This window comes from Ruegeria sp. HKCCD8929 (genome assembly GCF_013031405.1).
In the GTDB taxonomy this organism is placed as follows: Bacteria; Pseudomonadota; Alphaproteobacteria; order Rhodobacterales; family Rhodobacteraceae; genus Ruegeria.
Window position 1 is genome coordinate 53910 of sequence record NZ_WPZY01000005.1, and the last position, 111965, is coordinate 165874.

Below are 111965 nucleotides of genomic sequence, written 5' to 3' on the forward strand. Positions count from 1 at the left end.
CGAAATCCATCTCGCCCTTCAGCCGCACCGGCTGGCCGGGCTTGGCCGGAGTGATCTCGACTGGCAGGACCAGCTGATCCTCATAGCCGATCGAGCGCAACCCGTTCTGGTCGAACACTTCCGGTGCCGGCCAGGTGATCGAGACCTCGCCCACGTTGCGCGATCCGCGCCAGTCGAAGCTCGGCGGTATCCCGGCCTCGCCCGGCGCGCGCCAGTAGGTCTTCCACCCGTCCGCCAGAGTCAGCCGGATAGCGCCCAGATACGTGCCCTTTTCCGTCACCCCGCCATCAAGGACGTCAAGCCGGACAACATCGTCGAGACCGCCCGCATAGGCCGGGGCGGCAAGGGTTGCGCACAGGGCCAGAGTGGCCGGGATTTTCGTAAAAAGCGTTCGCATATGAAATACATGCGCGTCATTTCGCCAAATGCCAAGTCACGTTCGGGTCAGCAATGTGAAACCTGCGGGAAAATTCCGGATGCTCTATTGCAAAGGCCGGGCTTGCGGGTTCATTGTCAGATGAGAAGTAATAAGAGTTGGCCGATGATGGATCTGACCGGAAAACTGCTGATCGCAATGCCAGGCATGGGGGATCCGCGGTTTGACCATACGGTGATCTACCTGTGCAGCCACGGCGAGGACGGGGCAATGGGGCTGATCGTGAACAAGCCCGCCGATCTGCGTATCAAGGCTCTGCTGACACAGCTCAACATCCCGTGCGAGGTTCCCGTGGTTGGAGAGCGCCTGGTCCGTTTCGGCGGGCCGGTCGAAACCGCGCGCGGCTTTGTCCTGCACAGCGAGGATTACGAGGCCAATCTGCATTCGATGCCGGTCAAGCCCGGTTTCCGGATGACCGCGACGCTGGATATTCTGGAAGACATCGCCGCCGGGCGGGGGCCGGAGAAGTCCATGCTGATGCTGGGATATTCCGGCTGGGGGCCGGGCCAGCTCGAGGATGAGATCGGCATGAACGGATGGCTGACCACCGATGCCTCGCTGGATCTGGTGTTCGACAAGCCCGACGATGAAAAGTGGGAGGCCGCCCTGGCCACGCTTGGCGTCGATCCGTTGACGCTGTCGGCCAGCGCCGGGCACGCCTGATCAGCTGCCCCGCGGGGCGGCGGCGCGGCGCAGGCGGTCGTTGATCGCGGCACCCAGCCCGTGATCGGGAATCGGGGCGACGGCAATCGGGCGCCCGGTTTCATCCAGTTCATGCAGCGCAGCAAAGAAGTTAGCGGCAGCTTCGGGCAGGTGCCCCTTGGGCGACAGGTTCAGATCGCACACCATGTCGCCAAAGCCCAGCAGCACCTCATCCCCCTGTGGCGCGCCCGCGTTCAGGCGCACCGAAGCGTCCGGCGCGTAATGCGACAAAAGCTGCCCGGGCGCGGTCAGCGCATCGCCTTCCTGATAGTGCAGCAGTTTTTGTCCCAGCACCGCCTCGACCTCCTCGGCGGCCAGCCCACCGGGGCGCAGCAGCGCGGGCTCTCCGGCCAGCCCGATGATGGTGGATTCCAGACCCACGCCACAGGGGCCGTCATCGACAACCGCGCCGATGCGGCCATCGAGCCCCGCGCGCACGTGATCCGCCGTGGTCGGGCTGATCCGGCCCGACGGATTGGCCGAGGGCGCCGCGACCGGGCCGTCGAAGGCGCTCAGCAGAGCCTGCGCCGCCGGGTGCGCCGGAACCCGCACCGCCAGCGTGTCCAGCCCCGCCGTCACCAGCGAGGAAATCCCGTGATCCGGTTTCAGCGGCAGAACCAGCGTTAGCGGACCGGGCCAGAAGGCCGCTGCCAGCCGCTCTGCCTGATCGCTCCATTCCACATGCCGTTGCGCCGCCTGGACCGAGGCGACATGCGCGATCAGCGGGTTGAAGCTGGGCCGCCCCTTGGCCGCATAGATCGCCGCCACCGCCTCGCCATTGCAGGCATCGCCGCCCAGCCCGTAGACCGTCTCGGTCGGAAACGCGACCAGCTTGCCCGCGCGCAGCAGATCGGCGGCGCGGCTCAGGCCCGCGTCATCTGCGGTCAGATAAAGGGTGGCGTTGGGCTGCATTTCCGGTGACGCGGCGTTTTGGTTGCTTGTATGACTGGGATGGATAGGTAATCGTCCAAGCCCCGACAAATACCGGTGCGGGCGGCGGATTCCAAGCCCGTCCGCGCAGCCGGTCAGACAGCCCCGAGGGAAACCATGCCATATCGCGCGCCCGTCTCCGATTATGAATTCCTGTTCCGCCATGTGGTCGGCTTCGACCAGGTCGCCGCGTCCGAGCGTTTTGCCGACGCCGACGCCGATGTGGTCAGTGCCATCCTGACCGAAGCGGGCAAGATGTGCGAAGAGGTGATGGCGCCCCTGCAGCGCCCCGGCGATCTGGAGCCAGCGCGGCTGGAAAACGGCGTGCTGCGCACCTCGCCCGGTTATGCCGATGGCTGGAAGGCGATTGCCGAGGGCGGCTGGATCGGCATCAGCGCCGATCCCGAACATGGCGGCATGGGCCTGCCGATGACCGTCACCACCGCCGTCAACGAGATGATGAGCGCGGCCTGCCTGTCGCTGCAACTCGCCCCGCTGATGAGCCAGGGCCAGATCGAGGCGCTGGAGCATCACGCCAGCGATGCGCTGAAGGACCTTTATCTGCCCAAGCTGATCTCGGGCGAATGGGCCGGGACCATGAACCTGACCGAGCCGCAGGCCGGCTCGGATGTTGGCGCGCTCAGCTCCAAGGCGGAACCCAACGGCGACGGCACCTATGCCGTTACCGGGCAAAAGATCTTCATCTCCTGGGGCGACAACGATTTCTGCGGCAATGTCTGCCATCTGGTACTGGCGCGCCTGCCCGACGGGGTGCCGGGGACCAAGGGGATCTCGCTGTTCCTGGTGCCCAAGTTCATCCCGGATGACGATGGCAATCCGGGCGTGGCCAATGACCTCAAGGTGGTATCGCTGGAACACAAGATGGGCCTGCACGGCTCGCCCACCTGTGTGATGCAGTATGACGGCGCCAAGGGCTGGCGTGTCGGCGCCGAGCATGGCGGTATGGCGGCCATGTTCACCATGATGAACAACGCGCGCCTCGGCGTGGGCGGGCAGGGCGTCGGCTCGGCCGAAGGCGCCTATCAGCACGCGCTGGCCTATGCGCTGGAGCGCAAGCAGGGCAAGACGTCCTCGGGCACCATCATCGACCACGCCGATGTGCGCCGGATGCTGATGGAGATGAAGGCGGATGTCTTTGCCGCGCGCGCGATCCTGCTGGCCAACGCGGCGGCCATCGACATGGGCACCGCCACCGGCGATCCGGAATGGGCCGCACGGGCGGCGCTGCTAACCCCGATCGCCAAGGCGTTTGGCACCGAAACTGGTATCCGCGTGGCAGACACCGGGGTGCAGGTGCATGGCGGCATGGGCTTCATCGAGGAAACCGGCGCGGCGCAGTATTTCCGCGACGCAAGGGTGACCGCGATCTACGAGGGCACCAACGGCATTCAGGCCATGGACCTCGTGGCCCGCAAGATGATGGATGGCGGCGAGGCCGCCGCGCGCCTGCTGGACGAGATCGAGACCCACGCCGAAAGTGCCCGCGCCAGCGTGCCTGAACTTGCCGAGCCGGTCTGGCAGGCCACCGAGACGCTGCGCGAAACCACCGAATGGTTGGTGGCGCAGGGCGACATGACCGACCGCTTCGCCGGGGCGCTGCCGTATCTGCGCGCCTTTGCCCGGGTGCTGGGCGGCCACTATCATCTGGCCGCCGCGCTGGCCGATCCGGACGGTCCTCGCGCTAAACTGGCCCGGTTCTACATCAACGCGCTGCTGCCCGAACATGCCGGCCAACTGGCGCAGGCGCAGAACGGGGCAGGTGACCTCTTTGCGCTCAGCGCCGACGAGCTGGCGGCCTGATGGACGGGGTGCAATCCCTCGCTATGCGGTACCCGTGGGAAGAACCTCCGGCAGCGGGAGAAGCCATCGAAGTCGCCGAGGGCGTGCTGTGGATGCGCCTGCCGCTGCCGATGAAGCTGGATCATGTCAACGTCTACGCGCTGGATGACGGCGACGGCTGGACGGTGATCGACACCGGGTTTTCCTCGAACAAGACCCGGCGGATCTGGGACCAGCTCATGACCGGTCCGTTGGCAGGCAAGCCCGTGCGTCGCGTGGTTGCGACCCATCACCACCCCGATCACATCGGCAATGCGGGCTGGTTCCAGTCCGAGCATGGCGCCGAACTGGTCACCACCCGCACCGCCTGGCTGTTTGCGCGGATGCTGACGCTGGATGTGCAGGAGACCTGGCCCGAGGAAACGCTGGACTATTACCGCAGCGCGGGCATGGCGGCGGAGGTTCTGACCAAGCGGATGGCCGAGCGCCCCTTCAACTTCGCCGACATGGTCTATCCGATGCCGCTGGGCTTTACCCGGATCAAACAGGACGATGTGTTCCGCATGGGCGGGCGCGACTGGGACGTGCACATGGGCAGCGGCCACGCGCCGGAACACGCCACCTTCTGGAGCCGCGACGACGATCTGGTGATCACCGGCGACCAGATCCTCAGCTCGATCAGCCCCAATATCGGTGTCTACGCGACCGAGCCGATGGCCGATCCGGTGGCCGAATGGCTTGAGGCCTGCGAGCGTCTCGCACCGCTGGCCCGGCCCGAACATCTGACACTGGGCGGACACAAGCTGCCCTTTACCGGCCTGCCGATCCGGATGCGGCAACTGATCGACAATCACCACGGCGCGCTGGCGCGGCTGCTGGATCATCTGGACACGCCCAAACCGGCCTCGGACTGCTTTGCGCCGCTCTTCAAACGCTCGATCGGCGAGGGCGAATACGGCCTCGCGCTGGTCGAGGCGGTTGCGCATCTGAACCATCTCTACCACATTGGGTCCGTGACCCGGACGCGCCGTGCGGACGGGGCTTGGGTGTACCAGCGCAAAGGGTGACAGATGGACGACAAGATCGAAACATCCGCCGAAGCGGCAGAGGCGGCGGCGCTGCCGCGGTGTCATGAGGTCCATTGCGGCCCCGAGGGTGAGGCCAAACCGGCGCAAGTGCCTGAACCGCTGCAAAAACCGGTCGCGGCCAAGAGCCCGGCACAATGGGCCTATGAACGCCTGATCCTCTACATCAAGAATTTCGAGGAACAGCTCGACGGCAGCCAGGAGGTTGCCATGGGTTTCACCGGCGGCGACGCCGGGGTGCTGCGGATCGAGGGGATGGGGTTTTTCGACCCCGACATCGTCACTTTCTACGGCTCGGACGGCGGCGGGGCCAAGACCCAGCTTGTGCAGCATGTTAGCCAGCTCAACGTGATGCTGCGCGCCCTGCCGAAACCGACCGAGGACAAACCGGCCAATCGCATTGGGTTCCGGCTGGCGGCGGATCTGGAGCAGCAATAACAACCTTTGCTTGCATTTTGGGTTCCCGGCACGTTGAATACACGCGTCGTTCAGGAGCCCGCCCGTGCCGCATTTCTCAACCGTGACAAGCGCCTATGCCGGGGCCTGGGTCCGTCGGCGCGTGTTTGTGCCGCTTTATATGGCGCTGCGTCTGCTGGCGCTGGCGGTGATCGCTCCGGGGATGGCGGCGGCGGTCAATCTGGCGGTGTCGCTGTCGGATCAGGCGGCGCTGACGGATCAGGACATTGCCATGTTCATCCTGTCGCCGGTCGGGTTTCTGGCCACGCTGGCGGTGCTCAGCCTGCTTCTGGTGGCCGAGGTTCTGGGCTTTGCCGTCATGGCCGCATACCTGCGGCTGGGCGGGGGCGATCCGTGGCGCACCGGCCGCGCCGCCGTGGCACTGGTTCTGGGCCGCCTGCCGGACCTGTTGCGCTTTGCCGCCCGCTTCGTGCTGCGGGTTCTGCTGCTGATCGCGCCGTTTGCCGCCCTTGCCGCCCTGATCGCATGGTGGACGCTCACCGAATATGACATCAACTACTACCTGACCTTCCACCCGCCCGCCTTTCTGGTCGCCGTGGCGCTGATCGGCCTGCTGGCGCTGATTATGGCCTGGGTCCTGATCCGGCGCCTGTCGGCCTGGGCGCTGGCACTGCATCTGGTAATCTTCGAGCGCACGCCGCCGCGCGCGGCCTTCGATGAAAGCGCCAGGCGGATGCAGGGCAAGCGCGGGCGGCTCAAGATCGAGCTGGCCCTGTGGCTGGTGCTGCGTCTGGCGATTGCCGCCGTGATCGGGGCGGTGGCTGGGGTGGCTCTGGGTCTGGTGCCGTCCGGCGAGGGCGCCAGCCTGCGCCTGATCCTTGCTCTCAGCCTTGCGGTTCTGCTGCTCTGGTCACTGGCCGATCTGGTCCTGTCGGCCATAGCGCTGGGCGCACTGGCGGTGCTGCTGGACGGGTTTTTCGAAACCAAGGCCACACCGCCACCTGTTTCACGCAGCAGCCTGCGCCCGCGCCTGATCGGGCTGCTGGTGGTCTCGGCTGCGGCGGTTCTGGCAGGCGTCTGGTTCGGCAACCGTCTGCTGGAACGGGTGCAGGCGCCGGACGACGTGGCGGTGATCGGTCACCGGGGCGCCGCGGCGGCGCGGCCCGAGAACACCATGGCCGCGGTCCTCAAGGCCATCGAGGACGGCGCCGACTGGGTCGAGATCGACGTGCAGGAAACGGCGGATGGCGTCGTCGTCGTGATGCATGACAGCGACTACATGAAACTCGCCGGGGTGGACCTGAAGATCTGGGACGCCACTATGGCCGATCTGGACGATATCGACATCGGCAGCTGGTACGACCCGGCCTTTGCCGATGAACGCACCCCGACCCTGCGCGACGTGCTGGCGGCGGCGCGCGGCAAGGCGCGGGTGATCATCGAACTCAAGTATTACGGCCACGATGTCGATCTGGAAAACCGCGTGATCGAGGTTGTCGAGGCGCTGCAGATGCAGGACCAGATCGCCACCATGTCGCTGAAATACCCCGCCGTGCAGAAAATGCGCAAACTGCGTCCCGGCTGGCGCAGCGGCGTGCTCGCGGCCACGGCGGTCGGTGATCTGGCCCGGCTCGACGGGGATTTCATCGCGGTCAGTACCGCAACGGCGAGGCCGGCGCTGATCCGCTCGGTGGATGAGGCGGGCAAGGATCTTTATGTGTGGACCGTTAACGACCCGCTGCAGATGTCCAAGATGGCCTCGATGGGGGTCGACGGGCTGATCACGGACGAACCGGCGCTGGCCCGGCAGGTGCTGGCCTACCGCGCCGATCTCGGCCCTGCCGAACGGCTGCTGCTGTGGCTGGCCGAGGAATTTGGAATGGATTTCGACCGAGAGGCGCGACGCGATGAGAGCCCTTAGCGTTACCCTGATCCTTGTGGCCGGACCGATCATGGCACAGGACCTGGCCAAGACCATGGAACTTCCGGCGCACAACGCGCTCATGGCATTGCGCGACAAGGCCGGGCTGTCGAAGTTCGAAAGCGACGGCTGCTCCGGCGGCTTGTCCACCACCTGGCGCCTGGTGTCGGACACTTTCCCCGAATTTGCGGCGGCGCATGAGGCCAGCCCCCCGTGGGAGGAATGCTGTGTCATCCATGACCGCGCCTATCATGAGGCCGCAGGCGCCGCGAGCGCCGACGAAAGCTATGACGCCCGGATCGTCGCGGACTGGGCGTTGCGGGCCTGCGTCATGGAAAAAGGAGAATTGCGGGCCGAGGATCTGGCCGAACGCTACGAGGTCACGCCGGATCAGGTCCGCGCGGCCTACGAGACCATCGCCGGGGCGATGTATCTGGCGGTGCGCTTTGGCGGAGGGCCCTGCACCGGGCTGCCGTGGCGCTGGGGCTTCGGCTACCCCCGCTGCACCCCGTTCGACGCGATGGTCCCTGCGCGCGAATGACGTGGTGACAGAGCGGCAAGAATCCATTATCCAGCGGTCAACATACGCGAATAGGAAGACAAGACATGGCTGATCACAAGCACGGCGAAATGGACATCAAGGTTCAGAACGAGACGTTCAACGGCTTCGTCAAATTCACCACCTGGACGGTTGTGGTGATTTTCTTCATTCTGCTGTTTCTGGCCGTTTTCGCCTCCTGATCCGGCCGAGTGCGTCCAGTGTTCCGAGTTCTGATTTTCTGCGCGCTGGCGCTGGGTGTTGCAGGGTGCACGGATCGCGGCCCCGAGGCCGATCCCGCCACCATCGCCGCCGCAGCCTATCGCGCGCCGGGATCGGCGACGCTAACCCTCTATACCATGGTCAACACCCGCACCGGGTCGGGGGCGCATACCTCGCTGATGATCAACGCGCGTGAACGGATCGTCTTTGACCCGGCGGGATCGTTTTATGCCGATGTGGTGCCCGAGAAGGACGATGTGCTCTACGGCATCACGCCCGCGGTGGAAAAGGCCTATCGCGGCTCGCACGCGCGCTCGACACACCACGTGATCGTACAAAACGTCGAAGTAACGCCGCAGCAGGCCGAGATCGCCTATCAGCTTGCCAAGCAGATGGGCCCGGTGCCAGGCGCGTACTGTGCCAACTACACCGCTAGGTTGCTGCAGCAGGTGCCGGGGTTCGAGCAGATCGACGTCGTATTCCAGCCGGTGAAACTGTCCGACCAGTTCGGCAGCCTTCCTGGTGTCGTGACCGAGAAATACTATGAAAACGACGATGCCGATCTGCAAAAGGGGCTGGCCGAGAACAACGCCCGCCTCAACCAGACCTGAGGTCTATCCCAGCAGATAAAGCAGACTATAGAGCGTGACGGCACCGGAAAAGATCGCCGCAAGCACGTTCTTGGTAAAGAGCCCCACGACAATCGCCACGGCCGCCGCGCTCATCCGCGGCGCATCCGGCGCGCCTCCGGTGGCGGCGGGCCAGACCACCAGCGGCGCGATCAGTGCAGGCAGAATCGCCACCGCCGTATAGCGCAGATGCCGCAGCAGCCAGGGCGGCATGGGCCGGTCACCGACAAAGCCGAGAAACACAAAGCGCAGGGCGAAACTGCCCGCGGCCAGCCCGACGATGATGGTCCACATGGTGGTGGGATCGATCTGGCTCATGCCCGCACCTTCCTGCGCTCCAGCATCACCTCGGCCTGCGCGCCCGCCATCATGCCCGCGCAGCCCGCGATCAGCAGCCCGAGGTTGAACGGCACTGCCACGGTCAGCAGCGACACAACGATGGCCACAAGTGCGGCCACCACATGCGGCAGCGTGCGCAGCATCGGCCCGATCATCGACAGAAAGGTGATCGGCAGCGCGAAATCCAGCGCCCAGCTCTCCGGGATCTGCGTGCCCAGAACAGCCCCCAGAAAGGTGCATAGATACCAGAGCGGCGCGATGGGTGAGATCGAGCCGAAGAAATAGGCCATCCGCTGCCCGATGCTCATCTGCGGCTCTTTCTCAAACCGCGCGATGGAGCAGGCATAGGACTGATCCACCACGAAATAGGCCGCGCAGGCCCGCTGCCACAGCGGTGCCGCACCCAGATAAGGGGTCAACGAGGCCGAATACATCGCCACCCGCAGATTCACCGCCAGCGCCGAGGCCAGCACGATCAGGGTCGGCGTCTCTTCCTGCAGCAGTTGCAGCGCGGCGAACTGAGCGGCCCCGGCAAACACGGTGGCGGTAAAGGTCATCGTCTGCACGATGTTCAGCCCGGCCTCGGTGGCGAAAACGCCGAACAGGGTGCCGAAGGGGATAGCCACCAGCACAAAAGGGGCGCCGTCGCGAAAACCCTTCCAGTAGTAGGAATTGGATGTGGTGAATGCCATGGCTAAATCCTAATGTAGGCGCGACAGCAGTAACGGGCTTGGGAAAGGGTTGCAATTGGCCAGAGCGGAAGATCTGTCGGACTACATCATCGCCCCCGATCCCGGCGCCGCCCGCCTGACCCGCGCGGTCGACGGCGTGGACCAGAACGGCGCGGCCAGCCACATTTCGGTGGTCGAGGAACGCCCCCTGACGATCTTTCTCAACGCGCAGGAGATCGTGACGGCGATGACCATCGGCGATTATCCCGAATACCTGGCGTTGGGCTTTCTGCGCAATCAGGGCATGTTGCGCGACGATGATAAGATCACCGGGGTCGATTACGACGACGATCTGGAAACCGTCGTGGTGCGCACCGCCACCCAGACCTCCTACGAGGACAAGCTGAAGAAAAAGACCCGCACCAGCGGCTGCGCCGTGGGCACCGTGTTCGGCGACATGATGGAGGGGCTTGAGGGCGTGCGCCTGCCGCAGGTCCCGGTCCGCACCTCGTGGCTCTACGACCTGGCCGCCAAGATCAACCGCACCCCGTCGCTCTATCTTGAGGCCGGGGCGATCCACGGCACGGTGCTGTGCCACCAGAACCGCCCTCTGGTCTACATGGAGGACGTGGGCCGCCACAACGCGGTGGACAAGATCGCGGGCTGGATGCTGTCCGAGCGCGTGGGGGCCGACGACAAGATCCTCTACACCACCGGACGGCTGACGTCCGAGATGGTGATCAAGACCGCGATGATGGGTATCCCGGTGCTGGCCTCACGCTCAGGCTTCACCGCCTGGGGCGTCGAGATCGCGCGCGAGGTCGGCCTGACCCTGATCGGCCGCATGCGCGGGCAACGCTTCGTGTGCCTGTCGGGCGAGGACCGGCTGCTACGGGATGTGGACCCGGCGACTGTGCCGGTCGAAGACAAGAAACATCGCAGGAAGAGTGCGGGATGACATACGCGCATTTTGGGATCACGCTTCTCGGCGTTCTGATCATTATCGCTATGACGACGCTGATTTTTTTGGCGCTCAGGCACTACGAGCGAACCAAGATGCGATTGTTCGACGGCATGGCCGCCCTGCCAGATGCAAAGCTGAATGCGCTGGGCTGGACTCCGAAAGAGGCGGTGACGTTCTGGCATATCAAAAGCTGGCGACGGATCGGATGGATCGAGGCATCGCGGCGCCACAACGAGATGTCCACGACGTTGCAGCGGGTCCTGCTCCGGGGGCTGCCAAAACACAGTGACGTCCCCGAAACGGCCAAACGCGCGGCATTGCAGTACCGGCTGTATTTCTTCCTTGGCCTGATGCCGGTGGCGGGCCTCATCTTTTTGTCCGCGCTTCTCAGATATCCGGTGTTATGGGTCGCCATGCCTCTCCTTGTCCTGTTCCCATTGCAGAAATTTCAACGATGGCCCTCAGAGAATGAGGTGGCGTCATGACCCAACCACTCGGCATCATCCTGGCCGGGGGGCTCGCCACGCGCATGGGCGGCGGCGACAAGGGGTTGCTGACCCTCGGCGGGCAGACCCTGCTGGCCCATATCATTGACCGGCTGGGGCCGCAGGTGGCGGGGCTGGCGCTCAATGCCAATGGCGATCCCGAACGCTTCGCGGGTCTCGGCCTGCCGGTGATCGCCGACTCCATCGAAGGTTTCGCCGGGCCTCTGGCGGGCGTTCTGGCGGGCCTCGACTGGGCGGCAGAGCAGGGGGCCGATGCCATCGTCACCGCCGCCGCCGATACCCCGTTCTTTCCGCGCGATCTGGTGGCGCGCCTGATGGCCGACGCCGAGGGGCAGACGCACCCGCTGGTGCTGGCCACCACTCCACGCACGGGGGCGGAGTTGAAATCGGGCGGCAAGGTCAACCGGCACCCGACCTTCGGCCTCTGGCCCGTTGCCCTGCGCGACGATCTGCGCGCGGCGCTGAACGACGGCCTGCGCAAGGTGGTTCTCTGGACCGACAAGCATGGCGGGCGCGAGACGCTGTTTCCGGTCGATCCGTTCGACCCGTTCTTCAACGTCAACACGCCCGAGGATCTCACCCGGGCCGAAACCTTGCTGGAGCAGGCATGAGGGTCTACGGTGTCACCGGCTGGAAGAACGCCGGCAAGACCGGGCTGATAGAACGGCTGGTGGCCGAGATCACCGGGCGGGGCTTCAGCGTTTCGACCGTCAAGCACGCGCACCACTCCTTCGACGTGGACCACCCGGGCCGCGACAGCTATCGCCACCGGCAGGCGGGGGCCGCCGAGGTGCTGCTGGCCTCGCAATACCGCGTCGCTCACATGCAAGAGTTGTGCGGCGCACCCGAGCCGCCCCTCTCCGACCTGCTCCAACGCCTCTCACCGGTCGATCTGGTCCTGATCGAGGGCTACAAGCGCGAACGCCACCCCAAGATCGAGGCCTACCGCGCCGCGCCCGGCAATGACCTGATCGCCCCGGGGGATGACACCATCCGCGCCGTGGCAAGCGATACGCCGCTGGATCTGGACCGCCCGGTGTTCGATCTGAACGACACGAGCCGCATCGCCGATTTCATCCTGGCCGAGGTCGGCCTGTGACCCCCTTCCGGACCTTCGCCATGGTGGACTGGTCCGGAGGCAACGACACCGGTCCAACCCCGCGCAAGGATGCGATCTGGGCCTGCGTCGTCCGCGACGGCAACGCGGTCGAGCCGGTCTATCTGCGCAACCGGGCACTGGCAGAGAATTGGCTCGCAGACCTGATCGAGGCCGAGACAAGCGCGGGCCGTCGCCTGTTTCTGGGCTTCGATTTTCCCTTCGGCTACCCGCGCGGTTTCGCCCGCGCGCTGACCGGGTCAGACGACCCGCTGACCCTGTGGGACTGGTTCGAGGCGCGGATCGAGGATGCGCCCAAGGCCAACAACCGCTTCGATCTGGCTGGAGAGATCAACCGCCGTTTCGGCGGGCGCGGCCCGTTCTGGGCCAATGGGCTCAAGCGCGACATCGAGGGGCTGCCGCGCCGCAAAGACACCTATCACAATCCGTTTCCGGACCGTCGCGCGGTCGAGCATTTGGCCAAAGGCAGCTTCACGTGTTGGCAGATGGCCGGGGCGGGAGCCGTGGGCAGTCAGGTGATGATGGGCCTGCCGGTCCTGACCCGCCTGTGCCGCCGGTTTGCCGGGCAAGTGGCGGTGTGGCCTTATGAGGCACTGGACAAACCGGTGGCCTTCGTCGAAATCTGGCCCTCGCTGACGCTGGGTGCGGCGCCCGAAGGGCGGATCAAGGATGCCTGGCAGGTGGAACAGGTGGCGCTCGATCTGGCGCATTTGCCGCCCGAGGACCTGGCGCGGCAACTGGACGTGAGCGCAGCAGAGGAAGGCTGGATCTTGGGTGTGAAACAGAACAGGCCGGATATCGCGCCGCCGCCCCTGCGCAACGACTGTTTTGCGCTTCCAGCGGGGGTGAACTGGACCCCGGTGGATGACGCGCTGGCGCTGCTGCGGGACCGGCTGGGCCCGGTGACCGGTGTCAAGACGGTGCCGTTGGGGCAGGCGCTGGGCCGGGTTCTGGCGCAGGATGTCGTGGCCAAACGCTCGAACCCGCCGCAGCCCAATACCGCCGTTGACGGATATGGGTTCGCCGGGGCGATCCCGGACGGAGAACACGTGATGCCGCTGCTCGAGGGCCGCGCGGCGGCCGGTATCCCCTTCGACGGCACCGTGCCCCCCGGCAACGCTCTGCGTGTACTGACTGGCGCGGCCCTGCCCGAGGGGGTTGAGACCGTGATTCTGGAAGAGGATGTGACCGTACAAGACAACCACATCGCCTTTCGCGGCCCCCTCAAGCGCGGCGCCAACGCCCGCAAGGCGGGCGAGGATGTGAAGGCCGGAGAGATCGCCCTGACCGCCGGGCGCCGGGTGACCCCGGCGGATCTCGCGCTGTTGTCGGCGGTCGGGCTGGCCGAGGTGCAGGCGCGCCGGCCCCTGCGGGTCGCTGTGGTGTCGACCGGAGATGAACTGGTCGAGCCGGGGCAGGCGGCGGGGCCGGGGCAGATCTTCGACGCCAACCGTCCGATGCTGCTGGCGATGGCCGACCGCTTCGGGTTCGACACCGTGGATATGGGTCGCATCGCCGATGACCGCGTCGCCCTGCGCGCGGCATTGGATACGGCGGCAGACACGGCGGATGTCATCCTGACCAGCGGTGGCGCCTCGGCGGGGGACGAAGATCATGTCTCGGCTCTGCTGCAAGAGGCCGGGGCGCTGCAGGAATGGCGCATCGCGCTGAAACCCGGACGGCCTCTGGCGCTGGGCATGTGGAACGGCACCCCGGTCTTTGGCTTGCCCGGCAACCCGGTGGCGGCGATGGTCTGCACGCTGATCTTCGCCCGCCCCGCCATGGGGTTGATGGCGGGCGAGGGCTGGCACGAGCCGCAAGGCTTCGATGTCCCCGCCGCCTTCGAGAAACGCAAGAAACCGGGCCGCCGCGAATACCTGCGCGCGCGGGTGCGGGACGGCAGGGCCGAGGTCTTTCACTCCGAAGGCTCGGGCCGGATCAGTGGGCTGAGTTGGGCCGAGGGGCTGGTCGAAATTGAAGACGGCGAACGCCACATCCGCCCCGGCGACCCGGTGCGGTTCATCCCTTACGGAAGTTTCGGGTTGTGACCACCATGGTGATGCCCGGCTTTGCCGAGGCCGAGCGGGCTCAGGCCGCACGGCTGTTCTGGCAGGCCTTCGCGGCCAAGCTGGGCAAGGTCATGGGCCCCGAGGACAAGGCGCTGCGGTTCTTCGAGGCGGCGCTGGACCCGCGGTTCGCGCTGGTGGCGCGGGATGACGACGGGCGCTTGCTGGGGCTGGTCGGGTTCAAGACGGAAGAGGGCGGGCTGACGGATGCGGGCCTGCGCGATCTAGCGCAGGTCTATGGCTGGTTCGGCAGCCTCTGGCGGGCGGTGGTTCTGAGCGTGCTCGAGCGCAAACTGCAACCCGGTGTGTTTCAGATGGACGGAATTTTCGTGGACACCGCGGCGCGGGGGCGGGGCGTGGGCACCGCCTTGTTCGACGCGGTGTGTGCTGAGGCCGAAGCGCGCGGAATGCGTGAGGTGCAGCTTGACGTGATTGACACAAATCCCCGTGCGCGCGCGCTTTATGAGCGGGTGGGGTTCAAAGTCATAGGCGAAGAGGAAACCGGGCCGCTGCGTCCGCTCTTCGGGTTCCGCAAGGCCACCCGGATGAGCAGGCCGGTTTCCCGCTGACACCGGGCGCGGGCAAGCCGCTTGGAAGCGGCTTAAGCGGTTTTCAAACCGCTTCAAGGCGTTTGCAAACGCCTTTCTGCGCTGCAAGGAAAGCAGCGCGCGTCAGTCGAAGGTTCCGGCCACCCGGCCCAGCAGCATGAAGGCGCGGGCGGTGCGGGTTTCGCTGAGGCCCGAGATTTCGGCATCCGTTGCCTCGGCCTCGAACTCGACGAACATCTGGTCGAACCGGCGGAGAAAATGATGCGCTGCATCGCGAAAGATCGGGTCCTGTTTCAACCGGCCAGCGGTCAGGGCCAGCGACGACCTGTCCCGGATCCCACCCAGTGCCGCAACCGCACGGCCCCGCACCCCATGGGCAAACTGGCGCCAGATCTCGGGCCGGGCCATGTCGGGGCGCAGATCGTCCATATAGATGCCCTCCTGGCTCAGCAGGGTCAGAACGTCCTGTGCGGCCTGGATCAGCTGCGCCGCCTTGCGGTCCTTCAGCGCCCGGCGCAGCGCGGCGAAGCCTTCGGTGTCCTCGGTCGTTTCCGGGAAATGCAGGGCGCGGATGAATTCTTCGGTCGAAAGCGGCGGCGACAGCGCCTCGGCGGGGGTGCCCAGCTCCAGCGACCCCTGATCCCCGGCACCGCCTCGCGCCCCGCGCAGCGAGGGCAGAACAACACGCGACGTCTCCCGGCGCTTGGTCGAGAACGTGGCCAGCGCGGTTTCGGTCTTTTTCGTCGCCTCGGCGATCTCGTCCAGCTTACGGGTGACCGAGGGCTCATGTGTGATCGCGGCGCGCTGCTGTTGCACCACATAGGCGTTGCGGATCGCGTCGATGGCGGTCTGCAGACGCTGGCTTTCCTCACGCATCACCCGCGCCGTCCGCATCGCCGTCGCGGCCACCCAGATCATCGCGACCGGCATGAAGACGGCCAGCATGGTGACCAGAAAGCTGCCATCGCGGGGCTCGGGGTTCAGCACAAAGACCACGACGGCGAAGGCCAGCCACAGCAGGCTCAGCAGGATCGCGGCAATCTCGATCCCGGTGACGGCGGGCCGCCCGGGGCGGTCGTAGATCCCCAGCGAGGTCGGATGGGCCGAATCAGGATCTGGCGTCTGGCCGGACATGTGAAAGCTCCGTCAGGAGTACTGGATACTTAGAACTTCGTAGGACCGCAGGCCGCCGGGGGTGCGCACCTCGACGCTGTCGCCTTCGTCCTTGCCGATCAGGGCGCGGGCGATGGGGGATTTGATGTTGAGCAGACCGTTTTCGATATTGGCCTCGTGCTCACCCACGATCTGCCAGGTCTTTTCCTCATCCGTGTCCTCGTCCACCAGCGTGACGCGGGCGCCGAACTTGATGGCGCCGGACAGCCTTTTGGGGTCGATCACATCGGCCAGCGACAGGATGCCCTCAAGCTCCTTGATCCGGCCCTCGATGAAGGACTGCTTTTCGCGCGCCGAATGGTATTCGGCATTCTCGGACAGATCGCCATGCTCGCGCGCCTCGGCGATGGCCCGGATGATGGCGGGCCGCTCCTCGGTCTTGAGCTGCTTGAGTTCGGCCTCGAGCGCGGCAAAGCCCGCAGGCGTCATCGGGATCTTTTCCATGTCTTCGTAATCCACGCACAAATTGCGTCGCCCCGTCGCGCAATGCGCCGGGGCGACAGGTAGGGTCGGGGAATACCTGACCCAAATGAGGTGGGGATTGCAAGGGGCGAGGTCCGCAAGACGCGCGGATTACGGCCTAGTCATAGGCCACGACCTCAAACTCGATGCCGTTGTCATCGTCGAAATAGAACCGGCGGCCGGGCTCATAGTCGGCGTGATTATGCGGCTCGAACCCTGCGGCACGTACCCGGGTCTCGGTCGCGTCGATGTCCTCGACCAGGACGCCCACATGGTTGAGGCCGCCCACGGTGTTGTACGTGCTTTCTGCCGAGGGTTTGGGTGCGTTCGGCGCGTAAAGCGCCAGATAGGTATGGGCGCTGCCCACGTGCACGGTGTAGCCGCCAGCCATCGCAGCGCCCTCCCAGCGGGTTTTCCAGCCAAAGACATCGTGCATCCAAGCCGCCGTCGCCTTGGGATCGCGCACGGTGAAGTTGGTGTGTTCCAATGTCGCCATCATGGTCTGTCCTTTCAAATAACGGGGTTGTTGCGACTCACCGTAATTTCTAAACCTAACTTTAGGTCAAGGTATTTCTGAGAGGTGCATATGCCAGTATCCGAGGGGCTTTCGATCGGCGCGCTGGCCAGCCGCACCGGGCTGGCGGTGTCGGCGATCCGGTATTACGAGGCGCAGGGCCTGATCGCGCCCTGGCGCAACCCGGGCGGGCAGCGGAGGTACCAGCGCGCCGACATCCGCCGGCTGAGCTTTGTCATGATCGCGCAGCAATTCGGTCTGTCGCTGCCGGAAATCCGCGAGGTGCTGGCGGGGCTGCCCGACAAGCGCACTCCGACCCCGCGCGACTGGGCACGGATCGGCAAGGGGCTGCGTGTGCATCTGGACCAGCGAATCGACACCCTGACCCGGCTGCGCGACAATCTGGACGGCTGCATCGGCTGCGGCTGCCTCAGCCTGCCAAAATGCGCGCTTTACAACCCAGATGACCGGGCAAAATCCAAGGGAAGCGGGCCCAGATACCTGATGGGTGACGCGCCGGAGGACTGAACTGCCGCATTGCAGCGATGTTACGCCGTGTTTTGATTGACCAAGGTCTTTCACACCGGGTAATCAGCCGTGAAACAAAATTGCGCCGACCATGCGTTGAGAGCGCCAATTCGGAAAGTTAGCTAAGGAGCCCGCGATGGCCGAAATTGAACGCGAAGCGATGGAATACGACGTGGTGATCGTGGGCGCAGGCCCCGCGGGCCTGTCGGCGGCCATCCGTCTGAAACAACTCGATGCAGACGTGAACGTCGTGGTGCTGGAAAAGGGCTCCGAGGTTGGCGCCCACATCCTGTCGGGCGCGGTGCTGGATCCCTGCGGCATTGACGCGCTGATCCCGGACTGGAAGGAAAAGGGCGCGCCGATCAACACCCCGGTGACCGAGGACAACTTCTATATGCTGGGCGAGGCGGGCAAGCTGCGCATCCCCAACTTCCCGATGCCGCCGCTGATGAACAACCACGGCAACTACATCGTCTCGATGGGCAATGTCTGCCGCTGGATGGCCGAGCAGGCCGAAGAGATGGGGGTCGAGATCTTCCCGGGCATGGCGTGCTCGGAACTGGTCTATGGCGAGAATGGCGAGGTCAAGGGCGTCGTCGCCGGTGAGTTCGGCAAGGATGCCGAGGGCAACCCCGGACCGGGCTACGAGCCGGGTATGGAGCTGCACGGCAAATACGTGTTCCTGTCGGAAGGCGTGCGCGGATCGCTGTCGAAAGAGGTCATCGCCAAATACGACCTGGGTGCCGGCAAAGAGCCGCAGAAATACGGCGTCGGCATGAAGGAGATCTGGGAGATCGACCCGGCCAAGCATAAGCAGGGCACCGTCACCCACACGATGGGCTGGCCGTTGGGCGGCAATGCCGGGGGTGGCTCCTTCATCTATCACCTTGAAAACAATCAGGTCTATGTCGGATTCGTGGTGCACCTGAATTACAAGAACCCGCACCTGTTCCCTTACATGGAGTTCCAGCGCTTCAAGCATCACCCGATGGTGGCCGAGCTGCTCAAGGGCGGCAAGCGTGTGGCCTATGGCGCGCGCGCGATCACCGAAGGCGGCTGGCAGTCGATGCCGAAACTGGTGGCTCCGGGCGTAGCGCTGCTGGGCTGTTCTGCGGGCATGGTCAACGTGCCGCGCATCAAGGGCAACCACAACGCGATGCTCTCGGGCAAGGCGGCGGCCGAGGCCGCCTTTGACGCCATCAAGGCCGAGCGGTCGGGCGACGAGCTGACGGCCTACGAGGCGGATGTGCGCAGCGGCCCCATCGGCAAGGACCTCAAAAAGGTCCGCAACGTCAAACCGATGTGGTCGAAATGGGGCATGCTGCCGTCGCTGGCGCTGGGTGGCCTGGACATGTGGACCAACACGCTGGGCTTTTCGTTCTTTGGCACTCTGGGCCACGGCAAGAACGATGCCGAGTCGACCGAGGATGCCAGCAAGCACAAGCCCATCGAATATCCCAAGCCCGACGGCACGCTGTCCTTCGACCGTCTGACCAACGTCTCCTTCGCGATGACCAATCACGAGGAAAGCCAGCCCTGCCACCTGCAACTGAGCGACCCGGATATCCCGGTCAAGGTCAACCTGCCGAAATTCGCGGAACCGGCGCAGCGCTACTGCCCGGCGGGGGTGTATGAAATGGTCGAGGATGACGACGGCCCGCGCTTCGTCATCAACTTCCAGAACTGCGTCCACTGCAAGACCTGCGATATCAAGGACCCCAGCCAGAACATCACCTGGAAGACGCCTCAGGGCGGCGATGGTCCGAACTATCCGAATATGTAAGCGAGAATACGGGCAATGGCAGGGTCGTGAAGCCTCTGCCATTGCCTCTTTCCCTCCGACGCCCTAGCTTGTGCCAAGTCAATAACAAAAGGCAGTGCGTGGTGTTTTCCCTGTTACGACATGCGGCGGTCGCCGCGATTGCCGCTGCGGCGGCTTTTCCTGTTCCGGTTGCCGCCCAAAGCAGCGCCGGCGCCTATCTGGCCGGTCGGCAGGCGGTATATCGCAGCGACTATGACGCGGCTGCCCGCTATTACATTCGGGCGCTCGCGCTCGATCCCGCCAATCCGGGCCTGATGGAAAATGTCGTGCTGGCGCAGCTGTCGCTGGGCGAGCTCAAGCGCGCTTATCCGGTGGCGCTGCAGATGGAGGATCTGGGCCTGCGCAGCCAGGTCGCGCAGATGGTCGTGGCGGCCAATCTTAGCGCCGATGGTAAATATGACGAACTGCTGGCCCGCGATCCGGAAACCAAGGGCGTCGGCCCGCTGGTCGACGGTCTGCTGATGGCCTGGGCCTATATGGGCAAGGGCTCGGTCGGCAAGGCGCTCGAGCAGTTCGACAAGGTGGCCACCGAAAACGGGCTGCGCGATTTTGCCCGCTATCACAAGGCGATGGCGCTGGCCTCGGTCGGTGACTACGAAGGGGCCGAGGCGATCTTTGCCGCCGATGATGGCGCCGTGACCACGCTCTCGCGCCGTGCCGCGCTGGCCCGGGCCGAAGTGCTGTCCCAGCTCGACCGCAACGATCAGGCGCTGGCAATGCTCGCGGATGTGTTCGGTGCGGGCCCCGATCCGTCGCTGACGGCGGTGGCCGACCGGCTGGCGGCGGGCGAAAAACTGCCCTTCACCCATGTGCGCTCGGTTCAGGACGGCATGGCCGAGGTGTTCTTTACCATCGGTGCCGCGCTCAACAGCGAGGCGGCGGACGATTATGTGCTGGTCTATGCCCGCACCGCCAGCTTCCTGCGCCCCGATCACATCGACGCGCTGCTGCTGAGTGCCGAACTGCTGGACGAACTGGGCCAGTACGATCTGGCGGTGGCGACCTACAAGCTGGTTCCGCCCGGCAGCCCCGACCACCACGCGGCCGAACTGGGCCGGGCCGAGGCGCTGCGCCGTGCGGCCAAGCCGGACGCCGCGATCGAGGTGCTGGAGCAGCTGGCGCGCAACCATCCGACCCTGCCGGCGATCCACAGCGCGCTTGGCGACCTGCAGCGTCAGCAGGAAAACTATGCCAAGGCGGTGCAGGCCTATGACAAGGCGCTGGACTACACCGAGGACGGTTCGACCGGACAGTGGTTCCTGTACTATGCCCGCGGCATCAGCCACGAGCGGCAGAAACAGTGGGAACAGGCCGAGTCCGACTTCCGCGCCGCGCTTGAGTTGAACCCCGATCAGCCGCAGGTGCTGAACTATCTGGGCTATTCGCTGGTCGAAAAGCAGATCAAGCTGGACGAGGCGCTGGACATGATCCAGCGCGCCGTCGCCGCACGCCCGGACAGCGGCTATATCGTGGACAGCCTCGGCTGGGTCCTGTTCCGTCTGGGCCGCTATGACGAGGCGGTGGGCCATATGGAACGCGCGGTCGAACTGATGCCGGTCGATCCGGTGGTCAACGACCATCTGGGCGACGTCTACTGGGCCGTGGGCCGTGCCCGCGAGGCCGAGTTCCAGTGGAAACGCGCCCTGTCTTTCGTCGATCCCGAGGATACCGATGGTGAGGCCGACCCCGAACGCATCCGCCGCAAGATCGAGATCGGGCTGGACGCGGTGCTGGCCGAGGAAGGGGTTGCGCCGCTAAAGGTGGCCAATGACGGTTGAGGCTTTTGCGCCCGCCAAGATCAACCTGACCCTGCATGTGACCGGCCAGCGCGACGACGGCTATCACCTTCTGGATTCGCTGGTGGTCTTTGCCGATATCGGCGACCGCCTGGAGTTTAAGCCCGGACCGGAGTTGTTGTTGACCGTCACCGGGGAACACGCGGATGGCGTGCCAGCGGACAGCCGCAATCTGGTCTGGAAAGCCGCGCAGGCGGTTGGCTGGACCGGGCATATTCACCTGAACAAGGTCCTCCCGCATGGCGCCGGAATTGGTGGCGGTTCCTCGGATGCTGCTGCAACGCTTTGGGCGCTTGCGGGGCAAGGGTTAGACATCCCGAAACAACTCCCTGTGTCCTTGGGGGCTGATGTGCCCGTTTGCGTGACTGCCAGAGCGGCTCGCATGAGAGGAATTGGCGACGAAATCACGCCCACTAGTTTGCCACACCTACCAGCAGTTCTTGTAAATCCGGGCATTTCGGTACCGACCGGATCGGTCTTCAACGCTCTGGCATGGAGGAATAATCCGCCGATGCCTGACGACATCCCCGAGTTTGAAACCGCCGCAGATTGCGCCTACTGGCTGCGTGATCAACGCAACGATCTGGAAACCCCAGCGATGGGTGTGGCGCGAGAGATCGAATTCGTACTAGACGAGTTGAGATTCATCGAGGCCCCTCTTTTGGCGCGCATGTCTGGATCGGGATCGACTTTTTTCTTGCTCTACCCCTCGATGGCGACGGCACATTCTGTCGCCGAAGCTCTTTCGGCGGCACATCCCGACTGGTGGTGCCGCGCAACGCAGCTCAATTGAGCCGCGACACCACGTAATCGGCCAGATCGCGCAGCAGCGTGCGAATCTCGTGATCCGGCAACAAATCCAGCGCGGATTTGGCCTTGGCCGCCCAGCCATTGGCATCGACCCGGGTCGCCTCCAGCGTCCCGTATTTCTGCATCAGCGCCAGCGCGTGATCCAGATCGCCCTCCCGCTGACGGCCTTTCTCGATCGTGCGCTCCCAGAATGCGCGCTCTTCCGGCGTGGCCTGCGCCACCGCCTTGATCACCGGCAGGGTCAGCTTGCGCTCGCGGAAATCGTCACCGACATTCTTGCCGGTCGCCTTGCTGTCGCCCTGATAATCCAGCAGATCGTCCGCGATCTGAAACGCGACCCCCAGCGCATCGCCGTAGTCGAACAGCGCCTGAACCTGCGCGTCCGAAGCCCCGGCAATCACGCCGCCCACCTCGGTCGCCGCCGAAAACAGGGCCGCGGTCTTGCCGCGCACCACCTGCAGATAAACGCTCTCATCCGTCCGCAGATCGGTGGCCGCCGTCATCTGCAACACTTCCCCTTCGGCAATCGTGGCCGAGGCATTCGCCAGGATGTCCAGCACCCGCAAGGACCCGGTCTCGACCATCAACTGGAAACTGCGTGAAAACAGGTAATCGCCCACCAGAACGCTGGATTTGTTGTCCCACAGCAGGTTGGCGGTGGGCCGCCCGCGCCGCTGGGCGCTTTCGTCCACCACATCGTCATGCAGCAGGGTCGCGGTATGAATGAACTCGACCGTTGCCGCCAGCCGCACGTGATGCGCGCCCGCATAGCCGAACATTCGCGCCGCCGCCAGCGTCAGCATCGGGCGCAGCCGCTTGCCACCTGCCTCGACCAGATGTGCGGTCACCTCGGGAATGCGCGGCGCGTGTTCCGAGGCCATGCGCACCCGGATCAACTCGTTCACGGCCTCCATTTCCCCTGCAAGAATGTCAGCCAGGCGCTCATGCGGTTTCGAGATCGTGCCGATGTTCATCACACTCCTGCTACAAGGCTCGACTTGAGTGCCGCCTTGCCTTTACATCCATCCCCATGAAAGAACTTCTGCGCAGCACCGATCCCACCATCATGGCCTTCGCATCCGCCCTTCTTGAGGGCGAGGATATAGACTGCTTTCAGATGGACGTAAATATGAGCATCCTCGAAGGCGGCATCGGAATCTTTCCCCGGCGCCTGATGGTGCGCACCGACGACTATACGCGTGCGCTGCGGGTGATGCAGGACAACGAAATCCCCCTCGGCAAATGATCAGATTTTCAGACACCGAGCTGACCCGCAACGCGTTTCTGGGCGGGCGTCTGAAACTGTGGCAGCCGCGCGATGGCTATCGCGCCGGGGTCGATCCGGTGCTTCTAGCGGCTTCCGTTCCGGCGCGGGCGGGGCAGACGGTGCTGGAACTGGGATGCGGGGCAGGGGCGGCGATCCTGTGCCTTGCGGAGCGGGTGCCGGGCCAAGTGTTGACTGGGGTGGAGCTGCAACCCGCCTACGCCGATCTGGCCCGCCGCAACGCCGCCGAAAACGATGCGGCGCTCGAGGTGATCGGGGCCGATCTCTCGGCCTTACCCCCGGACATGAAACAGCGCCAGTTCGATCATGTGATCGCCAACCCACCCTATTACCGCCCGGGCGCGCACAGCCCGGCCACTGACAAAGGACGGCGCACCGCGCTGGGTGAGCAGACACCGCTGGAGATGTGGATCGACGTGGCCGCCCGGCGGCTGGCCCCGCGCGGCGATCTGCACATGATCCAGCGCGCCGACCGGCTGCCCGACATGCTGGCCGCCTGCACCGGACGGCTGGGCTCGGTCGAGGTTCTGCCGTTGGCGCCGCGCGCGGGACGGGCCTGCGAACTACTGATCCTGCGGGCCCGCAAGGGCGGCCGTGCCGCGTTTCGCCTGCATGCCCCGGTGATTCTCCACTCCGGCGACCGGCACCAGCGGGACGAAGATGACTATCACCCGGCGGTCTCCGCCGTGCTGCGGCAGGGCGCAGCAATGCCCTGGCCCGGAACGCGCTAAGCAGCCTTCAGCCGAATTTGTCGGATTTATGACAGATTCTGTGCCCCTGCGGCGTGACAGTCCGTATGCGATATGCTCAACTCAGCATGTGACACTCAAGAGAAGGAGGATCGCCATGAGCGTGAGCGCACATCTGACGGAACTGAAGAAGAAGCACGCAAACCTCAGTCTCGAAGTAGAAGAAGCCCAGCGCTCGCCAGGTATCGACGATCTCCACATCGCTCAACTCAAGAAGCAGAAGCTGAAACTGAAAGAAGAGATCGAACGACTGTCTAACTAGTCTTTGAGACTGGCGCGCGCCGCGATGAGGGCGCCGCCGGTAATCAGCAGGGCCGCGATCGCCAATGTCCATGAGGGCGCGGCGATTCCGGCCACAACCAACACAAGCGTGGACAGCAGCGGCGCAGCGTACGAGCTGGTGCCGAGCATCTGAATGTCGCCCTGCTTGACCCCGATATCCCACACGTAAAACGCCAGTCCCACCGGCCCCAACCCCAGCGCCAGGGTTGAGGCCCAGCCGAATGCACCGGCGGGCCAGACCGTCTCTTCAACCGCGAAATGCAGCGCCCATGAGGCCAGCGCAGTCGCCACGCAGAACACCGCAACCGAACTGGTGGGCGTTTTACCCAATCGGCGCGACAGCACCGAATAGCCCGACCATGTGAGCGCACAGAGCAGCGCCAGCGCATAGCCGGGCAGGTGCTGCGCCTCGAACCCGGCACCGCCACCCCCGGTGATGATCAGCGCCGCCCCGGCAAAGCCCAGAAGCGCGCCGAACAGATGCCCGGCCCGCAGCGCCTCACCCGGCAGCAGGCCCGAGAACAGCACGATCAGCAGCGGCCAGAGATAGGCGATCAGCCCGGCCTCGGCGGCGGGCGCCATGCGCAGGGCCGAGAAATAAAGCGCGTGATAGCCAAACAGCCCCAGCGTACCAAAGGCATAGATGGTCCACCGCACGGTCCTGAGCTGCGCCAGACCGCCGTTGAAGGCTGTCCAGATCAGGCCCAGCGTGCCGCCAATGGTGAAGCAGATCGCGTTCAGCAGCAGCGGCGGGGTCGGGGCAGACCCCACAGTAAACAGCGCCAGCAGCGACCAGAGCAGCACGGCAACAAAACCGATGGCGGTGGCACGGGCTCGGGTCATGTCTGGGAAAGATCCTCGACGGGGATGATGGTGAACGCGTCCGAGATATGCGCGGTTTTCTCGATCTCGGCAAGAAACCAGTCGCGAAAGGCGGCGATCTGCGGTCGCGTCTCGGCCCCCTGCAGGCACAAAAACCGGAACCGCGCCTGGCTTTCAATCGCGGTCTTGAACGGCGCCACCAGCCGCCCCTCTTCCAGATCCTTCAGGATCATGGCCCGGCGGCCCAACGCCACACCCACCCCCGCCACAGCGGCATCCACCGCATGATCGGCGTTCGAGAAATGCGCCCCGGGTCTGGGTGCGGGATCGAGACCAACAGCGCGGAACCACGCGGGCCAGTCACAGGGCGGGCGCAGGAAATCTATGGATTCGTCATGGATCAGCGGCGCCTCCATCAGGCTTTCCGGGGTCGGAAACCGTTTTGCCAGTTCCGGCGCCATCACCGGAGTGGCCCACTCCTTGCGCACCGGAACCGAATACAGCCCGTCATCCTGCCCATAGCCAAAGCGGATCGCCACATCCACATCGTCTCGCTCCAGATCCATCACCCGCAGCGTGGCCGAGAACCGCAGGTCGATCTCGGGATGCGCGCGGGCGAATTCGTAAAGGCGCGGCGCCAGCCACTTGGCCGTCAAAGCGGGGCCTGCCGTCACAGTCAGAGTGGTGTTGTCCAACAGCCTGCGCGTCGCTGCCCATGCCGCGTGCAGTGTTGCAAAGCCATCCGCAGTTCCCGGCGCCAGCGTGCGTCCCGCCTCGGTCAGTTCAACCGCACGGTTGAGGCGGCGGAACAGCGGCTGGCCCAGATGCTCCTCCAGCGACTTGATCTGAAACGAAAGCGCGGCGGGCGTGACGTTCAATTCCTCTGCCGCCTTGGCAAAGGACATGTGCCTTGCAGCGGCATCAAAGGCACGCATGGCGGTCAGCGGGGGCAGGCGGTCGCTCATGGTCAGACAAATAATACTTAACTGAACAGATGGAAAGTCTCGTTTGTACGCACCCTTCCCAGCGCGCATATTGATATCAAGTCAAGTGAAGCTGATGTGAAACAAGGAACCCGCCATGATTGAGATCACTACCAATCCCGCGACCCGGCGTGCCTCGCAGCAGGCGCATGTCGAACGGGCAAAAGCCATCCGGTCGGCCTTTGGCTGGCTGTTCGGTTCCCGCTGAGCGCAGCGCGCGCGCTCTTACGGGATAAAAGAAGGGCCGGTCCCAAGGGGCCGGCCCGTTTGTTTCTATAAGGCGCGATGCTCAGACGAAGAACTGGGCACCATTGGCCGAGATGGTCGAGCCGTTGATGAACTGCGACTCGTCCGATGCCAGGAACGCGACGCAGCGCGCGATTTCCTCGGGCTCGCCCAGACGGCCCGCCGGGATCTGACCGATGATCGACTCACGCACCTTTTCCGGAACCGCCATCACCATCTCGGTGGCGATGTAGCCGGGGCAAATGGCGTTGGCTGTGATGCCCGCGCGCGCGCCCTCCTGCGCCAGCGACTTGACGATGCCCAGATCGCCCGCCTTGGTCGCGGCATAGTTCACCTGCGCGAACTGGCCCTTCTGACCGTTGATCGAGCTGATCACGATGACCCGGCCAAACTTGCGCTCGCGCATGCCGGGCCAGACCGGGTGCACGGTGTTGAACACGCCGGTCAGGTTGGTGTCGATCACCTGGTGCCACTGTTCCGGGGTCATCTTGTGGAACGGAGCGTCGCGGGTGATGCCCGCATTGGCCACGACCACGTCGATCGGACCGACCTCGGCCTCGACCTTTTCGATCCCGGCCTTCGACTCGTCATAGTCGCCCACGTTCCACTTGTAGGTGGCGATGCCGGTCTCTTCGGTGAAGGCCGCCGCCGCTTCGTCATTGCCCGCATAGGTGGCGGCCACGTTGTAGCCTTCGGCCTTCAGCGCCTTGGAAATGGCCGCGCCGATGCCGCGCGAGCCACCGGTGACGAGTGCTGTTCGTGCCATTGAGGAATCCTCCGATCTGAATTGTCTTGGTAATGTTGCTACAAACTATGCTGCAGATGCGCAATAATGTTTCGCAGGGAATTTCGCGTACCCCGTGCATATATTGTCGCAGCCGCAGCAATTCCTTGACCGGTAAAGAAAAAGGCGCCCGAAAGCGCCTCTCCCCTATTGCCGGTCCCGGGCCACTCAGTCCCGCTCCACGCACAGCGCGACACCCATGCCGCCGCCGATGCAGAGGGTTGCAAGGCCCTTCTTCGCGTCGCGGCGCTTCATCTCGAACAGCAGGGTGTTCAGCACCCGGCAGCCCGAGGCGCCGATGGGGTGCCCGATGGCGATGGCGCCGCCGTTCACGTTCACGATCGACGGATCCCAGCCCATGTCCTTGTTCACCGCGCAGGCCTGCGCGGCAAAGGCTTCGTTGGCCTCGACCAGATCCAGATCGTCAACCGACCAGCTCGCCTTTTCCAGCGCCTTGCGCGAGGCGTAGATCGGGCCGACACCCATGATCGACGGGTCCAGACCGGCGGTCGCGTAAGACGCAATACGGGCCAGCGGCTCGATCCCGCGCTTTTCGGCATTCTTGGCCGACATCAGCAGGGTGGCGGCAGCACCGTCGTTCAAACCGCTCGCATTGGCGGCGGTAACCGATCCGTCCTTGGTGAAGGCCGGGCGCAGTTTGGCCATGGCTTCCATGGTGGCGCCGTGACGGATGTATTCGTCGCTGTCCATCACGATGTCGCCCTTGCGGGTCTTAATGGTGAAGGGGGTGATCTCGTCGGCGAACTTGCCCGCCTTCTGCGCCGCTTCGGCCTTGTTCTGCGAAGCGACCGCAAACTCGTCCTGCTGATCGCGGCTGATCTGCCATTTCTCGGCCACGTTCTCGGCGGTCTGGCCCATGTGATAGCCGTTGAACGCATCCCACAGACCGTCGCGGATCATGGTGTCGATATATTTCATGTCGCCCATCTTGTGACCGGCGCGCAGCGCGGCGGCATGGGGGCTGAGGGTCATGTTCTCCTGCCCGCCGGCGGCCACGATCTCAGCATCGCCCAGCTGGATGTGCTGTGCGCCCAGCGCGACGGCCCGCAGACCCGAACCGCAGACCTGGTTGATGCCCCAGGCCGCGCTTTCCTGCGGCAGACCGGCGTTGATATGGGCCTGGCGGGCCGGGTTCTGGCCCTGGGCTGCGGTCAGGACCTGACCCATGATGGTCTCGCTCACCTCGCCTTTGTCGACGCCGGCGCGTTCCACGACAGCCTCCAGAACGGCGGCACCCAGATCATGTGCGGGGGTGTTCGCAAAAGAGCCGCCGAAACTGCCGACACCGGTGCGTGCGGCGGATGCGATTACTACGTTGGTCATATGGTCAATCCTTTACCGTCATAGTCCTTCGGGAAATCTGACGGCGCAGGTCAGGGGGTCACCCCCTCAACGTCAAAGAGCGCCACAACATCCCCCGCTCCAACTCTACCTGCCATAACGTAATGCTGCACATGCAGCAACCGACAGCTTGTCTCATGCGGGAAAACCCGCCGGATCATACCCGTCGCAGCAGGTGCTAAGCGGTCGCGCGGCCATCGTTTTTCTGTTTCCACGGCGGATTGACCGAGGGCGCGCCGAACAGATAGCCCTGCAGACAGTCGACACCATTGGCCACAAGAAACGCGGCGTCCTCCTCGGATTCCACCGATTCGGCGATCACTAGGATCTCGAACTCGCGCGCCACCGCGACCAATGCCCGGATCAGGGTCTGGTTCTCGGGGTCCGCGCCGACACCGCGCACGAACTGCCCGTCGATCTTGACCGCGTCGAAAAAGAAGTTCCGGAAATGGCGGAAACTGAAATTGCTGGCACCATAGTCATCCAGTGCGAAGGCAATGCCGCGCGATTGCAGCCGGTCCATGAAATCGATCACCAGTTCGGGCACCAGCATGGCCGAGCTTTCGGTGATCTCAAGGATCAGACGCTCGCCCAGCGTCCTGTCCCGCTTCAAAAACCGCTCAAGCACCCGCATCCAGCGTTGATACCCGATCGACCGTGCCGACATGTTGATGGACAGCCGCACCCCGGGGTTGCGCGCCAGCGTGCGCAGCCCGGTTTCCAGCGCGATACAGTCCAACTCGCGCCCGATCTCGGTCTCTTCCACGACCGGCATGAACTCGCGCGCGGGGATCACCCGCCCGGTGTCGTCCAGTACACGAATGAAGCCCTCGTGGAACGCAACGCCATGGGGCGGGTTTGCCTGCATCACCGGCTGAAAGGCCAGCATGCACTGCTTGTGCTTGACCGCCTCGGTCGCCATCTGCAGGGCAGAGCGATCGCGCGCGGTGACGGCCACGTTCAGCGGGTTCTCCGCGCCTTCCGGCATATTGGCCATCTTCCTGCGGCGGTTCCTCATGACGTTTCCCCTGCTGTCCGGCGGTGCTGCGCGGACAGTGTTCGTCAAACCCCTGAAGCAAGGGTTAATCCGACAATTTTTGGGAAACCGCCCCGCGCTGGTCTGCGCGGCAGGCTCAGCGCACCGTCGGCCGGACGATGCTGCGGGCCAGGGCCGCGCTGATCACGACGCCGACGGCGCCGAGGAACATCATAGCGTACCCGGCAGCGATCAATGCGGTGGGAAGGGGGCTCAGCGACACGGTCATGGCGGTCAGCAGGCCCAAAAGGCCGACGGTCAGAAAAACGAGTGTGATGCGGCTCATGCCGGCCTCCGGTCGCGAACTGGATAAAAAAAGATACCGGACCCATATGTGTCGGCCCGGATCAAATTCAACCGGTTCGGCGGAATGACGTTATGTCCGCATCTCACATTGCCGTCAGAGAGTTTGCTGCACCGACCCTCCGGCACCGGCATCCGCAGCCCCCTTGAACCCGGGCGTTCCGCGATCCTCGGGGTGGCGCACCAGGTGCTTGGCCTTGATCCGGTCCGAGGTGTCGCGGCTGCCGTCATGGCTGTATCCCGGCGGGGCAAAAGCATAGGCCAGACGCTGCCGCAGGCTCAGCCCCGGCTGGGTGACGTCGCGCCAGATCGAGAGCCATTCGTGAAAGGCCACGCGCAGCGGATTGAAAGTGCCGATATTATGCACGAGGCCATAATCGACCTTCTCGCTCGCCTGCTCGGGCACGAAGGTGCCGAACATCTTGTCCCAGATGATGAAGACCCCGGCATAGTTGCAGTCCAGATACCGCGCGTTGCGCCCGTGATGCACGCGGTGGTGGCTGGGCGTGTTCATCACCGCCTCGAACCAGCGCGGCAGCCTGTCGATGGCCTCGGTGTGGATCCAGAACTGATAGATCAGGTTCAGACCGCCGCAGAACAGCACCAGCGCCGGGTGAAAGCCCAGCAGGATCAGCGGCGCGCTGACCACCATCTTGAAGGTGAAGGTCCCGGTCCAGGTCTGCCGCAGCGCCGTGGTCAGGTTGTAGTGCTGGCTGGAGTGATGGTTCACATGGCTGGCCCAGACCCAGCGGATGCGGTGGCCGAACCGGTGCACCCAGTAATAGCGCAGATCGTCCAGCACGAAACACAGGACGATCACCGGCAGCGAGGTGCCCAGATCCAGCGGCGTCAGCGACCACAGGAACATGAAGAACCCGTAAGCGATGAACCCCAGCACCAGCCCCGAGGCGACGCTGCCCGCCCCCATGATCAGCGAGGTCACGGCATCGCGCGTCTCATAGCGCCCGCCGCGGTGCTTGAGCGCGATCCACGTGAACTCGATCAGGATCGCGGCGACGAAAAAGGGGATGGCCAGTTGTGTCGGGTCGGGAAAGCTCAGCGCGTCAGTCATGTGGTGAAATAAGTCTCTTCCAGTGGGGCCGTTCTTCTTCGGTCAGATGCAGGGTGACCTGCGGCGCGGTGAAATCGTGAAAGATGATGCGGAAGCCCTTGGGATGGTCGATCAGGTCGAAATCCAGCAGGTGGCGGCCCACCGTATCGGCGCCAAAGGACCACAGCAGACCCGGCCCGGTCTCGGTCCGCAGCAGGGCGGCGTGGCCGTCGCGGGCCACGGTGACGTCGATCACCGCATCGTCGGGGAAATGGCGCAGCCAGTCCGCCCGCGCGGCCTCGGGCGTCAGGAGACGCCGCGCCGACTGCCCGGTCAGATGCAGCAGCAACGCGATCCCGGCAATGCCGCCAACCACGAGGATCAGCAGGATTTCTAAAGACATCGGCTCCTCCCTCGCGCCAAACCTGCAAAGGCCCTGCCCGAGTGTCAAAGGTAGCGTCGCGTCAGCCTGGCTGCATCTGGCCCAGCACCTCGTGCCGCACCACCCGTTCGACAAAGGGCACCAGCCCTTCGGGCCCCGAGGCGCGGTCCTTCAGATGCATGCAGACATCCGGTCTGCGCGCCGCGATCACCCCGACCAGAGCGCCGCGCGTCGCATCGTCCAGCCCGGCCCCCATGATGACGCAGCCGATGCGCGGTTCCGCGTCAAGCTGCCGGATCACCTCGTCCTGATCATGGGCGCCCAGCCATTCGATGGGCAGATGCTGAAGCTGCCGCGCGACGTCGCCGATCACATGGGGCAGCCGGCCAATCAGGAGAACCACAGGTTTCATGGCCCCTTCCTTTCCGTCTGTTGGTCCCGTTCCCGACCTTTTTGCCAAAGGTCGGGATCAGTATAGCACGGAGAACTAATGCACTTTGCGAAAAACTTGAGACACCAAGCATCACTTGACGCGTTGAAATCTACGATTTCAGGCAGCGTTAAGTGGTTCGGGTATTTCGCAAAGTGCTCTAGGGAGGATGCCGATTAGTTGATCGTGTAAACGCCGCCGCTCTTGCCTTTGCCCTTGTCGCGCGTGAAACGGGTCGTACTGCCGTCGATTTCGACCAGCAGGCAATTGGTGCCCAGCTCTCTGCCGCCGATTACGCCATTCCTACACCAGTACCGACCACTCCACTTCCAGGACCCGGTATAGGTGTTGCCGTTGAACTTGCCGCTCTGGGTGCCGTCGGACTTGATGATCGTCCAGTTGCCTTTCGCATCGGTCAGCTTGCGATCGACGATCTGCTGCCGGAACTGGGCTTCTTTCTTGACGGCCTTGAAGTCGGCGAGGGCCGCATTTCCAGCAATCGCAAGGGACAGGGATAGCAGAGAAAGCGTAAGAATCTTCATGATAATGCTCCCAGATATTCATTAAATATCCGGGAACTTTACCAGAATTGCGGGTTTTCGACAAATATGCGCCGACCTAGCTGCTGCCGCCGACCAGCTCTGCGATGATCGCCTTGGCGCTGTCCGAGTTCCACTCGGCATCGCCGATCAGGCGCGCAATCTCGTTGCCCTCGGGGTCGATGATCATGGTCATCGGCAGCCCGACAACCCCCATTTCCCGCGCTACCGCCTGTTTCGGGTCCTGATGCCGGGGCAGGTTGGTGATGCCGTTCTCGTCAAAGAACTTCCGGATTCCGGCGGGCGAATTGCGCCCGGTTGCCAGGGTCAGGACCTCGAACTTGTCGCCCCCGAACTCTGCCTGCAACTCGGCGATCTGCGGCATTTCCTTGCGACAGGGCGCGCACCAGGTGGCCCAGAAATTCACCAGCACGTATTTGCCCCGGTAATCGGCCAGCGAGCCGGTGCCGGTGTCATCCTCAAGCTGAAAATCCACCGCCTCGACCGGCTTGGGCTCGGAATGGATGATCAGCCGTTTCAGGCTGCCGTCCCGCAGCCCCTCCAGCGTTGCGACATCTGCCGCCAGCGCAGCGTTTGCACCCAGCGCGAGGGCCATATAAAGGGGGATCAGACGAAATAGGCGCATACCAACTCCGGGTTTTCGAACATGACTGAGCAATCCTCGAACCAGATGTGGGGCGGCCGCTTTGCCGCCGGTCCTGACGCTATCATGGAGGCGATCAATGCCTCGATCGGGTTCGATCAGCGCATGGCAGCCCAGGACATTGCAGGCTCAAGGGCCCATGCGGCCATGCTGGCCGCCACAGGCGTCATAACGGATAGCGATGCAAAGGCCATTCGGGAAGGGCTGCTCACAGTCTTGTCAGAGATCGAGCGGGGAGAGTTTCAGTTTTCCACCGCGCTGGAAGACATCCACATGAATGTCGAGGCCCGGTTGAAAGAGATCATCGGCGAACCCGCAGGCCGCCTGCACACCGGCCGCTCGCGCAACGATCAGGTGGCGACCGATTTCAAACTCTGGGTGCGCGACCAACTGGATGCGGCGGAAACCGGGCTTCTGGCCTTGATCCGTGCGCTGCTGGCACAGGCCGAGGCCGGGGCCGATTGGGTGATGCCCGGCTTCACCCATTTGCAAACCGCGCAGCCGGTGACCTGGGGCCATCACATGATGGCCTATGTCGAGATGTTCGGGCGTGACCTTTCCCGCGTGCGCGACGCCCGCGCGCGGATGAACGAATCGCCTCTGGGTGCGGCGGCGCTCGCAGGCACCTCGTTTCCAATCGACCGCGACATGACCGCCAAGGCGCTGGGCTTCGACCGCCCCGCCGCCAACTCGCTGGATGCCGTCAGCGACCGCGATTTCGCGCTGGAGTTCCTGTCCGCCGCCTCGATCTGCGCCATGCACCTCAGCCGCTTTGCCGAAGAACTGGTGATCTGGTCCTCGGCCCAGTTCCGCTTTGTCACTCTGTCGGATCGGTTCTCGACCGGCTCCTCGATCATGCCGCAGAAAAAGAACCCCGACGCCGCCGAGCTGATCCGCGCCAAGGTCGGCCGCATCTTCGGCGCCAACACCGCGCTGATGATGGTAATGAAGGGGCTGCCGCTGACCTATTCCAAGGACATGCAGGAGGACAAGGAACAGGTCTTTGACGCCGCCGACAACTGGATGCTGGCGCTGGCCGCGATGGAGGGCATGGTCCGCGACATGACCGGCAACCGCGAAAGTCTTGCCGCCGCCGCAGGCTCGGGTTTTTCGACCGCCACCGATCTGGCCGACTGGCTGGTGCGGGTGGTGGGCCTGCCCTTCCGCGACGCCCACCACATCACCGGCGCGCTGGTCGCACTTGCCGAAAGCAAGGGCTGCGACCTGCCGGATCTGTCGCTGGACGAGATGCAGTCGGCCCATGCCGGGATCACCCAGGACGTCTATTCTGTTCTCGGGGTGGAAAATTCGGTAAACTCGCGGATGTCCTACGGGGGCACCGCGCCGACTCAGGTGCGGGCCCAGATCGAACGGTGGAAGGCAAACCTCGCATGACCCTGATCCGAGCCTTTTTGGTCCTCGCCGTGACCGCGCTCCTGGCCGGGTGCGGCGCGGATGGCGAACCGGTGCAGCCGACGCTCAATGCAGGCGTCGGCATCTCGAACAACGGCGCCTATGTCGGCGGCGCTCTGGGGCTGCACAAGGGACCGGTCAGCATCTTTCTCGGCTTTTGATTCGCTTAGCGGTTGATCCAACGCCCGCAAAGCACCAGTTTGGAACCGCAGCGTTTTTTGCTGCGGTGTTTCAGTTGATAAAGGCTCCGGAATGAAAATTGCCGCTCTGATCCTGTCATTTGTCGTTCTGGCCGCCTGTGACCCAAGCACCGCCTCGGCGCCGCCGCCCGAGCCGCAGACGCAGCCCCAGCCGCAACCGTCGAACTCGGTGATCCGGATATCGGGTTCGGCCTCGGTCGGCGTTTCCCGCACCTTCTGAGCGGGCAAGACCCCAAGGGTGGTGCGGAATCATTTGATCCGTATGCCTCTTTTGGTCTAAGCGCGGGCGCATGGACCACTTCATCTACCGCGACGGCGCGCTCTACGCCGAGGATGTTCCGATAACCGAGATCGCCGCCTCGGTGGGCACTCCGTTCTATGTCTATTCGACGGCCACGCTGCAACGGCATTTCCGCCTGTTCGACGAAGCGCTCGAAGGCACCGATCACCTGGTCTGCTACGCGATGAAGGCGGCCAGTAATCAGGCGATCCTGAAGACGCTGGCACAAGCGGGCGCAGGGATGGACGTGGTTTCGGTCGGGGAATACCTGCGCGCCAAGGCGGCGGGCGTGCCGGGCGACAAGATCGTGTTCTCGGGCGTCGGCAAGACCGAGGACGAGATCCGTACCGCGCTCAGCGGCGGCATCCGCCAGTTCAACGTGGAATCCGAGCCCGAGATGGAGGTGATCAACGCGGTCGCGCTGGATCTGGGCACCGTCGCCCCAATCACCGTGCGCGTGAACCCGGATGTGGACGCCAAGACCCACGCCAAGATCGCCACCGGCAAGTCCGAGAACAAGTTCGGCATCCCCATCGCCCGCGCCTCGCAGGTCTATGCCCACGCCGCCAGCCTGCCGGGGTTGGAAGTGATCGGCATCGACGTCCATATCGGCTCGCAACTGACCGAGCTGGAACCCTTCGCGCTGGCCTATCAGAAAGTCGCCGAACTGACCGAACAGCTCCGCGCCGAGGGGCACGACATACGCCGCCTCGATCTGGGCGGGGGCCTCGGCATCCCCTACACCCGCTCGAACGACGCGCCGCCCCTGCCGGTGGAATACGGCCAGCTCATCAAGAAGACGCTCGGCCATCTGGGCTGCGAAATCGAGATCGAGCCGGGCCGCCTGATCGCGGGCAATGCCGGGCTGATGATCAGCAAGGTGATCTATGTGAAATCGGGCGAGGATCGCGATTTCCTGATCCTCGACGGCGCCATGAACGACTTGATCCGCCCGGCCATGTACGAGGCGCATCACGATATCGTCCCGGTCGCGGAACCCGCCCCGGGCACCGAGCCGCAGCCCTATGACATCGTGGGGCCCGTCTGCGAAACCGGCGATACCTTCGCCAAACAGCGCAATATGCCGCCGCTCTCTGCCGGTGATCTGATCGCTTTTCGCAGCGCCGGTGCCTATGGCGCGGTCATGGCCAGCGAATACAACACCCGCCCCCTGATCCCCGAAGTTCTCGTCAATGGGGATCAATTCGCGGTTATTCGCCCACGCCCGACCTTTGACGAAATGATAAACCGCGATACCATACCCGAGTGGCTTTGACGCGATCACCGCGCGGGCCCGACAGGAGGCCCGCGTTGACCGCCAACACATCCTTGCCCATACCGCGCCTGCCGCTATGGCTGACCCGTGCCGGAATGCTGGCCGAGCGGGTGTTGCGGGCGTTCTGGCCGCTCTTCTCGATTCTGATGGCGGTGATGGCGGCCCTGATGCTGGGCCTGCAGGACATGGTGGTGGTCGAGGTCGTCTGGACCGCTGCCGCCGTGGCCGGTCTGGGCGCGCTGGTGGCGCTGATCTGGGGCGTGCGCCGTTTCCACTGGCCAACCCGGGCCGAGGCGCTGGCCCGGCTCGACGAATCCCTGCCCGGACGGCCCATTCAGGCGCTGCTCGACGATCAGGCAATCGGGGCGCTGGACGGCGACTCGGTGATGCTGTGGCGGGCGCATCAGGCCCGTATGGCCGACCGCGCTGCGGGCGCCGCAGCGGTCAGGCCCGATCTGCGCCTGTCCGCCCGCGATCCCTTTGCACTCAGATATGTGGCCCTGCTGGCCCTGACCGTCGCGCTGCTTTTCGGCTCGGTGTGGCGGGTCGGCTCGGTGACCGAAATGGCACCCGGCAGCGCCATCGCGGGCCAGGGGCCCACTTGGGAAGGCTGGATCGAGCCCCCGCGCTATACCGGCCGCCCGACGCTCTATCTGGCGGATCAGTCCGGCGACGCGATCGACGTGCCAGAGGGCAGCCGCATCACACTGCGCTTCTATGGTGAGGTCGGGGCGCTGTCGCTGACCGAAACCCTCTCGGGTGCGGCCACGGAAAACGTCACCGCAACCGAGCAGGAGTTCATCGCGACGCAGTCCGGCACCCTGCGGATCGACGGCCCCGGCGGACGGGAATGGGCGGTGGGCATCCTACAGGACGCCCCGCCGCAGATCGCCGTGACCGGGGTTGCCGAGGCCGAGGCGGGCGGGCAGATGACACTGCCGTTCACCGCCAGCGACGACTATGGCATCGCATCCGGCACCGCGCTGATCGAACTGGACCTCGCAGCGGTGAGCCGCCGCCATGGCCTGATTGCCGACCCCGACCCGCGCGAGGCGATCAGCGTCGAACTGCCCATGCCGCTCACCGGCGACCGGCGCGACTTCAGCGAAACCTTCATCGAGGACTTCTCGCAGCACCCATGGGCGCATCTGCCGGTCAAGATCACCTTGTCGGCCCGCGACATGCCCGATCAGGTGACCACGGCGCAGCCCTACGCAACCAAACTGCCCGCGCGCCGTTTCTTCGACCCACTCGCGGCGGCGGTGATCGAACAGCGCCGCGACCTGCTCTGGGCGCGGGACAACGCCGCGCGCGTGGCGCTGCTCCTGCGCGCCATCTCGCACCGGCCCGAGGATGTGTTCCGCTCGCAAACCGCCTATCTGCGCCTGCGCGTCACCCTGCGCCGCCTGGAAACCTTCACCGAGTTCGGCCTGAAACCCGACCAGCAGGCCGAGATCGCCCAGTCGCTCTGGGATCTCGCCATCCTGCTCGAGGAAGGCACGCTGAGCGACGCGCTGGAACGCCTGCGTCAGGCGCAGGAACGGCTGACCGAGGCGATGAAGAACGGCGCCTCGGATCAGGAGATCGCCGAGCTGATGCAGGAACTGCGCGAGGCCACCGACAACTATCTGCGCCAGCTCCAGCGGCAGGCCCAGCAGGACGGGCAGGAGAGCGATCCGGGCCAGCCCGGCCAGAGCGGTGAAACCATGCAGATGACGCAGGACGACCTGCAACGGATGATGGACCGCATTCAGGAACTGATGGAACAGGGCCGCATGGCCGAGGCGCAGCAGGCGCTGGAAGAGTTCCAGCAGATGATGGAGAACATGCGCGTCACCGAAGGGCAGGGCCAGGGTCAGCAGTCCGAGGGCCGCCGCGCGATGGAAGACCTCGCCGAAACCCTGCGCAACCAGCAGGGGCTCAGCGATCAGGCCTTCCGCGACCTGCAGGAACAGTTCAACCCCGGCGCCCAGTCCGGCGAGAGCCAGCAGAACGAAGGCCGCAGTGGCGGTCAGGGACGCGGGCAGAGCCACGAGGGTCAAGGCGGCCGTGGACAGGGCTCGGATCAGGCCGAGAACGGACAGGAGGGCCAGGGCGGCTCACTTGCCGACCGGCAACAGGCGCTGCGCAATGAATTGCGGCGTCAGGAACAGGGCCTGCCCGGGGCCGGCACCGCCGAAGGCGAGGCCGCGCGCGAGGCGCTGGACCGCGCCGGCCGGGCCATGGAGGGGGCCGAGGACGCGTTGCGCAGCGACGATCTGGCCGGAGCCATCGACCGTCAGTCCGAAGCGATGGAAGCGCTGCGCGAGGGCATGCGCGCGCTGGGCGAAGCGCTGGCGCAGGACCAGCAGCAACAGCCCGGTCAGGGCGCACAAGAGGGCGACATGCAGGCTCGCAACCTCGATCCGCTCGGGCGCAATCAGGGGGCGGTCGGCTCGATCTCGACCGACGAGAACCTGCTGCAGGGCGAGGATGTCTATCGCCGCGCGCGCGAGTTGCTGGACGAAATCCGCCGCCGCACCGGCGAAACCGACCGGCCCAAGATCGAGCTGGATTACCTCAAACGTCTGCTGGAACGGTTCTGAGCGCGACCCTTCGCCCGGTAGATGCGATCAGCGGGGCGGCAGAATCGCCGCCGCCTTTGCGTCCAGCCACACCCGCGCCTGATCGACCAGCGCCACATAAGCGTTGATCATCGGATCGGCCTGCGGCACCGCCTGCGTGATCTGCGGCGCGTTGGCATAGAGCATGAACAGCGCGAGCCCGATCAGCACCATCAGCGCAAAACCCCGCAGGAACGACGCCGATTTGCGAGGCGCGACGGCGGCCATGTCCTGCTCCGCCGCGGCGGCCTCGACATTGCCGCGCAGGGTCGAGTTGATCTCGTCGATATCCGGCAACACGTCCTTGCGCGAATCCGCAGCGGCGGGTTCATCGACCTGACCCGGCGCAGCGGCCGGTCCACTATCGGCACTGCCATGTGTCTCCAGCCCCAGATCGGGTTGGCTTTCCAGGGATTCGGCCTCGCGCGCGCGCAGCTCGGCCTCATGGGCCGCCTCCTGCTGCAGAATGGCGGCAACCGCCGGATCGAGCGCGCGTTCGCGCCCGGCAGAAGCGGCCACAGCCTCGTCCTCGACCTCCTCTGCGGCCTCCGGTTCGTGGCCCGTGTCTTCCGCCTCGACGAACGGGATGTGCATGTCCTCAGCCGCTTCGGCGGGCTGCTCGGCTTCCTTGGTCTCGGCGGGTTCGGTCTGGGGTTCCGGCTGCGCCTCCTCGACGGCCTCGACCGGCTCCTCAGCGGCCTCCTCGACCGGAGCGTCTTGCTCCGCCTCTGCCTCCTCAGCCTGAGGCTCCGGCTGCGCGTCTTCCACAGGCTCCGCTTCGACCGGCACGGCCTGTTCTTCCACAGTCTCTTCGACCGGCGCGTCCTGTTCGGCCACGTCAACCGGCTCCGGCTGCACCTCGTCCAGCGGTTCGGCCACCGGGGGCTGCTCTTCCGCCACGACTTCCGCAGGTGCAGGTTGTTCGGCTGCCTCGACCGGTTCGGCCTCAGGTTCTGGGTGCACCTCGTCTACAGGCTCGGCCACCGGAGGTTGTTCTTCCGCCACAGCTTCCGCAGGCGCGTCCTGTTCGGCCACCTCGACCGGTTCGGCCTCTGGTTCCAAATGCATCTCGTCCACGGGGTCCGCCACGGATGGCGCGGCTTCGGCAGGCGCTTCCTCTTCAACCGCAGGCGCTTCGACCTGAGGCTCCGCCGCCTCCGGTTGCGCCTCTGCCACCGGCTCCGCCGCCGGTTTGCTCGGATGCTCCTGGAACCACGTGCTATCGCAATTCGAACATTGCACATCCCGCCCACCCGGCGGGATGACCTCTTCCGGTACCTCGTACTGGGCTCTGCATTTCGGACATGTCAGACGCATACTGCCTCCTGGCCTCGGATCAGACCTGATTTTGATTTTTCCCGCAATGATATTCGGTTAACACACGCAGGCAAAGAGAGTTTTCACCTCAGACGGGCAAGTGTCGCCCATCGGACCCGGTGCAGGCATTGAAACCCGCACCACGCTGGGGCAAGAAGACCGCAAAGCAACAGGGGACAGGTTTTGATCGAGATTGAAAATGTGGGCTACAGCTATGGCGGCGGAGAGCTGCTGAGCGATGTTTCGGTGCAACTGGCGCCGGGCTCGTTCCACTTTCTGACCGGCCCGTCGGGCTCGGGCAAGACCACGTTGCTGAAACTCTGCTATGGCGCGCTGCTGCCCACTGCCGGGCAGCTCAGCGTGTTCGGCGAGGATATGCGCCGGCTGGACCGTGACCAGATGGCGCTGCTGCGCCGGCGGATCGGAGTGGTGCATCAGGATTGCCGGTTCCTCGACCACATGCCGCTGGCCGACAACGTGGCGCTGCCGCTGCTGGTCTCACAGCGCAGCATGAAGGCGGAAGAGGCCAATCTGGGCGAGCTTCTGCAGTGGGTCGGGCTGTCCAAACGGGCCGATGCCCGCCCGCCCGAACTCTCGGGCGGCGAACGTCAGCGCGCGGCACTGGCCCGCGCCGTGATCATGTCGCCCGATGTGGTCATCGCCGATGAGCCCACCGGCAATGTGGATTGGGACATGTCGCAGCGCCTGCTGCGCCTGCTGATCGAGCTGAACCGGATGGGCAAGACCGTTCTGATCGCCACCCATGACCTCAGCCTGATCCGCGCCGCCAAAAGCCAGGTGCAGGCGCGCGTGCTGCGGATCTCGAAACGGCGGCTGCAACTTGCGGGGGCGGATCTGTGAGCACGGGAACCATCCGAAACCTGCTGCGCGGCGACAAGCGCGCCGACCGTGTGGTGCCGCCCTCGGGCTTTACCGCCCAGCTGACCCTGTTCGTCTCGGGCGCCATGGCGTTTCTGGCGGTGTTTGCGCTGGCCCTGTCGCTGGCCTCGGGCCGGCTGGCGGATCGCTGGGCCTCGGAACTGGCGCGCGCCGCGACACTGCGGATCAACGCGCCCACCGACCAGCTCGCGGGCCAGACGCAGGCGGCGCTGACCGTCCTGCGCCAGACCCCGGGGGTCGCCTCCGCCCGCGCGCTGACCACCGAGGAACAGGTGGCCCTGCTGACGCCCTGGTTCGGCCCGGACTTGCCCATCGACGCGCTGCCGGTGCCGCAGCTGATCGAGATCATCGAGGGTGAGCCCGGCTATGACGCCGCTGGTCTGCGCCTGCGGCTCAGCGCCGAGGCGCCGGGCGCGGTGCTGGATGACCACACCCGCTGGCGCGAACCGCTGGTCGATGCGGCCAGCTCGCTGCGGCGGCTGGCACTGATCTCGATCTTGCTGATCGGCGGCGCCACCGCGGCGATGATCACCCTTGCCGCCAATGCGGCGCTGTCGGCGAACGCGCAGGTGATCGAGGTGCTGCGCCTGATCGGCGCCCGCGATCAGTTCATCGCCGGAGCGTTCGTCCGCCGTTTCACCTTCCGCGCCCTGATCGGCGCGGCCATCGGCGTTATGCTCGGCATGGCGGGCGTGCTGCTGTTGCCCGACGCCTCCGAGGCGGGCGGGTTCCTGACCGGCCTCGGCTTTCAGGGCACCGGTTGGGTGCTGCCCCTGCTGATCCCGCCGCTGGGCGCCGCTGTCGCCTTTGCCGCCACCTGGTCCGCTGCCCGCCGCACGTTGAAGGAGCTTGCCTGATGTCCCACGCCTTCCAATGGCTGCGTTCCCTGATCTTCATGATAGTGATCTACCTCTGGATGGCGGTGCTGGGCCTTGTCTTCGCGCCCTATGCGCTGTTCTCCAAACGCGGGGCGCTCTGGGCCTGCAAAACCTACGCCCGTACCACCATCTGGCTGGCCCGCTGGATGGTCGGCATCCGCGGCGAGATTCGCGGCACCGTGCCGACGGGCGAAGTCATGGTGGCCGCCAAACACCAATCGTTCTTCGACATCATGCTGATCTTCGACGCCGTCCCGCACGGCAAGTTCATCATGAAGCGTGAGCTGCTCTGGACCCCGATCATCGGCATCTACGCCAAGCGTCTGGGCTGCATCCCGGTCAATCGCGGCAAGAAGGGCGCGGCGATTGCCAAGATGGTCAAGGATGTGGCCAAGGAATTCAGCGAGCCCGGGCAACTGGTGATCTATCCGCAAGGCACCCGCGTGGCACCTGGTGCTGCGAAACCCTACAAGGTGGGCACCGCCGTGCTCTACGAGGGGCTGCAGAATCCTTGCGTGCCCGTTGCCACCAATGCGGGCGTGTTCTGGCCCCGCACCGGTATCCTGCGCAAACCCGGCCACGCGATCGTCGAGTTCCTCGACCCGATCGAACCGGGGGTCGAGCGCAACACCTTCATGACGCGGCTCGAGGACATGGTCGAGACGCGGTCCAACGCCTTGATGCGGGAAGTGGGGTTTGATCCGGATGCAGTTCATTGAAGATATCGCGGCGCTCGAAGCGCTCTACGGCACACCCGGCGCCCCGGCGCTGAGAAAGGTTGCGCGGCGCATGACGCCGCTTTATCGCGAGTGGATCATGGCCTCGCGCCTCTGCGTGCTCAGCACGGTGGGGGCCGAAGGCACCGACGGCAGCCCGCGCGGGGATGACGGCCCGGCGGTGCTCGAGCTTGACCCCAGCACCCTGGCCATGCCCGACTGGCGCGGCAACAACCGGCTGGACAGCTTGCGCAACATCGTCCGCGATCCGCGCGTGTCGCTGATGTTCCTCGTGCCCGGCTCGAACAATGTGGTCCGCATCAACGGCACTGCCCGCCTGACCGCAGACGACGCACTGCGGGCGCGGTTCGAGAAACACGGCAAACGCCCCGCAACCGTCATCGTGATCGAAATCGGCGAGATCTACACCCAATGCGCCCGCGCCCTGATGCGCGCACGAACCTGGACCAGCGGGGATGAAAGCGGCGACCTGCCCACCATCGGCCAGATCCTCGCCGAGGTCACAAACGGGGAAGAGGGCGGCACGCGCTACGATTCCGAATGGGGCGCCCGCGCGGCCAAGACCATGTGGTGAGCTCCGGTCGGGGGAAGGCGTTTGCAAACGCCTTCATGCGGTTGAAAACCGCATGTAAGCCGCTTTCAAGCGGCTTGGTCCCGGAAAGCAAAGAGCGGCCCGTCCGGGCTCCGCCCCGCAGAACACCGACAAACCCCCGATCCTGTAAATCTGCCTTGAAAATCCGGGAAACTACTTCCAAACACCATGCCCCTTCTGTTTGGCGCGGGCGTCAGCCCGGACCGCGCCCGACCTTTCCCCCGGGGAGGGCGCATTTGCGATGTCGTGCAAGCCTCTGACAAGGCCTCATGTTTTGAGAAATCCGCACGGCTCCAGCGTTCCCAAGCGCCCACCCAAGGTCGGGCGTGGCCCCTGTCCCACCCACTCAACCGATGCGCGGAACGATTTTCTGCACGCCCGATTCGCGTGGTTTGTCAGCAGTCTTGGACCGGCCCGGGGGCCGGTCTTTACTCGTAAACCGTCGATCTCACGAATGGATCGGCCCGTCTCCGCAGGCCAGCGCCGCCTCGCGGACCGCCTCGGAATAGGTCGGATGCGCATGGCAAGTCAGGGCCAGATCCTCGGCCGCTGCGCCGAACTCCATCGCCACGCAGACCTCGTGGATCAGCTCGCCCGCCGCCGGGCCAATGATATGCGCGCCCAGAATGCGGTCAGTCTCCTTGTCCGCCAGGATCTTGACGAACCCATCCGAGGCAAAGTTGGCCTTGGCCCGGCCATTGCCCATGAACATGAACTTGCCCACCTTATAGGCGCGGCCCTGTTCCTTGAGCGTCTCCTCGGTCTCGCCCACATTGGCCACCTCCGGGGCTGTATAAATCACCCCCGGGATGACGCCGTAATTCACATGGCCATGCTTGCCCGCAACCTGCTCGGCCGCTGCCATACCCTCATCCTCGGCCTTGTGCGCCAGCATCGGCCCGTCGATCGCATCGCCGATGGCATAGATGCCCGGCACATTGGTCTGCCAGTCCTTGCCGACCTTGATCTGACCGCCCTTTGTGGTCTCGATCCCCAGCGCGTCCAGCCCCAGCCCCTCGGTATAGGGACGGCGGCCCGTGGCGACCAGCACCACGTCGGCATCCAGCACATGCTCGCTGTCATCCTTGCGCAGCTTATAGGTGACCTTGGCCTTGGTCTTGGTCGCATCGGTCTTCTGCACCGCCGCGCCCATGATGAATTTCAGCCCCTGCTTCTTGAGGATGCGCTGGAACGTCTTCTGCACCTCGCCATCCATGCCCGGCGTCACCACGTTGAGGAATTCGATCACTGTCACCTCGGTGCCCAGACGCTGATAGACCGAGCCCAGTTCCAGCCCGATCACCCCGGCCCCGATGACCACCATCTTCTTGGGGATCTTGCCCAGTTCCAGCGCGCCGGTCGATGTCACCACAACCTTCTCGTCCACCTCGACCCCCGGCAGCGAAGACGGCTCCGACCCGCTGGCGATGATGATGTTCTTGGCCTCGTGCACCTCGTCGCCCACCTTGACCTTGCCGGCCTCGGGAATGCTGCCCCAACCCTTGAGCCAGTCGATCTTGTTCTTCTTGAACAGGAACTCGATGCCCTTGGTGTTGCCGTCGATGACGTCATCCTTGTAGGCCAGCATCTGTTTCCAGTCGACGCTGGGCGATTTGCCCTTCAGGCCCATCTTGGCGAAATTGTGCTGCGCCTCATGCAGGCTGTGGCTGGCATGCAAGAGCGCCTTGGACGGGATGCAGCCCACGTTCAGACACGTGCCGCCCAGCGTCTCGCGCCCCTCGACCACGGCGGTCTTCAGCCCCAGCTGGGCGCAGCGGATGGCGCAGACATAGCCGCCGGGTCCGGCGCCGATTACGATGACGTCATATTGGGACATTGACTAGTTTCCTCTTATTGTGGGCGTCCGCCCAACTTTAGTGTTCCTTGTTGCGCATCGGTATAGTTTGGCGAAGCTTTCCGGCACGTTTCAGATGGAGCGTCAAAGCAATCATGACCGCGTAGATCGCCAACCAAAGAGCAACATTCAGAGGTTGGACCTGAATGAGATTTTCCATGGCCTGCTCAAACAGCAAGGAAGGCGCAATCCAAAACAGCAAAAGTACGATTGCCAGGTAGAACATGCATAAACCGGCGTGTTGCAAAGCGCGTTCCGATACCCGCCACGCAGCACGCGCCCAAAGAAAATGGAGAACACCTCCAACTGCGCTCACGACCAAAAAGGTGGCGGGCCGGGCCGCTTGTTCAACTGGGTTCAGTTGACCAAGCACCAGGCCCACGACGTTGCCCATCAAGCTGAGCGAAACAAGACCAGCAAATCCGGCGGCAATCCACATTGAAAGCGGGCGTTTCATGCGGGCATCTCCGACGAGTGCTTGTGAACAAGAACTACTGAGCGCAATTCCAGCCCAATCCAGCCCTCTAGGTTTGTGCGGCCGGTCTTCATGTTAAACCGGCGTCAACAGCTTGACCGTGATATGCGCGATGCCACCGCGTTCGTGGTGCATGGCCAGCTCTTCCGAGCCGAAGAACGCCTTGGCTTTGTCCAGATCGACCACCTCGAACAGCGCGACCGCATGATCGCGCTGATCCGGGTCGCGCCAGACATGCAGGTCGCGGATGCCCGCCGCCTTGCGCATCGGCTTGTCCTCGCGGAACACCGTCAGCCAGGCGTCGAAATCCGCGACATCCGCTTGCCAGAGAACATGTGTTGCCATCTTACAGATCCATCAGCAGGCGGCGCGGGTCTTCCAGCGCCTCTTTCACACGCACAAGGAAGGTCACCGCCCCCTTGCCGTCCACGATCCGGTGGTCATAGGACAGCGCCAGATACATCATCGGGCGGATCTTGATCTCCCCATTCACCACCATCGGACGGTCCTGGATCTTGTGCATCCCCAGAATGCCCGATTGCGGTGGGTTCAGGATCGGCGAGGACATCAGCGAGCCGTAAACGCCACCGTTCGAGATGGTGAAGGTACCGCCCTGCATCTCGGCCATGCTCAGCTTGCCCTCACGGGCGCGCTTGCCCTTTTCACCGATCGCCTTTTCGATCGCGGCAAACGACATCGAATCCGCATCCCGGATCACCGGCACCACCAGACCCTGCGGCGTGCCAGCCGCCACGCCCATATGGACGTAGTTCTTGTAGACGATGTCATTGCCATCGATCTCGGCATTGACCTCAGGCACCTCCTTCAGCGCATGACAGCAGGCCTTGGTGAAGAAAGACATAAAGCCCAGCCGGACCCCGTGTTTCTTCTCGAACTGCTCCTTGTACTGGTTGCGCAGGGCCATCACCTCGGTCATGTCCACCTCATTGTAGGTGGTCAGGATCGCGGCGGTGTTCTGGGCATCCTTCAGACGCTTGGCGATGGTCTGACGCAGACGGGTCATGCGCACCCGTTCCTCGCGCACCGCGTCCTCGGCAGCCACCGGCGCGCGCGGCGCCTGGGCAGCCGGGGCGGACGCAGCCGCCGCAGGCCCAGAGGAAACAGGTGCGGCCGTGGCTGCCGCTGCAACCGCGCGGGCCACATCCTCTTTCATCACGCGCCCGTCACGGCCCGTACCGGCCACTTGATCGGCGCTCAGACCGGCCTCGGCCATCGCCTTCTCCGCCGACGGCGCGTTGGCCACATCCCTGGCGCCGCCGGTGGCAACTGCCGGGGTGACCGCCGCCGCAGGCGCAGCCGGAGCCCGCCCGGCACCTGCCGCCGCACCCGAGATTACCGCCAGCTTGGCCGTGGCGTCCACCGTGGTGCCTTCGGGCGCCACGATCTCTGCCAGCACGCCCGAGGCGGGGGCCGGAACCTCGACCGAAACCTTGTCGGTTTCCAGCTCGCACAGCATCTCATCCTGCGCCACGCTGTCGCCCACCTGCTTGAACCAGGTCGACACGGTGGCCTCGGTGACCGACTCGCCCAGCGTGGGCACCATCACGTCGATGCTGCCACCCGCCGCGGCAGGCGCTGCCGCCGGGGCCGGAGCCGCCGCCGCGGCAGCCGGGGCAGGGGCCGCGCCTTCGCCCGCGGTGATGGTGGCCAGCAACGCATCGACGCCCACCGTCTCGCCTTCGGCAGCGACGATCTCGCCCATCGCACCGGCGGCGGGCGAGGGCACTTCCACCGTCACCTTGTCGGTCTCCAACTCACACAGCATCTCATCCACGGCCACGGCATCGCCGGGCTTCTTGAACCAGGTGGCCACCGTTGCTTCGGTCACGGATTCGCCAAGCGTAGGTACTCGAACTTCGATCGTCATCGCTTACTTTCCTTCGATGCTCAGCGCTTCGTTCACGAGCGCTTCCTGTTGGGCTTTGTGTTGGCTGGCCAGACCCGTCGCGGGCGAGGCAGAGGTTGCACGGCCCGCATAGCGCGGCCGCTTGTGTTCGGCGCCGATCCGGGTCAGCACCCATTCGATATTGGGCTCGATGAAGGACCAGGCACCCTGGTTCTTGGGCTCTTCCTGGCACCAGACCATCTCGGCCTGCTTGAACCGCTCCAGCTCATTGATCAGCGAATGCGCCGGGAACGGGTAATACTGCTCGATCCGCATCAGGTAGATGTCGTCGATCCCGCGCGCGTCGCGCTCTTCCAGCAGGTCGAAATAGACCTTGCCCGAACACATCACCACGCGCTTGATCTTGTCATCCGCCACCAGCTTGGTGTCCGAATTGCCCTTCTGCGCGTCGTCCCACAGCACCCGGTGAAAGCTCGACCCGGTGGTGAAATCCTCGGCCGTGCTGATCGCCAGCTTGTGGCGCAGCAGCGACTTGGGGGTCACCAGGATCAGCGGCTTGCGGAAGGTACGGTGCAACTGACGGCGCAGGATATGGAAATAGTTCGCGGGCGTCGTGCAGTTGGCCACGATCCAGTTGTCCTGGCCGCACATCTGCAGATAGCGCTCAAGCCGCGCGGACGAGTGCTCGGGGCCCTGGCCCTCGAACCCGTGCGGCAGCAGGGTCACCAGACCCGACATCCGCAACCACTTCGATTCACCCGAGCTGATGAACTGATCGAACATGATCTGCGCGCCATTGGCGAAATCGCCGAACTGCGCCTCCCACAGCACCAGCGCGTTGGGTTCGGCCAGCGAATAACCGTATTCGAACCCGAGCACCGCATATTCCGACAGCATCGAGTCGATCACCTCGTATTGCGACTGCCCGGCGCGGATATTGTTGAGCGGGTAATACCGTTCCTCGGTTTCCTGATGCACAAAGCCCGAATGCCGTTGGCTGAAGGTGCCGCGCGTGGCGTCCTGCCCGGCCAGACGCACCGGATAGCCCTCGGTCAGAAGCGAGCCAAAGGCCAGCGCCTCACCGGTGGCCCAGTCGAACCCCTTGCCGGCGTCGAACATCTGCTTCTTGGCGTCCAGCAGACGCCCCACGGTCTTGTGCATGGCAAAGCCTTCGGGTGCGCGGGTCAGCGCCACACCAATCTCGGCCAGGGTCTCGGGCGAGATCGCGGTCTCGCCGCGCATATATTCGTCCTTGCTCTTGTCCATGTGCGACCAGCGCCCGTCCAGCCAGTCGGCCTTATTGGGCTTGTAATCCCTGCCGGCCTCGAACTCATCGTTCAGATGCGCCTGGAAGGCGGCCTTCATGTCCTCGATTTCGCCCTCCGGGATCAGCCCGTCCTTGACCAGCCGCTCGGTATAGAGGCTCAGCGTGGTCTTATGGGTCTTGATCTTCTTGTACATGATCGGGTTGGTGAACATGGGCTCATCGCCCTCGTTATGCCCGAACCGGCGATAGCAGAAGATGTCGATGACCACGTCCTTGTGGAACTTCTGCCGGAACTCGGTCGCCACCTTGGCCGCGTGTACCACCGCTTCGGGGTCGTCGCCGTTGACGTGGAAGATCGGCGCCTCGACCATCAGGGCGATATCTGTGGGGTAGGGGGACGAGCGGCTGAAATGCGGCGCGGTGGTGAACCCGATCTGGTTGTTCACCACGATATGCATGGTGCCGCCGGTCTTGTGCCCGCGCAGACCCGACAGGCCGAACCCTTCGGCCACCACACCCTGACCGGCAAAGGCCGCATCGCCATGCAGCAGGATGCCCATCACCCTGGTGCGGTCGGCATCGTTCAACTGGTCCTGCTTGGCGCGAACCTTGCCCAGCACCACCGGATTCACCGCCTCAAGGTGCGAGGGGTTGGCGGTCAGCGACAGGTGCACGGTGTTGCCGTCGAACTCCCGGTCGCTCGACGCGCCCAGGTGATATTTCACATCGCCCGAGCCATCCACGTCCTCGGGCTTGAAGCTGCCGCCCTGGAACTCGTTGAAGATGGCGCGATAGGGCTTGCCCATCACGTTGGCCAGAATGTTCAGACGGCCCCGGTGCGGCATGCCGATCACGATGTCCTGCAGCCCCAGCGCGCCGCCGCGCTTGATGATCTGCTCCATCGCCGGGATCAGGCTTTCGCCCCCATCCAGACCGAACCGCTTGGTGCCCATGTATTTGACATGCAGGAACTTCTCGAATCCCTCGGCCTCGACCATCTTGTTCAGGATCGCCTTGCGGCCCTCGCGGGTGAACCGGACCTCCTTGCCAAAGCCCTCGATCCGCTCCTTCAGCCAGGCCGATTCCTCGGGGTTCGAGATATGCATGTACTGCAGCGCGAAGGTGCCGCAATAGGTCCGTTTCACCAGTTCGACGATCTGGCGCATGCTGGCCATCTGCAGGCCCAGCACGTTGTCGATGAAGATCGGCCGGTCCATGTCGGCATCGGTAAAGCCATAGGTCCGGGGATCCAGTTCGGGATGCGGCGTGCCCGCACGCATGCCCAGCGGGTCCAGATCGGCGACCAGATGGCCCCGGATACGATAGGCCCGGATCAGCATCAGCGCCCGGATCGAATCCAGCACTGCCCGCTTGATCTGATCTTCGCTGACCGCGACACCGGCGGCATCCGCCTTGGCCTTGATCTTCTTGCCGGCGGCCTTGGCATCGACAGCAGGCCATTCCCCGGTCAACGCCCCCGTCACTTCGTCGGCGGGCATCGGCGGCCAGTCGGCCCGCGCCCAAGAAGGCCCCTCGGCCTCTTTCTTCACATCCAGCTCAGCATCGCCCATCTGCCGGAAGAACTCACCCCAAGCGGCATCCACCGCGCCGGGGTCGTTGGCATACTGAGCGTAAAGCTGCTCCAGATACTCGGCATTATGCCCCTGCATGAAGCTGGAGGCATGGAACACGTCGTTGGGCGTATGTTCGGTCATTGGGCTACCTCATATGGGTTGGGACCGTATTGATTGGGGCCAGACTGGGATTTGGCGCAGAGCCAGAAATACCAGTATTCCGCACCAGATGCGCGGCGCGATAAGAGCATGCGTTTTTCAAAGCACATGTTGATGGCGCCAGAGAAGGTCATTGCTGCACCTCCTCAGCGGCGTTCAGGGATTTGGGAACGACTTGGATATTCGCCGGAGCCAGAAGCTCTCTCAAATGAGGGCCCATGTCTTTCCGGTCGGTGTCTTCCGCTTCCGCTTTGGACAGGACCTCAACAAAAGCATCAACATCGACAAGCGACATAGCGAACATGGCGTTGCCATGCTCGCCAAGCATGAGGGTAACAAGTTCGGTTTTAGCCTGGAGCCCGTCGTTTGCACCATTGCGCAAGGCTGTATGCACCAACCAATCGGGCCCTGCAAAAGCGCAATAGGGTTTGCCCTCCTCAACACCTACCAACGCGAGGCGAATGTCCGAAAGAACAAAGGCCGGCTGATTGGCCCCCAACTCAGAGTTGCCCAGAATCGAAACCGCCATGAAGAGAGCGTTGTCGACGGTATGCGCCGGGTTTGTCGCATCAACTGAAAATGCGATTGCATTTGATGCCAGTATCGAAGCTGGCCCCTCTTCCCAAGGCGCCCAGCCCACACTCTCCAGCGTTGCGCGTGCGGTTTGCAGGCTTTCCATGCCACCAGAGCACAGGTCCAGCGCGGTCACCAGGGCTTCCTCGATCTCTTTTTGAGGCTTTGCGGAAACAGCAGACCCCGCTGCCAACAAACCAAACGCTAATGACATCAACCCGGAACGGATTGACCGCTCCGGGATCGTATGAGGCCTGCTAAAAGCAGTTTCCTTAGCTCTTGCAGGCCTCATCTCACTTTCCAATCGCTTCCAGCACCGCCTCACCCAGTTGAGCGGGGCTTTCGGCGACCACGATACCGGCCGAGCGCATGGCTTCGATCTTGTCCTCGGCGCCGCCCTTGCCACCGGCAACAATCGCACCGGCGTGGCCCATGCGGCGGCCCGGAGGGGCCGTGCGGCCAGCGATGAACCCGGCGGTCGGCTTGGACCGGCCCTTCTTGGCCTCATCCGCCAGGAACTGCGCGGCCTCTTCCTCGGCCGAACCGCCGATCTCGCCGATCATGATGATCGACTGGGTCTCGTCATCGGCCAGGAACCACTCCAGCACGTCGATATGCTCGGTGCCCTTGATCGGGTCGCCGCCGATGCCGATACAGCTCGACTGGCCCAGTCCTACGTCGGTCGTCTGTTTCACAGCTTCGTAGGTAAGCGTACCCGAGCGCGAAACGACACCCACGCTCCCGCGTTTGTGAATATGTCCCGGCATGATGCCGATCTTGCAGGCATCGGGCGTGATCACGCCAGGGCAGTTCGGCCCGACCAGACGCGAGTTCGAGCCTTCCAGCGCGCGCTTCACCTTCATCATGTCCAGCACCGGGATGCCTTCGGTGATGCAGACGATCACCTCCATCTCGGCATCGATCGCCTCGAGGATCGAGTCGGCGGCAAAGGGCGGCGGCACGTAGATCACGCTCGCATTGGCCTCGGTCACATGCTTGGCCTCGTGCACCGAGTTGAAGACCGGCAGGTCGAGATGGGTCATGCTGCCCTTGCCGGGTGTCACGCCGCCAACCATCTTGGTGCCATAGGCGATGGCCTGTTCGGTGTGAAACGTCCCCTGCGAGCCGGTCAGGCCCTGACAGATGACTTTGGTGTTTTCGTCGATGAGGACTGCCATTTTGAGGAGTCTCCTGAATTTTGCCGCGCAGCCTGCGCGATTGTTAAGCCTCTGAGGCGATAACCGCCCCACCAAGTTTTTTTCCTTCAGCTTTTCCACCGTGGGAGTGGTGCAAACGAATGACCTCGAAACGGTTTGCGTCATTCGACTGAACAAACACAGATTCGATCTTGGCGCGTCGCATGGACTTCTCGATTTCTTTCATCGCTTCGCGCCAATGTTCGAAGAGCCCCAAATCACGATACAGGTTGCCTGACTGCCTGAATAACGCCGCAGAAACAGGTCCATCCTTCAAAGAGCAAACATCGCGCATTTGGGAAACATAGATAGTGTCAGTTCGGTTCGGATCTGCCAGTCGCTTTTCCTTTAGAACAACGATCAAAACGACCAGTGCTCCAAAGGCCAGTAGCGCGATGGCTTCTCCAACTCCCATTGTGGATTAACCCTTCACCGCCTTCACGATCTTCTCGGCACCGTCTTTCAGGTTATCCGCCGCGATCACGTCCAAACCGGATGTGTTGATGATCTCCTTGCCCTTCTCGACATTGGTGCCTTCCAGACGCACGACCAACGGTACTTGCAGGCCGACCTCTTTCACCGCTGCCACCACGCCCTCGGCGATGACGTCACAGCGCATGATGCCGCCGAAGATGTTGACCAGAATGCCCTTCACCTGCGGGTCGCTGGTGATGATCTTGAACGCCTCGGTCACCTTCTCTTTGGTCGCACCGCCGCCCACGTCGAGGAAGTTGGCAGGCTCGGCCCCATACAGCTTGATGATGTCCATCGTCGCCATCGCCAGACCGGCACCGTTGACCATGCAGCCGATCTCGCCATCCAGCGCGATGTAGTTCAGGTCATACTTGCTGGCTTCCAGCTCTTTCGGGTCTTCCTCGGTGGTGTCGCGCAGCTCGGCGATATCCGGGTGGCGGTAGACCGCGTTGCCGTCAAAGCCGACCTTGGCGTCAAGCACTTTCAGGTCGCCCTTGTCCGAGATGATCAGCGGGTTGATCTCCAGCATCTCCATGTCCTTCTCGACGAAGGCCTGGTACAGCTGGCTCATCAACTTGACGCATTGCTTGACCTGCGCGCCCTGCAGACCCAGCGAAAACGCGATGCGGCGGCCATGATAGGCCTGATAGCCGGTGGCCGGATCGACCGAGAAGGACAGGATCTTCTCGGGCGTCGCGGCGGCCACCTCTTCGATGTCCATGCCGCCCTCGGTCGAGCAGACAAACGAGATGCGGCTGGTCTGACGATCCACCAACAGGGCCAGATACAACTCGCGCTCGATGCCGGACCCGGCTTCGATATAGATGCGGTTGACCTGCTTGCCCGCCGGGCCGGTCTGATGAGTGACCAGCGTGCGGCCCAGCATCTTCTTGGCTTCCTCGGCGGCTTCCTCGACCGATTTGGTCAGACGCACACCGCCCTTTTCACCCGCATCGGCTTCCTTGAACGACCCCTTGCCGCGACCGCCTGCGTGGATCTGAGCCTTGACGACCCAAAGCGGCCCGTCCAGCTCACCGGCTGCGGTTTTGGCCTCTTCGGCGCGCAACACGGCGCGGCCATCAGATACCGGTGCGCCATAACTGCGCAAAAGAGCTTTGGCCTGATATTCGTGAATGTTCATCGAAACTGTCCCGTCTGACTGCGATTGAACCGATATAGGCGTGTCTAGGCCCAATGGTTAAAGGCTTTTTTGACGTTGAGCGGGATTTTCACGAAGATTTTCATCATTTGTGATCACAGGGTTTTGGGGTGTGATCACATAAATCATCGGCGGCGCCAAATATGATTCGATATCCGTGCGGCGCGGGAAAAAACGGCGCTATGCATACTATTTGCGGCTTTAGCGCAAACGGAAATTTTGGGTCGGGTGAGCGGGTTACTTACGCCTGAGTGAAATCGCCGGAGTCGCGGAGATGGTCAGGGCGCCGTGCCATCACAATTCTGAGCCATGTCTCGTACAAAAAAGCCGGCCCCCGAGGGAGCCGGCCCAAATTCGATGCTGATCGCGGCTCAGGCCAGCGAGTTGTCGATACCCTTGCAGGCCTCGATCAGGCCCTTCACGGCGTTGACCGAGTTGTCAAAGCCTTCCTGCTCCTGATCGTTCAGCTTGATGTCGACGATCTTCTCGACGCCGCCCGCACCGATGACGGTCGGAACCCCCACATAGAGCCCGCTCACGCCCAACTCACCGTCGCAATAGGCCGCGCAGGGCAGGACGCGCTTCTGGTCTTTCAGATAGGCTTCGGCCATTTCGATCGCCGAGGTTGCAGGCGCGTAATAGGCCGAGCCTGTTTTCAGCAGGCCGACGATCTCGGCACCGCCGTCGCGGGTGCGCTGCACGATGGCGTCCAGCTTCTCCTGCGTGATCCAGCCCATCTGGACCAGATCGGGCAGCGGGATACCAGCCACGGTCGAATAGCGCACCGACGGCACCATGGTGTCGCCATGGCCGCCCAGCACAAAGGCGGTCACGTCGCGCATGGACACGTTGAACTCTTCGGCCAGGAAGTGGCGGAAGCGGGCCGAATCCAGAACACCCGCCATGCCGCAGACCTTGTGATGCGGCAGGCCCGAGAACTCGCGCAGGGCCCAGACCATCGCGTCGAGCGGGTTGGTGATGCAGATGACGAAGGCGTCGGGCGCGTTGGCGGCGATGCCTTCACCGACCGATTTCATCACCTTCAGGTTGATGCCCAGCAGGTCGTCGCGGCTCATGCCCGGCTTGCGGGCGACACCGGCGGTCACGATGCAGACGTCGGCGCCTGCGATATCGGAATAGTCGCTGGTGCCCGACATGGCAGCGTCGAACCCTTCGGCCGGGCCCGATTCCGCGATATCCAGCGCCTTGCCCTGCGGCAGGCCGTCGGCGATGTCGAACAGAACAACGTCACCCAGTTCTTTGATGGCTGCAAGATGAGCGAGCGTGCCGCCGATGTTCCCCGCGCCGATCAGCGCAATCTTGGGTCTGGCCATTGGAAATACTCCGGTCCGAATGGAAATCGCCGGTTTGCTAGTCGCTAATGCGGCATCGCGCAAGTGTTCTGCGGCGCGGCATGCGACCGCATACCGTTTGCCGTACCCTGTCTGATTGCGCTAAATGGCTTGTGGAATAGGGGGTTACGGGGCCGGTCCCATGGTCGAACTCAACTTCATGTTTTTCGCCTTGGCGATCCCGGCAGTGATCTTTGCGGGCATCTCCAAGGGCGGGTTCGGCTCGGGCGTGGCCTTTGCCTCGGCCTCGATTCTGGCGCTGATTTTAGAGCCGGGACAGGCGCTTGCGCTGATGCTTCCGCTTCTCATGATCATCGACCTCGCCACTCTCCGCCCGTTCTGGAACCGCTGGAGCTGGCCTGACGCCCGCCTGCTGATCCTCGGCGGCTTGCCCGGCGTGGCGGCCGGGGCCTGGCTCTACACCGCAACCGACGCCGACCTGCTGCGCCTGCTGATCGGAGCTATTTCGCTGGGCTTCGTCCTCTGGCACCTGGCCCAGAGCAGCGGCTGGATCCGCAGCTTCGCAACGCGCCTGCCCGCCTGGGCCGGTCTCATCGCCGGGGCCGTCGCCGGCTTCACCAGCTTCGTCAGCCATGCGGGCGGACCACCCGCCGCCGTCTACCTCCTGTCGCAAAAACTCTCGAAAACCGAGTTTCAGGCCACCACCGTCCTCACCTTCTGGGCCCTCAACATCGCCAAGTTCATCCCCTACGCCTGGCTCGGCATGTTCACCCTGCAAACCGCATGGGCCAACCTGCTGCTGGCCCCCTTTGCGCTCCTCGGCGCCTGGCTGGGCGTGCGCGCGCACTGGATGCTGTCCGAGCGCCTGTTCTTCCGCATCGCCTATATCCTGCTGACCCTGACCGGAACCAAGCTGATCTGGGACGCCCTGACCTGATCCGGCCAGAGTTCCGGCGCGCGCCGCATATCTGCCCGAACACGGCCACCGAGGGACAGGGCCGCGCATGAGACGCGCGCCGGGAACGACGCTCAGGCGTCGTTGCCCTTCCCCGGCAGCGCCTCGGCCAGCGTCTCATAAGACTGACCTGACGCGACCAGACAGGTCACCCCATTGGGCATCGTCACGGTAATGGTCCAGGTCCCGGTCTCGTCCGAGGCAAACACCTCCATCACCGAGCCCTGCTGCACCAGCCCGATCCCCCTACGGGTCTCGCTATAAGTCTCGGCCAGCCGCTTCAGCACCGCCTCGCGCGGGGCGCAGTTCCGCCCCTGCGCCTGCACCTGCTGCGCCGCCAGCACCATCAGCCCCAGCCCCATCGTCATCTTGAACATGGTCTTCGTCATGGGATTCACCCTTTCCCGCCAAGGCCGCGCCGCGCACCCCGCGATGTGTTCCAAGCGCGCTTCCCCTCCCGCTTCCCGGGGCCGCACCCGCTCTGATCCGATGAAAAAAGCCTGCCAAAAAGATGCTGACGCCCGGTTAATCCGCCGTCCGCCACCCGGCAACGCAACGGAAATGCTGCGTTGCGGCGATTTTGCGCTTGAACTTTCCGGCCAAAAATGCCCCCTTCTGCGCAACTTTATTTCCCTTGGGAGAGATTCATGGATCAGCGCCTGCGCCCCTATCGCTCGGTTCTCTATATCCCCGGCTCCCGGCCGCGGGCCCTTGAAAAGGCCAGGACTCTGCCCGTGGACGCCATCATCTTCGACCTCGAGGATGCGGTGGCGGCGGATGAAAAGGACAATGCGCGCGAAACGCTCAAGGATGCACTGGCACAGGGCGGCTATGGCGAACGGGTCAAGATCGTTCGGATCAACGGCCTGGATACGCCATGGGGACAGGCCGACGCCAAAGCCGTGCGCGACATGAATGCCGATGCGGTCCTGCTGCCCAAGGTCAACGCGGCGGCGGATGTGGATGCGCTGGCCGCGATCACCGGTGACCTGCCGATCTGGGCGATGATGGAAACCCCAAGGGGCATGCTGAACGCGGCCCAGATCGCCGCGCATCCGCTGATGGCGGGCTTCGTCATGGGCACCAACGATCTGGCCAAGGAATTGCAGACCCGGTTCCGCCCCGACCGCCTGCCGCTGATCACCTCGCTGGGCCTGTGCCTGCTGGCCGCCAAGGCCGAAGGGCTGATCGCCATCGACGGTGTTTACAACGCCTTCAAGGATGATGAGGGGCTGGTCGCCGAATGCACCCAGGGCCGCGACATGGGCTTCGACGGCAAGACCCTGATCCACCCGGCGCAGGTCGAGATCACCAATGCCGCCTACGCACCCTCCGAGGATGAGGTCGATCTGGCCCGCCGTCAGATCGCCGCCTTCGAAGAGACCGAGGCACAGGGGCAGGGCGTTGCCGTGGTCGACGGCAAAATCGTCGAAAACCTCCACGTTGCCTCCGCCCGCGAAATTCTGGCAAAAGCAGAGGCGATAACAGCTTTGCAAGCGGGGTAAGCCAGCGATGGGCTTTGTTCTTCTGATACTGGGCCTCGGCCTCTGGTGGGCCGCCCACCTGTTCAAACGCGTGATGCCCGAGCGGCGCGCGGCCATGGGCAACGCGGGCAAAGGGGCCGTGGCGCTGGCTCTGGTGGCCTCGATTGTCCTGATGGTGATCGGCTACCGCATGACCGATTACATCCATGTCTGGGCGCTGCCCGCCTTCGTCGTCCACATCAACAACACGCTGGTGCTGATCGCCATCTGGATGATGAGCCCCGCAGGCCAGAAGGGCTTGCTTCTGAACAAGATGCGCCATCCGATGCTGGCCGGGTTCAAGCTCTGGGCCCTTGCGCACCTGCTGGTCAACGGGGATCTGTCCTCAATTGTCCTCTTTGGCGGGCTGCTGGCCTGGGCGGTCACCGAGGTCATCGTGATCAACCGCGCGGAACCCGACTGGACCCCGGGCGAACCCGGCACGCTGGGCAAGGACGCGATGTTCTTTGTCGCCTCCATCGTGCTGCTGGTCGTGATCGGCTATATCCACGGGCTGGTCGGCCCCTCTCCGTTCCCCTGATAAGGACCTGATTTTATGGCGAAACTCTACCGTCTTCTGACCGAAGAGGACACGTCGGCCTTCTGCCACAAGGTCTCGGATGCGCTGGCCAAGGGGTGGGAGCTTTATGGCTCGCCCTCCTACGCCTATGACGCAAACGGTGCCGTGATGCGCTGCGCGCAGGCCGTGACCAAAGAGGTTCAGGCCGACTATTCCCCCGACATGAAGCTGGGACAGCAATAATGGCAAAAACCAATCCGGGCCGCTTTTTCGAGGATTACACGGTCGGCCAGATCCTGACGCATGCGGTGCCGCGCACCGTCTCGGGCGGCGAACGCGCGCTCTATCACGCGCTCTACCCGGCCCGGCACGCGCTCTATTCCTCGGACGCCTTCGCGCAGTCTTGCGGTCTGCCGCAAAGCCCGATCGATGATCTGGCCGCGTTCCACGTGGTCTTCGGCAAGACCGTCCCGGATATCTCGCTGAACGCGGTGGCCAATCTCGGCTATGCCGAGGGCCGCTGGCTGAAGCCGGTCTATCTCGGTAACACGCTGCGCTCGGAATCCGAGGTGATCGGGCTCAAGCAGAACTCCAACGGCAAGACCGGCGTGGTCTGGGTCCGCACCCGCGGCCTGAACCAGCGCGGCGAAACCGTGATGGAGTACGTCCGCTGGGTGATGGTGCGCAAAGCCAACCTCGACGCCCCCGCGCCCGAAACGGTGGTGCCGGATCTGGCCAAGGTGGTTGCCGCCGACCAACTGGTGATCCCCGAGGGGCTGGATTTCTCCAACTACGATTTTGCGCTGGCGGGCGAACCGCACCGCTGGGGCGATTACGAGATCGGCGAAAAGATCGACCATGTCGATGGCGTGACCATCGAAGAGGCCGAGCACATGATCGCTACCCGCCTCTGGCAGAACACCGCCAAGGTGCATTTCGACCTGACCTTCCGCCCCGACGGGCGACTGATCTATGGCGGCCACGTGATCTCGATGGCCCGCGCGCTCAGCTTCAACGGGCTGGCCAACGCTCAGATGATCGTCGGTCTGAATGGCGGTGCCCATGCCAACCCCTGCTTTGCCGGCGACACGGTGAAAGCCTGGACCGAAGTTCTGGACAAGGCCGACACCTCCGCTCCCGGCGTCGGCGCTGTCCGTTTGCGTCTGGTGGCCACCAAGGGCGATGTACAATTCGGACTCCGGACCGATGAAGGCAAGTACAAACCGGACGTTTTGCTGGATCTCGACTACTGGGCGCTGATGCCGCTCTGATCGCGAGCGGGCAGCCTTGCCAGACCGCCGCGACTGCGTTTTGATGGCGCAATGATCCGCACTCTTGCTCTTGTCACGATGCTGGCGGCAGAGTCCGCCAGCGCCCAGACGCCTTGCCCCGCCGAGGGCGGCCAGACCTTTGCCCTGTTCGAAACGGCCAAGCTGGATTTCCTGAAAGGCGACTACAAATCCTTTCACGCCCACATCGCCACCCTCATCTCCGGCACGGATTATGAGAAGCTTTTCAACCCCTTGATCCTTGGAGCGCCGGACGGATTCTCCGGCTGCACGACCGTGCTGCAACGGGTCGAGACCGGTGGAATGGTGCAGGAACTGGTCCTCTACGAGCTTCCGAACGGCGTCCCGCTCGGCCTCTACCTGCTCGCCGCACCGGTCCGCGGAGAGCTGTCATTCCTGTCGTTTCAGTTCTCGACCAGTATCGGCGACGTCCTGGACGAGCTGCGCTAGGCCCATCCGTTCACGCCTTCGCGATGGGACAAATCACCCAACCACGCTAAACTGCGCTCATGCGCAATTTGCTCTCGCTCCTCGCCACATTCGCCACGGGTCCTGTTCTGGCCTGCGACCTCGCGCTCGCGCTGGCGGTTGACGTGTCCGGCTCGGTCGATTCACGCGAGTACCGGATCCAGATGGACGGCCTCGCCGCCGGGCTGCGCGACCCCATCGTGTCCGAGGCGCTGGTGCGCGGGCAGGCGCAGCTTATGCTGGTGCAATGGACCGGTGCCTCACGCCAGCAGGTGACCATCCCCTGGACCCGGATCGACAGTTTCGACGCGCTGGAGACCTTTGCCGCAACGGTCGCGGAGGACCCGCGCGTTTGGCGCAACTTCTCGACGGCCATCGGCGAGGCCCTTGAAACCACGATGGGTGCCTTCGACACGGTGGCCGATTGCAAGCGGCATCTGATCGACCTGTCAGGTGACGGGATCTCGAACGAGGGGGTCGAGCCTGTCCAACTCCACCGCGATTTGCGGGCACGCGGCATCACGGTGAACGCCATCGCCATCGAGGAGAGCGAGCCCGACCTGACCGCCTATTTCTTTGAAAACGTCATCGTTGGTGAGGGGGCCTTTGTCGTGTCCGCTTCGGGTTTTCTCGACTATCCCGAGCGCATCCGAAAAAAATTGCTGCGCGAGGTCACGCAGCAAACGGCGAGCCTGAAATGAGGTCTCAAAGGATTCGTGATCACAAGCTGGGGCCGTTGATATCGCTCACATTCCCGCGCTGATTGCCTGTTTGTGATCACACTGTTTCGCGCCGTGATCACAAACACCTGCAAACTGCCACTTTAGGCCAAATTTCGCGTTTATTTGCAATTGCAGCACGTGACACATCCGGAAAATACGGTAAAAACTTCCTCAGCCAACCGGAAAGGAGCCACCATGGCCGATGTCAATCGGGGCAATCGCCCGCTTTCGCCGCATTTGACGATCTATCGTCCGCAGCTGACTTCCGTCACGTCGATCCTTACCCGGATCACCGGAAACGCCCTGATCGTGGCGGCACTGCTGATCGTCTGGTGGTTTCTCGCCGCTGCGACCTCGGCTGAGTATTACGCGGTGGCGAACGGGGTGATCACCTCGCTCTTCGGCGATCTGATCATGGCGCTATCACTCTGGGGGCTGTGGTATCACACGCTGGCCGGTGTGCGTCACCTGATCTGGGACAACGCCATGGGCCTCGACATCCCGACCGCTGAAAAGCTCGGTTGGGCCGTGGTTGCCGGTTCGGTCGTCTTGACCATCCTGACCCTGCTGATTATCCAGTAACGGAGGCCCAAGATGCGTTATCTCACCGACCGCAAGCGCGCCGTTGGCATGGGCTCGGCCAAGACCGGAACCGCACATTTCTGGGCCATGAAGGTCAGCGCGGTGGCTCTGCTGATCCTCATCCCGCTTTTCGTCTTCACCTTCGGTCCGATGCTGGGCCAGCCGCATGAGGCCGTGGTGGCCTATTTCGCGCGACCCTTCCCGGCGATCGTTGCCGCGCTGACGCTGGCCGTCGGCTTCAAACATTTCGCAGACGGCGCCCAGGTGCTGATCGAGGACTATGTGCATGGTCTCATGCAGAAGATCCTGATCATCCTGGTGATCTGCCTTTCCTATGCCGCTGCCGCGACCGGCCTTTTTGCCATCGCGCGCATCGCACTCTAAGACCGGAGCTGAAAGACATGGCTGCTTACGAATACGAAACGCATGAATATGACGTGGTCGTTGTCGGCGCCGGTGGCGCCGGTCTGCGCGCCACCCTCGGCATGGCCGAGCAGGGGCTGCGCACCGCTTGCGTGACCAAGGTGTTCCCGACCCGCTCACACACCGTGGCCGCACAGGGCGGAATCGCAGCATCCTTGGGCAACATGGGCCCCGACAGTTGGCAGTGGCACATGTATGACACCGTCAAGGGTTCCGACTGGCTGGGCGATACGGACGCGATGGAGTACCTCGCGCGCGAGGCGCCCAAGGCGGTTTACGAGCTGGAGCACTATGGCGTGCCGTTTTCGCGCACGGAAGAGGGCAAGATCTATCAGCGCCCCTTCGGCGGCCACACCACCGAGTTCGGCGAAGGCCCCGCGGTGCAGCGTACCTGCGCCGCCGCCGACCGGACCGGTCACGCCATCCTGCACACGCTTTATGGCCAGTCGCTGAAAAATAACGCCGAATTCTACATCGAGTATTTCGCCATCGACCTGATCATGTCCGATGATGGGCAATGTCAGGGCGTCGTCTGCTGGAAGCTGGACGACGGCACCATGCATGTCTTCAACGCCAAGATGGTGGTGTTGGCGACCGGCGGCTATGGCCGGGCCTATTTCAGCGCCACTTCGGCCCATACCTGCACCGGCGACGGTGGCGGCATGGTGGCTCGCGCCGGACTGGCCCTGCAGGACATGGAATTCGTTCAGTTCCACCCGACCGGCATCTACGGCTCGGGCTGTCTGATAACCGAAGGCGCGCGGGGCGAAGGTGGCTATCTCACCAACTCCGAAGGTGAGCGGTTCATGGAGCGCTATGCGCCACAGTACAAGGACCTCGCGCCGCGCGACTATGTCTCGCGCTCCATGACCATGGAAATCCGCGAAGGTCGGGGTGTGGGCAAGGAAGGGGATCATATCCACCTCAACCTCAGCCACCTGCCGGCCGAAGCGCTGGCGGAGCGCCTGCCGGGCATTTCCGAGTCGGCCAAAATCTTTGCCGGTGTGGACGTCACCAAGGAACCGATCCCGGTTCTGCCCACCGTGCACTACAACATGGGCGGCGTGCCGACGAACTATTGGGGCGAGGTGCTGAACCCCACCGCAGACGACCCGACCGCCGTTGTGCCCGGCCTGATGGCCGTGGGTGAGGCGGGCTGCGCCTCGGTGCATGGGGCGAACCGTCTGGGCTCGAACTCGCTCATCGACCTCGTGGTGTTTGGGCGTGCCGCCGCGATCCGCGCCGGTAAGGTCGTGGACTCCGAAGCCGCCAACCCGGTGCTGAATCAGGATTCGGTCGACAAGGCCTTCGACCGGTTTGATGATATTCGCAACGCCAGCGGTTCGATTCCGACTGCCGATCTGCGGCTGGAAATGCAGAAGACCATGCAGGCCGACGCCGCCGTCTTCCGCACCGGCAAGACCATGGCCGACGGTGTCGAGAAGATGACCGCGATTGCGGCCAAGATGGACGACCTGAAGGTCACCGACCGCACGCTGGTCTGGAATTCCGACCTGATGGAGACCCTGGAACTGGCCAACCTGATGCCCAATGCGCTGGCCACCATTGTCGGCGCCGAGGCACGCAAGGAATCCCGTGGCGCCCATGCGCATGAGGATTTCACTGAGCGCGATGACGAGAACTGGCGTGTGCACACCGTCAGCCGTGTCGAGGGCAACAAGGTCGATCTCAGCTATCGCCCGGTGATCGTCGATCCGCTGACCACAGAGAAACAGGGTGGCATCAGCCTCAAGAAAATCGCCCCGAAGGCGCGGACGTTCTGATGCGGATTGCTCGGGCTCTGATCGTCCCGGCACTGTTGGCAGGTTGCACAGCCGCCAATGATGCGGCGGATGTGATTGCGCGCGAAAGGGCCAAATCGGTGGTCAACGGTGTGGTCGCCGACAGGTTTCCGGGCCTGAATTCAGCGCCGATCACCGACTGCATCATCGACGCGGCTTCGGCCGGAGAAATCGTTCAGATCGCCGGGGCATCCGTGACCGGCGTAACTCAATCCACGGTGGAACAAGTGGTGGAGATATCCAGCCGCCCCGAGGCCGTACAATGTATTGCTGAAAACAGCATTGCCCTGCTGGGCGGCTGAGAAGGAGTAGACGAGATGGTTCAACTCACATTGCCCAAGAACTCCCGCATCACCACGGGCAAGACCTGGCCCAAGCCCGAGGGCGCCACCAATGTGCGCAAGTTCCAGATCTATCGCTGGAACGAGGAAGATGGGCAGAACCCTCGGCTCGACACCTACTTCGTCGATATAGACGATTGCGGCCCGATGGTTCTGGACGCGCTCATCTACATCAAGAACAAGGTCGACGCGACGCTGACCTTTCGCCGGTCCTGCCGCGAGGGGATTTGCGGATCCTGCGCGATGAACATCGATGGCATCAACACCTTGGCCTGCATTTACGGGATGGATGAGATCAAGGGCGACGTGAAGATCTATCCGCTGCCGCATATGCCGGTGGTCAAGGACCTGATCCCGGATCTCACGCATTTCTACGCCCAGCACGCCAGCATCATGCCGTGGCTGGAGACCAAGACCAATCGCCCGGCGAAGGAGTGGAAACAGTCCATCGAGGACCGCAAGAAGCTGGATGGCCTGTATGAATGCGTGATGTGCGCCAGCTGCTCGACCTCGTGCCCGAGCTATTGGTGGAACGGCGACCGCTACCTCGGCCCTGCCGCTCTGCTGCATGCTTATCGCTGGATCATCGACAGCCGGGACGAGGCGACGGGTGAGCGTCTGGATTATCTGGAAGACCCGTTCAAGCTCTACCGCTGCCACACGATCATGAACTGCGCAAAGACCTGCCCCAAGGGTCTGAACCCGGCCAAGGCCATCGCCGAGATCAAGAAGATGATGGTCGAGCGGACGGTTTGAATCCGTCGAAAGGAAGGGCGCTTGCCGGGGTTGCGGCAAGTGCATGACCAGATTGCAGAAACATGCGGTGCAACCGCCCGGTCGCGGGATTACTCTAGGTGACAGGGAGGGGTCGTGAACTCAGCACAGGATCACACCCATGAAAACCGCCGAACTCACCAAGGACGAAAAGGCCGCCGAAGCTCTGAGGCTGCTGGAAGAGGCGTGGGCCTATTACACGCCGCAGCCCAAACCACAGGCAGTTGCGCGTGAGCCCGATCTCTTTGAATACGCGAACGCCGCCTGACCAATAAGGCCGGGGCAGGGTGGGTCCGTTCAAGCCCGGAGAAAAGGCGTTTGGAAACGCCTTGCCACGCGGTTTGCAAACCGCGTAAAAGCCGCTTGCAAGCGGCTTCACTCCTTGTGAGACCCGCGCAATTCCGGTTGGACGACCATGCCCCTTCTTCTTCTCATCCTCGCCCTGGGTGTCCTCGCCTATTTCAATCGGCGGGCCCGCACGTCGTCGTTGACCCGCGACTGCCGGTGGCGGCAGAACCGGACCGAGGGAACCTGGACCTGCGCCTTTTGCGGGGCCAAGCAGGTGGGAGAGGCGACGCCCCGCCACTGCCTCCGCAGCCGGAAATAGGCCCGGCAGACGGCGAAAAGCCGCTCTGCTATTGCGCCCAAATTTGAGAGGAAATCACTTTTTTGCTACACTCCCGGTATTTTCAAGACCAGGAGATTTAACATGTCACGTTTTACGCGCCGCACCGCGATTGGTTTGGGTGTGGCAGGGATCGCCACCGGCACTCTGAAATCTTTCCCCGAGTGGATGGCCCGCGCCGACGACTATCCCGGCACCAGAATCCGTTACGATGTTGCCTCTCCCGAAGGCAAAGAGCAGCTGAAAATCTATGCCCGCGGCGTTGCCAACATGAAGGCGACGGCAGAGGGAAACCCGATGTCCTGGATGTTCCAGTGGTACACGCATTGGGTCAATCCGAACACCAACAAGGAGCAGGAGATCGACCGCATCTATGGCGCGGCTTCCTCCGCCGACAAGATGCTGGCCCTTGCCATGTGGGATACGTGCCGGGGCCATATCACATGGGCGGGTCAGCGCGACTGGTTCACCCCCTGGCACCGTATGTACGTTCTGTTCTTTGAGCAGATCATTCGCGCCGCAGCGCAGGAACCGGAGTTCACTCTACCCTATTGGGACTACACGACCCCCGGAAAACGGGCGATCCCGGAAGAGCTGCGGATGGAGGACGATCCGGTCTTTGGCTCGCTGTTCGTCGGCAAACGCAATCCCGGAGTGAATGATGGGGTGCAGCTTGACCAAACTCCCCTTTATCCACAGCTTGAACAGAGCATCGGGCAGGATCCGCTGGGGCTCGATTGTCTCGACATCACTCATTTCCGTGACCAGGCGCCGGCGTCCGGGTTCAACTCCAATCTGGACATGGCGCCGCATGGTATGGTGCATGTGCTGGTGGGCAACGGGCAGAACATGGGCTCGGTCCCCTGGGCCGCGAGCGATCCGGTCTTCTGGCTGCATCACGCCAATGTGGATCGCATCTGGGCAAGCTGGAATGCGGCCGGTGGCGGGCGTGAAAACCCGTCGGACGACACATGGAACGATATGATGTTTACCTTCTCTGATGACCGCGGTCAGCAGGTGCTGGCCAAAACCTCGGATTTCGTGGCGACTGAGCCTTTGGGATACGAGTATCAAGAGCTTCTGACCCCACCCGGCGTGGCCCCGGTTGTCGTTGCGCAGGCCGATGATACCACCGAGTCGGTGCCCATCGCGCCACCGGCCTCGCAGAGACTGGAGCTGGGGCAGGGGGAGGCGAGCGTTGCCGTCGAGCTTCCTGCGGGAACCGAAGAAACGATTGCTGCCGGTTCGCAACGCACCTATCTGGTGCTGGCCGATCTGCGGATCGATGCGCAGCCCGGGGTGCTCTACAGCGTTTTCCTGCAGCCTAGCGCGGAGACGACCGAGGGGCGGAAGGCCGTGGGTGTTCTGAATTTCTTCAACGCACCGCCCAAGGATCTGGAGTTGGAAGGAGCGACACCGGCCTTTTACAGCATCGACGTCACGGACACGGTGGCCGGGTTCGACACGACTCAGGCGCCGATTGTGACCATCGCACCAACAGGCACCCCCGCAGCCGATGCGGCGCCGGTGGTGGGAGAGGTCTATTTCGCGACCCGTTGAACCTGCGCCAACCGGACGTTGAGCCCCCACCGGACCGGTGGGGGCTTTTCATAGCGCGACAACGGTGTAAGCCTGCGGGAAATTCTTAGACGAGGCCACCGATGACCCGACCCGCCGCCCCACCGGACGCCGAAACCCGCCGCGCGGTTGCCCCGGTAATCTGCTATCCCAACGACACTCTTCCGGCGCCCGATCTGGACCTGTACCGAGCTGCGCGTGCCACGGCGGGCAAGATCGCAGAGGTGCTGGTGCCGCCCCGGGACGCCCGGTGTTTCGATGTCCCCGCCGGGCATTTCTTTCGCATCACCTCGGTCGACGGACCGCAGGTCGGGGATCTGAATCTGTGGAACCGCAACGACCTGTCCGAACGGTTCTATTCCGGCAAGACCCGGGCGCTGCACGGCACCCATATCACCACCGGCGAACGTATGTGGTCGGCCTTTCCGCATCTGCGGCCCATGGCGACAATCATCGAGGATACGCTGGGTTGGTACGGTATCGACCAGTACGGCGGCTCGGTTCATGACGTGATCGGCACCCGCTGCGACCCCTACACCGGCAACCTTCTGGCGGGGGGGCATTATCACCATTGCTGCCATTCGAACCTGACCCGCGCGCTGGCGGATCATTTGGGTGTGTCTCTGAGCGAGGCGGAACCCCATGTACATGACGTGCTCAACGTCTTCATGTGTACCGGCTTTACCCGAGACACCGGTCAGTATTTCATGAAGGCGTCGCCGGTGCGGCCCGGCGATTATCTGGAGTTTTTTGCCGAGATCGACCTGCTGGGCAATCTCAGCGCCTGTCCGGGTGGCGATTGTTCCGCCGAGCATTCCTCGGACGCCGCCGCCTGTTTCCCGCTGTTGGTCGAGGTCTTTGCGCCTGCAAAAGGCGCGTTGGATGGTTGGCAAGGCCCGGCGCCAAACGGGTATGACCGCAGCCACGGCAGGTGAGGCCATGAAAAAAGGCGGAGGGTTGCCCTCCGCCCTTTCTTTGTCTCAAGGCTTTCGCCGTCACGCCGCGTCGGGAAACGCCGCCTGCAGCGCGATTTCGACCATGTCGCCAAAGCTTCGCTCACGCTGGTCCGAGGGCAGCGCCTCACCGGTCAGCAGGTGGTCCGAGACCGTCAGTACCGCAAGCGCGCGACATTTGTGGCGGGCGGCGAGGATGTATAGCTCGGCGGCCTCCATCTCGACGCCCAGAATGCCGTGACGCACCATCTGTTCGTTCAGATCGGGGCGCTCGTCATAGAACACGTCCGAGGAATAGATCCCGCCGACATGTGTCGGGGTCCCTTTGGCCTCGGCCGCGCGGACCGCTGCCTGCAGCAGGCTCCAATCGGCGCAGGGCGCAAAGTTCAACTCCCGAAAGATGCCGCGCGACGGCGTGCTGAGCGTTGTGGATGTCATCGCAAGGATGACATCGCGGACACTTACACTGTCTTGCATCCCGCCACAGGATCCAATGCGGATCAGCGTCTTTGCACCGTAATCCCGGATCAGTTCATTCACGTAGATGGAGAGTGAGGGCATGCCCATGCCACTCCCCTGAATGGTGACCCGATTACCGTTCCACATGCCGGTGAACCCCAGCATCCCGCGGACATTATTGACCTGTTGCACATCGGATAAAAAAGTTTCCGCGGCCCATTTCGCCCGGTACGGATCGCCGGGGAGCAGAACGGTATCCGCGATGTCACCTTTTTCGGCACCAACGTGAATTGTCATTTTGAGACCGCGCCCCGCTCAGATTTCCAGATCGGAAATATCAGCACCGGCTTTCAGCGAGTCATGCACCCATTGCGGTTTACGCCCACGGCCGGTCCAGGTCTGTTCGGGGTTGGACGGATTGCGGTATTTCGGTTTTGCCTTGGTGCCCTTGGTTCCGCGCCGGCTGTCTGCGGACAGTTCGGCCAGCGAGAAACCGAACTCGGCCGCCGCCTTTTCTGCGGCTGCAAGCGCTTCCTGCCGTTCCCGAATCTCTGCATCCTTCACGGCAACATCGATGCTGTCACGCAATTCCAAAAGTTCTTTGCGCGACATTTTAGTAAGTTCAATTCCCATAACTTCTCCATTTTGGCAAACGCCAACTAGTCGAGGTGAGTGTTTCACTAAGTTAAGTTTCTTTGATACCTTTTTCCATCCCTCAATGCCTGAAAAGACGGAATGTGAAGACTATTCGGCGGCAATATCTTTGGCGCGGACAAGCGTCACGATATCACCCATAATGGAATTCAATTCAAAGTTCTTTGGAGTGTAGATTTTCGAAACACCCATCGAGGTCAGCTTAGCCGCGTCATCGTCTGGAATGATTCCGCCAACGACCACCGGAATGTGACTCATTCCTGCCGATTGCAGACGGTCCATGACCTCTTCGACAAGTGGCACATGGCTTCCTGACAGGATCGAGAGACCGACCACATGCGCCTCTTCCTCGATGGCGGCCGTGACGATTTCCTCGGGCGTCAGGCGGATGCCTTCGTAGGAGATATCCATCCCGCAGTCGCGCGCGCGGAATGCGATCTGTTCGGCGCCGTTGGAATGGCCATCCAGGCCGGGCTTGCCGACCAGGAATTTCAGGCGGCGGCCCAGTTGATCGCTGACCGCGTCCACTGCGGCGCGCAACTCCTCCAATCCTTCGGTCTTGTTCGAAACCGAGCCCGACACGCCGGTTGGTCCGCGATAGGTGCCGTAGGCCTTGCGCATCTCTTCGGCCCATTCGCCCGTGGTCACACCGGCCTTGGCCGCCGCAATCGAGGGCTCCATCACGTTGGAGCCGGTCTTGGCGGCCTCGCGCAGCGCGTGCAGGGCGGCCTTGACCGCTTCGTTGTCGCGCTGGTCGCGCCAGTCGTTCAGCCGCGCGATCTGTTCCTGCTCGACCGCCGGATCGACAACCATGATGCCGCCATCCTCGGTTTGCAGCGGTGACGCCTCGCCCTCGGTCCATTTGTTCACGCCGACCACGACGGTTTCATTGCGCTCGATCCGGTTCAGGCGTTCGGCATTGGAATCCACCAACCTCGATTTCATGTATTCGATCGAGGCGACCGCACCGCCCATCGACTCCAGATTGGCCAGTTCGGCCCGCGCCCCCTCTTTCAACTCTTCGACCTTTGCATCCACCGCCGGGTTGCCGTCAAATAGGTCGCCATATTCCAGCAGGTCGGTTTCATAGGCCAGGATCTGCTGCATCCGCATCGACCATTGCTGATCCCACGGGCGCGGCAGGCCTAGCGCCTCGTTCCATGCGGGCAGTTGCACGGCCCGGGCGCGGGCCTTTTTCGACAGGGTCACCGCCAGCATCTCGATGAGAATGCGATAGACGTTGTTTTCCGGCTGCTGCTCGGTCAGACCCAAAGAGTTCACCTGCACCCCGTAACGGAAGCGGCGGAACTTGGGGTCGGTCACGCCGTAGCGTTTCTCACAAATCTCGTCCCACAGGTCGACGAAGGCGCGCATCTTGCACATCTCAGTCACAAAGCGGATGCCCGCGTTCACGAAGAACGAGATACGGCCCACCAGCGCCGGGAAATCTTCGGTCGGGACGCGGGGGCGCAATTCGTCCAACACCGCCTGCGCGGTTGCGAGCGCAAAGGCCAGCTCCTGCTCGGGTGTCGCGCCGGCCTCTTGCAGGTGATAGGAACACACGTTCATCGGGTTCCATTTCGGCACATTGGTGTAACAGTATTCAGCCACATCCGCGATCATCTTGAGCGACGGTTTCGGCGGGCAGATATAGGTGCCGCGACTCAGATATTCCTTGATCAGGTCGTTCTGCACCGTGCCCTGCAGCTTGCTGACATCCGCCCCCTGTTCCTCGGCCACCGCGATATAAAGCGCCAGAAGCCAGGGCGCGGTCGCGTTAATGGTCATCGAGGTGTTCATCTGCTCCAGCGGGATCTGGTCGAACAGCACCCGCATGTCGCCCAGATGGCAGACCGGCACGCCCACCTTGCCCACTTCGCCGCGCGCCAGCGTATGGTCGCTGTCATAGCCGGTCTGGGTCGGCAGATCGAAGGCCACCGACAACCCGGTCTGCCCTTTGGCCAGGTTGCTGCGATAAAGCTCGTTCGAGGCTTTGGCTGTCGAGTGACCGGCATAAGTGCGGATGAGCCAGGGGCGATCTTTCTGCGTTTGCGTCATAGGAGCCTCTCGAGTCTGGTGGGCAATAAAATTACGCTCAAGCGTTCTAAATCGCAATTTTCGGGACATGTCAATTCGCTGCGTTGCGGCGAAGTGAGTAAGTATCAATCGATTGTGACGCCGTCCTTTTGGTGGCAGGTTGCGGTCATGACGCAGACGGTGGAACTCCCCCTTTGGTTTTTCGTTTTGATCGTGCTTTTTGCAGCGGTCACCTTTGCGTCGCATTTTCTATTTCCGTCCGTGCGCTGGTTCTTTCGCCGCAGGCTGGAGAAGGCGGTGGCGCAGCTCAATCAGCGGCTGCAACGCCCGATCCAGCCGTTCAAGCTGGCCCGCCGTCACGATATGATCCAGCGCCTGATCTATGACCCGCAGGTTGGACGGGCAGTGCAGGAACATGCCCGCGAAACCGGCATGCCTGAGGCCGTCGCCTTTGAGCAGGCCCGCCGCTATGCGCGCGAGATCGTGCCTTCGTTCTCCGCCTTCGCGTATTTCAGCTTTGCCATTCGCGCCGCACGTCTGCTGAGCAATGCCTTCTACAATGTCCGGCTGAGCTATGAGGACCGGCAGGCGTTGTTGGAAATCGACCCGGACTCGACGGTCATCTTCGTGATGAATCACCGCAGCAATATGGACTATGTGCTGGTGACCTATCTGGCCGCCGAGCAATCCGCGCTGTCCTATGCGGTGGGCGAATGGGCGCGGGTCTGGCCGCTCAGCCGGTTGATCCGGGCGATGGGGGCCTATTTCATCCGGCGGAAATCGGGCAGCGATCTCTATCGGCAGGTGCTGTCCTGCTATGTGCGCCACGCGACCGAGGCCGGGGTGACGCAGGCCATGTTCCCCGAGGGCGGGTTGAGTCTTAACGGAGCCCTGTCGCGTCCCAAGCTGGGGTTGTTGAAGTACATCATCGACGGTGTGAGCCTGGATGGCCGCGACGTCGTCTTCATCCCCGTGGCGATCAACTATGACCGCGTGCTTGAGGATACGATCCTGACCGCCGCCGCCTCGCGCAATGAGCGGCGGTTCCGTGCGAGAATCGGGGTTGTGACGGCGTGGTTGGCCAAACAGGTCTGGCGGCGGCTGCTGCGCCGGTATCGCCGGTTCGGGATGGCCGCGGTCCGCTATGGCCGCCCGATCTCGCTGCATGATTTCAGCGCGGGGCGGGACGGCGATCTGATGATGCCACTGGCGCGGGAGTTGATGTCCCGCATCGGGGAGGTCGTACCAGTTCTTCCCACGCCGCTAGCCTGCTGGCTGATCCGTGAGAACGGCACGATGAGCGAGCGTGACCTGACCGAGCAGGTCACCGCCGTCATGGAGAAGGCTGGAACCGGGGCCGAGCCGGGTTCCGACGCCGTGCCCTTTGCCATCAACCAGCTTGTGGAGCGCCGCATCCTTCTGCGTACTGGCGAGGACCTGTCGGCGTCCGGCGAGCGGCGCGACCTGATGGAGTTCTACGCGCGCTCGGTTGGTCACCTGATCGGAGATGCTGAACCGGAGCATGCTGCAGATGCAAAAGATCCTTCTGCGACTGCTGGGTCATAAAATTTCAAAACACTACCGAATATCTATTGCATTATTGCTTAGTCGTTAATATCCCATCCTTTGAGAGCCGCGATTCTGCGTTGCGGCGAGAAGCATGGACAAAAGGAGGCCGACATGGCTTTGGACACTGACGGCGGCATTGCGTCGTATGAGGCGCCTGAAAAAGACCTCTATGAACTGGGTGAAATTCCTCCGATGGGGTACGTGCCCAAACAGATGTATGCCTGGGCCATCCGCAAGGAACGTCATGGCGAGCCCAACACGGCCATGCAGCTTGAGGTCGTCGATGTGCCGAAGCTGGACAGCCACGAGGTGCTGGTCCTGGTGATGGCGGCAGGGGTGAACTATAACGGCGTCTGGGCATCGCTGGGCAAGCCGATCAGCCCGTTCGACGGGCACAAGGCGCCCTACCACATCGCCGGTTCGGATGCGTCGGGCATTGTCTGGGCCGTGGGCGACAAGGTCACGCGCTGGAAGGTCGGCGATGAGGTGGTGATTCACTGCAACCAGGACGATGGCGACGACGAGGAATGCAACGGCGGCGACCCGATGTATTCGCCCAGCCAGCGGATCTGGGGATACGAGACGCCGGACGGCTCGTTTGCCCAGTTCACCAACGTGCAGTCGCAGCAGTTGATGCCGCGTCCCAAGCACCTGACTTGGGAAGAAAGCGCGTGCTACACCCTGACGCTGGCCACCGCCTACCGCATGCTGTTCGGCCACGAGCCGCATGACCTGAAGCCCGGCCAGAACGTTCTGGTCTGGGGCGCGTCTGGCGGTCTGGGCTCCTACGCGATCCAGCTGATCAACACCGCAGGCGCCAATGCTATCGGCGTGATCTCGGATGAAAGCAAGCGCGACTTCGTCATGGGGCTGGGCGCCAAGGGCGTCATCAACCGCAAGGATTTCAATTGCTGGGGCCAGTTGCCGACGGTCAACACCCCGGAATATGCCGAGTGGTTCAAAGAGGCCCGCAAGTTCGGCAAGGCCATCTGGGACGTTACCGGCAAGGGCGTGAATGTCGACATGGTTTTCGAGCACCCGGGCGAGAGCACTTTCCCTGTGTCGACTTTCGTGGTGAAAAAGGGCGGCATGGTGGTGATCTGTGCGGGCACCACCGGCTATAACCTGACCTTTGACGTGCGCTACATGTGGATGCACCAGAAGCGCCTGCAGGGCTCGCATTTCGCCCACCTGAAACAGGCGGCTTCGGCCAACAAGCTGATGCTGGAACGCCGTCTTGATCCCTGCATGTCCGAAGTCTTTACCTGGGCTGACCTGCCCGAGGCGCACATGAAAATGATGCGTAACGAGCACAAGCCGGGCAACATGTCGGTGCTGGTCCAATCGCCAAAAACCGGCCTGCGTACGCTGGAAGAGGTTCTCGAAGCCAAGGGCTAATCCGGGGACATAAATTCTGCCTGAATCGCCCGCGAATCACGGATTTGGTTCGCGGGCGTTTTGCTGCCGAAAACACGCTTCAGAGGTTTCAGGTGGTTAACAAATCCGGCCTCGCTGTTTTTGGGGAGTAGAAACCGGTGAATTTCCTAACAAGCTTACCACATGCTATGGTTGTGTTAACCGTTCGTTAACCGTTTCGGGGAGACTCTGATGCCACAAAATGAGTGGATACTGGACGTTCTGTCAGACCTCAAATCCTTCGCCTCTGCGAATGGTATGAGCGCCCTCGCCGAGCAGCTTGACGACACCAAGTTGATCGCCGCGGCCGAGATAGCGTCCAAGAGCGATGAGGCACGGGCGCCCGCGAATGGGAACGAAGGTCGATTTGAACCAGATCCTCGAGGAGTTGGACGGCACCAGCGGGCTTGAGGGGCTTGAAAATACTGCGGTCAAGTTGCGGGACACGCTGGGTATTGACCACATCATCTATCATTGGGTCGACAGCGCTGGCGACCAATACGGGTGCACCACTTATCCCGATGCCTGGGCCGAACGTTATCAGGACCGAAACTATCATCGCATAGATCCGGTCATTCTTGGGTGTTTTCAAAGATTTCACCCGGTTGATTGGAAAAAGCTCGACTGGTCGGGCAAGATCTCCAAAGCGTTTTTGCAGGATGCCATGAAGCATGGCGTCGGCAATCAGGGATATTCCATCCCGATCCGGGGACCCGCCGGTCAGCTTGCGCTGTTTACTGTCAATCACACCTGTGACGACGCGTTTTGGGCCAATTTCACAGAGACTTACGGGCGCGACCTGATCCTGATCGCCCATTTCTTCAACAGAAAGGCGCTTGAGTTCGAAAGCGACCGCCAGCCGGAAGCGTCGCGGGCCCTGTCCCCGCGCGAAGTCGATGCGATGACCCTGTTGGCGCTGGGCTACAGCCGCGCCCAGGTGGCCCATTCGCTGTCGATCTCGGAACACACGCTGAGGGTCTACATCGAAAGCGCCCGATTCAAGCTCGGAGCGCTTAACACAACCCATGCGATAGCAACCGCCATGAGCCGGGGATTAATCGTCGTTTAACCGTCGTACGGTGCGCTGACCGGATATTAACTTTGAATTTGTACCCCCTTTGTTCCGAAACGGACAATGAGGGGATCAAGTCATGCTCCGGTACATTTATGCAGATGAACTGCACAAATACCCGAAACTGCGGGAGGGAATGTTTCGCGACCGCGCCGATCAGTTCAAAACCCGGCTTGGGTGGGATGTGCATATCAACGAACAGGGGGAAGAGCGGGATCAATACGACGATCTCAACCCGCTCTATGTGATCTGGGAGGAACCGGATGGCAGCCACGGGGGCTCGATGCGCATCCTGCCGACCACCGGCCCGGTTATGGTAAACGATGTCTTTGGCCATCTGACCGGCGGGGCGCCGATCTGCAGCCCGCTGATCTGGGAAGTTACACGGTTCTGCCTTTCACGAGACGCCAGCCCGCGCATCGCCGGAGCGATCATGCTCAGCGGCGGTGAAGTAATGGGGGGGTTTGGCCTGACCCATATCGCTGGTGTGTTCGATGCCCGCATGATCCGGATCTATCGCCTGATCGGGTCGTCGCCAGAGGTTCTGGGCTCGGAAGGCATCGGCCGGGATCAGATCTCGGTTGGGCTGTGGCCATATTCCGAAGCGGATTGTGAGCGGGTGGCAGCGCGTGCGGGCATTCCGCGTGAGCTGTCGCGCCTGTGGTTCAACACCGCGTTTGGCAAGTCGGCCCGGCCGCGATTTGCGTTGACTGCGTGAACCATCTGAAAAGGTGACTGCAGCATCTGGCGGCGGCTGGCGCGCCCCTGTAGGGTCGCGCCATGTCCTTGCCAAGCGTGACCTTTTCCGACGACCAGGCGACCGCCTTCGACAGTGTAGCCGAGATGCTAAGTGCTGCCGGGGTGAACCTGGATGACGAGGCTTTGCTGACGCCCCCGGGCGGTGGCAAATCCGGCGTGATGGCGGTGATCGGCAAGGCGGGTTCGGGCAAGACGCTGTTGCTGGCTGAGCTTTACAAGGCGCTGGCTGACGCAGGCGTGCATGTGGTGTCTGGCGATTACGAAAGCCGCAAGGCGCGTGAAAAGCGGACGCTGGCAATTCTGGCGCCGACCAACAAGGCGGCCAGCGTCTTGCGGTTGCGCGGTGTTCCGGCCACGACGATTCACCGCATTCTCTACACCCCCGTCTATGATCCGGAATACGAACGTATCGCCGAATGGCTGGCCGGCAACGGTGAGCGCCCCGAAATCGAAGGGCTGACGGATGAGGCGCTGGACCGTGCTGCGGGTTTCTATGAACGGAACAAGTCGATCCCCGGTGCGCTGGCTGCTGCGGGCCTGCGCGGATCGGATTTCATCACCGGTTGGAAACGCCGGGACGAGCCGCTGGATATCGGCTTTGTCGACGAGGCGTCGATGCTGGATGACCGGCAGTTCGAGGACCTCAAGGAGATCTTTCCGACCCTGCTGTTGTTCGGCGATCCCGCACAGCTGGCTCCGGTGAACCAGTCGGGCTCGATGGTCTTCGATGGGCTGCCCGAGCCTCGCAAGCTGAGCCTCAGCCGCGTTCACCGGCAGGATGCCGACAACCCCATCCTTGACCTGGCCCATGCGCTGGCCGATCCCCAGCTTGGGTTCGAGGATTTCGAACGCATGGTGGAACAGACCGCCCGCCGCGATGACCGGGTGGTCTGGGGGCAACGGGTCGAGGTCGATCTGATGGCCCGCAGCCCGGTTCTGGTCTGGCGCAACGCCACGCGGATACGCCTGATCAACGCCTTTCGCCAAGTCCATGGCGCGCCCGAGACCGAGTTGCTTGAGGGCGAGCCGCTGATCTGCGACGGCATTGAACTGCCGCTGAAGCACCGCAAAAAGCGGCTGGATCTTGAGGCGCGCGGGCTGATCAAGGGCGCACAGGTGATCTATCTTGGCCCCGGACGCAAGCCCGGCTTTTCGCGGCTGCACGTAATGGGGGCCGAAGACCCGCAGGTCAGCGCCGCCTCGATCGTCAAGATCGAGAAGCCGGATGAGGAAGAGCCCTTTATTCCCTATGCCGCCCGCATGGGCGCGACCTTCCTGCATGGCGCGGCGGTGACCATTCACAAGGCGCAGGGCTCCCAATGGGACACGGTGCAGGTTTTTGCCCCCGACATCTACACAGCCGCGCGGATGGGTCGGACCGAGGCCGGGCAGCCCTTGTGGAAACGGCTGGCCTATGTCGCCATCACCCGCGCGCAGGAGCGTCTGATCTGGGTGGTCCGCAACCGTCTGTCGAAACCCACCCACGCGCTGCGGGTCAACGACCTGCGGCAGGCGCCGACGGCCCTGACACTGGAGGCGGAGGAGACATGAAGACGATCATCGTGACAGGCGCCAGTTCCGGCATCGGGCGCGCCACTGCCGGGTTGTTTCTGGCAGAGGGTTGGCAGGTTGGCCTGCTGGCCCGGCGCGGAGAGATATTGGAGGAGATGGCCGCGGGGCGGGACAACGCCGTACCGCTGGTGGCCGACGTCTCCGATCCGGATGCGGTTCAGGCGGCGTTCCGCGATTTTAACGACCGGGCAGGGCGGCTGAATGTACTGTTCAACAATGCCGGCATCTTTGCGCCCGGCGGCACTATCGACGAGATCGCGCTGGAGGACTGGTATCAGACGGTCAACGTGAACCTGAACGGCATGTTCCTGTGCGCCCGCGCTGCCTTTGCCGCCATGCGCGGTCAGAACCCGCAAGGTGGACGGATCATTAACAACGGCTCGATTGCAGCCCATGTCCCCCGCCCGAATTCAGTGCATTACACCTCCACGAAACACGCCATCACCGGCCTGACCCGCAGCCTGTCACTGGACGGGCGTGGCTTGGGTATTGCCTGCGGGCAGATCGACATTGGCAACGCCCACACATCCATGGTTCAGGGTCTGGTCGATGCCGCAATCGCCGAGGGGCGGGAGCCTGATCCGACCATGGCCGTCGAGGATGCTGCCCGCTCGGTCCTGCACATGGCGACCCTGCCGCCTGAGGCGAATGTCCAGTTCATGACCGTGATGGCGACTAGGATGCCCTATATCGGGCGCGGCTGACGGGCTGAAACGCCTTAGTTGTTGCGGATCAGACGAAAGGCCGCAGAGGCGCCCCAACCGGCGGCGATAGCAATGGCGAGCGACATCAGGCCATAGAGAATGGGCTGCTGCCGGGACATGGTGTAGAGAATACGCTCAAGCCCCACCTTGCGCACATCGATCGAGGTCGTGAAGTCGGAAACGACCATACCGCCACGGGTCAGGAAGATGCGCGCGCTGTATTCGCCTTCGGTCAGGTCCGCGGGCATTTCAATCGAGGTCCGGAACAAGGTCTGCTCGTCCACGGCAACGGTGTTCTCACGAATGGAATAAAGACGCGCGTTCTCGCGAATGCGCACCACCGCGTTGGCAAAGGATTGGGCGCCGCGAATATGCATTGCCGCGCCCACCGACCGGATTGCCCGTTCTATGGAAACCCGGTGGCGCAAATCCTCGGTGTCGGTGATCGCCTCTTTGAACGGGGCGCTGGTGGCCACGGCGTAGAAGCTGGGCGCCGAATCCACCAGCACGCTGTCGGTGTTCACCCAGATGCCAAACTTCTTTTCCTTGCGGCGCACCAATACCGGCTCGGACGGGCCGGATACGGCAACGATCACTTCCAGCGGGTCGCCTTCGGGGATCGGAGCCTCACGCTTGACGGCGCCAAAGATTAGGATCTCCGAGCCGTTGAAGTCGGCGGTGATGGCCACGCGGTCTTGGCTGAGGCCCAGCACGACCTGTTCCTCGACCGCAAAGGCGGGCAGGGCCACGAGGCAGAGAGCTGCAATCAGGCGCAACATCTCAGTGCCCTCCTTCGGTGCCGAGCGAATAGAGCTCTGCCGGTTGCAGCAGCAGATCCAGCGCCAGCTTGCCGCAGACCACCAGAACCATCAGCGCCAGCAGAATGCGCAACTGTTCGGCCTTCATGCGTGCGCCGATCTGGGTGCCGATCTGCGCGCCGACCACGCCGCCAACCAGCAGCAGCACGGCCAGCACCACATCCACGGTAAAGTTTGTGGTCGCGTGCAGCATGGTGGTGAATGCGGTAACGAAGATGATCTGGAACAGCGATGTGCCCACCACAACCTTGGTCGGCATGCCCAGGATGTAGATCATTGCGGGCACCATGATGAAACCGCCACCGACGCCCATGATGGCCGACAGCACGCCCACGAACAGTCCCACGACCAGCGGAGGCAGCACCGAGATATACAGGCCCGAGGTTCGGAAGCGCATCTTGAACGGCAGTGCATGCACCCAGTTGCGCTGGCGGCGCTTGGGCGGCGGTGCGCCGTTGGCCTTGCGCGCCTTGCGGATCGCGTTGAGGCTTTCGATGAACATCAGCCCGCCGATGATGCCCAGGAACACCACGTAGCACAGCTTGACCAGCAGATCGACCTGGCCGAGGCTCTTGAGATAGTTGAAGACCACGACCCCCAAGGCGGCCCCGGTCAGGCCGCCTACGAGCAGGACGCTCCCCATTCGCAAATCCACAGTTCTTCGCCGGAAATGTGCCAGAACCCCGGAAAAGGACGAGGCGACGATCTGGTTCGCTTCGGTCGCCACAGCCACCGCAGGCGGAATTCCGATGAAAAACAGCAGTGGGGTCATCAGAAACCCACCGCCGACGCCAAACATGCCGGACAGAATCCCAACCATTCCCCCCAGCCCGAGCAGGAGGAAGGCGTTGACGGAAACTTCGGCGATTGGAAGGTAGATCTGCATGTTCCTCTTAGACCCGCTGAGAGGAACAAAATCAACTGCAATGCCGCTCTGCAGCGAACAGGACCGATCTACCGTTTCCAACTGGCCTTATCAGCGTTCCTTCACATAAGGCTCGCCGCCCGCGCGCGGTGGAATCGCCTTGCCGACAAAGCCTGCCAGAATCACGACGGTCAGCACATATGGCAGCGCGTCCATGACCTGCACCGGGATCGTTACACCCCCCAGGTCGATATTCTGGAATCGCAACGCCACCGCCTGCAGCAGACCGAACAACAGGCATGCGCCCATGGCCTGCCAGGGCCGCCATTTGGCAAAGATCAGCGCCGCCAGCGCGATAAAGCCGCGGCCTGCCGTCATGTCCTTGACGAAACCCGCCTGCAAGGCCGTCGCCAGATAGGCGCCCGCGATCCCGCACAGCACGCCGCAGATCGCCACGGCGGCATAGCGCAGACCCACAACCGAAACCCCTGCGGTATCTACAGCGGCCGGGTTCTCACCAACGGCGCGTAGGCGCAGGCCGAACCGGGTGCGGTAGAGAACCCACCAGGTCGCGGGCACCGCAAGCAGGGCCACATAGACCAGGATCGAATGACCCGACAACAGCTCGGAATAGATGGGCCCAATGACAGGCACGTCACTCAGCGCATCGGCAAACGGCCACTTGATGGGTGGGAAGCGGCCTCCGCCGAACAGCGAGGGGGTGCGCCCGCCCTGCTGGAACCAGTCCTGCGCCACCAGAACGGTCATGCCCGCCGCCAGAAAGTTGATCGCCACGCCCGAGATCAGTTGATTGCCCCGGAAGGTGATCGAGGCCAGCCCGTGCAGCCCGCTCAGCAGCAGCGAGGATGCGATGCCGGCCAGCAGGCCCAGCCAGACCGAGCCGCTGACGGCAGCGATTGCAGCCGAGAAGAACGCGGCCATCAGCATCTTGCCCTCAAGGCCAATGTCGAAAATGCCCGCCCGCTCGGAATAGAGGCCCGCCAGACAGGCCAGCAACAGCGGCGTGGCCAAACGGATCGTCGAATCGAATATCTGGATAAGCGTCAGGAAATCCATCAGGCAGACCCTTTCCGCAGGCTGAGGAACAGTTTCTCAAGCGGTGTCCGCACCATGTTGTCCAGCGCGCCCGTGAACAGGATCACCAGCGCCTGGATCACAACGATCAGTTCACGCGGGATCGACGTCCAGAGCGCAAGCTCGGCGCCGCCCTGATAGAGGAAGCCAAACAGAATCGCGGCCAGGAACACGCCAAACGGATGGCTGCGTCCCATCAGCGCCACGGCAATACCGATGAAACCGGCGCCCTCGGTCGAGTTCAGCACCAGCCGCTCGGCCTCGCCCATCACGTTGTTGATGGCCATCAGCCCGGCCAGCGCGCCCGAGATCAGCATGGCGACGATGGTAATGCGCACGGGCGAGATGCCTGCATAGACCGCACCGGTCTCGGTTTTGCCGTAGGACCGAATCTCATATCCCAGACGGGTGCGCCAGATCAGCGCCCAGACCACGAAACAGGCGAGTATCGCCACCAGCAACGAAATATTGGCCGGGGCCGCCTTTGAGAAATTGATGCCGATCGGGGCCAGCAGTTCGTGCAATGTCGGCAGATGCACGGTTTCTGAGAACCGCGCCGTCGCCGGGTCCATCGACCCTTCGGGCCGCATCACGTTAACCAGCATGTAGTTCAGGAAAGCCGCGGCAATAAAGTTGAACATGATCGTGGTGATCACGATATGACTGCCGCGCTTGGCCTGCAGATAGGCGGGGATCGCCGCCCAGGCAGCGCCAAACATCATGGATGCGGCACAGGCGGCCAGCAGGGCGATGCTCCAATGCGGCCAGTCGACATAAAGGCAGACAATCGCAACGCCCAAACCGCCCAGCATGGCCTGACCTTCGCCGCCGATGTTGAACATGCGCGCATGAAAGGCCACAGCGACCGCCAGGCCGGTGAACATGAAATTGGTGGCGTAGTAGAGCGTATAGCCCCAGCCGTATGTTGATCCCAATGCGCCGGTGACCATCAGGTTCACCGCCTCGGCCGGGTTTTCACCGATGGCAAGGATGACCAGCGCCGACAAGATCGCGGCCAGCAGCAGGCTGATCAGCGGAATCAGCACCACATCGGCCCATTTGGGCATCTTGTCCATTATGCGGCCTCCCCGGCTACACCGGCCATCAGCAGGCCCAGTTCTTTTTCATCCGTTTCATGGGGCAGACGCTCACCCATGATATGTCCATCAAACATCACCGCGATCCGATCCGACAGCGAGAAGATTTCCTCAAGTTCCACCGAGACCAGCAGCACAGCCTTGCCCTGATCGCGCAGGGCAACGATTTGCTTGTGAATGAATTCGATCGCACCGATATCCACACCGCGCGTTGGTTGTCCGACCAGCAACAGGTCCGGGTTGCGCTCGATCTCGCGCGCGACGACGATTTTCTGTTGGTTTCCGCCCGAAAAATTCTTGGCCGACAGCCAGGCATCGGGCGGGCGCACGTCGAACTTTTCGATCTTGCGCTCGGTGTCGGCACGCAAGGCGGCGTTGTCCATAAAGATGCCGCGCTGATACGCCGGATCGCGGTGGTAGCCGAAGGCAACGTTTTCCCAGGCGTGAAAATCCATCACCAGACCCTCGCGCTGCCGGTCCTCGGGGACATGGGCAATGTGCTGAGCACGCCGGGCCTGTCCGTCGGATCCCGCTCCGCTGAGCGCAAGCGGCGCGCCGTTGAGCCTGATCGTGCCAACGCCGGTTCGCATGCCGCCAAGAACCTCAAGCAGTTCCGACTGGCCATTGCCGGCGACACCGGCGATACCGACGATTTCACCCGCGCGGACGGTCAGGTCGATGCCCTTCACCCGTTCCACGCCATTCTCGTCCGTGACCCGCAGGTTCTCGATTTCGAGGATGGGTTTGCCGGGCTGTGCGGGAACCTTGTCAACCTGCAGCAGCACCTTGCGACCCACCATCAGCTCGGCCAGATGCTCGGGGTTGGTCTCAGAGGTTTTGACCGTTGCCGTCATCTGGCCGCGCCGCATCACCGATACCGTGTCGGTTGCCTCCATGATCTCGCGCAGTTTGTGGGTGATCAGGATGATCGTCTTACCCTCTTCCCGCAGACGGTCGAGGATGCGGAACAACTGATCCGCCTCGGCCGGGGTCAGCACGCCGGTGGGTTCGTCCAGAATCAGGATCTCGGCCTGGCGGTAGAGCGCCTTGAGGATTTCCACCCGCTGCTGCATGCCCACGCCAAGCTCTTCGATCACCGCGTCGGGATCGACGTTCAGCCCATATTCCTTTTCCAACTCCAGCAGCGTTTTGCGCGCTTTCGAGAGCGAGGGTTTCAGCAGCCCGCCATCCTCGGCGCCCAGAATGATGTTCTCCAGCACGGTGAAGTTCTCGACCAGCTTGAAATGCTGGAACACCATGCCAATGCCCGCCGCAATTGCGGCCTGACTGTCGGGGATCTCGGTCTTGTTGCCGTTGATCCAGATCTCGCCCTTGTCGGCCTTGTAGAAGCCATAGAGGATGCTCATCAGCGTGGATTTGCCCGCGCCGTTCTCACCGATAATCCCGTGGATCGTGCCGGGGGCGACGCTGATGGAAATGTCCTTGTTGGCCTGAACTGGCCCGAAGGATTTAGAAATGCCTTTCAGCTCGATGGCGGGGGCTGTCACTCGGGCTCTCCCATGCCTGGAAAACCGATCAGCCGCACCACCTTGCCGTCTTCGAGATCGGCAAAATACTGGCCGCGCACCATGAGCGCGCCATCCTTAAGGAAATCCACCGTGGCGCGGGCATGGCCGCGATGTTCCGAGATGTGGACCACCTTGGCGCTGGCACCGGGCATCATCTCGCCGAACATGGCGATATAGGCCAGGTAGGCGTCACGGCCCTGCACGGGCTCGGGTGCGTTTGGATCGGAATAGTAGAAGTTGGGCCCGATGGCCGCGTCCGTCTTTTCGGCACGGCCCTCGGGCGACGGATCGCCCCAGGCCGCGAACAGAGTATGAATACAATCCGTCATGGCCTGAGGCTTTCTGCTTAGAAGCTCAGCGCGGGGCAGCTGTCGTTTTCGTAGTAGCTGACCACGTTGACTTCACCGTCGATGATCTTCTGGCGGGCGTCGTCCACCGCGGCCTTCATCTCATCCGAGATCAGCGGCGCGTTGTTGTTGTCCAGCGCATAGCCCACACCTTCTTCGGCCAGGCCGAGCGTGAACACACCGGTTTCCAGATTTTCGCCTGCCGTCATGGCATCGTAGACGGCCACGTCCACGCGTTTGAGCATCGAGGTCAGGACCTTGCCCGGATGCAGGTGGTTCTGGTTGCTGTCGACGCCGATGGACAGAACGCCCTCATCAGCAGCGGTTTGGAGCACGCCCACACCGGTACCGCCAGCTGCCGCATAGACCACGTCAGCGCCCTGGCTGATCTGTGCCTTGGTCAGTTCCGATCCCTTCACCGGGTCGTTCCATGCCGCCGGGGTGGTGCCGGTCATGTTGGCGATGATCTTGACGTCGGGGTTCACGGCCTTGGCGCCCTGCGCGTAGCCGCAGCCAAAGTGCCGGATCAGCGGAATGTCCATCCCGCCGACAAAGCCCACGGTGCCCGATTTCGAGGCCAGCGCGGCCAGCATGCCGACCAGATACGAGCCTTCATGCTCGGCAAAGCCGATCTGCCGGATATTCGGCGCGTCCAGCCAGGTCACGTCAACCGCGACGAACTTGGTGTCGGGATAATCGGCGGCAACAGCGCTCAGCGGATCGGCCATGGCAAAGCCCATGGTGATCACGGGGTTGGCGCCGGCCTCAGCAAAGCGGCGCAGGGCCTGCTCGCGCTGGGCTTCGGACTGCAGCTCGATCTCGCGGAAGCTGTTGCCGGTCTCATCGGCCCAACGCTTGGCACCGTTATACGCGGCTTCGTTGAACGATTTGTCGAACTTGCCGCCCAGATCGAAGATCAGCGCAGGCTCGGCCAGGGCGGCGCCTGCGGTCAGAGCTACTGCAGCGGCGGCCCCCATCAGGGATTTCATTAGAGTCATTTTTCACTCCCGTTGGTTTTATCGTTTGGTGCAAGAGACAGGGCCAAACCCCGCTCACGCGAGCATTACTGCTGTGATGCTGGCAATTAAGGCCGCTTGCGGCGCGCAGGGTCAACCGCTTTTTGACCGGATGGTCCGAGATTCAGCGGCTTGCCGTCAGGGCAGGCCGCGTTCCATCAGTATCGCGTCCACGTTCTCCCCGCCTGCGCGCCGGTAATAGCTCGGGCGCCGACCGCAGGGCGCATAGCCGCAGCGTTGGTAGAGGGCAATGCCGGGCGCGTTGTCCGCAGCCACGTCCAGAAAGGCGCGGGTAGCACCTCGTTCGGCGGCTTCGGCCTGCCACTCGGACATGCAGCGCCGCGCAAGGCCCCGCCGCTGGTGGTCAGGATGGGTGGCGATGGTCAGCAGTTCCGCCTCATCCGCGATGATCTGGACAAGCGCAAAACAATCCACATTACCAATGGGATAGGTGAATCTGTTTGCCAGAAGATCGGCGAATTCATCCGCCGTCCACGGGCGCGACTGGGTAAAGGCCGCCACATGCGTTGCGGCCATCTCCTCGGGTGTCATCCGTCCAGCAGCACCGGCGGCACATCGCGCGACGGCGCGGCGTCTGCCGGGCGGACATAGAGCGGGGCGGGGGGCTGAGTCGTGTCCTGCCAGCGGGTCGCGGCCAGACGGGCAATCGCCTCGACCAACACGCCCGGGTCGTTTTGCGTGTAGAGATTCCCGAGCGATTCTGCGTCGGCCAGGGGCAAAAGGGCAGGGCTGCCCTCGGCAGGCTGGACATAAACCTGCTCACGCGGGGCCGGGATGATGGGCAGGTGACCGGCTGGGGCGGTGAAAGCGCGCGCCTCGAATCCGGTGATGCCAACGGCAGGAATGCCGAGACCCAGAGCCAGCCCGCGCGCCGCCGAGACCGAGATGCGAATCCCGGTGAAATTGCCCGGGCCCTCGCCCACGCCGATGGCCGACAGATCGCGCCAGGTCGTGCCTTGCCCGGCCAGAACCTCTTCGAGCAGTGGCATCAGCCGCTCGGCCTGTCCGCGCGACATGTCCTCGGTGCGGGAGGCGATAATCTCGCCCCCCCGCAACAAAGCGGCCGCGCAATGCGCGGCCGATGTGTCGAATCCCAGAATCAGGGTATCAGACGGCAACGGGGCGCACCTCGGTCACTTCGGGGATGTAGTGACGCAGCAGGTTCTCGATTCCCATCTTCAGCGTGAGTGTCGAGGACGGGCAGCCCGCGCACGCGCCCTGCATGTGCAGGTAGACCACGCCGCGGTCAAAACCGTGAAAGGTGATGTCGCCGCCATCCTGCGCCACTGCCGGGCGCACGCGGCTGTCCAGCAAATCTTTGATCTGGTTGACAATTTCGGAATCCTCGCCCGAGTGCTCGGCATGACCGGACGCGGTCTGCGCACCGTCGCCCATCACCGGCTGGCCGGACTGGTAATGCTCCATCACAGCGCCGAGAATCGCGGGTTTGATGTGGTCCCACTCCACGGCATCGGCCTTGGTGACGGTCACAAAGTCATTGCCGAAGAACACGCCGGTGACACCGTTCACCGCAAAAATGCGCGCTGCCAGCGGCGATTTCGTTGCCGTTTCGGAAGACGGGAAATCGGCGGTACCCACCTCCAGAACCGTCTGGCCGGGCAGGAATTTCAGCGTTGCCGGGTTCGGCGTCGATTCGGTCTGGATGAACATGGCGGGACTCCGTGGTGATTGACTTGGATATGCGCCGTTCAGCGCCCCAAGTCAAGAGTTTGGAATGATTCTAAAAGTGGTGGAGACCCGGCTCAGGTGATCTCTTCCAGCTTCTCCTTGCTCAGATCGCCCGGCACGATCGTGACCGGAATCGGCAGGCTGCCGGAATTGCGAGAGAGCTGGGTGACGAGCGGCCCCGGGCCCTTCTTGTCGGTTCCGGCCCCCAGAACCAGAACCCCGATTTCCGGGTCGTCCTGAACATAGTTGATGATTTCCGGCACTGGCTCACCCTCGCGGATGATCAGTTCAGGCTCAATCTGCTGCTTGTCGCGCATCCATTTGGCGAAGACCTCGAAATGCGCGTGAATGCGCTCGCGCGCCTCTTCGCGCATGACTTCGCCAACGCCGATCCAGTGGTTGAACTCGTCTGGCGGGATGATCGACAGCACGGCCACGCCACCGCCCGTATGCGATGCGCGCATGGCCGCAAAACGCATGGCGTTCAGGCATTCACGGCTGTCATCGAGGACGACAAGAAACTTACGCATAAGCATCCTTTCTGTTTCGCCGGATCATGCCTGACCATGCGGCGACTGACAATGATGACGTTCGTCCGCAGGTTTATCTGTCTGACGCCGCCCAATCCCAATACAACTCACGCGCACGGCGCGCGATAGGGCCAATCTGGAATTGCGTGTCGTCCAGAGCGGTCACCGGAGTGACCTTGTTCATGTTGCCCGACATGAACACCTCATCCGCGTCGTGGAAATCGGCAAAGCCGAGGACGGATTCGTTGACCGTGACCCCATCCGCCCGAAGGTTCGCAATATGGCGCGCGCGGGTGATCCCGGCCAGAAACGTGCCGTTGGCGATGGGGGTAAAGACCTCGCCGTCCTTGACCATGAAGATGTTGGCGGTGGCGGTTTCGGCGACGTTGCCCATGGCATCGGCCACCAGCGCGTTGGAGAACCCCTTGGACCGCGCCTCGCGCAGCATTCGGGCGTTGTTGGGATAGAGACATCCCGCCTTGGCGTTCACCACAGCATCCTCCAGCACCGGGCGGCGGAACCGCGTGGTGGTCAACGTGACCGAGGCGGTGGGCGCGGCCAGCGGGATCTCTTCAAGGCAGACAGCAAAACCGGTGCTGTCGGCTTTGGGAACAATGGCCGAGGCATCGCCGTCAATGCCCCAATACATCGGGCGGATGTAAACCGCCTTGTCCGGCCCATAGGCCTCCAGCCCTTCGCGCACGATATCCACCATCTCCTGGGTCGAGACGGTTGGGGTCAGCATCAGCGCCTCGGCCGAACGGTTGGTGCGCGCGCAATGGGCCTCAAGATCCGGCGCCATCCCGTCGAAATAGCGCGCGCCGTCGAACACGCTCGACCCCAGCCAGGCGCCATGATCGCCCGCCCGCATGATCGGCGCATCGCCTTCGTGCCACTGACCCTCGAAATAGGTGCGGATATTCTTGCCGACTGCCATCACTCTCTCCCTCGCTTGGCGCAGAAAGTAGGTGCCGTTGGGTCAGAGGTCCAGACCTTTCATCATGGGCCTGCTCATTCGGGCATCGGCAGCACCTCGCGTTTGACCATGGCGCGCAGGGCGAAGTTGGACCGCAGGTTGCGGATGCCAGGGATCTGCATCAGCCGGTGTTCGAGGAAGGCGTCGAAGGCCGACAGGTCCGAGGCCACCACCCGCAGCAGGATGTCGCGCGACCCGGTCATCAGGTAGCATTCCATCACCTCTTCGCAGGCGCGGATCGCGCGTTCGAACGAATCGATGGCGGCCCGGTCCTGCTTGTCGAGTTCCACCGAAACAAAGATCGACACACCCAGCCCCAGCTTGGCGGGATCGACCTGCGCGGCGTATCCGGTGATCACCCCGTCCCGCTGCAACCGGTCCAGCCGCCTTGCGCAGGGGGTAGGGGACAGGCCCACGGTCTCGGCCAGCTCGGTGACCGTCATGCGCCCGTCGCGCTGCAAGGCGCGCACGATCTTGCGGTCGATCAGGTCCATTGGAGGATTCCTCCGAAATTGCTGCGAATGATGGAGGATAACTCTAATCCAATGACGGCAGGCAGGCAATCTTGGTGACATTCTCCCCCCGGTCCGTGCGAAAACCAAAACAGGCAAATTGGAGGGGAAAATGAAGGTCACAGAAGTCGACACGCCCGAGCATGAGGAAGTGGTCCGGTTCGAGGACCCGGCCACCGGCCTGAAAGGTTTTATCGCCATCCATTCCACCCGGCTCGGCCCCGCCGCGGGCGGGGTGCGGATGCGCCCCTATGGGCATGAGGTCGAGGCTTTGAACGACGCGCTGCGCCTGTCGCGCGGCATGACCTGCAAGAATGCGGCGGCGGACCTGCCTCTGGGCGGCGGCAAGGCAGTGATCATCGGCGATCCTTCGATGGACAAGACACCCGAGCTGATGCAGGCCTTTGGCCGTGTCGTGCAAAGCCTCGAAGGCCGCTACTGGACCGCCGAAGACATGGGCATGACACCAGCCGACATGGCGCAGATCGGAACCGAGACCCGGTTCGTGGCCGGTCTGGCCGACGGCGCATTTGCCAGTGGCGATCCTTCACCGGTGACCGCACGCGGCATCTTCAACGCTATCCGCACCACGGCCCGGCATCGGTTCGGGTCCAGGGATCTGAGGGGTAAGACCGTTTCGGTTCAGGGGCTGGGGAACGTGGGCCACCACCTCTGCCGTTTCCTGCATCAAGCCGGGGCAGAGCTAATCATTACTGATATCGACGCGGCGCAGGTGACCCGCGTTGCCCAAGAATTCTCGGCGACACTGGTTGCACCGGATGCGATTTACGAAGCGCAAGCGGACATTTTTGCGCCCTGTGCCATAGGCGCTATCCTGAATGAGGCCAGCATCCCCCTGTTCAAGGTCGGTGCGGTTGCGGGCGGTGCTAACAACCAGCTTGCCACCGAAGCCGACGGCCAGCGCCTGCATGAACGCGGTATTCTCTACGCGCCCGATTTCGTCGCCAATGGCGGTGGCATCGTCAATGTGGCGACTGAGATCCTTCAGATCGCCGACCGTGAGGATTGGGTGGCCGCCCGGCTCGAAGCGCTGGACCGGACCATGGACCGCATTCTGAGCACTGCGGCCCGCCTGTCCGTCTGCCCCAATGACGTGGCCGAGCGGATCGTGCACGACATTCTGCACCAGAAAGCCGCCTGAGCGGCGTCTGGGCGAAGAGAAGAGCCGCCGGAGAGAGCGGCGGCTCTTTTCACTTTCGCACGCGGTATCGGGCTACGCCCCGACCATCCCCACGATCTCATAGGTCCGGCGCAGGATCGGCGCCGTGATCTCGCGGGCGCGCTTGGCGCCATCGCTCATGATGCGGTCGATCTCCGCCGGATCGGCCAGCAGCCTGTCCATCTCGGTGGTGATGGGTGAGAGTTTCTCGACCGCCAGATCCGCCAGCATCGGCTTGAACGCGCCGAACTGCTTGCCGCCCACTTCGGCCAGAACCCCATCGACATCCAGCCCGGACAGGGCGGAATAGATACGGACCAGATTACGGGCCTCGGGCCGATCCTCAAGCCCCGCCGCTTCCGACGGCAGCGCCTCGGGGTCGGTCTTGGCCTTGCGGATCTTCTTGGCGATGGCATCCGCGTCGTCGTTCAGGTTGATCCGGCTCATGTCCGAGGCGTCAGACGACGACATCTTCTTGGACCCGTCACGCAGGCTCATCACGCGCGGGGCCGCGCCTCCGATGACCGGTTCGGTGATCGGGAAGAAATCAACGCCGTAATCATGGTTGAACTTGGCCGCGATGTCGCGCGTTAGCTCTAGATGCTGTTTCTGGTCCTCGCCCACCGGCACATGGGTGGCGTGATAGACCAGAATGTCCGAGGCCATCAGGGACGGATAGGCAAACAGACCCAGGGAGGCATTCTCGGCGTTTTTGCCCGCCTTGTCCTTGAACTGTGTCATCCGCTGCATCCACCCGATGCGGGCCACGCAGTTGAAGATCCAGGCCAGCTGTGCGTGTTCGGGCACCTGGCTCTGATTGAACAGGATCGACTTGGCCGGGTCGAGACCGGACGCGATGAAGCCCGCGCAGACCTCACGGGTCTTCTGGCGCAGCTGTTCGGGGTCTTGCCAGACGGTAATCGCGTGCAGATCGACGATGCAGTAGACGGTCTCGAAATCCTCTTCCTGCATGTCGACGAACCGTTTGAGCGCGCCAAGATAGTTGCCCAGATGCAAGTTGCCCGAGGGCTGGATGCCGGAAAACACGCGAGGCGTGAATTGGGTCTGGGTCATCAAAAGGAACTCCGGTCTGGAAAAAACAGCCCCCGTCGCTTACCCATGGTGCCAGGGGACGTCAACAGGCGCAGGAAAGGCCGGAACCCATGAGCAGCCCGCATTACACACCCGCCGTGAACCCGTTGCCGCCGGTGGTGGTGGCGCTGGTTCTGTTCATCATGGGGATCGAGGTGGCGTTTTCGCTTGGCGCGCGGGGGATGATCGGTGGCCCGGGCGCTGTTGGCTGGCGCCTGTCGGCACTGAATTCCTACGCGTTTTCCGCCGATGTCCTAAGCTGGATGTGGGAAACCGGCCGCTGGCCGTTCGAGCAGTTGATCCGCTTCGTCACCTATCCCTTTGTGCATGGTAGCATGACGCAGGCGATCTTTGTCTGCGTCTTTGTGCTCGCCATGGGCAAGATGGTGGGTGAGGTGTTCGGGGGCGTTGCAATGCTGATCATCTTCGTGCTGTCCGGTGTCGGTGGGGCGCTGGCTTATGCCCTGCTGCTGGACCCGCGCTATCCGCTGGTCGGGGGCTTTCCACCGGTCTATGGTCTGATCGGTGCCTTCACATGGCTGCTCTGGCGTGGATTGTCCCTGGTGGGCGCGAACCAGGCGCGGGCCTTCAACCTGATCGCGGTGCTGATGGGGATACAGTTGCTGTTCGGGCTGCTCTTCGGCGGTACAAATGACTGGGTGGCCGATCTGGGCGGTTTTGCCACCGGGTTTGGCCTGTCTTTCTTTCTGGCGCCGGGCGGCTGGGCTCGTATCCGCGATCGGATGCGGCGCGATTAACCTCGGCGCAGGGCGCGTTTGAACTCGGCCATGCGGAAGGCACCGATGGCTTGCCCAGCGGCGAAATAGACCATGGCTCCCAACACGATCAGGCCGAACAGTGCCAGATAACGCCAGCTTGGCACCGACAGCATCCAGCCACCGAACCGCACCGCAACCAGCAGCGCCGCGCCCATGGCGCCGGACGCTACGACGATCCGCCACGCCCGCTCATGAAAGCGGGCGTCGAACCGCGCCACATCGCCCATCCGCCGTGCACCAATCGCCAGCAGCCCCACCATCACCCAGCCCGCCGCTGAGGCCGCGATGGCAGGGGCAATCCAGCCGACCAGCGGATACAGGCCAAAGGCCAGCGCGGCGTTCACCACCATTGCAACGACCGCGTAGCGGAAGGGAGATTTGGTATCCTCACGCGCGAAATAGAGAGGTTGCAGTAGCTTTTGCAGCATGAAAGACGGCAAGCCGATCCCGTAGATCGCCACCGCCAGCGCGGTTGCCGCGCTGTCCTCGGGCCCGAACTGCCCACGCTGGAACAGGACCGAGACTAGCGCCAGCGGCATCACCAGAAAGGCCACAGTCGAGGGGATGGTCAGCAGCAGCGAGAACTCTCCGGCCCTGGAGAACGCATCCCGCGCGCCTGTATCGTCGCCTGCCCGAAGACGCCGGGACAGATCGGGCAGCAGTACGATGCCCACCGCGATGCCCACAACGCCGAGCGGCAGCTGATAGAGCCGGTCAGCTGCAAACAGCCAGCTCACCGCCTTTTCGGTTTTCGAGGCCACGAGTTGCCCTACCACCAGATTGATCTGCGTCACACCCATCGCCAAAGCCGCGGGCACGGCGATGCGGACCATGTGGCGCATCTCGGGTGTCAGGCGGGGCAGGCCGGGGCGGATACGGATGCCCGCGCGCTCAGCGGCGAACCAGACCAGCGCTAGCTGCGCCACCCCGGCCGCCGGGATCACCCGGATCAGCCAGTCGATGACCTCACCGCCCAGAAGGGCACCCGCGATCAGTGCGCTACAGGCAAAGATGTTGAGTAGGACCGGTGCGGCGGCAGCGGCGGCAAAGCGTCCGGTGGCATTCAGAACGCCGGAAAACAGCGCCGCCAGTGACATGAACAGGATGTAGGGAAACACGATATAGCCATAGCCGACCGCCAGATCGAACCGCTCGTCTCCATGGAACCCCTCGGCCGTGGCCCAGACCAAAGCAGGCATGAAAACCATCGCCAGCCCGACCAGCGCCAGCACCGCCGTGCTGAGCAGGTTGAACGCATCCCGGGCGAACCCCACCGCATCCTCGCCGCCCTCCAGCCGTTTCGAGAACATCGGCACGAAGGCGGCGTTGAACGCGCCCTCGGCAAAGAAGCGGCGGAACATGTTGGGCAGGCGGAAGGCGGCGACAAAAGCGTCCATCACCGGGCCGGGCCCAATGAATGCGGTCAGCAGGATCTCCCGCAGGAACCCGAGTATCCGGCTGGCCAAGGTCCAGAAGCCCACCGTGAACAGGCCCGAGAGCAATCGGATGGGCTTCATGAGGCGGCCCGTTCCGCGCCTTCGGTAATGGCCTTGCGCAGCTTGGCCTCAAGCCCGCGCTGCTTGCTTTCCGAGTGGTATTTCAGGCCGAACATGTCCTTGACGTAGAAGGTATCGACAACCTGTTCGCCATAAGTCGCGATCACCGCGTTGGCGATATAGACATTCGCCGCCGCCAGCGTTCGGGTCAGATCATAAAGCAGACCGGGCCGGTCGCGCGTGTCCACCTCGATGATGGTGTAGATCTCCGAGCCATCGTTATCGAAGGTGATATGCGTCGGCACGTTGAAGGCCTTTTCCCGCTTCTTGATCTTGTCGCGGGATTTCAGCGCCTCGCGGGCCACGACCTCGCCCTTGAGCGTCTTATGGATCATCTTGGTCAGGCGTGGCAGGCGAGAGGCCTCGAAGGGGTGGCCTTCGGCATCCTGTATCCAGAAGGCATCGGTCACGTAGCCGTCCTTGGTCGTATAGCTGCGCGCATCGACCACATTTGCCCCGACCAGCGCCAGCGCGCCCGCGATCCGCGCGAAGATGCCCGGGTGATCGGCCATCGCAAAACAGGCCCGGGTGGCGTCGCGGTCCACGTCAGGATGCAGGCGGATCTCCATCGCGCCGGGATCGCCGCTGTGTTCCAGCGCCTGCAGCATCTCGGCAAACTCGATATGGGTCGACAGGTTCAGACCCTGCCAGTAGGGGTCGTAATGCCGCCCCGTCTCGGTCTTGAGGTCCGCCTTCGACCAGTTCTCCATCGCCTCGCGCAGCGCCTTCTTGGCCTCGGCGCCGCGATTGGCGCGGTTGAGGTCCTCCATCCCGGTTTCCAGCGCGCGCTTGGTCTCGGCATGCAGCGCGCGCAGCAGGGTGGCCTTCCAGTTGTTCCAGGTGTTGGGGCCGACGCCGCGGATGTCACACACGGTCAGTACCGTCAGCAGGTCCAGCTGCTTGACTGTCGTCACCGCCTTGGCGAAATCGCGCACCGTGCGCGGGTCAGAGATGTCGCGTTTCTGCGCCATGTCCGACATCAGCAGGTGATACCGGACCAGCCATTCCACCGTCTCGGCGTCGGATTTGTTCAGCCCCAGCCTTGGCGCCACCTTGCGCGCGATCTTGGCGCCGAGGATCGAGTGATCCTCGGGCCGTCCCTTGGCGATGTCATGCAGGAGCAGCGCCACATAGAGCACCTTGCGGTTCACCCCGCGGTCCAGGATCGACGAGGCCAGCGGCAGTTCTTCAATCAGTTCGCCGCGCTCGATCTGGGCCAGGTTCACGATGCACTGGATGGTGTGCTCGTCCACCGTATAGCTGTGATACATGTTGAACTGCATCATCGCCACGATGTGTTCGAATTCGGGCAGAAAGGCCGACAGCACGCCTAGCTCGTTCATCCGTCGCAGGGCGCGTTCCGGGTTGCCGTGTTTGAGCATCAGGTCGAGGAAGATGCGCTGCGCCTCTTTGTCGGCACGCATGTCGTCGTCGATAAGGTCCAGATTTGCCGTCACCAGCCGCATCGCGTCGGGATGGATCAGCATGCCTGTCCGCAACCCTTCTTCGAAGAGGCGCAGCAGGTTGACCTTGTCGGCGAGGAACTTCGCCGGGTCGGCCACGTCCAGACGGCCATGCACCACGCGGTAGCCGGGTTTGACCCGGGGACGGCGGCGAAAAATGCGCTCTAGCAGAGGAGCGCCCTTCATGTGTGCCGCTTCCAGTTTGGTCAGAAAGATCCGGGTCAGCTCACCCACGCGGGTGGCCTCGCGGAAATACTTCTGCATGAAGACCTCGACGGCTCGGCGCCCGGCGCGATCCTCGTACCCCATGCGGTCGGCCACCTCGACCTGCAGGTCAAAAGACAATTGCTCGCTCGCCCGCCCGGTCACCAGATGCAGATGCGAGCGGACCGCCCACAGGAAATCCTCGGCCTGAACGAAAGTGTCGAACTCCTCACGGGTGAACAGGCCCAGCGGCACCAGTTCGGCCACATCCTGCACGCCATAAAGGTACTTGGCGATCCAGTAGAGGGATTGCAGGTCGCGCAGTCCGCCCTTGCCTTCTTTGACATTGGGCTCGACCATGTAACGCTCGCCCTGCTTGCGGTGGCGCGTCTCACGCTCTTGCAGCTTGGCTTCGATAAACTCCTGGCCGGAGCCCTTGAAGAGCTCGGATTTGAGGCGCTCGTCCAGTTCTTCGGCCAGCGGTTCATGCCCGGCGAGGAACCGGTGTTCCAGCATGGCGGTGCGGATGGTGAAATCGTCGCCGCCCAGCCGCAGGCAATCCTTGATGGTGCGCGAGGAATGACCGACCTTCAGTCGCAAATCCCAGAGCATGTAGAGCATCGATTCGATGACGCTCTCGGCCCAGGCGGTGATCTTGTAAGGGGTCAGGAACAGCAGATCGACATCTGAGGCCGGCGCCATCTCGCCCCGGCCGTATCCGCCCACCGCAATAACAGCGATGCGCTCCCCCTGAGTCGGGTTGGCCAGAGGGTGCAAAATCTCACTGGCCACATACAGCACGGTGCGCACCAACCCGTCGGTTAGATAGGTGTAGGCCCGGGTCAGGGGACGGGCCGCAAAAGGCTGTGCGGCAAAGGCCTCGGCAATTGCAGCGCGGCCCGATTTCTGCACATCGCGCAGAATCGCAACAACCTGCCCGCGCAGGGCGGCGCTATCGGCGCAGGTCTGCGCCGCGGACGCAATCCGGGCGTGAACGGCAGCGGCGTCAAAAATCTGTTCCGGCGGGCAGATCAGCTCGCCGGTCAGCATTGGTTCGGTCAGGACAGCAGGTGCCGGGTCAGAAACCGGCACCGGAGAAGCTTTGTGGGGCAGGGTCAATCACAACCACCTGTTTGTTCTGGATCGTGGCCACGGCCAGCCCCCTTTCATTAGTCCCGTCGGGCCGCAAACGGAAGATGCCACCGACACCCTGGAACCCGGCATTCTGGGTCAGCGCCGTTCCGGTCAGGGCGTCGGACTTACCGGCACCCACCAATGCGCCGATAGCCGCGATGCCGTCATAGGCCAGCCCGCCGATCGGGTGCGGTGCGCCGCCATAGCTGGCCTGATACCGCGAGCGGAAAGCCTGCGCCTTACCCGGATCGGGCAGCGCGAACCAACCGCCCTGTACTCCGGGCAGTTCCAGTGTCTGCGACGGGATATCCCAGCGGGTCAGGCCGATGAACTGCGTGGCGGCGGGCGAGACGCCCGCTTCGGGCAGCAACTGGCTGTAAAGCGGTAGCGCGCCGGCTGTGGTCGAGGTCAGGAACAGCGAATCCGCGCCGCTGCTGCTGACCGTCGACCTGATGGTCTGCACGCTGTTGATCACGCCCTGCTGCGAGCGTTCGTAGCCGACGGTGCCGACCACCCGTGCGCTGCTGCGTCCGACAGCCTGCGTGATGGCTGCGCGGCCCAGTTGCCCACCGTCATCATTGCTGTGCACCACCACGACGCTGCTCTTGCCCTGCGATGCGGCAAAGCTGGCCAACCGGTTCGCCGTATTGCTGAAGGTCGGTCCCAGGACAAAAACATTGCCGCCGGCGATGTTGGTGTTGTTCGAGAAGGACAGGACATTGACCTGCTTGTTCAGCACCGCAAGACCTGCGGCATTGGCGGCCTGGGCATAGACCGGTCCGAGAATGATCTTGGCGCCATCATTGACGGCCTGCTGAGCGACGGCGGCAGCGGTGTTCGGATTGCCCGCCGTGTCATAGACGCGCAGGTCGATCTGCACATTGCCCAGATCGGCAATGGCCAAGCGGGCCGAGTTCTCAAGGCTCTGGGCAAGAACCGCGTCACCCGACTGTCCCGATCCGCGCGGCACCAGCAGGGCCACCGGAACCGGTTTTGACGTGTTGATCGAGGGGCCGCCGCCGCCCACCGCAATGGTGTCGCAAGCCGCCAGAAACGCGGCCGTCGCCAGGGCACAGGCCGACAAGGCCAGTTTTCGGGCAGGCTTGAAAACGCTAAACATCTAAATCACAACTCCCTGATCCGGCGGTCTGAAGTGCCGCGTTATGTCGGGCTGCGATAATAAACGTCATGCATGGGGGGTCCAGTATTGAATTTCCATAAGGTCTCACTGCCCGCGGGGCTTTACTTTGTGGCGACACCGATCGGCACGGCCCGCGACATCACGTTGCGGGCGCTGGATATCCTTGCCTCGGCGGATGTGATCGCAGCCGAGGACACCCGCAGCCTGCGGCGTCTGATGGATATCCACGGCGTTCCGCTTGATGGGCGGCGAATGCTCGCCTATCACGACCACAGCGGCGCAGGCGCGCGCGCGCGGATTCTGGGCGCACTTTCGCAAGGTCAGTCCGTTGCTTATGCCTCCGAAGCCGGGATGCCTCTGATCGCGGATCCCGGATATGATCTTGGCCGACAGGCCTCGGAGGCGGGATTTGTGGTGACCTGCGCACCGGGACCGTCCGCCGTCTTGACAGCCCTGACGCTGGCCGGGCTGCCCACGGATGCGTTCTTTTTCGCGGGTTTCCTGCCCAACGCCACCAATGCCCGCCGCACCCGACTTGAGGCACTCAGCAGCGTGCCGGGGACGTTGGTATTTTATGAATCCCCCAAGCGGATTTCTGCCTGCCTGACCGACATGGCCGCCACGCTGGGCGGTGAGCGGCAGGCCGCGCTCTGCCGGGAGCTGACCAAGAAATTCGAGGAAATCCGGCGCGGATCGCTGCAGGAACTGGCCGAAGAGATGCGGAGCGCAACCGTGAAAGGAGAGATCGTCGTTTTGGTGGATCGCGCCCGTTCACAAGGCGTTAGTGATTCTGACATAGAAGAAGCTTTGGAGACGGCGCTGAAAACCCATTCGGTCCGGGATGCAGCGGATCTGGTGTCGAAAATGTACGGGATGCCCCGCCGTCCTATCTATCAGCGGGCCTTGAAACTGGGAAAGGGCTGACATGAATACGCGATCCACCAAGGGTTCAGTGGCTTACCATTCCGGTGCGGCGGCGGAACACCGCATCGCGCAGGACTATGAACGGCGCGGTTTTACAATTGCACGCCGCCGCTGGCGTGGCGTGGGCGGTGAAATCGACCTGATCACCCGCGACGCGCAGGGTGTGGTGTTTGTCGAGGTCAAGAAAAGCCGGAATTTCGCACAGGCGGCAGAGCGCCTGAGTACCCAGCAGATGAACCGCATCTACGCATCAGCCGAACAATTTCTTTCCGAAGAACCTGACGGATCGCTAACCAATGCGCGGTTCGATGTGGCTTTGGTAGACGCCTCGGGCGCGATTCAAATTGTCGAGAATGCCTTTGGCCACGGCTGATCGCCATTGAACCCTCGGTCTGCCTGCGCCATGTATCGGGCAATCGACAGAGGGACGCACCATGAAGATCGCCTTTCAGATGGACCCGATCGGGGCCGTGGACATCAATGCCGACAGCTCGTTTCGTCTTGCGGAGGAGGCGCAGGCGCGCGGGCATGAGCTGTTCTTTTACGGACCCGATCACTTGGCATATCAGGAGGGGCGGATCACGGCAAGCGGGCGGGACATGACCGTGCAGCGTGTGACCGGCAATCCGGCGGTACTGGGACAGGTGCGTGAAGTGGATCTGGCTGAATTTGACGTGGTCTGGTTGCGGCAGGACCCGCCCTTTGACATGCATTACATCACCTCGACCCATCTGCTGGACCGGCTGCAGGGCCAGACGCTGGTGGTGAACGACCCCTTCTGGGTGCGAAACTATCCCGAAAAGCTGCTGGTTCTGGACTTCCCGGACCTGACCCCGCCCACCACGGTTGCCCGCGATCTCGAGACCATCAAGGCGTTCAAGGCCAAGCATGGCGACGTCATTTTAAAACCGCTCTACGGCAATGGCGGCGCGGGTGTGTTCCGACTGGATGCCAACGACCGCAACCTGACCTCGCTGCATGAGCTGTTCACCGGGTTTTCGCGTGAGCCGCTGATCGTGCAGAAATTCCTGCCCGACGTGCGCAATGGCGACAAGCGGATCATTCTGGTGGATGGTGAGCCGGTGGGGGCGATCAACCGGATACCGGCAGAGGGTGAGACACGCTCGAACATGCATGTGGGCGGGCGGCCGGAAAAGATCGGGCTGAGCGCACGCGATCTGGAGATTTGTGCCGCTATCGGGCCACTGCTCAAGGAGAAGGGGCAGGTTTTCGTTGGTATCGACGTGATCGGTGACTACCTGACCGAGATCAACGTGACCTCGCCCACCGGCATTCAGGAGTTGGAGCGCTTCAACGGCGTCAATGTCGCCGAGAAGATCTGGCAGGCCATAGAGGCCAAGCTCTAAGCCATGACCCGGGCGCTGATGCGAAAGCTTAGGGCTTCGGCCACATGCGGCCGGCAGACATGTGCTGAGCCTTCAAGGTCGGCGATGGTGCGGGCCACCCGCAGGATACGGTGATAGGCGCGGGCCGACAGGCCGAACCGGTCGGCGGCCTTGAGCAGCAACTCTTTGCCTTCCGCGTCGGGCGAGGCGATTTCCTCGAGCACTTTGCCTTCGGCATCGGCATTCTGGGAGATGCCGATATGCTCTCGAAACCTTTCCATCTGAACATTGCGAGCAGCCGCAACCCGGGCCGCCACGGTTTCTGAGCTGTCCCCGGATGACGGTAAATCCAGATCCGTGAATTCGACCGGCGGCACCTCCAGCCGGAGGTCGAACCGGTCCATCAGGGGGCCGGAGATGCGACCCAGATAGTCCTCGCCACAATTGGGCGCGCGGGAGCAGGCTCGGGCCGGATTGGTCAGGTAGCCGCATTTGCAAGGGTTGGCGGCGGCAACCAGCATGAAGCGGCAGGGGTAGTTTACGTGGGCATTGGCGCGCGACACCATGATTTCCCCGGTCTCGATGGGTTGGCGCAAGGTTTCCAGAACAGTGCGTGGGAATTCCGGGAACTCGTCCATGAACAGGACGCCATTATGGGCCAGTGAGATTTCGCCCGGTTTGGCCCCCTTCCCACCTCCGACAATGGAGGCCATCGATGCCGTGTGATGCGGGTCCCGAAACGGGCGGGTCCGGCTGATGCCACCTTCGTCCAGCAGCCCGCACAGAGAGTGGATCATCGAGGTATCGAGCGCCTCGGCGGCGGTGAGCGGCGGCAGGATGCCGGGGATGCGGGCGGCGAGCATGGACTTGCCCGAGCCCGGCGTGCCGATCATGATCAGGTGGTGGCGGCCGGCGGCGGCAATCTCGAGCGCACGTTTTGCTCGCTCCTGTCCCTTCACATCCCGCAGGTCCTTTTCGAAAGGGTCGGTGTGAATTTCGCCCGCTTGTGCTGCCGCCAGAGGAGCTTGGCCGGAATAGTGGCGGACGACTGCGCCGAGCGTGTCGGCGCCGATCACGGTCGTGGCCTCGACCCAGGCGGCCTCGGCGCTGGAGGCTTTGGGACAGAGCAGAACCCGGTCTTCGGCAGCGGCGGTCATGGCCGAGGGCAGGGCGCCGATCACCGGGATCAGCGAGCCGTCGAGGGAAAGCTCGCCCAGAGCCAGCGTTTTTTCGGCGGCCTCGGCGGGCACGATTTCGAGCGCGGCGAGCAGGGCCAGCGCGATGGGCAGGTCAAAATGACTACCCTCCTTCGGCAAGTCGGCGGGTGAGAGATTGATGGTGATCCGCTTGGAGGGCAGGGCGATCGCCATGGCGCTCAGCGCGCTGCGCACCCGGTCGCGGGCTTCGGACACAGCCTTGTCCGGTAGGCCCACGATGGAAAAGGCGGGCAGGCCGGGGGTGACGGCGCACTGCACCTCGACCGGGCGGGCCTCGACCCCTTGGAATGCGACGGTGTAGGCGCGGGCGACCATGGCTGTCCTGTTTTTTGGTTAACAGGGGATTGCTAGCGTGGCCGTGGTTTAGGAAGGGTTAACGCCGCGCGGGCGGCGGCGTTGGGATTTACGTATTTTCAGCAAGAAGAAGCAACCGGGCTGGGCCAGTGATCGAAGGGTAGGTTCAATTCGTAGGGGAACGGATCGTAGGTGACCTTCAGTGCCTCCCGACGCCATGCCTCGACGGCAGAGTCGCCCAGAAGCATCTCGCAATAGGCGCGGTTTTCATTCGAGACCGGCAATCCGTATCCGACAATCCGTGCGGCAACAGGCGTGTAGAACACATCCGCCAGAGAGTACGCACCGAAGAGCGGGCCAGATAATGCGCCTGACAGGTGTCGTGCATGGGCCCAGAGGATTTCGATGCGGGCGAGATCGATGCGGGTATCGGGTGCCGGGCTGAAATCCCGGTAGCGGCGCGCGAGTTGCATCGGGCATTCGCTGCGCAGGGCGGTGAATCCGGCGACCATCTCGGCGCAGAGCCAGCGGGCAGTGGCGCGGGCTGCGGGGGCTGTGGGCCAGAGCCCAGCCTCTGGATGGCGCTCGGCCAGCGTTTCGGCCATGGCGAGACTTTCGCCGACGACGGTGCCGTCGGGCAGTCGCAGCGTGGGTACCAGCCGGGCGGGCGCGAGTGCCGCCATGTCCTGCGCCATGGTTCCGGAATAGAGGCCGATCATGTGGGTGCGGTAGGGGATGCCGAATTTCTCGAGCATCAGCCAGCCGCGGAGCGACCAACTCGAGAACAGGCGGTCACCGATATAGAGGTCGTAGGTCATGCACAGACGCTAGGCGGGGATGCGCGCCTTGGTAAAACGGTCTTTTGTGCGGGTGCCGATCACGGGCAGTGATTGATCCGACCCACGGTCCAAGTGTCCTCAAGCCGGGTGATCTCGGTTACAGAGAGGTTGTCGATGCGATGCGAGAATGCTTCTTCCGCCGTCAAGCGCAGCGCGCGTTGGACCTGAGACAGTATGACGCCGAAATGGGCGATGACGATCACGTCATGTCCGGCGTGGTCGCGGATCAACGCGTCGATGGCGGCATCGACGCGGGCACAGACCTCGTTCCAGCTTTCGCCGTTTGGCGGGCGGACCTCGCCCGGATAGCCCCAGTAGGCGCGGGCCAGTACGGGGTCTTCGGCCTCGATCTCGGCATAGCGACGCAGTTCCCACGTGCCAAAGTTGATCTCGCGCAGGTCGGGTCGGTGCGGCAGGCGGGTGCGGGTGCCCTGAACGGCCGTCGCAGTGTCAGCGGCGCGGCACAGATCGGACGAGATGACCAGCGCAGGGTCGGGTAGGTGCGCAGACAGGCGCGCAATTGCCGCATGGTCGCTCAGGTCGGCGGGCAGGTCGGACCAGCCCACCATGGATTTTGCGTGGGTCGGGCCATGGCGGACCAGATGCAGGCGGGTCACGGTAGTTCCCCTTTCAGCACCAGTGGCAGGCCGGCGGTGACCTGCACCACCAGATCGGCCTCAGCCGCCAGGGCAATGTTCAGCCGCCCCTGCGCCTCGCGAAACCGCCGCGCCAGTGCGTTTTCGGGGACGATACCGTGGCCAACCTCGTTCGAGACCACCACCAACTGCGCCGCGCAGGTGCGCAGGGCGCGCTGCAACCCGGCGCGCGCCGTGTCCAGATCGCTGTCGGCGAGCAGATGATTGCTGAGCCACATGGTGACGCAGTCGATCAGGCAGATGTGATCCGACTCCAGTCCCGAAAGGGCCGGGCCCAGATCCAGAGGCGCCTCGATCGTCGTCCAATCGGCGCCTCTTTGTGCAATATGTTGCTCAATCTTTTGGCGCATCTCGTCATCAAACACTTGTGATGTGGCGACATAAACTCGGGATTTTCCAGTTGATACAACCAGTTGTTCGGCAAATGCGGATTTTCCGGATGCTGCGCCGCCAAGAATTAAGGTTAAATTGGGATGCACTTTTATTACCTTTCTGGTGATCCACCCGGTTATTGTTCTGCGTATCGGCAGTAATTGCGCATGACAAGGCCGGCAAATGCCTGGCTTTTGGGGAGCATTTTATGGCACTGGACCATCCACGAGACCTGTCCATGTCGCGACAGGCGATGAAGGCGGAACTGCTGGATGCCGAGACCGAGTTGCGGCTGGCCTATGCCTGGCGCGATGAGCGGGATGAACAGGCGTTGCACCGGCTGATCACCGCTTACATGCGGTTGGCGATTTCCATGGCGGCAAAGTTCAAGCGCTACGGCGCGCCGATGAACGATCTGATTCAGGAGGCCGGTCTGGGCCTTATGAAGGCTGCTGACAAGTTCGATCCAGATCGCGGGGTGCGCTTCTCGACCTATGCGGTCTGGTGGATCAAGGCCAGCATTCAGGACTATGTGATGCGCAACTGGTCAATGGTGCGCACAGGATCCACGTCATCGCAGAAATCGCTGTTTTTCAACATGCGCCGGGTGCAGGCTCGGCTGGAGCGTGAGGCCGCTGCCGATGGGTTGGAGTTGGACCGACACCAGCTGCACCAGATGATTGCCTCTGAGATCGGTGTGCCCCTGCGCGATGTCGAGATGATGGAAGGGCGGCTTTCGGGCTCGGATTTCTCGCTGAACGCCGTGCAGGCGGCGGATGAGGATGGCCGTGAATGGATTGACGCGCTTGAAGATGAAAGCGTGCAGGCCGCGGAAAAGGTCGAGAACCGGCACGACAGGGCGCAGTTGCGGGAATGGCTGTTGATCGCGATGCGGGCCCTTAACGACCGCGAGCGGTTCATCGTGCGTGAGAGGAAACTGCGTGACAAGCCGCGTACACTGGAAAGTCTGGGTCAGGAACTTGGCCTCTCCAAGGAACGGGTGCGTCAACTTGAGGCCGCTGCGTTTGCCAAGATGCGCAAGAACCTTGAAGCGCAATCGCGCGAGGTGCAACAGTTCCTCGTATGAGAAACATGACCATTCTGGTATGCGCCGCGATGGCGCTTTGGGCCGCCTCGCTCCGGGCGGCCTTTGCGGATGAGAATGTACCGGCGGACGTGGCCGAGCAGGCGTTGGCGGCGGATGTGGTGATCCTGGGCGAAGTGCATGACAACCCGCACCATCACCAGGTTCAGGCCGCGATGGTGGCCGAAATGCAGCCCAAGGCCATCGTCTGGGAGATGCTGACCGAGGAAGGCGCGGGACGGGTGAATGCCACCCTGATCTCCGAGCCCGACAAGTTGGCGGCCGCCGTGCGCTGGGCCGAGTTGGGCTGGCCGCCGCTTGCCATGTATCTGCCGATCTTCCGGGCAGCTCCCGATGCGCCGCTTTATGGCGCATTGGTGCCCCGCGCTGCGGCACGCGCAGCGATGGAGACCGGCGCCGCCACGGCGCTTGGCGCGGATGCGGCGCGCTACGGGCTTACGGTCCCCCTTGTGCCCGAGGAGCAGGCCGCGCGCGAGGCGGATCAGCAGATCGCCCATTGCAATGCGCTGCCCGAAGAGATGCTGCCTCAGATGGTGGCAATCCAGCGTCTACGCGATGCGGTGCTGGCGCGAGCGGTGCTGCGGGCAATGCGGGAAACCGGCGGTCCTGTCGCCGTGATCACCGGAAACGGTCATGCCCGTAAGGACCGTGGTGTCCCGGTCTATCTGGCGCGGTTGGAGCCCGGCCTGAGGGTTTTCGTTCTGGGCCAGTCCGAGGATGGTCGGGTCGATGGTGACTATGACGCGGTTGTCGACAGCCCCGCCGCCGAGCGTGAAGACCCCTGCGCGGCCTTTGCACCGCAGGACTGATTGCCGGGGATTATGCGCTGGCGCAACGGGCGCCGCTTGCCTAATGTCGGGGCGATCCGGAACGGGAAAGGGCGGGCATGCTGGCGTCGAAACGTATCTTGCTGATCATCGGTGGCGGGATCGCGGCTTACAAGTCGCTGGACCTGATCCGACGCCTGCGCGAGCGGGGCGCTGCGGTGACACCTGTGCTGACCCGGGCCGCCGAGGAATTCGTGACACCCCTGTCGGTGGCGGCGCTGGCCGGCGAAAAAGCGTATCGCGATCTTTTCGATCTGACGGACGAGGCCGAGATGGGCCATATCCAGCTCTCTCGGTCTGCTGATCTGGTGGTGGTGGCGCCAGCCACGGCTGACCTGATGGGCAAGATGGTGGCGGGTTTGGCAGGTGATCTCGCCTCGACCCTGCTGATGGCGACCGACACGCCGGTTCTGATCGCGCCTGCCATGAATGTGCGCATGTGGGAGCACCCCGCGACGCAGCGCAACCGGACACAACTGGCCGCCGATGGCGTGCGTTTCGTCGGCCCCAACGAGGGCGACATGGCCTGCGGCGAATACGGCCCGGGACGCATGTCCGAACCGCTCGAGATCGTCGCGGCTATCGAAACCGAACTCGGCGATGGCCTTCTGAAGGGCAAGCGTATTCTGGTGACCTCGGGCCCGACGCATGAGCCCATCGATCCGGTGCGCTACATCGCCAACCGCTCGTCAGGCGCACAGGGCACCGCAGTGGCGCGGGCGCTGGCTGCGCTTGGGGCCGAAGTGGTGTTTGTCACCGGCCCTGCCGAGGTGCCGCCACCTGACGGCGTGCGAGTGGTGCGGGTGGAAAGCGCGCGTGAGATGTCCGAAGCGGTCGACGCCGCGTTGCCCGTGGATGCTGGCGTCTTTGCGGCGGCGGTGGCGGATTGGCGCGTGGCCAGCGCCTCGGACCGCAAGCTGAAGAAAAGCGCGGATGGGCTGCCGGTGCTGGAATTTGCCGAGAACCCGGACATCCTCAAGCGTGTCGCGCAGATGGATGAGGGGCGGCCCGGCCTGGTGATGGGCTTTGCTGCCGAGACCAATGATGTGATCGAGCACGCCACGGCAAAGAGGGCGCGCAAGGGCTGCGACTGGATCGTGGCCAACGATGTCAGCCCGGCGACGGGCATCATGGGCGGGTCCGAGAATGCGGTGATCCTGATCTCGGATGATGGTGCCGAGGAATGGCCGCGCATGGGCAAGGATGCGGTTGCCGCGCGTCTGGCCCAGAGGATCGCGGCGGCGTTGACGGCGTGATTTGCGTATTTTGAGCAAGAAGAAGCGGGGGCGTGCAGATGGTGGCAATCCGTGTGATCCGTGATGAGGGGGCCGATCCCGGTGTGGCGTTGCCGTCGTATGAATCGGCGGGCGCAGCAGGCGCTGATGTGCGGGCGAACTTTCCGGATCGTGGAGCGATGGTGCTGGAACCCGGCGCGCGGGCGCTGATCCCCACAGGGTTGCGGATCGAGATTCCCGCAGGGTTCGAGGTGCAGGTGCGACCCCGTTCTGGTTTGGCGCTGAAGCACGGGATCACCCTGCCCAACACGCCTGGCACCATCGACAGCGACTATCGCGGCCCGTTGGGGGTGATCGTGCTGAATGCGGGGCAGGAGCCGTTCGAGATTTCCCATGGCGACAGGATCGCGCAGATAGTGGTCGCCCCGGTGCTGCAGGCGCGCTTCGAATTGGCCGAGGGGCTGAGTGAGACAGCGCGCGGCGTAGGCGGTTTTGGCTCAACCGGGCAGGGTTGATGCTGCTGGTTCTGGTCATAGCGGGCGCCCTTTGGGGGCTTGGCCTGATGATGGGTGTCTCGCGTCAGGCGCGGTTGATGCTTGTCGGCTCTATTTTTCTGGTGGTGCTGGCGCTGCAACTGGTGCTGCCGGATGGTCATCCGATACGCGAGGCGACCGGCCAGTCTCCGGCGCCGTGGCTGATTCTGGCCGGGTTCGTCGGGCTGGGGGCAATGTATGGGCGCGGTCTGGCGTGGCTGAAATCGCGTGCCCGGCCTGAGCTGGCCGCGACTTCAGCGAAGAACCCCGGCACGTTCTCGGACACCGAACTAGAGCGTTATGCTCGGCACATCGTGCTGCGTGAGCTAGGCGGGCCGGGGCAGAAGCGGCTGAAACAGGCGAAAGTGCTGGTGATTGGCGCGGGCGGCCTTGGCGCGCCAGCGCTGCAATATCTCGCAGCAGCCGGGGTGGGTACCATCGGTGTGATCGACGATGACGTGGTCGAGAATGCCAATCTGCAGCGGCAGGTGATCCACCGCGATGCGGATATCGGTTTGCCCAAGGTATTTTCGGCGCAGGCCGCGATGGAAGCGCAGAACCCCAATGTGGTGGTCCGCCCCTATCACCGGCGTCTGACCGAGGAGATCGCCGCGGACCTGTTCGCCGATTACGATCTGATCCTCGACGGCACCGATAATTTCGACAGCCGCTATCTGGCCAACCGCGTGGCTGTCGCGCAGGGCAAGCCGCTGATCTCGGGCGCGCTGGCACAGTGGGAGGGGCAACTGAGCGTCTTTCACCCCGCCGATACCGGCCCCTGCTATCAGTGCATCTTTCCCGAAGCCCCCGCGCCGGGGCTGGCGCCATCCTGCTCCGAGGCCGGGGTGATCGGGCCGTTGCCGGGCGTGGTTGGTTCGATGATGGCGGTTGAAGCGGTGAAGCTGATCACCGGTGCGGGCGCGGTGCTGAAAGGAGAGATGCTGATCTACGACGCGCTTTACGGGGAGAGCCGGAAGATCACCCTGTCGAGGCGTGTGGACTGTCCGGTGTGTAGTGGGGAGTGAGCAGGTTTACATGCCCGGCCTTCCTGTTCGGAACTTGGCGTAGCAATATCAACGATCACCCAACGTCCGGTCCAGATCGGCGATCAGGTCCTCGGCATCCTCGAGCCCCACCGACAATCGGAAAATCCCGTCGCCCGCATAGGCGCGGTAATCCTCCAACTGCGCGCCCTCCAGTCGGAACGAGGTTTCCATCAGCGCCTCAGTCCCCATCCAGAAGACCAGGCTGCGGTGATGGCCCAGCGACACGGCATAGTGGATCACCTCCAACCGGTCGATCATCTGCTGCGCCACGCGCTCGCCCGCCGCCGCATCGCCCACTTGAAACGAGATCATGCCCGATCTGTTCTTCATCTGCCGCGCCGCCAGTTCCGCCTGCGGATGCGAGGCGAGCCCGGGATAGATCACCCGCGTCACCCTTGGATCGGCTTCCAGCCACTCGGCCACCTCCTGTGCGCCCGCCTCATGTGCCTTCATCCGTAAGGGCAGGGTCGAGGCCCCGCGCGCGATCAGCCAGGCGTTGAAGGGCGACAGGATGCCGCCGTGATGGATCGCTGCTTCGGCACGCATCCGCGCGATCAGATCGGCCCGCCCCGCCACGGCGCCGCCCAAGGCATCGCCATGCCCGCCGATATATTTGGTGATCGAATGCATCGTCAGGTCGGCCCCCAGCCCCACAGCGTCCATGCCTAGAGGCGAGGCAAAGGTCGCATCGCAGCTCAGCAGCGCCCCGGCCTCGCGCGCCAGTTTCGACACTGCCGCCAGATCGGTCAGCCGCCCGATCGGGTTCACCGGCGTCTCGGTATGGATCAGCCGCGTGTTGGGCCGGATCGCTGCTGCCACCGCCTCCAGATCGCTCATATTCACGACGCTCACCTCGATCCCCATCCGGGGCAGGGTGTCCCGTGCCAGCTCGGCCACCCCGGCATAGGAGACGTCAGAAACCACCACATGATCGCCCGCGGAAAGAAAGGTGAAGAAGATGGCCGAGGCCGCCGCCATCCCCGACGCGGTGCACAAACAGGCCTCGGCCCCCTGCATCGCGGCGATCTTCTTTTCCAGCATCGCCACGGTCGGATTGTCCCAGCGGGTATAGAGATATCCGTCGGCCCCGTCCTCCAGATCATGGGCCGAGAACCCGGCCACCTGATCGGTGACGAAGGTGGAACTCATGTGCAGCGGCGGGGCCGAGGCCTGCGTGGTCGGGTCCGGGGCTTCGCCAGCGTGAATGGCGGTGGTCATCGGTCCGGCGGGGCGGTTTGTGTGGGTCATTTCAGGTCTCCTCGTTGCGCCAGAGCCTGCGCGGGACGCGTCTGGCTTGCAAGCGGCATCCCGACAGCGATGGCGCATTTGCGACGCCTGCCACTGGACCATTCCGGCGGTCGCTCCTAGCTTGTGCGGCAAAGGAGATACGCATGACCAACCCGACCCTCGCCGACTGGCAGACCCCGTTCCAAATCGCCCCCTTCCCGCAGATCGACGACGACGATTTCGCCCCCGCGCTGGAACAGGCGCTGGCCGCCCATGCGGCGCAGATCGACGCCATCGCGGGCGATGCTGAGCCGCCGAGCTTTGCCAACACGGTCGAAGCGCTTGAGGCGGCCGGCGAGGATCTGGACAAGGTGCTGTCGGTCTTTTTCACGGTGGCCGGGGCCGACAGCAACCCGAAGCGGGAAGAGTTGCAACGGGAGTTTTCGCCGAGACTCGCGGCGCATTACTCTGAGATTTCCGCCAACAAGGCCATGTTCCGGCGCATCGCTGCCGTGTGGGATCAGCTCGATAGTCTTGACCTAACCGAGGAACAGCAACGGGTGCTGATGCTGACCCACCGCAACTTTGTCCGCGCGGGTGCGGCGCTGGAAGGAGTGGATGAGGCGCGGATGAAAGAGATCAAGGCGCGGTTGGCGATACTCGGCACCGAATTCACCCAGAACCTGCTGGCCGATGAGCGTGACTGGTTTATGAAACTCGACGAAGGTGATCTGGACGGCCTGCCCGATTTCGTCGTCGACGCCGCCCGCGCCGCTGGTGAGGAAAAGGACGCGGGCGGCCCCGTCGTCACCCTGTCTCGTTCGCTGATCGTGCCGTTCCTGCAATTCTCCCCGCGCCGCGACCTGCGCGAGACGGCCTATCGTGCCTGGACCGCGCGTGGGGCCAATGGCGGCGAGACCGACAACCGGGCGATTGCCGCAGAAATCCTGTCGCTGCGCGAGGAACGGGCGAAGCTGCTGGGATATGCAAATTTCGCCGACTACAAGCTGGAAACTGAGATGGCTGGCACGCCTGACCGTGTGCGCGACCTGCTGATGCAGGTGTGGGAGCCCGCCAAGGCACAGGCGGATGCCGATGCGCAGGTGCTGACCCAAATGATGCAGGCCGATGGCGTAAACGGCCCGCTCAAGGCTTGGGATTGGCGCCACTATGCCGAGAAACGGCGCAAGGCGGAGCATGACCTCGATGAGGCGGCGCTGAAACCGTACCTGCAACTGGACCGGATGATCGAAGCCTCATTTGCCTGCGCGAACCGCCTGTTCGGGCTAGAGTTCAAGCCACTCGACGTGCCCCTCTACCACCCCGATTGCCGGGCGTGGGAGGTGACGCGCGAAGGCGAACATGTGGCCGTCTTCATCGGTGACTATTTCGCGCGCGGCTCCAAGCGCTCGGGCGCGTGGTGTTCAGCCATGCGGCAACAGGCGAAATACCCCAAGGTCCAGGCGCCCATCGTCATCAATGTCTGCAACTTCGCCAAGGGCGATCCGGCGCTGCTTTCCTATGACGACGCCCGCACGCTGTTCCACGAATTCGGCCATGCGCTGCACCAGATGCTGTCGAACGTGACTTATGAGAGCATCTCGGGCACCTCCGTGGCGCGTGATTTCGTGGAATTGCCGAGCCAGCTTTACGAACACTGGCTGGAAGTGCCAGAGGTGCTGGCCGAGTTTGCCACCCATGCGGAGACCGGCGCGCCGATGCCCAAGGAAATGCTGGACAAGGTGCTGAAGGCGGCCAATTTCGACATGGGCTTCCAGACGGTGGAATACGTGGCCTCGGCGCTGGTCGATCTCGCCTTCCATGACGGCGCGGCGCCGGATGATCCGATGGCAAAACAGGCCGAGGTGCTGGCCGAAATCGGTATGCCCCATGCCATCGGCATGCGCCACGCGACGCCGCATTTCGCGCATGTCTTTGCGGGCGACGGCTACAGCTCGGGCTATTACAGCTACATGTGGTCCGAAGTGATGGACGCCGACGCCTTCGCCGCTTTCGAAGAGGTGGGCGGCGCATTCGACCCTGAGCGGGCCAAGGCGTTGGAAGAGAACATTCTCTCGACGGGCGGCTCGAAAAAGGCCGAAGAGTTGTATCTGGCCTTCCGCGGCCGCCTGCCGGGGGTCGAAGCGCTGCTCAAGGGGCGCGGTTTGGTGGCGGCCTGAACGCACTTGTTTGCGCCTCTGGCGGGGATATTTGGAGCAAGAGCAAGAGGCGGCTCTGCGCTTCTTCTTGCCCCAAATACGCAAATCCGACGGTCCCGCCGGACGCGTCAATAGCCCAGATCGCGATCCACCAGATGAAGGAAAGGCTCGCCTGCTTCGCCCCGGCGGATGTTCTCGCAGATCACCTGCGCCGCCGTTGCAGGGCGGGTTTCTGAGGCGATATGCGGGGTCACCGTGACGTTCGGGTGTGTCCAGTAGGGGTGATCGGCGGGCAGGGGCTCGGTGCGGAACACGTCGAGCGTGGCATGGTCGATCTGGCCTGCGTTCAGGGCGGTGAGCAGCGCGTCATCGTCGATCAGCGGGCCGCGCCCGGGGTTGATGATCCGGGCGCCCTTGGGCAGCAAAGCCAGGGTTTCGGCATTGAGCGTGTTCTCGGTGGCGGACGTGTCGGGCAGCAACAGCACGACTATGTCGGCATTCGACAAAGCTCGCACCAGCCCATCCGCACCATGCAGGCAGGTCACGCCAGTAATGCCCTTCGGTGACCGGCTCCAGCCGGCTACGTTGAAATTCAGCGCCGCCAGCGCGCGGGCAGAGGCTTCGCCCAATGCGCCGAGGCCCAACACGGTCACACTCCGTTCGGATGCCAGCGGCGGCACGTCCTGACGCCACTCGCCGTTCAGCCCGTGGATATGGGCGTCCATGCCGAGGTGGTAGCGCAGCACATGACCCACCACCCATTCGGTCATTCCTTGTGTCAGCCCGTGATCCACCATACGTGCCAGAGGTACGGTCAGGGTTTCGTTGTCCGCAATGCTCTCGATCCCGGCCCAGAGGCTGAGCACCGCTTTGAGCCGGGTATAGGGGGTGAAATCGCGCAAGCCGCCATTGGGGGCGTAGACAACGTAGTCGACCTCGCCGGGCGCGAACTCGATGCCGAGCGAAAAGTCCAGCCCGGCCTCGGTCAGATAGCGGGTGAGCAGCGGTTCATAGACTGGCCACAGAGCGGCGCGCGCAGAGAACAGCACATTCACGGGCATTGCGGGACCTCTCGCGGGACTATCGGGGACGGTGGATATGGGCGCTCTGTACGATGCCGAAGGCCGCCATCAGCACCAGCATGGCCGAGCCGCCATAGCTGACCATCGGCAGCGGCACGCCCACCACCGGAGCAAGCCCCATGACCATGGACATGTTCACGGCAAAGAACAGGAAGAAATTGAGCGATATGCCCAGCGTCACCAGCGACGAGAACCGGTCCTTGGTGGCCAGCGCGGTGAAGAGGCAAAAGATCAGGATCA

At 63.4% G+C, this 111965-nt stretch carries 120 protein-coding genes (2 of these 120 cut by a window edge); 62 read left to right on the forward strand and 58 right to left on the reverse strand.

The window, feature by feature from the left end:
- On the reverse strand, positions 1-397 hold the beginning of the coding sequence (locus tag GOX53_RS09555; RefSeq protein WP_171175705.1) for a protein-disulfide reductase DsbD domain-containing protein. The gene continues 416 nt to the left of window position 1, outside the view; 397 of the gene's 813 nt are visible here — the first part of the coding sequence; its start codon is at positions 395-397; its stop codon lies beyond the left edge, outside the window.
- 147 nt (positions 398-544) lie between these two features.
- Here GOX53_RS09555 and GOX53_RS09560 point away from each other — a divergent pair, with 147 nt between their 5' ends.
- Positions 545-1099 carry a YqgE/AlgH family protein gene (locus GOX53_RS09560; RefSeq protein WP_171176198.1) on the forward strand — a complete coding sequence of 185 codons (555 nt, stop codon included), beginning with the start codon at positions 545-547 and terminating at the stop codon, positions 1097-1099.
- Here GOX53_RS09560 and GOX53_RS09565 read toward each other — a convergent pair whose 3' ends face one another.
- Complete coding sequence (locus GOX53_RS09565) at positions 1100-2050, reverse strand: L-threonylcarbamoyladenylate synthase (protein ID WP_171175706.1); 951 nt, start codon at positions 2048-2050, stop codon at positions 1100-1102.
- 135 nt (positions 2051-2185) lie between these two features.
- On the opposite strand from GOX53_RS09565, the gene GOX53_RS09570 reads away from it, so the two are divergent.
- From GOX53_RS09570 to GOX53_RS09600, 7 genes are all read left to right on the forward strand, one after another.
- Complete coding sequence (locus GOX53_RS09570) at positions 2186-3889, forward strand: acyl-CoA dehydrogenase (RefSeq protein WP_171175707.1); 1704 nt, start codon at positions 2186-2188, stop codon at positions 3887-3889.
- Positions 3889-4935: an MBL fold metallo-hydrolase gene (locus GOX53_RS09575; RefSeq protein WP_171175708.1), complete on the forward strand. Its 1047-nt coding sequence runs from the start codon at positions 3889-3891 to the stop codon at positions 4933-4935. The genes GOX53_RS09570 and GOX53_RS09575 overlap by 1 nt, the downstream gene beginning before the upstream one ends.
- 3 nt (positions 4936-4938) lie before the next feature.
- On the forward strand, positions 4939-5391 hold the full coding sequence (locus GOX53_RS09580; protein WP_171175709.1) for a DUF6173 family protein: 453 nt from the start codon (positions 4939-4941) through the stop codon (positions 5389-5391).
- Positions 5392-5455: 64 nt separating this feature from the next.
- Positions 5456-7291 (forward strand): glycerophosphodiester phosphodiesterase, encoded by a 1836-nt coding sequence (locus GOX53_RS09585; RefSeq protein WP_171175711.1) that lies wholly within the window; start codon positions 5456-5458, stop codon positions 7289-7291.
- On the forward strand, positions 7278-7832 hold the full coding sequence (locus tag GOX53_RS09590; protein WP_171175712.1) for a hypothetical protein: 555 nt from the start codon (positions 7278-7280) through the stop codon (positions 7830-7832). Before GOX53_RS09585 ends, GOX53_RS09590 begins: the two co-directional genes overlap by 14 nt.
- 65 nt (positions 7833-7897) lie before the next feature.
- Positions 7898-8032 carry an aa3-type cytochrome c oxidase subunit IV gene (locus tag GOX53_RS09595; protein WP_171175714.1) on the forward strand — a complete coding sequence of 45 codons (135 nt, stop codon included), beginning with the start codon at positions 7898-7900 and terminating at the stop codon, positions 8030-8032.
- Between the two features lie 18 nt (positions 8033-8050).
- The gene (locus GOX53_RS09600) at positions 8051-8662 is read left to right on the forward strand and encodes a hypothetical protein (RefSeq protein ID WP_171175717.1); all 612 of its coding nucleotides are present in this window, start codon (positions 8051-8053) and stop codon (positions 8660-8662) included.
- 3 nt (positions 8663-8665) lie between these two features.
- On the opposite strand, the gene GOX53_RS09605 is transcribed toward GOX53_RS09600, so the two are convergent.
- Both GOX53_RS09605 and GOX53_RS09610 read right to left on the reverse strand, forming a co-directional pair.
- Positions 8666-8998 (reverse strand): AzlD domain-containing protein, encoded by a 333-nt coding sequence (locus GOX53_RS09605; protein ID WP_171175719.1) that lies wholly within the window; start codon positions 8996-8998, stop codon positions 8666-8668.
- Positions 8995-9711 carry an AzlC family ABC transporter permease gene (locus GOX53_RS09610; RefSeq protein ID WP_171175720.1) on the reverse strand — a complete coding sequence of 239 codons (717 nt, stop codon included), beginning with the start codon at positions 9709-9711 and terminating at the stop codon, positions 8995-8997. The genes GOX53_RS09605 and GOX53_RS09610 overlap by 4 nt, the downstream gene beginning before the upstream one ends.
- A gap of 49 nt (positions 9712-9760) precedes the next feature.
- Between GOX53_RS09610 and GOX53_RS09615 the strand changes: the two genes are divergently transcribed.
- The 6 genes from GOX53_RS09615 to GOX53_RS09640 are packed head-to-tail and all read left to right on the forward strand — an operon-like array spanning position 9761 to position 14912.
- Entirely contained in the window at positions 9761-10648 is an 888-nt protein-coding gene (locus GOX53_RS09615; RefSeq protein WP_171175723.1) for a formate dehydrogenase accessory sulfurtransferase FdhD, read from the forward strand.
- Between the two features lie 50 nt (positions 10649-10698).
- Positions 10699-11139 (forward strand): hypothetical protein, encoded by a 441-nt coding sequence (locus tag GOX53_RS09620; RefSeq protein WP_171175725.1) that lies wholly within the window; start codon positions 10699-10701, stop codon positions 11137-11139.
- Positions 11136-11771: a molybdenum cofactor guanylyltransferase MobA gene (gene mobA, locus GOX53_RS09625; RefSeq protein WP_171175726.1), complete on the forward strand. Its 636-nt coding sequence runs from the start codon at positions 11136-11138 to the stop codon at positions 11769-11771. The genes GOX53_RS09620 and mobA overlap by 4 nt, the downstream gene beginning before the upstream one ends.
- The gene (mobB, locus tag GOX53_RS09630) at positions 11768-12259 is read left to right on the forward strand and encodes a molybdopterin-guanine dinucleotide biosynthesis protein B (RefSeq protein ID WP_171175728.1); all 492 of its coding nucleotides are present in this window, start codon (positions 11768-11770) and stop codon (positions 12257-12259) included. Before mobA ends, mobB begins: the two co-directional genes overlap by 4 nt.
- Positions 12256-14325 (forward strand): gephyrin-like molybdotransferase Glp, encoded by a 2070-nt coding sequence (gene glp, locus GOX53_RS09635; RefSeq protein WP_371810272.1) that lies wholly within the window; start codon positions 12256-12258, stop codon positions 14323-14325. The genes mobB and glp overlap by 4 nt, the downstream gene beginning before the upstream one ends.
- A gap of 5 nt (positions 14326-14330) precedes the next feature.
- Complete coding sequence (locus GOX53_RS09640) at positions 14331-14912, forward strand: GNAT family N-acetyltransferase (protein ID WP_171176200.1); 582 nt, start codon at positions 14331-14333, stop codon at positions 14910-14912.
- A gap of 102 nt (positions 14913-15014) precedes the next feature.
- On the opposite strand, the gene GOX53_RS09645 is transcribed toward GOX53_RS09640, so the two are convergent.
- The 3 genes from GOX53_RS09645 to GOX53_RS09655 all read right to left on the reverse strand — a co-directional run bounded on the left by GOX53_RS09645 (position 15015) and on the right by GOX53_RS09655 (position 17025).
- Positions 15015-16025, reverse strand: coding sequence for a hypothetical protein (locus GOX53_RS09645; RefSeq protein WP_171175730.1), 1011 nt, complete (start codon positions 16023-16025; stop codon positions 15015-15017).
- Between the two features lie 12 nt (positions 16026-16037).
- A complete protein-coding gene (gene greA, locus GOX53_RS09650) occupies positions 16038-16508 on the reverse strand; it encodes a transcription elongation factor GreA (RefSeq protein ID WP_171175732.1) in 471 nt (156 codons plus the stop codon).
- 136 nt (positions 16509-16644) lie between these two features.
- Positions 16645-17025, reverse strand: a complete 381-nt coding sequence (locus GOX53_RS09655; protein ID WP_171175734.1) for a VOC family protein — start codon at positions 17023-17025, stop codon at positions 16645-16647.
- Positions 17026-17112: 87 nt separating this feature from the next.
- Between GOX53_RS09655 and soxR the strand changes: the two genes are divergently transcribed.
- From soxR to GOX53_RS09675, 4 genes are all read left to right on the forward strand, one after another.
- Positions 17113-17568, forward strand: a complete 456-nt coding sequence (gene soxR, locus GOX53_RS09660) for a redox-sensitive transcriptional activator SoxR (protein ID WP_171175736.1) — start codon at positions 17113-17115, stop codon at positions 17566-17568.
- A gap of 136 nt (positions 17569-17704) precedes the next feature.
- Entirely contained in the window at positions 17705-19351 is a 1647-nt protein-coding gene (locus tag GOX53_RS09665; protein WP_171175738.1) for an electron transfer flavoprotein-ubiquinone oxidoreductase, read from the forward strand.
- Between the two features lie 98 nt (positions 19352-19449).
- Positions 19450-21168, forward strand: coding sequence for a tetratricopeptide repeat protein (locus GOX53_RS09670; RefSeq protein ID WP_371810273.1), 1719 nt, complete (start codon positions 19450-19452; stop codon positions 21166-21168).
- Entirely contained in the window at positions 21158-21979 is an 822-nt protein-coding gene (locus GOX53_RS09675; RefSeq protein ID WP_171175742.1) for a 4-(cytidine 5'-diphospho)-2-C-methyl-D-erythritol kinase, read from the forward strand. The genes GOX53_RS09670 and GOX53_RS09675 overlap by 11 nt, the downstream gene beginning before the upstream one ends.
- Here GOX53_RS09675 and GOX53_RS09680 read toward each other — a convergent pair.
- The gene (locus GOX53_RS09680) at positions 21972-22970 is read right to left on the reverse strand and encodes a polyprenyl synthetase family protein (RefSeq protein WP_171175744.1); all 999 of its coding nucleotides are present in this window, start codon (positions 22968-22970) and stop codon (positions 21972-21974) included. The genes GOX53_RS09675 and GOX53_RS09680 overlap by 8 nt on opposite strands.
- Before the next feature lie 56 nt (positions 22971-23026).
- Here GOX53_RS09680 and GOX53_RS09685 point away from each other — a divergent pair, with 56 nt between their 5' ends.
- The 3 genes from GOX53_RS09685 (at position 23027) to GOX53_RS09695 (ending at position 24292) form a co-directional block, all read left to right on the forward strand.
- Entirely contained in the window at positions 23027-23242 is a 216-nt protein-coding gene (locus GOX53_RS09685; protein ID WP_171175746.1) for a DUF2007 domain-containing protein, read from the forward strand.
- Positions 23239-24012 carry a tRNA1(Val) (adenine(37)-N6)-methyltransferase gene (locus GOX53_RS09690; protein WP_171175748.1) on the forward strand — a complete coding sequence of 258 codons (774 nt, stop codon included), beginning with the start codon at positions 23239-23241 and terminating at the stop codon, positions 24010-24012. The genes GOX53_RS09685 and GOX53_RS09690 overlap by 4 nt, the downstream gene beginning before the upstream one ends.
- Before the next feature lie 115 nt (positions 24013-24127).
- On the forward strand, positions 24128-24292 hold the full coding sequence (locus tag GOX53_RS09695) for a YdcH family protein (RefSeq protein WP_171175750.1): 165 nt from the start codon (positions 24128-24130) through the stop codon (positions 24290-24292).
- On the opposite strand, the gene GOX53_RS09700 is transcribed toward GOX53_RS09695, so the two are convergent.
- The 11 genes from GOX53_RS09700 to GOX53_RS09750 all read right to left on the reverse strand — a co-directional run bounded on the left by GOX53_RS09700 (position 24289) and on the right by GOX53_RS09750 (position 32896).
- Positions 24289-25155, reverse strand: coding sequence for a DMT family transporter (locus tag GOX53_RS09700; protein ID WP_171175752.1), 867 nt, complete (start codon positions 25153-25155; stop codon positions 24289-24291). The genes GOX53_RS09695 and GOX53_RS09700 overlap by 4 nt on opposite strands.
- Positions 25152-26099, reverse strand: coding sequence for a transcriptional regulator GcvA (locus GOX53_RS09705; protein WP_171175754.1), 948 nt, complete (start codon positions 26097-26099; stop codon positions 25152-25154). Before GOX53_RS09705 ends, GOX53_RS09700 begins: the two co-directional genes overlap by 4 nt.
- A 307-nt stretch (positions 26100-26406) precedes the next feature.
- On the reverse strand, positions 26407-27129 hold the full coding sequence (phbB, locus tag GOX53_RS09710) for an acetoacetyl-CoA reductase (RefSeq protein WP_171175756.1): 723 nt from the start codon (positions 27127-27129) through the stop codon (positions 26407-26409).
- A 186-nt stretch (positions 27130-27315) separates the two neighbouring features.
- The gene (locus GOX53_RS09715) at positions 27316-28491 is read right to left on the reverse strand and encodes an acetyl-CoA C-acetyltransferase (RefSeq protein ID WP_171175758.1); all 1176 of its coding nucleotides are present in this window, start codon (positions 28489-28491) and stop codon (positions 27316-27318) included.
- A 196-nt stretch (positions 28492-28687) separates the two neighbouring features.
- Positions 28688-29527: an EAL domain-containing protein gene (locus GOX53_RS09720; RefSeq protein WP_171175760.1), complete on the reverse strand. Its 840-nt coding sequence runs from the start codon at positions 29525-29527 to the stop codon at positions 28688-28690.
- 115 nt (positions 29528-29642) lie between these two features.
- Positions 29643-29831 carry a hypothetical protein gene (locus GOX53_RS09725; RefSeq protein ID WP_171175762.1) on the reverse strand — a complete coding sequence of 63 codons (189 nt, stop codon included), beginning with the start codon at positions 29829-29831 and terminating at the stop codon, positions 29643-29645.
- A 114-nt stretch (positions 29832-29945) separates the two neighbouring features.
- Positions 29946-30920 carry a sterol desaturase family protein gene (locus GOX53_RS09730; protein ID WP_171175764.1) on the reverse strand — a complete coding sequence of 325 codons (975 nt, stop codon included), beginning with the start codon at positions 30918-30920 and terminating at the stop codon, positions 29946-29948.
- Positions 30913-31302, reverse strand: a complete 390-nt coding sequence (locus GOX53_RS09735; protein ID WP_171175766.1) for a hypothetical protein — start codon at positions 31300-31302, stop codon at positions 30913-30915. Before GOX53_RS09735 ends, GOX53_RS09730 begins: the two co-directional genes overlap by 8 nt.
- 61 nt (positions 31303-31363) lie before the next feature.
- Complete coding sequence (locus GOX53_RS09740) at positions 31364-31693, reverse strand: hypothetical protein (protein ID WP_171175768.1); 330 nt, start codon at positions 31691-31693, stop codon at positions 31364-31366.
- 194 nt (positions 31694-31887) lie between these two features.
- A complete protein-coding gene (locus tag GOX53_RS09745) occupies positions 31888-32253 on the reverse strand; it encodes a hypothetical protein (protein ID WP_171175770.1) in 366 nt (121 codons plus the stop codon).
- A 76-nt stretch (positions 32254-32329) separates the two neighbouring features.
- Positions 32330-32896, reverse strand: coding sequence for a TlpA disulfide reductase family protein (locus GOX53_RS09750; protein WP_171175772.1), 567 nt, complete (start codon positions 32894-32896; stop codon positions 32330-32332).
- 21 nt (positions 32897-32917) lie between these two features.
- Here GOX53_RS09750 and argH point away from each other — a divergent pair, with 21 nt between their 5' ends.
- The 5 genes from argH (at position 32918) to GOX53_RS09775 (ending at position 38668) form a co-directional block, all read left to right on the forward strand.
- The gene (argH, locus tag GOX53_RS09755; RefSeq protein ID WP_171175774.1) at positions 32918-34309 is read left to right on the forward strand and encodes an argininosuccinate lyase; all 1392 of its coding nucleotides are present in this window, start codon (positions 32918-32920) and stop codon (positions 34307-34309) included.
- The gene (locus GOX53_RS09760) at positions 34306-34488 is read left to right on the forward strand and encodes a hypothetical protein (protein WP_171175776.1); all 183 of its coding nucleotides are present in this window, start codon (positions 34306-34308) and stop codon (positions 34486-34488) included. The genes argH and GOX53_RS09760 overlap by 4 nt, the downstream gene beginning before the upstream one ends.
- 91 nt (positions 34489-34579) lie before the next feature.
- On the forward strand, positions 34580-34747 hold the full coding sequence (locus GOX53_RS09765; RefSeq protein ID WP_171175777.1) for a hypothetical protein: 168 nt from the start codon (positions 34580-34582) through the stop codon (positions 34745-34747).
- Positions 34748-34817: 70 nt separating this feature from the next.
- Complete coding sequence (gene lysA, locus GOX53_RS09770) at positions 34818-36083, forward strand: diaminopimelate decarboxylase (protein WP_171175779.1); 1266 nt, start codon at positions 34818-34820, stop codon at positions 36081-36083.
- Between the two features lie 35 nt (positions 36084-36118).
- The gene (locus GOX53_RS09775; protein WP_371810274.1) at positions 36119-38668 is read left to right on the forward strand and encodes a TIGR02302 family protein; all 2550 of its coding nucleotides are present in this window, start codon (positions 36119-36121) and stop codon (positions 38666-38668) included.
- 27 nt (positions 38669-38695) lie between these two features.
- Here GOX53_RS09775 and GOX53_RS09780 read toward each other — a convergent pair whose 3' ends face one another.
- On the reverse strand, positions 38696-40003 hold the full coding sequence (locus tag GOX53_RS09780) for a zinc-ribbon domain-containing protein (RefSeq protein WP_171175781.1): 1308 nt from the start codon (positions 40001-40003) through the stop codon (positions 38696-38698).
- Positions 40004-40186: 183 nt separating this feature from the next.
- Between GOX53_RS09780 and GOX53_RS09785 the strand changes: the two genes are divergently transcribed.
- The 4 genes from GOX53_RS09785 to GOX53_RS09800 are packed head-to-tail and all read left to right on the forward strand — an operon-like array spanning position 40187 to position 43092.
- A complete protein-coding gene (locus GOX53_RS09785) occupies positions 40187-40864 on the forward strand; it encodes a cell division ATP-binding protein FtsE (protein WP_171175783.1) in 678 nt (225 codons plus the stop codon).
- Complete coding sequence (locus tag GOX53_RS09790; RefSeq protein WP_171175785.1) at positions 40861-41760, forward strand: FtsX-like permease family protein; 900 nt, start codon at positions 40861-40863, stop codon at positions 41758-41760. The genes GOX53_RS09785 and GOX53_RS09790 overlap by 4 nt, the downstream gene beginning before the upstream one ends.
- Complete coding sequence (locus GOX53_RS09795) at positions 41760-42500, forward strand: 1-acyl-sn-glycerol-3-phosphate acyltransferase (RefSeq protein WP_171175787.1); 741 nt, start codon at positions 41760-41762, stop codon at positions 42498-42500. Before GOX53_RS09790 ends, GOX53_RS09795 begins: the two co-directional genes overlap by 1 nt.
- A complete protein-coding gene (locus tag GOX53_RS09800; protein ID WP_171175789.1) occupies positions 42487-43092 on the forward strand; it encodes a pyridoxamine 5'-phosphate oxidase family protein in 606 nt (201 codons plus the stop codon). The genes GOX53_RS09795 and GOX53_RS09800 overlap by 14 nt, the downstream gene beginning before the upstream one ends.
- 466 nt (positions 43093-43558) lie before the next feature.
- On the opposite strand, the gene lpdA is transcribed toward GOX53_RS09800, so the two are convergent.
- The 10 genes from lpdA to mdh all read right to left on the reverse strand — a co-directional run bounded on the left by lpdA (position 43559) and on the right by mdh (position 55043).
- Positions 43559-44947, reverse strand: a complete 1389-nt coding sequence (gene lpdA, locus GOX53_RS09805; protein ID WP_171175791.1) for a dihydrolipoyl dehydrogenase — start codon at positions 44945-44947, stop codon at positions 43559-43561.
- A gap of 37 nt (positions 44948-44984) precedes the next feature.
- A complete protein-coding gene (locus GOX53_RS09810) occupies positions 44985-45422 on the reverse strand; it encodes a hypothetical protein (protein WP_171175793.1) in 438 nt (145 codons plus the stop codon).
- A gap of 93 nt (positions 45423-45515) precedes the next feature.
- Positions 45516-45785, reverse strand: coding sequence for a hypothetical protein (locus GOX53_RS09815; RefSeq protein WP_171175795.1), 270 nt, complete (start codon positions 45783-45785; stop codon positions 45516-45518).
- 1 nt (position 45786) lies between these two features.
- Entirely contained in the window at positions 45787-47328 is a 1542-nt protein-coding gene (gene odhB, locus GOX53_RS09820) for a 2-oxoglutarate dehydrogenase complex dihydrolipoyllysine-residue succinyltransferase (RefSeq protein WP_171175797.1), read from the reverse strand.
- Between the two features lie 3 nt (positions 47329-47331).
- Positions 47332-50289 (reverse strand): 2-oxoglutarate dehydrogenase E1 component, encoded by a 2958-nt coding sequence (locus GOX53_RS09825; protein ID WP_171175799.1) that lies wholly within the window; start codon positions 50287-50289, stop codon positions 47332-47334.
- Positions 50290-50437: 148 nt separating this feature from the next.
- Positions 50438-51016, reverse strand: coding sequence for a hypothetical protein (locus tag GOX53_RS09830; RefSeq protein WP_171175801.1), 579 nt, complete (start codon positions 51014-51016; stop codon positions 50438-50440).
- Between the two features lie 157 nt (positions 51017-51173).
- The gene (sucD, locus tag GOX53_RS09835; protein WP_171175803.1) at positions 51174-52058 is read right to left on the reverse strand and encodes a succinate--CoA ligase subunit alpha; all 885 of its coding nucleotides are present in this window, start codon (positions 52056-52058) and stop codon (positions 51174-51176) included.
- A gap of 43 nt (positions 52059-52101) precedes the next feature.
- Positions 52102-52491 carry a hypothetical protein gene (locus GOX53_RS09840; protein WP_171175805.1) on the reverse strand — a complete coding sequence of 130 codons (390 nt, stop codon included), beginning with the start codon at positions 52489-52491 and terminating at the stop codon, positions 52102-52104.
- 6 nt (positions 52492-52497) lie between these two features.
- Positions 52498-53691 (reverse strand): ADP-forming succinate--CoA ligase subunit beta, encoded by a 1194-nt coding sequence (gene sucC / locus GOX53_RS09845; protein WP_171175808.1) that lies wholly within the window; start codon positions 53689-53691, stop codon positions 52498-52500.
- Positions 53692-54080: 389 nt separating this feature from the next.
- Complete coding sequence (gene mdh, locus GOX53_RS09850; protein ID WP_171175810.1) at positions 54081-55043, reverse strand: malate dehydrogenase; 963 nt, start codon at positions 55041-55043, stop codon at positions 54081-54083.
- Between the two features lie 160 nt (positions 55044-55203).
- Here mdh and GOX53_RS09855 point away from each other — a divergent pair, with 160 nt between their 5' ends.
- Complete coding sequence (locus GOX53_RS09855; protein WP_171175812.1) at positions 55204-55959, forward strand: sulfite exporter TauE/SafE family protein; 756 nt, start codon at positions 55204-55206, stop codon at positions 55957-55959.
- A gap of 92 nt (positions 55960-56051) precedes the next feature.
- Here GOX53_RS09855 and GOX53_RS09860 read toward each other — a convergent pair whose 3' ends face one another.
- Positions 56052-56366 carry a hypothetical protein gene (locus tag GOX53_RS09860; RefSeq protein WP_171175814.1) on the reverse strand — a complete coding sequence of 105 codons (315 nt, stop codon included), beginning with the start codon at positions 56364-56366 and terminating at the stop codon, positions 56052-56054.
- A 258-nt stretch (positions 56367-56624) separates the two neighbouring features.
- Between GOX53_RS09860 and GOX53_RS09865 the strand changes: the two genes are divergently transcribed.
- From GOX53_RS09865 to GOX53_RS09930, 14 genes are all read left to right on the forward strand, one after another.
- Entirely contained in the window at positions 56625-57482 is an 858-nt protein-coding gene (locus tag GOX53_RS09865) for a CoA ester lyase (RefSeq protein ID WP_171175816.1), read from the forward strand.
- 7 nt (positions 57483-57489) lie between these two features.
- Positions 57490-58041 (forward strand): NnrU family protein, encoded by a 552-nt coding sequence (locus GOX53_RS09870; protein ID WP_171175818.1) that lies wholly within the window; start codon positions 57490-57492, stop codon positions 58039-58041.
- 15 nt (positions 58042-58056) lie between these two features.
- Positions 58057-58263, forward strand: coding sequence for a DUF1737 domain-containing protein (locus GOX53_RS09875; protein ID WP_171175821.1), 207 nt, complete (start codon positions 58057-58059; stop codon positions 58261-58263).
- Positions 58263-59291 (forward strand): MaoC family dehydratase, encoded by a 1029-nt coding sequence (locus tag GOX53_RS09880; RefSeq protein ID WP_171175822.1) that lies wholly within the window; start codon positions 58263-58265, stop codon positions 59289-59291. Before GOX53_RS09875 ends, GOX53_RS09880 begins: the two co-directional genes overlap by 1 nt.
- A gap of 51 nt (positions 59292-59342) precedes the next feature.
- On the forward strand, positions 59343-59759 hold the full coding sequence (locus GOX53_RS09885; RefSeq protein ID WP_171175824.1) for a hypothetical protein: 417 nt from the start codon (positions 59343-59345) through the stop codon (positions 59757-59759).
- Between the two features lie 59 nt (positions 59760-59818).
- On the forward strand, positions 59819-60478 hold the full coding sequence (locus GOX53_RS09890) for a DUF1194 domain-containing protein (RefSeq protein WP_171175826.1): 660 nt from the start codon (positions 59819-59821) through the stop codon (positions 60476-60478).
- A 216-nt stretch (positions 60479-60694) separates the two neighbouring features.
- Positions 60695-61081 carry a succinate dehydrogenase, cytochrome b556 subunit gene (gene sdhC / locus GOX53_RS09895; protein ID WP_171175828.1) on the forward strand — a complete coding sequence of 129 codons (387 nt, stop codon included), beginning with the start codon at positions 60695-60697 and terminating at the stop codon, positions 61079-61081.
- 12 nt (positions 61082-61093) lie between these two features.
- Positions 61094-61465 carry a succinate dehydrogenase, hydrophobic membrane anchor protein gene (sdhD, locus tag GOX53_RS09900; protein WP_171175830.1) on the forward strand — a complete coding sequence of 124 codons (372 nt, stop codon included), beginning with the start codon at positions 61094-61096 and terminating at the stop codon, positions 61463-61465.
- A 17-nt stretch (positions 61466-61482) separates the two neighbouring features.
- Positions 61483-63288 (forward strand): succinate dehydrogenase flavoprotein subunit, encoded by a 1806-nt coding sequence (gene sdhA, locus GOX53_RS09905; protein ID WP_171175832.1) that lies wholly within the window; start codon positions 61483-61485, stop codon positions 63286-63288.
- A complete protein-coding gene (locus GOX53_RS09910; protein ID WP_171175834.1) occupies positions 63288-63608 on the forward strand; it encodes a succinate dehydrogenase in 321 nt (106 codons plus the stop codon). Before sdhA ends, GOX53_RS09910 begins: the two co-directional genes overlap by 1 nt.
- A gap of 15 nt (positions 63609-63623) precedes the next feature.
- On the forward strand, positions 63624-64403 hold the full coding sequence (locus GOX53_RS09915; RefSeq protein ID WP_171175836.1) for a succinate dehydrogenase iron-sulfur subunit: 780 nt from the start codon (positions 63624-63626) through the stop codon (positions 64401-64403).
- 139 nt (positions 64404-64542) lie between these two features.
- The gene (locus tag GOX53_RS09920; RefSeq protein WP_171175838.1) at positions 64543-64689 is read left to right on the forward strand and encodes a hypothetical protein; all 147 of its coding nucleotides are present in this window, start codon (positions 64543-64545) and stop codon (positions 64687-64689) included.
- 441 nt (positions 64690-65130) lie between these two features.
- Positions 65131-66606, forward strand: coding sequence for a tyrosinase family protein (locus GOX53_RS09925; protein WP_171175840.1), 1476 nt, complete (start codon positions 65131-65133; stop codon positions 66604-66606).
- Between the two features lie 101 nt (positions 66607-66707).
- Complete coding sequence (locus tag GOX53_RS09930) at positions 66708-67559, forward strand: DUF1989 domain-containing protein (protein WP_171175841.1); 852 nt, start codon at positions 66708-66710, stop codon at positions 67557-67559.
- Between the two features lie 60 nt (positions 67560-67619).
- On the opposite strand, the gene deoD is transcribed toward GOX53_RS09930, so the two are convergent.
- From deoD to GOX53_RS09945, 3 genes are all read right to left on the reverse strand, one after another.
- Positions 67620-68333, reverse strand: a complete 714-nt coding sequence (gene deoD / locus GOX53_RS09935) for a purine-nucleoside phosphorylase (RefSeq protein ID WP_171175842.1) — start codon at positions 68331-68333, stop codon at positions 67620-67622.
- A gap of 18 nt (positions 68334-68351) precedes the next feature.
- Positions 68352-68669, reverse strand: a complete 318-nt coding sequence (locus tag GOX53_RS09940; RefSeq protein WP_171176206.1) for an H-NS family nucleoid-associated regulatory protein — start codon at positions 68667-68669, stop codon at positions 68352-68354.
- A gap of 111 nt (positions 68670-68780) precedes the next feature.
- Positions 68781-70748 (reverse strand): protein meaA, encoded by a 1968-nt coding sequence (locus tag GOX53_RS09945; RefSeq protein WP_171175843.1) that lies wholly within the window; start codon positions 70746-70748, stop codon positions 68781-68783.
- 147 nt (positions 70749-70895) lie between these two features.
- On the opposite strand from GOX53_RS09945, the gene GOX53_RS09950 reads away from it, so the two are divergent.
- From GOX53_RS09950 to GOX53_RS09975, 6 genes are all read left to right on the forward strand, one after another.
- Positions 70896-72293 (forward strand): 1-acyl-sn-glycerol-3-phosphate acyltransferase, encoded by a 1398-nt coding sequence (locus GOX53_RS09950; protein WP_171175844.1) that lies wholly within the window; start codon positions 70896-70898, stop codon positions 72291-72293.
- Positions 72294-72407: 114 nt separating this feature from the next.
- The gene (gene ccrA, locus GOX53_RS09955; protein ID WP_171175845.1) at positions 72408-73694 is read left to right on the forward strand and encodes a crotonyl-CoA carboxylase/reductase; all 1287 of its coding nucleotides are present in this window, start codon (positions 72408-72410) and stop codon (positions 73692-73694) included.
- A gap of 367 nt (positions 73695-74061) precedes the next feature.
- Positions 74062-74781, forward strand: coding sequence for an autoinducer binding domain-containing protein (locus GOX53_RS09960; RefSeq protein ID WP_171175846.1), 720 nt, complete (start codon positions 74062-74064; stop codon positions 74779-74781).
- A gap of 82 nt (positions 74782-74863) precedes the next feature.
- Entirely contained in the window at positions 74864-75502 is a 639-nt protein-coding gene (locus GOX53_RS09965) for an acyl-homoserine-lactone synthase (protein WP_171175847.1), read from the forward strand.
- 62 nt (positions 75503-75564) lie between these two features.
- On the forward strand, positions 75565-77094 hold the full coding sequence (locus GOX53_RS09970) for an ATP-dependent RecD-like DNA helicase (RefSeq protein WP_171175849.1): 1530 nt from the start codon (positions 75565-75567) through the stop codon (positions 77092-77094).
- Positions 77091-77819, forward strand: a complete 729-nt coding sequence (locus tag GOX53_RS09975; protein ID WP_171175850.1) for an SDR family oxidoreductase — start codon at positions 77091-77093, stop codon at positions 77817-77819. Before GOX53_RS09970 ends, GOX53_RS09975 begins: the two co-directional genes overlap by 4 nt.
- A gap of 14 nt (positions 77820-77833) precedes the next feature.
- On the opposite strand, the gene GOX53_RS09980 is transcribed toward GOX53_RS09975, so the two are convergent.
- The 13 genes from GOX53_RS09980 to GOX53_RS10040 all read right to left on the reverse strand — a co-directional run bounded on the left by GOX53_RS09980 (position 77834) and on the right by GOX53_RS10040 (position 88296).
- Positions 77834-78598 carry a TIGR02186 family protein gene (locus GOX53_RS09980; RefSeq protein WP_171175852.1) on the reverse strand — a complete coding sequence of 255 codons (765 nt, stop codon included), beginning with the start codon at positions 78596-78598 and terminating at the stop codon, positions 77834-77836.
- Between the two features lies 1 nt (position 78599).
- Entirely contained in the window at positions 78600-79523 is a 924-nt protein-coding gene (locus GOX53_RS09985) for a sulfite exporter TauE/SafE family protein (protein WP_171175854.1), read from the reverse strand.
- A gap of 90 nt (positions 79524-79613) precedes the next feature.
- Positions 79614-80579: an ABC transporter permease gene (locus GOX53_RS09990; protein ID WP_171175856.1), complete on the reverse strand. Its 966-nt coding sequence runs from the start codon at positions 80577-80579 to the stop codon at positions 79614-79616.
- On the reverse strand, positions 80579-81673 hold the full coding sequence (locus tag GOX53_RS09995; RefSeq protein ID WP_171175858.1) for an ABC transporter permease: 1095 nt from the start codon (positions 81671-81673) through the stop codon (positions 80579-80581). Before GOX53_RS09995 ends, GOX53_RS09990 begins: the two co-directional genes overlap by 1 nt.
- Positions 81673-83202 carry an ABC transporter ATP-binding protein gene (locus GOX53_RS10000; RefSeq protein ID WP_171175860.1) on the reverse strand — a complete coding sequence of 510 codons (1530 nt, stop codon included), beginning with the start codon at positions 83200-83202 and terminating at the stop codon, positions 81673-81675. The genes GOX53_RS09995 and GOX53_RS10000 overlap by 1 nt, the downstream gene beginning before the upstream one ends.
- Positions 83199-83552: a nuclear transport factor 2 family protein gene (locus tag GOX53_RS10005; RefSeq protein ID WP_171175862.1), complete on the reverse strand. Its 354-nt coding sequence runs from the start codon at positions 83550-83552 to the stop codon at positions 83199-83201. Before GOX53_RS10005 ends, GOX53_RS10000 begins: the two co-directional genes overlap by 4 nt.
- Positions 83553-83569: 17 nt before the next feature.
- On the reverse strand, positions 83570-84568 hold the full coding sequence (locus GOX53_RS10010) for a BMP family protein (protein WP_171175864.1): 999 nt from the start codon (positions 84566-84568) through the stop codon (positions 83570-83572).
- A gap of 156 nt (positions 84569-84724) precedes the next feature.
- The gene (locus GOX53_RS10015) at positions 84725-85138 is read right to left on the reverse strand and encodes a GNAT family N-acetyltransferase (protein ID WP_171175866.1); all 414 of its coding nucleotides are present in this window, start codon (positions 85136-85138) and stop codon (positions 84725-84727) included.
- Positions 85135-85725, reverse strand: coding sequence for a tRNA (adenosine(37)-N6)-threonylcarbamoyltransferase complex dimerization subunit type 1 TsaB (gene tsaB, locus GOX53_RS10020; RefSeq protein ID WP_171175868.1), 591 nt, complete (start codon positions 85723-85725; stop codon positions 85135-85137). Before tsaB ends, GOX53_RS10015 begins: the two co-directional genes overlap by 4 nt.
- A complete protein-coding gene (locus GOX53_RS10025; protein ID WP_171175869.1) occupies positions 85715-86278 on the reverse strand; it encodes a NifU family protein in 564 nt (187 codons plus the stop codon). The genes tsaB and GOX53_RS10025 overlap by 11 nt, the downstream gene beginning before the upstream one ends.
- Before the next feature lie 92 nt (positions 86279-86370).
- Positions 86371-86826 (reverse strand): universal stress protein, encoded by a 456-nt coding sequence (locus tag GOX53_RS10030; protein WP_171175871.1) that lies wholly within the window; start codon positions 86824-86826, stop codon positions 86371-86373.
- A gap of 73 nt (positions 86827-86899) precedes the next feature.
- A complete protein-coding gene (locus tag GOX53_RS10035; RefSeq protein ID WP_171175873.1) occupies positions 86900-87763 on the reverse strand; it encodes a branched-chain amino acid aminotransferase in 864 nt (287 codons plus the stop codon).
- Between the two features lie 74 nt (positions 87764-87837).
- Positions 87838-88296, reverse strand: coding sequence for an Lrp/AsnC family transcriptional regulator (locus tag GOX53_RS10040; protein WP_171175875.1), 459 nt, complete (start codon positions 88294-88296; stop codon positions 87838-87840).
- 130 nt (positions 88297-88426) lie between these two features.
- On the opposite strand from GOX53_RS10040, the gene GOX53_RS10045 reads away from it, so the two are divergent.
- Positions 88427-89476 (forward strand): Glu/Leu/Phe/Val dehydrogenase, encoded by a 1050-nt coding sequence (locus GOX53_RS10045; RefSeq protein ID WP_171175877.1) that lies wholly within the window; start codon positions 88427-88429, stop codon positions 89474-89476.
- Positions 89477-89548: 72 nt separating this feature from the next.
- On the opposite strand, the gene trpS is transcribed toward GOX53_RS10045, so the two are convergent.
- Positions 89549-90568, reverse strand: a complete 1020-nt coding sequence (trpS, locus tag GOX53_RS10050; protein WP_171175879.1) for a tryptophan--tRNA ligase — start codon at positions 90566-90568, stop codon at positions 89549-89551.
- Positions 90569-90657: 89 nt separating this feature from the next.
- Here trpS and GOX53_RS10055 point away from each other — a divergent pair, with 89 nt between their 5' ends.
- The gene (locus GOX53_RS10055; RefSeq protein WP_171175880.1) at positions 90658-91344 is read left to right on the forward strand and encodes a rhomboid family intramembrane serine protease; all 687 of its coding nucleotides are present in this window, start codon (positions 90658-90660) and stop codon (positions 91342-91344) included.
- On the opposite strand, the gene murJ is transcribed toward GOX53_RS10055, so the two are convergent.
- From murJ to GOX53_RS10070, 3 genes are read right to left on the reverse strand one after another with little or no spacing between them, the layout of a single operon-like run.
- Complete coding sequence (gene murJ / locus GOX53_RS10060; protein ID WP_171175883.1) at positions 91341-92882, reverse strand: murein biosynthesis integral membrane protein MurJ; 1542 nt, start codon at positions 92880-92882, stop codon at positions 91341-91343. The genes GOX53_RS10055 and murJ overlap by 4 nt on opposite strands.
- Positions 92879-95707, reverse strand: a complete 2829-nt coding sequence (locus GOX53_RS10065; protein WP_254446525.1) for a [protein-PII] uridylyltransferase — start codon at positions 95705-95707, stop codon at positions 92879-92881. Before GOX53_RS10065 ends, murJ begins: the two co-directional genes overlap by 4 nt.
- On the reverse strand, positions 95667-96842 hold the full coding sequence (locus GOX53_RS10070; RefSeq protein WP_171175885.1) for a penicillin-binding protein activator: 1176 nt from the start codon (positions 96840-96842) through the stop codon (positions 95667-95669). Before GOX53_RS10070 ends, GOX53_RS10065 begins: the two co-directional genes overlap by 41 nt.
- Positions 96843-96929: 87 nt before the next feature.
- Between GOX53_RS10070 and rsmI the strand changes: the two genes are divergently transcribed.
- From rsmI to gshB, 3 genes are all read left to right on the forward strand, one after another.
- On the forward strand, positions 96930-97787 hold the full coding sequence (gene rsmI, locus GOX53_RS10075; protein WP_254446526.1) for a 16S rRNA (cytidine(1402)-2'-O)-methyltransferase: 858 nt from the start codon (positions 96930-96932) through the stop codon (positions 97785-97787).
- A 1-nt stretch (position 97788) separates the two neighbouring features.
- Complete coding sequence (locus tag GOX53_RS10080) at positions 97789-98160, forward strand: YraN family protein (protein ID WP_171175888.1); 372 nt, start codon at positions 97789-97791, stop codon at positions 98158-98160.
- Positions 98161-98221: 61 nt separating this feature from the next.
- Complete coding sequence (gshB, locus tag GOX53_RS10085; RefSeq protein ID WP_171175890.1) at positions 98222-99154, forward strand: glutathione synthase; 933 nt, start codon at positions 98222-98224, stop codon at positions 99152-99154.
- On the opposite strand, the gene GOX53_RS10090 is transcribed toward gshB, so the two are convergent.
- From GOX53_RS10090 to cobU, 4 genes are all read right to left on the reverse strand, one after another.
- The gene (locus tag GOX53_RS10090) at positions 99151-100665 is read right to left on the reverse strand and encodes a YifB family Mg chelatase-like AAA ATPase (RefSeq protein ID WP_171175892.1); all 1515 of its coding nucleotides are present in this window, start codon (positions 100663-100665) and stop codon (positions 99151-99153) included. The two genes, gshB and GOX53_RS10090, sit on opposite strands and share 4 nt — an antisense overlap.
- A gap of 98 nt (positions 100666-100763) precedes the next feature.
- Complete coding sequence (locus tag GOX53_RS10095) at positions 100764-101462, reverse strand: glutathione S-transferase (protein WP_171175894.1); 699 nt, start codon at positions 101460-101462, stop codon at positions 100764-100766.
- A gap of 59 nt (positions 101463-101521) precedes the next feature.
- Positions 101522-102100, reverse strand: a complete 579-nt coding sequence (locus GOX53_RS10100) for a histidine phosphatase family protein (RefSeq protein ID WP_171175896.1) — start codon at positions 102098-102100, stop codon at positions 101522-101524.
- Entirely contained in the window at positions 102097-102618 is a 522-nt protein-coding gene (cobU, locus tag GOX53_RS10105) for a bifunctional adenosylcobinamide kinase/adenosylcobinamide-phosphate guanylyltransferase (protein WP_171175898.1), read from the reverse strand. The genes GOX53_RS10100 and cobU overlap by 4 nt, the downstream gene beginning before the upstream one ends.
- A 101-nt stretch (positions 102619-102719) precedes the next feature.
- On the opposite strand from cobU, the gene GOX53_RS10110 reads away from it, so the two are divergent.
- From GOX53_RS10110 to GOX53_RS10130, 5 genes are all read left to right on the forward strand, one after another.
- Positions 102720-103598: an RNA polymerase factor sigma-32 gene (locus GOX53_RS10110; protein ID WP_171175900.1), complete on the forward strand. Its 879-nt coding sequence runs from the start codon at positions 102720-102722 to the stop codon at positions 103596-103598.
- Positions 103595-104425, forward strand: coding sequence for a ChaN family lipoprotein (locus GOX53_RS10115; RefSeq protein ID WP_171175902.1), 831 nt, complete (start codon positions 103595-103597; stop codon positions 104423-104425). The genes GOX53_RS10110 and GOX53_RS10115 overlap by 4 nt, the downstream gene beginning before the upstream one ends.
- A gap of 77 nt (positions 104426-104502) precedes the next feature.
- Complete coding sequence (gene coaBC / locus GOX53_RS10120) at positions 104503-105699, forward strand: bifunctional phosphopantothenoylcysteine decarboxylase/phosphopantothenate--cysteine ligase CoaBC (RefSeq protein ID WP_171175904.1); 1197 nt, start codon at positions 104503-104505, stop codon at positions 105697-105699.
- A 38-nt stretch (positions 105700-105737) separates the two neighbouring features.
- A complete protein-coding gene (gene dut, locus GOX53_RS10125; protein WP_171176210.1) occupies positions 105738-106193 on the forward strand; it encodes a dUTP diphosphatase in 456 nt (151 codons plus the stop codon).
- Entirely contained in the window at positions 106193-107236 is a 1044-nt protein-coding gene (locus GOX53_RS10130; protein WP_171175906.1) for a molybdopterin-synthase adenylyltransferase MoeB, read from the forward strand. Before dut ends, GOX53_RS10130 begins: the two co-directional genes overlap by 1 nt.
- 48 nt (positions 107237-107284) lie before the next feature.
- Here GOX53_RS10130 and GOX53_RS10135 read toward each other — a convergent pair whose 3' ends face one another.
- Positions 107285-108505 carry a PLP-dependent aspartate aminotransferase family protein gene (locus tag GOX53_RS10135; RefSeq protein ID WP_171175908.1) on the reverse strand — a complete coding sequence of 407 codons (1221 nt, stop codon included), beginning with the start codon at positions 108503-108505 and terminating at the stop codon, positions 107285-107287.
- Positions 108506-108648: 143 nt separating this feature from the next.
- On the opposite strand from GOX53_RS10135, the gene GOX53_RS10140 reads away from it, so the two are divergent.
- Positions 108649-110664 (forward strand): M3 family metallopeptidase, encoded by a 2016-nt coding sequence (locus tag GOX53_RS10140; protein ID WP_171175910.1) that lies wholly within the window; start codon positions 108649-108651, stop codon positions 110662-110664.
- Positions 110665-110771: 107 nt separating this feature from the next.
- On the opposite strand, the gene GOX53_RS10145 is transcribed toward GOX53_RS10140, so the two are convergent.
- On the reverse strand, positions 110772-111704 hold the full coding sequence (locus tag GOX53_RS10145; protein WP_171175912.1) for a glyoxylate/hydroxypyruvate reductase A: 933 nt from the start codon (positions 111702-111704) through the stop codon (positions 110772-110774).
- Positions 111705-111723: 19 nt separating this feature from the next.
- Positions 111724-111965 carry the final stretch of a rod shape-determining protein RodA gene (gene rodA, locus GOX53_RS10150; protein WP_171175914.1) on the reverse strand. 898 nt of this gene lie beyond the right edge of the window, so 242 of the gene's 1140 nt are visible here — the last part of the coding sequence; the start codon falls outside the window, past its right edge; it ends in the stop codon at positions 111724-111726.

Coding starts and splice junctions, on each gene's coding strand:
- GOX53_RS09885 (WP_171175824.1), top strand. CDS start 59,343: ATGATCCGCACTCTTGCTCTTGTCACGATGCTGGCGGCAGAGTCCGCC.
- GOX53_RS09715 (WP_171175758.1), bottom strand. CDS start 28,491: ATGACCAACGTAGTAATCGCATCCGCCGCACGCACCGGTGTCGGCAGT.
- GOX53_RS09800 (WP_171175789.1), top strand. CDS start 42,487: ATGCAGTTCATTGAAGATATCGCGGCGCTCGAAGCGCTCTACGGCACA.
- murJ (WP_171175883.1), bottom strand. CDS start 92,882: ATGAAGCCCATCCGATTGCTCTCGGGCCTGTTCACGGTGGGCTTCTGG.
- GOX53_RS09590 (WP_171175712.1), top strand. CDS start 7,278: ATGAGAGCCCTTAGCGTTACCCTGATCCTTGTGGCCGGACCGATCATG.
- coaBC (WP_171175904.1), top strand. CDS start 104,503: ATGCTGGCGTCGAAACGTATCTTGCTGATCATCGGTGGCGGGATCGCG.
- GOX53_RS09680 (WP_171175744.1), bottom strand. CDS start 22,970: ATGAACATCGGCACGATCTCGAAACCGCATGAGCGCCTGGCTGACATT.
- mobA (WP_171175726.1), top strand. CDS start 11,136: ATGACCCAACCACTCGGCATCATCCTGGCCGGGGGGCTCGCCACGCGC.
- GOX53_RS09655 (WP_171175734.1), bottom strand. CDS start 17,025: ATGATGGCGACATTGGAACACACCAACTTCACCGTGCGCGATCCCAAG.
- GOX53_RS09765 (WP_171175777.1), top strand. CDS start 34,580: ATGAAAATTGCCGCTCTGATCCTGTCATTTGTCGTTCTGGCCGCCTGT.
- GOX53_RS09780 (WP_171175781.1), bottom strand. CDS start 40,003: ATGCGTCTGACATGTCCGAAATGCAGAGCCCAGTACGAGGTACCGGAA.
- GOX53_RS10095 (WP_171175894.1), bottom strand. CDS start 101,462: ATGACCTACGACCTCTATATCGGTGACCGCCTGTTCTCGAGTTGGTCG.
- GOX53_RS09700 (WP_171175752.1), bottom strand. CDS start 25,155: ATGACCCGAGCCCGTGCCACCGCCATCGGTTTTGTTGCCGTGCTGCTC.
- GOX53_RS09575 (WP_171175708.1), top strand. CDS start 3,889: ATGGACGGGGTGCAATCCCTCGCTATGCGGTACCCGTGGGAAGAACCT.
- GOX53_RS09675 (WP_171175742.1), top strand. CDS start 21,158: ATGACGGTTGAGGCTTTTGCGCCCGCCAAGATCAACCTGACCCTGCAT.
- mobB (WP_171175728.1), top strand. CDS start 11,768: ATGAGGGTCTACGGTGTCACCGGCTGGAAGAACGCCGGCAAGACCGGG.
- GOX53_RS10140 (WP_171175910.1), top strand. CDS start 108,649: ATGACCAACCCGACCCTCGCCGACTGGCAGACCCCGTTCCAAATCGCC.
- trpS (WP_171175879.1), bottom strand. CDS start 90,568: ATGACCCAGACCCAATTCACGCCTCGCGTGTTTTCCGGCATCCAGCCC.
- GOX53_RS09970 (WP_171175849.1), top strand. CDS start 75,565: ATGTCCTTGCCAAGCGTGACCTTTTCCGACGACCAGGCGACCGCCTTC.
- gshB (WP_171175890.1), top strand. CDS start 98,222: ATGAAGATCGCCTTTCAGATGGACCCGATCGGGGCCGTGGACATCAAT.
- dut (WP_171176210.1), top strand. CDS start 105,738: ATGGTGGCAATCCGTGTGATCCGTGATGAGGGGGCCGATCCCGGTGTG.
- GOX53_RS10110 (WP_171175900.1), top strand. CDS start 102,720: ATGGCACTGGACCATCCACGAGACCTGTCCATGTCGCGACAGGCGATG.
- GOX53_RS09995 (WP_171175858.1), bottom strand. CDS start 81,673: ATGGACAAGATGCCCAAATGGGCCGATGTGGTGCTGATTCCGCTGATC.
- GOX53_RS10145 (WP_171175912.1), bottom strand. CDS start 111,704: ATGCCCGTGAATGTGCTGTTCTCTGCGCGCGCCGCTCTGTGGCCAGTC.
- GOX53_RS09735 (WP_171175766.1), bottom strand. CDS start 31,302: ATGTCTTTAGAAATCCTGCTGATCCTCGTGGTTGGCGGCATTGCCGGG.
- GOX53_RS09580 (WP_171175709.1), top strand. CDS start 4,939: ATGGACGACAAGATCGAAACATCCGCCGAAGCGGCAGAGGCGGCGGCG.
- GOX53_RS09920 (WP_171175838.1), top strand. CDS start 64,543: ATGAAAACCGCCGAACTCACCAAGGACGAAAAGGCCGCCGAAGCTCTG.
- GOX53_RS09810 (WP_171175793.1), bottom strand. CDS start 45,422: ATGAAACGCCCGCTTTCAATGTGGATTGCCGCCGGATTTGCTGGTCTT.
- GOX53_RS09825 (WP_171175799.1), bottom strand. CDS start 50,289: ATGACCGAACATACGCCCAACGACGTGTTCCATGCCTCCAGCTTCATG.
- GOX53_RS09740 (WP_171175768.1), bottom strand. CDS start 31,693: ATGAAACCTGTGGTTCTCCTGATTGGCCGGCTGCCCCATGTGATCGGC.
- GOX53_RS09745 (WP_171175770.1), bottom strand. CDS start 32,253: ATGAAGATTCTTACGCTTTCTCTGCTATCCCTGTCCCTTGCGATTGCT.
- GOX53_RS09730 (WP_171175764.1), bottom strand. CDS start 30,920: ATGACTGACGCGCTGAGCTTTCCCGACCCGACACAACTGGCCATCCCC.
- GOX53_RS09750 (WP_171175772.1), bottom strand. CDS start 32,896: ATGCGCCTATTTCGTCTGATCCCCCTTTATATGGCCCTCGCGCTGGGT.
- GOX53_RS09985 (WP_171175854.1), bottom strand. CDS start 79,523: ATGCAGATCTACCTTCCAATCGCCGAAGTTTCCGTCAACGCCTTCCTC.
- GOX53_RS09620 (WP_171175725.1), top strand. CDS start 10,699: ATGACGACGCTGATTTTTTTGGCGCTCAGGCACTACGAGCGAACCAAG.
- GOX53_RS09645 (WP_171175730.1), bottom strand. CDS start 16,025: ATGTCCGGCCAGACGCCAGATCCTGATTCGGCCCATCCGACCTCGCTG.
- GOX53_RS09570 (WP_171175707.1), top strand. CDS start 2,186: ATGCCATATCGCGCGCCCGTCTCCGATTATGAATTCCTGTTCCGCCAT.
- odhB (WP_171175797.1), bottom strand. CDS start 47,328: ATGACGATCGAAGTTCGAGTACCTACGCTTGGCGAATCCGTGACCGAA.
- GOX53_RS10130 (WP_171175906.1), top strand. CDS start 106,193: ATGCTGCTGGTTCTGGTCATAGCGGGCGCCCTTTGGGGGCTTGGCCTG.
- mdh (WP_171175810.1), bottom strand. CDS start 55,043: ATGGCCAGACCCAAGATTGCGCTGATCGGCGCGGGGAACATCGGCGGC.
- GOX53_RS10040 (WP_171175875.1), bottom strand. CDS start 88,296: ATGGACCTGATCGACCGCAAGATCGTGCGCGCCTTGCAGCGCGACGGG.
- GOX53_RS09690 (WP_171175748.1), top strand. CDS start 23,239: ATGATCAGATTTTCAGACACCGAGCTGACCCGCAACGCGTTTCTGGGC.
- GOX53_RS09960 (WP_171175846.1), top strand. CDS start 74,062: ATGGGAACGAAGGTCGATTTGAACCAGATCCTCGAGGAGTTGGACGGC.
- sdhD (WP_171175830.1), top strand. CDS start 61,094: ATGCGTTATCTCACCGACCGCAAGCGCGCCGTTGGCATGGGCTCGGCC.
- GOX53_RS09560 (WP_171176198.1), top strand. CDS start 545: ATGGATCTGACCGGAAAACTGCTGATCGCAATGCCAGGCATGGGGGAT.
- GOX53_RS09870 (WP_171175818.1), top strand. CDS start 57,490: ATGGGCTTTGTTCTTCTGATACTGGGCCTCGGCCTCTGGTGGGCCGCC.
- sdhC (WP_171175828.1), top strand. CDS start 60,695: ATGGCCGATGTCAATCGGGGCAATCGCCCGCTTTCGCCGCATTTGACG.
- GOX53_RS09605 (WP_171175719.1), bottom strand. CDS start 8,998: ATGAGCCAGATCGATCCCACCACCATGTGGACCATCATCGTCGGGCTG.
- lysA (WP_171175779.1), top strand. CDS start 34,818: ATGGACCACTTCATCTACCGCGACGGCGCGCTCTACGCCGAGGATGTT.
- greA (WP_171175732.1), bottom strand. CDS start 16,508: ATGGAAAAGATCCCGATGACGCCTGCGGGCTTTGCCGCGCTCGAGGCC.
- GOX53_RS09565 (WP_171175706.1), bottom strand. CDS start 2,050: ATGCAGCCCAACGCCACCCTTTATCTGACCGCAGATGACGCGGGCCTG.
- GOX53_RS09705 (WP_171175754.1), bottom strand. CDS start 26,099: ATGAGCGACCGCCTGCCCCCGCTGACCGCCATGCGTGCCTTTGATGCC.
- GOX53_RS10080 (WP_171175888.1), top strand. CDS start 97,789: ATGAATACGCGATCCACCAAGGGTTCAGTGGCTTACCATTCCGGTGCG.
- sdhA (WP_171175832.1), top strand. CDS start 61,483: ATGGCTGCTTACGAATACGAAACGCATGAATATGACGTGGTCGTTGTC.
- GOX53_RS09610 (WP_171175720.1), bottom strand. CDS start 9,711: ATGGCATTCACCACATCCAATTCCTACTACTGGAAGGGTTTTCGCGAC.
- GOX53_RS09840 (WP_171175805.1), bottom strand. CDS start 52,491: ATGGGAGTTGGAGAAGCCATCGCGCTACTGGCCTTTGGAGCACTGGTC.
- ccrA (WP_171175845.1), top strand. CDS start 72,408: ATGGCTTTGGACACTGACGGCGGCATTGCGTCGTATGAGGCGCCTGAA.
- GOX53_RS09760 (WP_171175776.1), top strand. CDS start 34,306: ATGACCCTGATCCGAGCCTTTTTGGTCCTCGCCGTGACCGCGCTCCTG.
- GOX53_RS09890 (WP_171175826.1), top strand. CDS start 59,819: ATGCGCAATTTGCTCTCGCTCCTCGCCACATTCGCCACGGGTCCTGTT.
- GOX53_RS09945 (WP_171175843.1), bottom strand. CDS start 70,748: ATGACGCAAACGCAGAAAGATCGCCCCTGGCTCATCCGCACTTATGCC.
- GOX53_RS10055 (WP_171175880.1), top strand. CDS start 90,658: ATGAGCAGCCCGCATTACACACCCGCCGTGAACCCGTTGCCGCCGGTG.
- GOX53_RS09795 (WP_171175787.1), top strand. CDS start 41,760: ATGTCCCACGCCTTCCAATGGCTGCGTTCCCTGATCTTCATGATAGTG.
- GOX53_RS09925 (WP_171175840.1), top strand. CDS start 65,131: ATGTCACGTTTTACGCGCCGCACCGCGATTGGTTTGGGTGTGGCAGGG.
- sucC (WP_171175808.1), bottom strand. CDS start 53,691: ATGAACATTCACGAATATCAGGCCAAAGCTCTTTTGCGCAGTTATGGC.
- lpdA (WP_171175791.1), bottom strand. CDS start 44,947: ATGTCCCAATATGACGTCATCGTAATCGGCGCCGGACCCGGCGGCTAT.
- argH (WP_171175774.1), top strand. CDS start 32,918: ATGACTGAGCAATCCTCGAACCAGATGTGGGGCGGCCGCTTTGCCGCC.
- GOX53_RS10030 (WP_171175871.1), bottom strand. CDS start 86,826: ATGCGTAAGTTTCTTGTCGTCCTCGATGACAGCCGTGAATGCCTGAAC.
- GOX53_RS10070 (WP_171175885.1), bottom strand. CDS start 96,842: ATGTTTAGCGTTTTCAAGCCTGCCCGAAAACTGGCCTTGTCGGCCTGT.
- GOX53_RS09880 (WP_171175822.1), top strand. CDS start 58,263: ATGGCAAAAACCAATCCGGGCCGCTTTTTCGAGGATTACACGGTCGGC.
- GOX53_RS09940 (WP_171176206.1), bottom strand. CDS start 68,669: ATGGGAATTGAACTTACTAAAATGTCGCGCAAAGAACTTTTGGAATTG.
- deoD (WP_171175842.1), bottom strand. CDS start 68,333: ATGACAATTCACGTTGGTGCCGAAAAAGGTGACATCGCGGATACCGTT.
- GOX53_RS09965 (WP_171175847.1), top strand. CDS start 74,864: ATGCTCCGGTACATTTATGCAGATGAACTGCACAAATACCCGAAACTG.
- GOX53_RS10115 (WP_171175902.1), top strand. CDS start 103,595: ATGAGAAACATGACCATTCTGGTATGCGCCGCGATGGCGCTTTGGGCC.
- GOX53_RS10090 (WP_171175892.1), bottom strand. CDS start 100,665: ATGGTCGCCCGCGCCTACACCGTCGCATTCCAAGGGGTCGAGGCCCGC.
- GOX53_RS09990 (WP_171175856.1), bottom strand. CDS start 80,579: ATGGATTTCCTGACGCTTATCCAGATATTCGATTCGACGATCCGTTTG.
- GOX53_RS09865 (WP_171175816.1), top strand. CDS start 56,625: ATGGATCAGCGCCTGCGCCCCTATCGCTCGGTTCTCTATATCCCCGGC.
- GOX53_RS10025 (WP_171175869.1), bottom strand. CDS start 86,278: ATGTTCATCCAGACCGAATCGACGCCGAACCCGGCAACGCTGAAATTC.
- phbB (WP_171175756.1), bottom strand. CDS start 27,129: ATGGCACGAACAGCACTCGTCACCGGTGGCTCGCGCGGCATCGGCGCG.
- GOX53_RS09915 (WP_171175836.1), top strand. CDS start 63,624: ATGGTTCAACTCACATTGCCCAAGAACTCCCGCATCACCACGGGCAAG.
- GOX53_RS10005 (WP_171175862.1), bottom strand. CDS start 83,552: ATGACGGATTGTATTCATACTCTGTTCGCGGCCTGGGGCGATCCGTCG.
- GOX53_RS09685 (WP_171175746.1), top strand. CDS start 23,027: ATGAAAGAACTTCTGCGCAGCACCGATCCCACCATCATGGCCTTCGCA.
- GOX53_RS09930 (WP_171175841.1), top strand. CDS start 66,708: ATGACCCGACCCGCCGCCCCACCGGACGCCGAAACCCGCCGCGCGGTT.
- GOX53_RS09720 (WP_171175760.1), bottom strand. CDS start 29,527: ATGAGGAACCGCCGCAGGAAGATGGCCAATATGCCGGAAGGCGCGGAG.
- GOX53_RS10045 (WP_171175877.1), top strand. CDS start 88,427: ATGAAGGTCACAGAAGTCGACACGCCCGAGCATGAGGAAGTGGTCCGG.
- GOX53_RS09975 (WP_171175850.1), top strand. CDS start 77,091: ATGAAGACGATCATCGTGACAGGCGCCAGTTCCGGCATCGGGCGCGCC.
- GOX53_RS09595 (WP_171175714.1), top strand. CDS start 7,898: ATGGCTGATCACAAGCACGGCGAAATGGACATCAAGGTTCAGAACGAG.
- GOX53_RS09855 (WP_171175812.1), top strand. CDS start 55,204: ATGGTCGAACTCAACTTCATGTTTTTCGCCTTGGCGATCCCGGCAGTG.
- GOX53_RS09910 (WP_171175834.1), top strand. CDS start 63,288: ATGCGGATTGCTCGGGCTCTGATCGTCCCGGCACTGTTGGCAGGTTGC.
- sucD (WP_171175803.1), bottom strand. CDS start 52,058: ATGGCAGTCCTCATCGACGAAAACACCAAAGTCATCTGTCAGGGCCTG.
- GOX53_RS10035 (WP_171175873.1), bottom strand. CDS start 87,763: ATGGCAGTCGGCAAGAATATCCGCACCTATTTCGAGGGTCAGTGGCAC.
- GOX53_RS09815 (WP_171175795.1), bottom strand. CDS start 45,785: ATGGCAACACATGTTCTCTGGCAAGCGGATGTCGCGGATTTCGACGCC.
- GOX53_RS10015 (WP_171175866.1), bottom strand. CDS start 85,138: ATGACACCCGAGGAGATGGCCGCAACGCATGTGGCGGCCTTTACCCAG.
- GOX53_RS09640 (WP_171176200.1), top strand. CDS start 14,331: ATGGTGATGCCCGGCTTTGCCGAGGCCGAGCGGGCTCAGGCCGCACGG.
- GOX53_RS09980 (WP_171175852.1), bottom strand. CDS start 78,598: ATGTTGCGCCTGATTGCAGCTCTCTGCCTCGTGGCCCTGCCCGCCTTT.
- GOX53_RS09725 (WP_171175762.1), bottom strand. CDS start 29,831: ATGAGCCGCATCACACTCGTTTTTCTGACCGTCGGCCTTTTGGGCCTG.
- GOX53_RS09875 (WP_171175821.1), top strand. CDS start 58,057: ATGGCGAAACTCTACCGTCTTCTGACCGAAGAGGACACGTCGGCCTTC.
- GOX53_RS09860 (WP_171175814.1), bottom strand. CDS start 56,366: ATGACGAAGACCATGTTCAAGATGACGATGGGGCTGGGGCTGATGGTG.
- GOX53_RS10010 (WP_171175864.1), bottom strand. CDS start 84,568: ATGACTCTAATGAAATCCCTGATGGGGGCCGCCGCTGCAGTAGCTCTG.
- GOX53_RS09950 (WP_171175844.1), top strand. CDS start 70,896: ATGACGCAGACGGTGGAACTCCCCCTTTGGTTTTTCGTTTTGATCGTG.
- GOX53_RS10135 (WP_171175908.1), bottom strand. CDS start 108,505: ATGACCCACACAAACCGCCCCGCCGGACCGATGACCACCGCCATTCAC.
- GOX53_RS09665 (WP_171175738.1), top strand. CDS start 17,705: ATGGCCGAAATTGAACGCGAAGCGATGGAATACGACGTGGTGATCGTG.
- soxR (WP_171175736.1), top strand. CDS start 17,113: ATGCCAGTATCCGAGGGGCTTTCGATCGGCGCGCTGGCCAGCCGCACC.
- GOX53_RS09695 (WP_171175750.1), top strand. CDS start 24,128: ATGAGCGTGAGCGCACATCTGACGGAACTGAAGAAGAAGCACGCAAAC.